This is a genomic window from Alteromonas sp. AWM4_230, assembly GCF_056158305.1.
The window spans coordinates 661,897-777,239 of the sequence record NZ_JBSWTB010000001.1; the positions used below are offsets into that span (position 1 = coordinate 661,897).

The window sequence follows — 115,343 nt, forward strand, 5'->3', positions numbered from 1 at the left end:
GTATTTCGGTTAAAAAGGCTAAGCCCAATATCATGTTCAAGTTTTCGTAACTGTTGGCTAATTGCAGAAACAGTCATGTGTAGCTCGCGGGCTGCAACACTCATGCTACCGCTATCTGTCACCGCAATAAAAACCTGAAGAGAGCGAAGTAATTTAGTATTCATGGCGCAGTTAAATCCTTCTATTGGCCGAAAACTTGTAGGCCTATATTTGTAGCAAATTTAAGACGTTAACGGGCGAATTTTACCTCAGTTAGACGTTAATGAGCGTTTTTAGCTGCGCTCTTTACTCAATACTTACATAAACAGTGCTTTTAAAATGAATTAAAGCCTTACGTTGGAATGAATCAAGGCGACTAGAGAAATTAAAAGCTCTCTAATCGCCGATTTGGTGGGTACCAGTTAAAGTCAACTCTTCGCTAACTAGTTTAGGGGTTAGATAATGGGGCTACCGGATAGTTCTGACTAAGTTTATAGTGTTAGTTGCAAGTTTGACTTCAACCAGAAACACAATAAGCGCACTGATTAGAAACATCATTGCCAATATGAATAGCACTATAATCGGCGTTTTCAAATCGACCACCCAGAGTGACCCGGAAAACAGCGCCATAATTACCGTACAAACCATTAGCCCCGAAGCGACACAAAGTCCAATCGCCCAGTTAATGACTTTCACCCTGCGCCACAGTACTTTTATTTCTTTTTTAGAGCGGTCGACAATATGTGGGTCTGACAAGGTATGAATTTGTCTTTCTGCAACTCTAACCCTATCTGATATTCGCCCCAACCGAGATGACATAACGTTTAGGAACCCCGCAATACCGGTAAGTAAAAATACAGGGGCTACAGCAAATTCGATAAGCTGTGAAAGACTCGGAATAAGTGTGTCCAATGATTCCTCCAGCGAACATGGTTTTGTTTTAGTGCAACGGTGTTTAACTAATTGCTTAACTTTTTTGATAACGCACTGCCTATTTACTGTGCAGTATTTATGGCCGAGTGTAGTCAGTGAGTAAGGTAGCTACTCATGGCTTTTACACGGCTTTTAGCCAAGCTCACAGCAAAAATTACAGCAAAGATTACGCCAAGGGCTTAATCACATAATTGGCTTAGTTATCTGAACATTGCAATAGTTTATCGGTTTTTAACCCATTCATTCACTAATTAACGATACACTAGCGCTAATTGCTAAAAAAACATTTGTCATCATAAGGATAGATAATGCGCTTTGCCCCAAGCTTTCCACTTTCACTGCTAACTACGGCACTGTTATCGTCTGCCGCGCTCGCCCAAGAAACCAATGAGATAGAAAGAATAGAAACTACGTCTTCTCGTATACAGGGCAGTGTGAACGCTTCTGGCTACGCGGTATCGTCCATCTCAGAAGAAACACTTTCACTGCTTTCATTTCAGCATATTCAAGAGTCGCTTAACTATATAGCGGGGGCAGGCGTGCAGCGTGGTAACGGGCAAGAATATCTACCAGCCCTTCGTTCACCCGTGTTAACCGGTGCAGGAGCATGCGGAGGCATATTAGCAGCAGAAGACGGTATTCCGCTTCGAGCAGCAGGCTTTTGCAATATTAATGAATTGTTTGAGGCCCATGGCGAGCTTGCTGAGCGTATTGACGTAATAAAAGGCCCTGCATCAGCGCTTTACGGGTCTAATGCCATTCACGGTGTTATTAACGTAATCACGCCAGATACCACACAAGGCGAAGGTTTACTAAGCGCTGATTATGGCTCCTATGGCTTTCATCGCATTAAGCTTAAAGAAGGGAAAGACTTCGGTAGTAGCGGTGTAGGTATTGCAGCTAGCGTAACTCGTGACACCGGGTACAGAGATGAAGAAGGCGTGGACCAAGAGAAAGTCTCGCTTCGCCACCGGATTGAGTGGGATAACACGGTTATCACAAGTGGACTTACCTACACCCATTTAGATCAGGAAACGGCTGGATACATAGTAGGGTTTGAAAGTTACAAAGACACGCAATTAGCGAAAAGCAATCCTAATCCCGAGGCGTTTCGAAAGGCAGAAAGTTTCAGGTTGTGGAGTAAACTAAATACCACGTTTAATGGCGGTCACGCCCTTTCAATTAAACCTTATGTACGTAACCAAGATATGCGTTTTCGCATGCATTTTCTACCTGGAAAGCCTCTTGAAACAAATGCGCAACAAGGGTTTGGTGTACTGTCCCAATTCAACTACGTTATCAATGACAGCCTAAGTGCAGATATGGGGTTAGACCTTGAGTATACAGAAGGTGAGCTCACCCAATCTCAAGACAGCATTACCGAAGGCTCTGCGTTCTTGGTGGAAACCATACCCGTAGGTAAGCACTACGATTATGATGTAGACGCTACCTTGCTCGCACCGTTCTTTACTTTTAACTGGGAAACTGAGCGTTGGGCTATTTCTGCTGGCGGGCGTTTTGAGTCCATGAAATACGACTACACCAACAATATGAACGTAGGTCGTGTACGTGAAGATGGCACAGAGTGTGGGTTTGGCGGCTGTAGATATTCCAGGCCTGAAGACAGTGAAAATAATTTTGATAACTTCAGCCCCAAACTCTCAATTCGCTATCAATTAAATGAGCAAACTCAGTTGTTTGGAGGTGTTGCAAGAGGGTATCGCGCCCCTCAGACTACCGAGCTGTATCGTTTACAGCGTGCGCAGACTGTTACTGATCTCGACTCGGTAACGGCTGATAATATCGAAGTGGGCGTTACAGGTACGCTATTTGACGGCAGCTATACGCTAAGTCTTTACAGCCTGCAAAAAGATAACGTTATCTACCGCGACAGCGACTTTTTCAATGTGAGTAACGGCGAAACCTGGCATAGAGGCGTAGAGCTAGCTTTTGAACAGAAACTTAGCGAGGCGCTGCGCTTAGACTTTGCTGGTACGTATGCCAGGCACACTTATGAACACAGTCAACTTTCAGGTGAGCAAGATATCAAAGGTAATGATATCGACACAGCGCCCAAGCTTCAGTTTAACACTCGCTTAAGCTTTGATGTGTCGAAATCGCTACAAACTCAATTAGAGTGGCAGCATGTTGGACGCTATTTTACCGACGCTGAAAACCTAAACGAGTACGAAGGGCATGATTTAGTGCATGCTCGCCTAAGTTACAGTGTGAGTGACGATATTACGCTGTATGCGCGAGTGAATAACCTATTTGATACGGACTACGCTGAGCGCGCTGATTTTACTAGTTTTACTGGGCCGCGTTATTTTCCTGGACGCCCTAGGAACTACATGATTACGGCGTCGTTTGCCTTATAAGTTTAAATAGATATATGTAATAGATAACTATTAGCCCCAAAAATACAGACTATTGCCGTGATCCGCTTGTACCCCGCAAGCTTCAGGCGTAGTCTGTAGCCATCAGCATGGGTTTCAGTCATGCCATGTATAGCGCTTTTAACGGTAAGGCGGTATAGGTGGAATGATTGTTAATAGGTATACCCATGCAAAAAATAGTAATTGTTGGTGGCGGTGCTGGTGGTCTTGAATTAGCCAGTCGCTTAAGCCGCACCCTCGGGAGAAAGAAACAAGCCGAAATTACCCTTGTCGACCGCAGTCGAACCCATATCTGGAAGCCGCTCTTACATGAAGTGGCAGCTGGTGTAATTGATAAACATTCAGACGGTGTGGACTACGCCATTCACGCTGCGGCTCATCACTATCGCTTCCAACTAGGTGAAATGTGCTCGCTTAACGCGCAAGCGCAATCCATAACCTTGTCGCCTTTAATCGACGAAGAAGGGACGCAGGTTTTGCCCGAACGCGAGATTCAATATGACCAGTTAGTGCTGGCTGTTGGCAGCGTGAGCAATGATTTCGGGACACCTGGTGTTGCTGAGCACTGCTACTTTCTCGACTCGTTAAAGCAAGCTGAACGCTTTCACAGAGCGCTACTTAACCAGCTTATCCGAATCAATCAGCAAGAAGATAAAGACGCCAAAATTGATGTCGCCATAGTAGGGGCGGGGGCAACGGGCACTGAGCTAGCAGCTCAGCTTCACCACGTAGCGAATTTGTCGAAGGCTTATGGCATGCCAGAGATGTCTGCTTCTCGCCTAAAAATTTCTATAGTAGAGGCGGGCGATCGAATTTTACCGGCACTGCCTGAGCGTATAGCGAACTCTGCAAGAAAAGCGCTGCATAAGCTGGGTGTAGATATTAAAGAGCAGACCATGGTGGCTGAAGCCGATGCTAGAGGGTTGATCACCAAAGACGGTGGGCGCATTGATGCTGATTTAATGGTGTGGGCTGCAGGCGTTAAAGCGCCAGATTTCATAACAAAGCTTGAGCTTTTTGAAACAAATAGAGCGAACCAGATCCTTGTTGATAAGCAGCTTCGCAGTTCATCTCATAAGAATATTTGGGTGTTAGGCGATTGCTGTGGTTTCCAGCAGGAAGATGGGAAGTGGGTGCCACCTCGAGCGCAGTCTGCTCACCAAATGGCGGATATTGTTGCACATAATATAACGTCGCTATTTACCCAAAAAGATACGAAAGACTTTACCTATAAAGATTATGGGTCGCTGGTTCATTTGAGTAAGTACAGCACGGTGGGAAGCTTGATGGGCTCGTTATCTAACAGCAGTATGTTTATCGAAGGGCGCTTAGCTAAGCTGGTTTACGTTTCTTTGTATAATATGCACCAGTTTGCAGTACACGGAAAAATTAAAGGTGCTCTAAAGCTCCTTGTGAAGAAGTTAAGTCAGGCCATCAGCCCTAAGCTGAAGCTTCACTAACCACATATAAAAAAAAGCCCCATGTTTGGGGCTTTCTCAAATCATAAATTTAGTTCGCTAGGACTAAATGTAGATAGCTATTGTTTCACGCCTTCAACGTGAAGCTCTAATTCTACCGTTTGCGACGCTGGGCCTAAATCATAGTCGATGCCATAATCTTTAAGTGCAATCGTCGTTGTGCCCATAAAGCCTGCACGATAGCCGCCCCATGGGTCTTTACCTTCACCAATCTTTTTGGCTTCGATTGTAATAGGCTTTGTTACACCATGAAGCGTGAAGTCACCCATTACATCCATCATGCCATTGCCTTTATCGACAATTTTTGTGCTGACAAACTTCGCCTCTGGAAAGTCGTCAACGTTTAAGAAATCGTCGCTCTTAAGGTGCTTGTCACGCTCTGCGTGGTTTGAGTCGATACTGTCGGTATCGATAGTCACCATAATTTTTGCTGTACTAGGTGCTGCGTCGTCGTAACTAAAAGTACCTTTAAAATCGTTGAAGCGACCAGTAAGCCACGAGTAGCCCAAGTGTTGAATTTTAAAGTTGATAGACGCGTGGGCGCCTTTGCTATCAATCACATAATCTGCGGCGTTAGCGGTGCTTAAAGACAGCGCAGCGGCCAAGGCAAGTGTTAACTTCTTCATCATTTCTCCTTTTTCCTCAATATCATCGAAGCCGTAACATCTGCTTCAGTGTGTCATCGTTACTAATAAAGTGGTGTTTCAGCGCAGCCAGCGCGTGAATGATCGACAATAAAATCACTGACCACGCAATATAAAAATGGGCCTCTCCTGCAATGTCTTCTTGATTTTCAAAGAACTCGCCCATTGCAGGTACAGAAAACCAATTAAATACGTCGATGCTTCTTCCATCGGCCGTTGAAATTAAATAGCCGCTCGCGAATAGCATGATAATCAAGGTGTACAGAAGCCCATGACCTATGCGACTTAACCTTTTTTCTAACGGGGTGCCATGTGACGGCGGCCGTGAAGTAACAACGCGCGTGACTAAGCGAATAACAGTGATGGCAAGCAAAATTAATCCAACACTTTTGTGCCAATGCGGTGCCGTCTTATACCAGTCGCTGTAATATGTGAGGTCGACCATCCACAGCCCTGAAGCAAACATGCTGACAATGGCAATGGCAGATATCCAATGCAAAATAACTATAGGTCTGGACCATCTTGGTTTCATATCACTTCCGTTATTACTTACTTGCAATCAGGTTGTTTAGACCTTCAGTTAATGCGGTATCTCAAACGCTAAATGACCGCTGAAAAAACACCTTATGGATCAGTTGAATGTAGTGTATTTCTAATTACGTTGGCTAAACATCACATTTAATGGGAGTGTTCGTTCTTGTTTTTAGAACGAATGTACAGCAAACAACCCACCAAACCTGAGTCGCGTCACGGTTAGTTTTCGAAGACGCGTCGTTTAATGGTCGATATAATGCGCTAAACACCTCTATTAAACGCGCTAAATACTCTTATAGTTTAAATAGGCAGTAACAAAAGTGGCTGCTTTGCTTCAATGTTGTTTAGTTCATTAGAGGTTGTACGCTTTGCGCGTTTCGTACGTTTTGTTGGCCGTTATTCTGCCAGCGTTATTTTCATCACTAGTATCCGTCTCCGTATTGGGAGAGGGAAGAAGTGTGCAAAATATTGCGGGGCAGTCGAACAGTGCAAATACGCTCTCAACCCTCATTAGCGAATGGGAAAGCTCCGCTTTTGAAGTATCTGACGACGACATTGATGATGGCATTTCGTTTGTCGACATCACCAGCGGCTTGGAAAAATACCGGTTTTCGGCTGGTAAAACGATTGATGCAAAAGCCTTTACTAGGCAGCGCGCCAACATCATTCGAGGACCACCTTCTTTCACTTAATCACTCAAAAAACTTATTTTTTTACTTTTGATTAGGAGAAAGGTATGCACGCCTTAAATCTATATAAAACCGAAGCTATCGATACATTGGCATGGCCGGTTATTGAAAACACCATTACTGTAAATTCATCTGCCATGGCGGTCTTCACTGACTTTAAGCAGCATCTACCACATGTGCTTGATGCTCGAACACCCGCGACAAAAGTAGAGTCGATTATGCGTCAATCTCACGTTCGTATGATGCTGGTGGTGAACAGTGAAAATCGTTTCATTGGAATTATCACCAGTCATGATGTAGGTGAACAGCAAATCATTCAGCGTATAAGCGAGCTTAAAGTCAAACGCGAAGAATTAACGGTTCACGATTTTATGCGCCCTAAAACGTCGCTTATGTCTTTTGACTATACTGAGCTAACGCATTCATCTGTGGGTGATGTGATAGAGACGCTTAAAGATTATGGGCAACATCACTGTTTGGTGATGGACAGAGACAGTCACGAAGTTCGGGGTGTTATCAGCGTGAGCGATATTGCTAGAGAGCTGCAGTTGCCGCTGGATATTCAAGGTCGCCCTACATTTGCGGAGTTGATCACAATTCTTGCGGCATAAACTTCACATTTATAGCATCTATAATATTTTTCGCATTCAATAAATTTTGGACCATACTTTTACTACGCGTTGTACATAACACCGCGTAGTAAAAGGTACTCATCTCATACAGTATCTGAATATGTGCTATTCAATAATTTGCTGGAATAATTAGGTGGTTTAAATGCGGTACGCTCATGGTGAATTTATTGTAACTCGGTGTGGTGACGCCGTCGTAACACAAGCCTACGGACCTTGGAATCAGGAGTGTGTAAAAAGCTTTGGTAAGGAATATCGCACCAGCGCGGAAGGGTTATTTGGAAAGGTGTGGTGTAACATTGTTTGCGTTACTGGAGAGTCACTATTAATACCGGATGCAGAAGCGCTGCTGCGCGAGCGTACGGCGGCAATGCAACCTTTGGGGTTAACCCACATAGCGGTTGTATTAGGTGACTCGACGGCAAAGGCAACGACCAAAGGTCAACTCAAACGTGTGTACAACGGGCTCAATGTCGAATTTACGTTTGTTGAATTTATTGAAAATGCAGTTGAGTGGATGCAGGACAACGGTTTTAACATAGATTCAGAAGGCATTTCATCGCATCTAGCAAAAGTAGCATCGAAGTAACTCTCTCAATTTCATAAGCACTACTAACTTGGTATGTATTTCGCAAAGTAGCTTGCAAAGAGTTAAAAATATCTCATCAAAATTGTTCGATGAAAGAGGCGAAATTATGAATAGATCACCGTTTCCTACCAGTGTTGTTACAAAAGCATTTACTTGGGCTTATCAAGAACTTGGGTTAAATGTAAAGCAAGCTTCTGAAATATTAGGTATTTCTCCTTCATCTCTTGCGCAAACTACCTTGCTTGGTTTTGAAAGCGGCACAGCGGAGTACCGAAAGCAGCTTGCATTTATTCGTATGTATCATTTACTCATCTCATTGTCAGAAGGGGACAGTGAACAAATGAAAACTTGGTTTAGTAGCTACAATATTACGCTTGAATCGACCCCTTTTGAGATGTGTAAGGAATACGATGGTATTGAGCGTGTGGCTGACCAGCTGCGTAAATTAAAACAGACTGAATCTGGCAGACAAAACGCGCTGGCTATTGTTGAGTTCTCTCACAATGCTCACACTTCAAAAATGGGCGCTGTGTTTCATTAGTCGGCTTGTCGCGCTTTACTGTCAATCTCGACAATAAAGTCTGCACAGGTTTGCGCCTGAGTAATGGGTATCATGTGACCAGCGTCAGGAATTACTTTATGTTCAGCCGAGTCTATTGCCGAAGTGACAGCTTCGATATGCTCACTTGGCTTTAAAATAGTGTCCTTTTCACCATATAAGACGCCTACAGGACATTGGATTTCACCATAAGATGACTGTTGTCTATGCAAACTGCCTTGTGCAGAGACAGTGTCTCGGCTTCCTTCATAAAAACTGCGAGAGTGAAGCGCAAGCAAACCACCTCCTTCAACAGAGAATGAAGCAGGCACAGGTTCTGGGTGAAAAATTTGCGCTACTTGCTTTCTACCCAACTTTGCTCTTAACGGGCTGGCGATGGTTTTCGCTATACTATTGCGCACGAATTCATTAGGTATATACACTACGGAAAGTGGGCCTGCACCACCTTTAAGTGGCGTAGTTAACGGGCATAGCAATGACACAGAAGTGATTTTTTCAGGCGCGTCTATAGCCATTCTTAATGCAATACCCCCGCCCATCGAGTGACCCGCAATACTCGCTTTTTCAATGCCCTCTTTTTCCATCCATTCTAATAACATTTTGCTTTGCTGCTCAAAGCTGGCTGATGTGGTTTTGAATCGACTAGAAAATCCGCTTCCAGGGCGGTCTACGGAATAAACCGTGTAATGCTGCGCGAGGGTTTTGGCTAATTCATTAAAGTTGTTACTATTGCCCAGTAAGCCGTGGATTAGTAAGAGTGATGGCCCATTTCCTTGTTTTTGCCAGTGAATAATTCCTCCCTCGACAGGAGTAAGCTTTCCCGAAGGCCTAAACGATGACTCTATGCTGCTATCCATTTTTGCAGTAAACCAAATAAGACCTACAAAGATACAAATAACGATAAGTAAAATAGTCAGCATGCTGTGTTTCCAAGATAGGGGATAAATTAACCTATCGGGTTACCTTTTAACGGTCAAGTAAGCGATGAGTTATAGTCGCAAGTCATTAGCGTGATAAAGACGCAGTAAAAATAATACGCCATGCCACTAAGAGTATAGGAACTGATATGGAATTAACGATAACTAGCTCTATCTCGATAGATGAGGACGAAGCCGAACTTCAGGCTATTCGCGCTCAAGGTAGCGGGGGGCAAAACGTCAATAAGGTAAGTAGCGCAATACATCTGCGATTTGATATCAATAAGTCGACGTTACCCGACCAGCTTAAAGCCAAATTACTGAATGCGAAAGATAGTCGCGTTACTAACGAAGGCGTTTTTGTACTTAAAGCACAAAATTTTCGCACTCAAGAACAAAATAGAGAAGATGCATTAGCGCGCCTTGTCGCGTGGATAAAGGCGGCAACCGTAGAACAAAAGCCGCGTATAAAAACTAAGGTAAGCCGAGCAGCTAAAGCCCGTCGTTTAGATGTAAAAAAACAACAGGGCGCGAAAAAATCTATGCGTAAGAAAGTGGAATTTTAAACAAAACTATTCTAAAGTATTAGGCCTGTTAGATGTCATTTCGCAAGACAACGGAAAATTCTTACAATAACAAATGAATGTGTCTTGTGCTTGTGCTAATTATTGGAACTTAGGGAAGCATACAAAGTGACGCGTTCGAACGTAATTCCTATGGTGCTATTTGCAGCCATAGTAGTTTCGCTTGGGATTAATACACCGCAAGCCGCAAACGAGATTATTGCTCGTTTGTTCAACAAATCTATATCTAATACCGAGCTTCAGCCTTCTCAGGAGGATGTTGATCGTTTTCAGTCAATTCTCACTGACAAATCAGAAAAAGAAGTTCGCGATATTTTAGTCCAACGTGCGCTTGGTAATAAAATTACTGAATCTGTACTTTCGGATTTCGCAGATAAAAACGCTATAGAGCCCAACGACAGCGAAATTCAGTCTGCTTATTCCGTTATTAAGCTATGGACCGTTGACTTAGATAGTGATGGCACTTATCAAGATAAAGAACTAGAGCGTTACCGTCTTGCAATGGCTGAAGGTATGGCAAAAAGCTGGAAAGTATCTAAAGCGCTGTATGAAGCCTATGGCGGTGATGTGGTTTTTCAACAAGACAACCCTTTAACACCTGTAGGTGCTTACCAAAAACTGTTTGAGCAGTATCGAGAACAAGGTGAGTTTGTCATTTACGACCCTGTCTTCAAAGCCGCGTTTTGGAGTTCGGTAAAAATGAAATATGCTAAAACCTACGACCCGGAAAATATAGACTATTCTCTTCCCTGGTGGGAAAAGAGCATGACTGCTTCAGAAAAATAGTTTAAATAAAGCTCTGTTTTTACAGGGCTTTTTTATTCTCTGCGAAAAAATAACTCCTCAGCGGAATAAAACCTTTCATCTAATCGTTATCTCAGTGTCCTTTATGAACAACGGAGATAATCGGATGAAAAAGTTAAATACTGCAATTGCATTGGCTTTAGGTATGGCGTCAACGTCGGTGTTGGCTCAAGAAGCAACCTTTTCGGCAAACACTTCAGCTATTGCTTCAACGTCTACATCAGTTTCTCTAACAAATGGTGCAAACGCCCAAGCTGCAGCTCAATCAAGTATGCAGACATCGGCACAAGGTGAAACAGTTACCCAAAGCCAAATGTCTACCGAAAGTTCTGCTAACGCTAGTGGGCAGCTATCGATAAGCCAAACAGGTAATGGCTTATTAAGCGGGCAAGAATTGAATCAAGCTCCTGAAGAAAGCACTGAAGGCAGCTCAGATCAAGCAGAGGCAAATGAAGTAGCACAAACGACTACTTCAAACACTAACCTCTTGGCAAATAGCGCTCAACAGCTTTCTACAAACGCAACATCTTCACTGGTTTCTAATTCGCAGGCTTCTCTTGAAGGCGTTGTTTCAGCGACATCAGATACGGCGAATTTAATGACAGCATCGGTGACAGGAACGCTTACGGGTAACGTGTCTGATTCAACATCATTTTTGTCGTCAGCATTAGGATCTGTTGAACCGAATGCACAGCCAGAAGGTGAAGTGGAAAATGCTGCAGCAAGCACGGCTTCGGGAGCCGCTCAAAGTGCAGTAGAGGGAACCGTGACCAACACAGTAACGGGTACAGTGACCAATACTGTAACTGGCACTGTCGCTACCGCCGTCGAAGGGGTGATTGCTGCAACGGTAGCAAGCAATGTAGGAAATACGGTAGAGAGTACAGTCGAAAGCACTGTAGCGAACACTGTAGAAAGCACGGTAGAGGCATCGGTTGCAAACACTGTGGAAAGCACAGTAAACGATAACGTTGCTTCAAATATCTCGGGTGCATTAGGTCTTTAACGTATGGGCCTCAACGGTTAGGAGGAGGGAGAGCTCCCCTCCTAACTTCCTCGCACAACCCATTCATAGTTGAAAACACCGAGTTTCACTTTCTCTGTAGTAGGTAGTAATAATGAAAACCCCACCACTTCAACGTTCACTCAAGAAAATTTTATTTACCCTGGATAGTCGCAAATACATCGGTCTTGCTACGGTTACCGCATTAATAGCCAGCAGTGCAGCCTATGCAAGCAACGACAGTCAGTCAAAAGTAACTAATGATGCAAGAAGTACGGATGAAGAGAAGCAAGCGATCTCGTTTTCAGGCTCTGGTTATGTAGGCTATCGCCACGATAGTAACGTAAGTGTCAGTGAGCTGGACACAAATTCTAATGTGGACGACAGCGCTGTACAGTCAAAAGCACTGTTAAAAGTTTCAGTGAAGCCAACGGATAAGTGGGAAAATGAGCTCTCGATAAGTCAGGCAAATACCAAATACCAAACCCTCAGCGAATTTAATCTCGGGCTTACCACCTTATCTGCAAGCACTAAGTATACGTTAGACTTTGCAAAACTAGGTGCGCATTACTATCACGCCAGCGCTACGCTTGATGGGCGTGATTTCCTTACCTATCAACAATATGGTTTGTCTGCGGGGAAACTTTTAGGACAGAGAACTTATTTACGTATTAGTAGCGACCTTATCGACAAGAAGTTTGAGAACACGCCAGAGGACACACCAATTCGTGATAGTGAAGCTGTTGCCGTACGCAGTGACCTGTTTTACTTTTTTGAAGGGGAAGATTTTTTTCAAATTGCCCTTAAATACCAAAATGAAGATGCGCAGGACAATGCGTTTGATTATACAGGGAAGGGCATTGACCTTGCCTACACTTATCCATTTACGGTGTTTAGTAAGCCGCTTGAGTTCAAGGTTGCTTACCAGCTAGACGTGCGCGATTACGCTTCAGAACAAGATGGAGGTATAGGCAGGGAAGACGACAGGCACCTTGTTGAAATGAGTGCAGACTACGCCGTTTATGATCATGTGGATATCAAATTGTCTACCCAATACGGAGACTTTGCTTCTACAGTCGATGGAGCAAATTACCAAGAAACTATTGCCGAGTTAGGCATTAACGTTCATTTCTAGTGAACGTTAATGCCAATATGAATAGGGCTGTATTTTAAGGCAGTACGCCGAAGCCGAATACCTTGTCCCGTCCGGGGCTACCAGCATCTAAAGCTATTTTCTGCATTTTTAATAAGGCGGCGTGTCTTTGCTGCTCTGTGCGGAAAAAGCAGGCGTACAGCGCAGTGGCACGAGGGGAAGCCATTGAGGTTCCTGTTTGCCTAACCTTTTTTCCATTAGGGTGTGCGGCATCAACCGATACGCCAAATGCAGCGAAATCTACATAGTCACCTTGGTTGGCCCATCTGTATATTGCATGTGATTTATCCACTGCGGTTATGCCAAGTGTCTCTGGGTAGGCTGCAGGATATAAGGGTAAAGAGGCTGGCCCTTCGTTACCTACAGCTGCAATAACTTGTATGCCGTTTGTATCTAACTGTTGTATAACACGCGCTAAAATAGGATTGTCGGGCCCTGCAAGGCTCATGTTTACGGCATCAACCTGCTGTGATGCTAAATAGTTAAGGCCTTCAATTAACGACATAAGCGTTGCACCTTGGCTAACACTATTGCGCGAGTAAAATACACTAGCGTTAAATACTTGGCTTGACTCAGGTAGCGACGCCGCTATTAAGCTTGCTACTGCTGTACCGTGATCTGAGGAAAAGGCTATGGTATTTTCTTGGGAAGATGGCTGCCCTATAATTTTTCCATCACCTTCACTGCTCATATTGCTATCTTGATCATGCTCATTCTTCTGGCTTTGACCAACAATAAAAGAGGCTTGTTTTAGGCTAATGTGCGACAGCATTGGGTGGGTAGACACAACATGGGTATCAACCATCCCGATGCGCAAGGGTGTCGAACAAGATTCAAATTTTTGCGGTGATGCTTTTGACTCATGTTTAAGCTCTGGTTCGCTTTTGTTCGTAGCCACTTCGTTTTGGGATAAGTAAATATGATTACGTCCTATTTGAGACTGCAGGTTTTTAGGTAAGCTGTTGCGAATATACGACACTTCATCTTCATCCCCTGTTACCTTTACTTTATAAAGCCACTGAGAGAGTGCAGGTAAAAACTGTGCCTCTAGTATTTCTATATTCGTGCCATTGAAATATGCTTTATCGGCTTCCTCACCTATAAAAAGCCACTCCTTTTCAACGGCAAGAAAACCATTTTCTAACCTAACTTCTTTGATAATTTTCTGACCCGACGCAGATAATATAGTCGTGGCCGTAGGAGCAACAAATTGGGGGGCGGGGACCTTGCCAACAACGCCTGAAGCCAATGAAGATAGGCCTCTGGCGCCATCGATAGACGTTTGCACCTTTCGTCTTGCTTCCTCTCTAATGCTCTTCAATTCCGAGGGCGCTCTATCAATTATTGGGCGCACCGGTGGAACCACTTGATTCAATGTTCCTGTAAGTTGCGCTTGGGAGATAGATGCTGCCAACAAGCCTACTATCCCGACAAAGAGTGTGTACTTCATTTTGCTACCTTACTGAATACATGGGAGCAGTTCAGTGCCTTGAGAAGGAATGGCATAAATTGTGCCATGGTCATAAATAGAGTCTAAGTCACTGCTGCCATTTTATGTAGTGACGAATAGAAAGAAGAAAAATTCCGCTGAGTGTCGAAGAAGGGCTGATAACCTAAATTCACAAAAGCTTGAAATAAATTGTTATTCAACGGAATAAAAATACTCGTGGCTCGTTAATAGAGTATTGATAACGGAAATCTTCACGAAGGTACATGAAAATGAAAGATGAGTTGACCGAACTCGTCCCGTCATTACGAAAGTTTGCATACTCATTGACGGGTAACATACATGATGCTGATGATTTGCTTCAGAACACGCTAGAACGATTATTGAGTAAACCCATCCCTGAGCAAGTTACACTAATGGCATGGGCATTTAGAGTGTGCCGAAATTGCTGGATAGACGAATACAGGGCGAAGAAAGTGAGAACTAACGCTAGCGATACCCTTTCATATGAAGCGCAATCAGCAAATGATCATGTAGATATGGATGAAACGGTAACCCACTCTATGACATTGAAGCAGGTTTCAAGCGCCATGGATGAACTGCCTTGTGAGCAAAGAGAAACCCTCTCTTTGGTGGCAGTACAGGGAATGAGTTATGCCGACGCATCTGAAGTTTTACAGGTGCCAGCAGGGACTATAATGAGCCGTCTTGCCAGAGCCAGAACAAAAATATCAAAATTACTAAACGGGCAAAATGAGGTGCTATCGTGATCTTATCTGACGAAAAACTCTCTGCTTTCTTAGATGGAGAGCTTGATGCTGGAGAAATGGATACGGTTCGCGAGGCGATAGCACATGACGTAACGGTTTCTGACCGTCTTGCCGCACTTGCAGAAGTAGACAGAGTAGTAAAAGTGGCTGCAGAAAAGGCGACTGCAGTTGCGCTCCCTAAAGAAATCGTCGCGCTTTTGAGTGATGAAAGTCGCTTAAGTGAGAAAAGCGCAATACAGGGGCGTAGTGAACGTTTAAATGGAGAGGGCTCAGCAAACCAAAGCACAGCGGAAAATGTGAGGCCGTTTCCTCAAAAAATGAATACAGCTGATGGCGCAAGCGGTGGACAAGCAAAGTGGAAAGGAGTTTCTTCAATTGCTGCCATAGCTGCAAGCGTGGCGGTTTTAGCTGGTTTGGTATTCTTTAATCAACGAGGTGCTGATACTTCACAACCTTCACACTGGGCTAATGTGTCGTCTGTGCTCGACAGTAATTTGAGTGGAGAGACTACCTCGTTTGAATCTGGCATAACCGTAACGCCTAAACTGTCTTTTTTAAACACTGACTTCAACTTTTGCCGACAGGCTGAAGTGACGTCTCAAGATGAACTAAATGTAATGATAGCTTGTAAAGACAAGCAAGGCGGCTGGCAACTTGCGGCCAGTAAGTTGGATGAGTTAGGCGCAAATACGGGGCAATATCAGACGGCTACTAGCGCCAAACTGTTAGAAGATAAGTTAGATATGATGATGGCGTCCGCGCCATTAAACCGAGAGCAAGAAAAAAACGCAATTGAAGCAACTTGGCTAGCTGAGAAAGCCGAAGGAGTAGATGATGAAAACTAAAATTATGTTAGTACTTGCGGTATTGATTATGGCGGGCTGTGCAAGTCAACCTGATTATAGACAAGCAGGTAAAGGCGGTTTTGGTTACAACGAAAGTAAGTTAAGTGATACCCAATACCGCGTACATTTTAAGGCAAAAGGAACAGATAAAGGGAAAGCCATGGACTATGCGATGTTGCGCGCTGCTGAGCTAACCCTACTGGAAGGTTATGACTGGTTTGTCGTTACCGACCGCGAAACCTTAGTAGACAAAGAAACGGTGCAGACCACGCCAACTGCCGGCTTTAGCCAACGTTACGCACGCGTCACTGACTGCGGTGTACTTACTTGCCGTACGTCTTATCACCCCACTAGCCAATTTGAAACCGGAGTGTTTGTCGGGGGCTCTCAAAAAAGTGAAATCGAGAGTATTCTAAGCATAGAGCTGGGTAAAGGCACTCGGCCTACTTCGGCAACCAGTTTTGATGCTAGAGAAGTACGTGAAAATCTACAGCCGAAGGTAGATGAGTAAAATATTTTTATTACTTGGAGCCGATAAGAAACGGCTAATAGATGGGCAAGCTTATCTTATTAGCCCGCCACAGCATTAGTCTTGAATACTGCATTAAAAACAAACAAAAAAGGCCACAACATTATGTTGTGGCCCTTCAGAATTTGCGGTAACAAAAGCTAATATCTGTTAAAAACATTGCCTTTGTTTAATTACCTTGGGGTAAATATAAATTATTAATTGAAGTAAGCGTCTACTTCTTTTTCAGCCTCGTCGCGGCTTTTGCCGTATTCCTGCTGAATCTTACCTACTAATTCTTCACGGCGACCGTCAATTACGTCTAGGTCATCATCAGTAAGCTTACCCCATTTCTGTTGTACCTTACCCTTCATTTCTTTCCAATTACCTTCAATACGATCATTGTTCATAACGTGCTCTCCTTATCCAAACAATTGGTTGAGAAAACTGACGAAAAAACTTGCCAGTTATACAAATAGCAGCAAATGGCATTCCATGTCATAGGTCTTTGATTATCATGAATATTATCTTGGTGCGTAATCAATGAAACGGAATTTTTAATGCAGAATTTACAAACAGTTGCAAACACTACAGAACAACAGGTAAGGGATTAGGCTAAGTTTTTGGCAAAGGCTTCACTATCCTGTCTCTTTTCTATTTTATGCTGGTCTTCACTTCGACCTTTCTTCCAATAGCTACTGATATACAAACTGTCGTGAGCCAACGCTTTTTCATCCCTAAGCCATGTGCGGATAGCTCGCATATCTGAAAATTCACACGCAACCCAAACTGAAGGATTGCCTCCCAGCCAATCTAGCTGTGTAAGACTATGGGGCAGAGACTGTTCATAAACCCATTCCACCTTAACCCCTTCAGGCTTTTCAAGCTCAACTGCATCTTGTTCCTCTTGAATTTTAATTACTGCATAACCTTTAGCATGAGAGGGAAGAGCCGCAAGATGATTTCTTATACTGGGAAGAGCGGTCATATCGCCTGCTAGCAATACCCAGTCATAATCTTCGTTTAAGCCTTTGCTAGAGCCTGGACCTGCTATTGTAATTACGTCACCAGGTCTAGTACTTGTAGCCCATGCTGAAGCTGGTCCTGTTTTTCCGTTATCTGCGTGAATAACCATATCCAAAATCATTTCAGGCTTATCCGCATCAAAGTGAGCAACCGTATAAGTGCGCATTGCTACTTGGTCCATATCTGTAGGTTTGTTGAGCGGATTTCCGTTTTTATCGAACATAAGCTTTACATAAGCACCCGCCCCTACGGCAGGGAAAGTGCGGAGATCTTCACCACCTAAAAAGACGCGCTGCATAGTAGGGGTTATACGAACAGATTGTGTCACAACAGCTTGGCGGGGTTGGGGTTTAGCCATTAGTTTCTCCTTAAAAATTTAAGGTGATTTTATTTGATAATAGTTCTCATTACCATTTCTTTAGAAGGAATGATAACGTTTGTTAAATTCTATTTTTTAGATTAAAGGCAAGATGTTTAGAACACTGACTATCAGTTGATAGATAAGCGCAGCGATATGCGATTTTTGAAAGGTGCTAATTAGGAAAACAGGAGGCAAAAGAAAAGGGGCTAAAAAGCCCCTTAAAAAACCACAACATAACTTGGAAAACACATTTACACACCACAAAGACGCACACTCAACGACTTCATGTATTAAGTAAGATAGCCCAATCCTGAAAAGGTTCCGCATTTTTAAAAATAATTGGTAAAAAAATAAATACCTTTGAAAAACAATTATGAAACTACAGGTGCGCGCCTGTGATGCTAGTCTTTAAATCTTATCTGTGGCGGCTAGTTCTTTGCAGCGCTACATAGACTACACAAGAGGTGACGGCAATTAGCACTGACGCTACAGCGAAAGGTAAGGCAATATTAACTTGATATACAACTGCTGCGAGTGGTGGCCCTATAACATAGCCCATGGCGGTAGTGGCTGTAATTAACCCGGTAATGGTCGCTTGTTGAGAAGGCGCGCAATAGGTTGTTGCCGCTGCTGCTAATGATGGGTAGGCCATACCCATACCTAGCCCCATCAAAGCCATGGCAATATAAAGCACAAACAATGAATGTTGAAGGAACAGTAACAAGTACGCCAACCCCAATAGAGGAAGTGCGAGCGTGATCATTGTTTCTTTACTTATACGCCCTTTCTGTACCCAACCAAACTGTGCGGTGAGAGAGGCTGCGGCGCTGACCATCATTGCAAAACCCACCTGTCGAGCAGCTTCAACGGGCGTGTAATGATAAAAATCGATAAAAAAGAAGCCTAACGACTGCTGCATCATTGCCATAGCGCAAAACACGCAAATACATGCAGCAACAAACACATACGGCACTTTGGTGGGTGCTTGATTGTCTTTGCTAGCATGCACAGCTGCCTGTTGCTTAGATAAAGGGGGTAAAACTGGCAGCTTAAAATACACTAGTGCCATTGCTAACAAGGTTAATAGAACAATACTGTACAGCGGAGCTAATAAGCCGAAACCCACCAATAACCCAGCGTAAGCTGGACCGACAATTTGCCCGACATTGCTTGCAGAGGTCACTTTACTAATAGCACTTACCCGAGCCTTCGGCGAACTTATAGCGACAGCGTAACCTACAGCAGAGGGGGGCGTTGCCGACATAATGGTAGATTGCAAACTGCGACTTATCAGTAGCGCTAGGAATAAGTTTGTACCACTGATAATGCCAGAAAACCCTGCCATCCACGCGCTAGCAAAGGCAAAGGTACCTAAGCTATAGCCAGTAAGGCCCACCATTAGTATTCGTTTGAACCCTGCACGCTTTGCTACTTTGCTCCATACATTAGTGCCAAAGGCGAAAATAAGGGCGGAGCTCGACATGATTGTTGCTATATGAAACTCTGAAAGGTTGGCTTGTCGCCCCATCGAGGGAAGCGTGGTTAGCATGACGCTTTGACCGACAGATGTAGCTAGCAATGCACAGAACAGAACTTTAAAAACAACAGTAGATGCGGATGGCGATAACACGCAGGTAGCTCTTTATCTATGCGAACTGGTATTGTTTATATTATCACAGTTGAGGATAAAAAAATGCCCGCCAAAGGCGGGCCAAAATCAGAGGTATGTAAAGGCCGGGATGGGCCTTTGAGGGGAGAGGAATGTCGTCGGGTGACAACTCACTAATAATATCGACGACATTACCAGTGTCCTCACTATGGTTTCGCTGAAGCAACACACACGTACTTCAACGAATCCAAATAGGGTCAACAATCCCTTGCTGCACGAGACATCACTGTCAGTGCTTGCGATGTAGGCACTCAGAGCTTGTTTGCAATCCTTATGAAACAAGAGCCATGCGTCCTGCGAGTTTATCTAGGTTATCTTTTACCTAACCTCATCATCGACCAGCAATTTAACGAATGCTCTACAGGTATCCTTCAATTTCAAACACTGACTCATCCATTCATCCTTGGTAACCATTCCATATGCTTCCTATGTCGTCACCTTCAGTCTTTGATATTTACGTAATCTGGCCTCTCCGTCGCTAAAGCCGTCCTGGCTACAAATTACGTTCTGCGTTTATTCGTTAGTCTAATGTATGCGTGATCTGTGCCAATCTTTTGTTATGGAGTTAAGGGTATTTTAAGCTGTTGATATTGAAAGGTTATTGTCGTTATCTCTGACGCTTTTATAAAAAACGTATTTTGCATGTGAGATACGGCTATGTAGTTTTTTCCCATTAATGTGTATCAAATTACAAACATTTAATTACAGCGGTTTTATCTCTGCCAGTTTCTTTGGCTTCATAAAGGGCTCTGTCTGTATCTTCTAAAATGGCAGTAGCGCTTTGCGCGGACTCAATTACTTTTAATCCTGCTGAGAATGTTAATTTAATGTCTGCACAGAGTTGACTTGCAGAGGCTATTTTTAGCGACTGACGGAAGCTATCAAGCTGTTTGTAAATTTGGTCTTCTTTAGCGCAATGGAATATAAACAGAAACTCTTCACCTCCTAACCTGCCCATATCGACGTGTTTAGTAAAAAGCTGTCGCGCAGTGCGAGCGAATAGGCGCAATGCATCATCGCCCATTTTGTGACCATAGTTATCATTGATAGATTTGAAGAAATCGATGTCTAACATTGCTACGTAAAATTTTTCGTTAGACGCTTCAAAGGTGGCGAGCGATCCTTCCAGTAACTCTAGAATTTTGACCCGGTTATAAAAGCGGGTTAATGCATCGGTAGTAGCAAGCCGCTCTAACCTTTTTTGGTAACGCGCACGCTTAATGTAGAGTAAAAACAGTAGTAAGCTAAGTATTAGACATAACCCAGTGATTACAGCCAGTAAAAAGTTTCGTTGCTGGTTAAGCGCAAGCTTTTCTTCTTGTAATTGAGTGATAGCTTTTAAGTCGCTATTTTCTGCCTGAATTTCGTCTAGTTCGTAAAGCGTTCGTATTATTTGCTCACGCGACTTATCTAGTGATTCGGTTATTTTCTTATTTAATTCAATGTAGTGCTTGAGTGCGTCTATCGTATCTTGCTCGTTGCCAAACCTCTCAAGAATAGACAGTTTAAGATAAGCGGCTTCCAAATGGGCAACGCCTGCTTCTGCGCTCGCTATTACCTCTTCTGCAAGCCTAACCATCTCTAATGCCTCTGTTTTGTCTCCGCTGGACAGCGCCAGACGAGAAAGCGCTATAAGCGAGTTAAAGTAAATAGTAGTAGAGTCTAAATCACGGGCTAGGTCGCTTGCTTCTTCAAATAAAAGGCGAGCGGCGCTGGCTGCCTCAGAGGTATTCCCTAGCACTAACAACATTTCCCCTTTGCCGAGTAGGGCTTTGGCTAGTAGGAGGGAGTTATTGTTTTTTCTTGCAATCTCTATGGCTAATTCAAAAAAGCGCGCGGAGTCTTTAAAGTTTGAAAGCCCTAGCTCTGTTCGAGCAAGCTTTTCTGCTACCCGACTTTGATTAACAGTGTTTTTCTTTTTAACCGCAAATTCATAAGCTTCGTTTAAATATGCTTTTGCTTCTTCGAATTTAGACTGCTGCAAATAAATAGTGCCTATCAGACCAGCAATATGAGAGGGGGGGACTTGTGTCTTGAACTGTGTAGCTAATTCATAAGCGGAGAGATAGTTATCAAGAGCAAGCTTAGGTTCTTCAATATTTTCAAAAGTAGTACCTAGTGTCATTAATACGCCAATATTCAATTGTATTACGCCGTGGTTCATAGACCACTGCTTAACGGCGTTGAGCAAGCTAATCGATTCTTGTATTTCGCCTTTGCGTGAAAGTATTTTGGCTTTGAGCAATTTTGCGCGTTGCTGCATTAGCCTACTAGCGTAAACATCGCTTATGCATTTCTCTGCGAGTGCTAAAGCTTCATCATATTCGCCCTGTTTTTCTTTACCTAAGGCATAAAGGTATACCCATTCATGACGTTTTGGAGAGAACTGATTTGAATCGAGCAGCGAATTTAATCTAGCCATTTCTTTTTCGGGTGCTCGATGTAGCGCTTTGATACTGGCTATAACTTCATCGTTTGGTGCAGGGTTGATTTGGTTTGTAGCAGCGTAGGCGGGCTTTAACGCGAGAAGGGTGAGCAATACACTTGTGACAAAAAGTCCAGTTCTAGTCATTCAACTATGCGCCTATTTATAAAAACTCCATTCACTAAAATATAGTCATTCGTTTCGAGCTTCGACAATATTGAGCTAAGTTTCTTGTTATGAAGGTCTCAATCAACAATGTGGGTAGATAAACGTAAAACTTACTTTATTGAAATATATTATGTTATAACGTATTTTTGTTTCTTTGATGTCGCATCTTTGTGAAATTTTTTGTCACGCTTCCTAGCGTTAAACTTGGTTTAATTGCGACACTACTAATGTTAGTTAGCGCGTTAAACTTAACCCAAGCCGCCGATTACGAAGAAATTGACTGGGTAGCCCTTATGCCCGAGGACGATTTGAGCGCGCTTTTAAACAGACCTGAGTTTTTAAACGATATTGCCGATGGATTTGCCGCCGACTCAATTGATGATTTTGCTTCAAAGCAGCTAGAAGATGAACAAGCACAACGATATCAGCAAGCTTTAGTGTCAACCCGGGTAATAGATGAATTTGATGGTAAAGCCATTCGCATCCCCGGATTTATTGTACCTTTAGAGCAAAATGAAGAACAAAAGGCCACTGCCTTTTTCGTCGTACCGTATTTTGGTGCTTGCTTACATATGCCGCCACCACCGCCTAATCAAATTCTGTATGTTGAGTACAAAGAAGGTATCGCAGTAGAAAACTTGTACGACCCTTATTGGTTCGAAGGTACGGTAAAAATCGACAACCACGAAAGTGCACTGGGTACATCAGCGTATTCATTAGTGCTAGACAGCTTTACGCTGTACGAGGAGTAACTAACATGAAAAAGACGGTCGTTGCAGCCACTCTTTTATCAAGCTCAATAGTATTTCATAGCAGTGCATGCGAACTGCACGCGGGAATGGGTAATATGCAGTTTGGTTTTCAGCATCCTATGATGCAGCAGCACCTAGCGGCAGCGAAAGAGCCACTTATCTCCCTTAATATCGATAGGAAGCATGAAGTGGCAAAGCTCGAAGCGTCTGCTGTACCTCTGCGATTTACCATTCCTTCGAACTATAAAGAAGTGAGTGTAGATGTAATGGCAAGCGACGGCGTAACGCTACTTTCGCCACAGCGATTCGCCCTGGTCTCGGCTAAAGGTGAACAAGCTATCAGTTTTCAGGCAAAAGAAGAAGGTACCCACGAACTCGTACTAAAAGTGTATGCGCTTAAAAAGAATGTGCCAGTCACTTACACGCGCAAAGTAAAAATTTTAGCGAGTTAGGCGCTGAATGCACAAATGAAGCGCCCCTCTTTTGCTTTACTGGCTTTCTTTATTGCATTCGCCGCATTAGGTGCATTAGTTGGTTTAGGGCTTAATGGCAAACTTAACGGCCTTATCGGATTTTTCAGCAGTGACGTTGTTATTTATCAAGACGGCACGCGACTGCAGGAAACCCAACAGTATCAAGTTTTAACTTGGGATGCCTTGTTACCTGAAGCTGAAAAAGCGTTACTGGGTAAAGCTCAGTCTAATCAGAATTCTCAACAAAATTTACCTCTTCATGAACAAGTATTTCAGTCTATTCAACGCACGTTCGACGATGAGTATCAACAAGCACTGATCTCAGTGAATACGGTTGATACATTTAACGGTAACTACGTCGAACTCAGCGGGTTTATTGTGCCTGTTGAAGCTAATGCACAGCGTGAAATAACTTCCTTCTTCATCGTGCCTTATTTCGGCGCGTGTATTCACTATCCGCCGCCTCCGCCCAATCAAATTGTATTTGTTTCGCTAAATAATACCCACGAACAAGGCGGTATTAGCGGAATAAACATTCAGCAGGCTTACACCTTCTCGGGTAAGTTTTCTACAGGGCTCTATGAAGACCCTCAAGGAACATCGGCTTACCTATTAGACGTAATAGAAATAAAGCCCTATTCAGGATTGGGAAATGGCATTAACGATGGAAAAGCGGAATCTAAGAATGGCGCTTTCCATATAGAAAGCGACATTCGTTAATTTTATTTTTTCAATGTATTACCAAGAACCGTACATTGGGTTTGGCAGAATGAAAATCTCTGTACCAACTCGAGGCATTAGCGACTCAACATTGGCAGATTCTTGGGTTACGCCGCCTACATCTTCAATATTGTCGCCAATTTGCATGACAATAGTGTGAGGCGCCGCCCACGTAGATGTGGCGTCTTTAGACGCATTTGAACATGCGATTTTACCTTGGGTAAGCTGCATTCTTCGCAAGTCTTTGTCATTAACCATACCTTCTTGTCCGACTGCTTTTTTATCTTCAGCAGTACGGCCAACTACGCAGGTATTGCTGGTGGTCAGCGGTAAACCTTGTGCTAAAAGATTATTCCACGTGTGCTTATCAAGCGTTTTATCGCGATTCGTAATAAGCGCCACTTTTCCATTTCGCTTAATAACCTCGTCGATAAAATCAGCGACGCCGGGAACCAGTGTGGCTTCTTCACGCTTTACCCAGTCAGCCCAGCTTTTTGATGAATAACCTAAGCCGACACTCTCGCGCTCTTTTTGGTAGGTACTATTATCTAGCACGGTTTCATCAACATCCATGACTACAACGTCGCCTTCAGCAAAGCGCGTTGGCAGTGCGGCAATAGCCTGGTTGTAAACAAAGTTTGAGAGGACAGGGTACTCTTTGCTACTGGTTTGATATATCACGGCGTTAGACAGCGTATGCGCTTTTTCACCGGCCAGCGTGGTAGATGGTGTTGACGAGCATGCCGCGATAACTGATACCGCAGCGCTAATACACGCTAGTTTGCTGATATCAGCGAATTTGTTAACAGATAACAATGTTATTTTCCTTTTATCGTTTTTTCTGCTTGCGAATTTCAACGTACACAACCATGTATGATTTTATCGGTGAATTGGGCCTGATATTTCAGCAATGGCGTCGTGTGCATGCAGACTTTCTTGATGTTCTACTTTTACACGAAAATAGGTTGCTTGGTAATACGTACTGAACGCGGCATGTAGACGCCTTACCGAATCTTCAACGAACATTAGGTTTTCGGCATTGCGTTTTGCAAACGCCTGCTCATCTTCTCGCTTAACCGCGGTTTGAAGCGGCGTGCCCAGCGCGTTCTCTACTAAATCAATAATACCAATAAAATCAGGAATATCTTTGTTAGCTAAGTCCAAAGTTATGTCGGCAAACGAGCGCTGTGCATGAGCCGTGGCGATGCTGGCTTCTTTAGAAGCAAGCCAAGCGCCCATTTCTTCTACAGTTAGCTGCTGCCCTTCAAACTGTTTGCTCTCAAATTGTTTGCTCTCAAATTGTTCCACAAAGGCCTCTGCCAATGCCTTGCGTGAAAGTGATGCAGAGCACGGGCACGTACTGGAATAAGGCACTCTTAGCTTGAACTGCGCTTTGTAATGCTCTGATGTACGCATTACACACAGTGAAGCAGGGTAGGATTGATACCCTGACGTTTTACTAATAAGCGCCGGACGCGATACGGCTAGATCAAAATGCAAATTCAATTTTGCGCTTTTACTGAGCCCATCTTGCGAATCGATAAGCGCGTTCATTAAGCTTGTTAGTGCTGACTTGTGAAGATCCTTATTGCTCAAGTACTGCTGTAGCAGGTTGTACAAACGCGACATGTGAATGCCTTTGGCGCTGGGATGATCTAAACTTACTGTCACGTCTACCTTTGCTTGACTACTTAAGCGTTCACCGCGCTTACCTAAAACATGCAGGGGTATTGCAATGCCCTGCATCCCAACACTATCAATAGCAGGAACTTGAGCTGTAGATTGCTCATTAGTGACATCGGGTAGTACCGTGTCGCGATGATTGAAACTAGACAAAATTACCTCTGAATAAAACCTTAAAAACTGTTACATCGCTATACTTGTAGCTGTCGCTAAAAAGAACACGCGTATATGAGGAAGTGATGAAACTAATAGGTGTGTGATTGTGCTCTCTCGCGCTCTTCGCAGGTCGAGCCCTGAGTAGTTTCTCTGAGTCGGTAATTTGCAATATGAGCACTGACAATAATAAATGAAGCGATTACAGTAATAATAACTTCACCATATTCGCCAAGCACTTCGTGCCCTAAACCTACCCATTCGACCAGCAGTGGGCTGCTTAGCAATGTAAGACCAGTAGCGCCAGCTAATACCACCCATTTATTTTTGTGATGTAAATAGCCTACGGAAAGCGCAAAGGCGCCAATAGGCAGTACAAAAAACAGTAGTATTTGATGGAAGGTTTCATCATGGAGAATAGACACGCTTGCCAATGCCGGTATGGAAATCAATAAAATAGGCGTTAATAAACAATGGATGACGCAAAGCGATGAAAGGGTCATAGCGATTTTGTCTGAAATGAGCTGCACTTTTGGCATTGCGCTGCTTCCTTGAGTTATTGAATTCATAGTATTTCCGAATATTGCTATGGCGCATGCTTCATTAATGAAACTAGCGCCTTAGAGTATAAAAATAATTAGTTGTTAATGGATAACATTGGCCGATTTGGGGTTATTTCCATCGCACCTTGTCCTTTGTTGGTTACCCAAATAGTGTTGACATGCTGCAAGCTTGGCCAATGGGAAAACCCTGTCATTTCAATACGCTTAAGAGGTTCTTGGCAGCTAAGCAGGTACGCTACGCGAAAATCAGAATGGGTGTTGTGATGGGCGTCGCTTTCGTGTTCACTGTCATGCTCATCATGCTCATCATGCTCATCATGCTCATCATGCTCATCATGCTCATCATGCTCATCATGCTCATCATGCTCATCATGCTCATCATGCTCATCATGCTCATCATGCTCATCATGCTCATCATGCTCATCATGCTCATCATGTCCCTCGGCTATCTCCCAAGGGCTCTCGAGGGTGGTATCGAGCAATTCACATGTGTTGCTTAAGGAAAAAATGTCGTCGAAGCGCAGAAACAATTCCTGCATGTTCTGATAGCGTTTCTTTTCGTCAGCTGTGGTCGGTGTGTACTCAAACCCCAATACATCGGCAACAGGTAACTGAAGCACAAACTGCCATTCACTTCCCGCTTGTAGGATTTGTAGCTTTCCTTCGCCGTGAGTATGCGGCGCAGCATGAACAGCGCTGATAACCATTCCAGCCAAGTTCAATCCGGCAAAAGCACCCACTTTAAGAAAAGCTGAAGAGGCGCGTAGCGCTTTTTTTGATTTTTTCCACGTAATAGAAATGGTTTTCATTTTTACCTCTTGCGCAAACGTTACAATATAACATACCATAAAAATAAAGTTGATACATTATCACATTACACAAATCAGAGGTTAGAATAATGAAACTGTCTCGATTGGCGCTAGGCTTATCGCTTTTAGCGCCTGCGTCACTTTTTGCGTCTCCGTTAGTGCTGGCACAAACGCTTTCTGGCACGGTAACCAATGCAGCAGGAAAGCCTCTCGCCAATGCCACTGTTGAAATTGAGGCGCTAAAGCGGGTTACCAGCACTAACGAGCAGGGTGAGTTCATTTTCTCTGACGTAAAGGACGGAGAGTATACACTGCATATTTTTGCATCTGGCTTTGCTCATTTACATAAAGAGGCAACAGTGCAATCGAACTCTACAGGTGGCACTAACTTTGTCCTAGCGCGAAGTGCTATTGAAGTGATTGATGTGCATGCCACCCCTATGCACTTATCTGTCATGGAATCGGCCACTCCAGTGAGCGTGTTATCTGGCGAAACCTTACGTCGGCAACAAGCGGCCACGCTGGGCGATACGCTAGAAAAATTACCCGGCGTACAGTCTAACTTCCATGGCAATGTTGCGAGCACGCCAATTATTCGTGGCCTTAGCGGACCACGGGTACTGATTACTCAAAATGGCTTGGATGTGAGCGACGTTTCCCGTGTTGGCCCCGACCACGCAGTAGCAAGTGAAGCATCAACCGCTAAACAAATTGAAGTGCTGCGTGGGCCAGCAACCCTGTTCTTCGGAAGCGGTGCGATAGGCGGTGTTGTGAACGTAGTGGACCAACGTGTGCCCACGTCCACTGAAACGCGCGGTGAATTTTTACTAGAAACCCAAACCGTTAACGACCAGAAGCTAGGAACGTTTAACGTGACCACTGGCGTTGACAACATAGCCTTCTATGCTGACGGTTTTTATCGCGACTCAAATGACTATGAAACCCCAATGGCGCCTGATATCGACGACCCGGATGGCGAGCATGTAGTTGAGAACAGCAACGAAGAATCCCACGGGTTTACGTTAGGTACCAGCTACTTATTTGACCAAGGTTATGTTGGTGTAGCGGTAGAAAGGTTCGAGCGAGAGTACGGCGTGCCTGGTCATAGCCATGGTGATGACTCATCAGTGTTCGCTGATCTTGAGCAGACTAAGTATCAACTTTTAGGTGAGTACAACTTTACTCATGACTTTTTGCAAAGTGTCCACTTTAGAGCGGGCTATACCGATTACGAACACGCTGAAGTAGAAAGTGGTTTTGTCGGTACTACGTTCAGCAATGAAACCGAAGAACTTCGCGTAGAGCTATTGCATAAACCCATGGCCGGCTGGCGTGGCGGTGTGAGTCTTCACTACAAAGGCGCGGACGTTTCGGCGCAAGGTGAAGAGGCCTTTACACCTCCTTCAGAAATGGAGATGTTCGCTATAGCGTTGATGGAAGAACGTCATTTTGGTGACTTCTTGGTTCAATTAGGAGCCCGAGCAGAAAGAATAACGCTGGACGCTTCGAGTGTGTTGCTGCCCGAGTTAGATGCTCACGACCATGATGAAGAGCACGAAGAAGACGAGCATGATCACGACCATGATGAACACGAACATGAAGGCAGTGAGTTTGTTCGCCAGTTCGCGGTAGACCAAGAGTTTACCCCTATATCTCTGTCGGCAGGAGTGGTCTACACCATTAATGAAAGCTATAACGTAGGCGTTTCACTTTCTCGTTCAGAGCGGGCGCCTTCAGCGTCTGAGCTCCTTTCTTTTGGCCCGCATATTGGCACCCGTACCTATGAAATAGGCGCCTTGTTTGATTTGTCAGAGGAAGGGGAGTTTGTGCTTTCTCAGACGCCTATCGATCTTGAGACGGCCAACAATATCGACCTAACGTTTAGAAAAACACAGGGCGATGTTGGTTTTGTATTTAATGCTTTTTATAACCAAGTAGATAACTATTATTTCCAGGAAGAAACTGGCTTATTCGCTGAAAGTGGTCATGACCACGATCATGGAGAAGAAGAGCACAGTGATGAAGAGCACAGCGAAGACGAACACAGCGATGAATTACCTGTCTACCTATTTGGTTCAGCTGACGCCATTCTGCATGGTTTTGAATTACAGGTTGCTTGGCAAACCACTGATAACCTAAAGCTTGATTTCTTCGCCGATTACGTTAAAGCCCGACTTAAAAACGGTGGCGCACTGCCGCGTACCTCGCCTATGCGCGTGGGGACACATGTTGCCTACACACTCGACAACATTCGAGCCGACTTAGACATTACGCATTTTGCCAAACAAGACGACATCTCAAACTTCGAGACTGAAACTGACGGTTACACCCTTGTTGATGCATCAATCACCTATGACATTCCATTGGGTGACGTCGACTTATCTGTTTACCTGAGCGGTGAAAACCTCACAGACGAAGAAGCGCGCGTTCACACCTCATTTTTGAAAGATATTGCACCGCGTCCAGGCAGAAATTTTGCCTTCGGTGTACGTGGTTATTTTTAAAATCAGCTTAGAAAAAGAATTATTGATAGGGATACACACATGAAAACTAGACTTACGCTAAGCGCTATAGCCAGTGCGCTTTTGCTTGCAGGCTGTGGTGATGCAGAAACAAACATTGTAGAGCTGGATCCTATTGAGGTGCCAGAAGATGATCACGACCACGACTCAGACTATGAAATAGAAAGTGAAGGCAGATTAGTAGTCGCCGATGCTGCTTCAAATACGCTCACTGTATTTGATTTAGATGATGATTCAGTACTCGATACCTTCTCTACCACCCATGATGGTAGTAGTGTAAGCGCCTCAGCAGACTACCGCTTTGCAGTAATTAACAGCCGAGCAAACGGATTAACTGAGTTTCTCGATGGTGGATTATGGCGTGAAGACCACGTAGAACACCTTCATGACTATGAAGAAGCCCCAAGCCTGTCTGGTTTCACACTTGAAGGGAGTCAACCGACTCACGTAGTAACACACGACGGTCAGCTTGCTGTGTTTTACGACGGAAATGCCGATACCAGCATGCCGGCAGCGGTAAAAGTGGTAACCGATACCCAAATTGCCAGTGAAATTACAGAAGTTCCTACTTTGGAATTTACTGTAAATATGCACGGTGTCGCGGAACCGCGTGGAGACATGCTAATTAGTACTGTACGTCGTGATGATGCAGAGTCTCGTTCTGCTAATCCAATCTTGCCAGACAGTGTTGCGGTATATCACTGGCATGATGGCGAGTACGAAGAAGAGCAACGCTTTGATGGCGAGTGTGCTGATTTACATGGCGCCGCTCAAAACGAAATCGCTGTGGCATTTGGCTGTAGCGACGGCGTATTAATTCTCAACGAAGATGATGAGGTATTTACCAGCGCGTTTATTGACAACATTGATGGGCTTGGCGATCTGCGCATTGGCACAATGTATGGACATGAACACGCTGAAGCGTTTATTGGTATTGCTTCACAGCACGGCGGTGGCAGCGCCATCTTGGCCAATGTGTCGCCTGTAACTAGCACAATGAGCGTGATTGATTGGCAGCCAGAGACTGATGCTCGTGCTGTGTCATACGGTTTCTCAATGGGCGGAGAATTCTTTGCTATTTTAGATGACAAAGGTCTTGTAACACTACTAGAAGCGCATGAAGAAGATGGTGACACTCACTGGGAATTCGCGCACAAAATTGATGTGGCCAGTGCCAGCGCGGCAAACCTAACGGATGACCAGTCATTTAGCATGGCAGCATCACAACATGAAGAAGCCTTGTTTGTTGTTGACCCTGTTGCGCAAGCTATCCTTGCTGTTGATTTGGAAAGTGAGACCACGGAAACCTTGCTTGAACTGGATTTTGAGCCTGCAGGTGCAGTTTGGCTAGGTATTGCTGAAGAACACGAACACGATGATCACGATCACTAATACGCAGTAGTGATTAAGTAAACGAAAGAGCAGGCTATAAGCCTGCTCTTTTTGGTCATAATGTACCTTGTGCTTAAAGCCATTAGTTTGTTGCTAGACCTGCTTACAACAACAGCTTTATTTAGGCAGTGGAATAAACTCTTGGTCGTCACCCGGAATAGTTGGGAATAACCCGTTTGCCCAACGAGCCTCAGCGTCTTCTATTTTCTCTTGAGAGTACGCCAAAAAGTTCCAACGTAAAATGGGCTGCTTGTCCATTTTCTTGCCACCTAAAAGAAAGTAGCGACTGTTCTCCATGGTTTCAATTTCACTTTCATCGTCCAAAAGGACAAACTCGCCAGCGCTGAAAACTTCATCGCCTAGTTTTACTTTACCGGAAATAACGTAACAGGCCGTTTGAGATTTGCCACACGGACGCTCAATAACCGCTCCTGCTTCTGTTATCACATCTAAATAAAACATGGGTGAGTACGTCTTAACCGGTGACGTATAGCCGTACGCTTCCCCTGCAATTAGTCGCATCAGTACTTTTTCACGATGTATATACGGCAGTTTAGCTTTGTTAACGTGTATAAAGCTGGGCTCCATATCTGCCTTTTCTTCAGGTAATGCAACCCAGCACTGTAGACCGTTTAGCACATGGTCACTGCCTCGGGTTTCAATGGTCTCTCGCTCAGAGTGAACAATGCCTTTACCCGCTGTCATCCAGTTTACGTCGCCAGGCTGTATTTCCTGAATAGTGCCTAAGCTATCCCTATGCAGCATACTACCTTCCATTAAATAACTAATGGTGGCCAGTCCTATATGCGGGTGGGGCCTAACGTTAATGCCGCTGCCTGCTGGGAAATGTGCAGGTCCCATATGGTCAACAAAAACAAATGGGCCAATGCTCCTTGCGTCAACGTGGGGAATAATGCGACTTACTGAGAAGCCACCTAAATCTTTTTTGTGAGATGAAATTCGTTTTGCCATGATCTTTCTCAATTAACGTTGTTGGGAGAAGTTAACCGGTGACCACGCGGGCTCGGCTGTTTCTATTGGTGTTGCGAGTTCTGGGTACTGCTGTCTATCGGCAAAAACGACGTTGCCGTCTACGACAGTTAACTGTGCTTGTGTGTTTAGCAATGCCTTTTCACTTACTGTTAAGATATCGTGGTTAAGAATAGCAAAGTCAGCGTAAAAGCCAGGTCGTAATCTACCCTTAACGTTTTCTTCTCCAGATAGTGCAGCGCTTCCTTGCGTAAATAGCTTAAGGGCTGTCAGTCTGTCTACATGCTTTGTACCTAAATCAAAACCACCCACGGTTTTTCCGCTCACTGCCCAGTAATAGGTTGCCCATGGATTAAAACTTGAAACGCGGGTACCGTCTGTGCCTAAGCCCACTGTGATGCCAGCACTAAGCATTTGCTTTATAGGGGGCGTGCGCTTGGCTTGCTCGGCGCCATATCGCTCAACGAAATCCTCACCAGCAAAGGCCATACGGCCTTGTACCGCAATCGAGCCACCTAACGCTTTAATGCGCGAGAGATTTTCATCAGACACCGTCTCGGCGTGGTCGATAATCCAGCGCACGCTATCAACGGGCTGTGTTGAGTGAATATGTTCAAGTACGTTTAAAATACGTGTTATAGATTGGTCATAAGTGGCATGGAGCCTAAACGGCCACTGCTGCAATAGATGAAGCCTAATCACTTCTTCCAGCGCATCTTCGGCTTCGCCTGGAAGTTCAGGGCGTGGCGCACGAAAGTTTTCATAGTCTGACGCTTTATAAGTGAGTAGCTCGCCACCGCCTTCAATTACATAGCCATTGTCTAAATGAATATGCTGGTTTTGATTTGCTTCATACTTACTCATCCATGTAGCAAAACTCACCATTTCTTTAGTGGGAACTTGCGGGAACAAGTAATTAGAAACCCGTATCGGTAACTCACCGAGCTTGGCAAGGGTTTCACTGGCTGTATAGTCTTCAGGGAAGGTATGGCCACCGCCGCCTGCGTCTACTACACTGGTTACGCCTAAGCTAAGTAGCTTGCGATAAAACTGTCGACTGGAATTTAACTGTTCATTTGCGCTTAGTTGAGGCAGCGCGGCAATGGTCTTATATAAAATCATTGGGTTGGGTTGAGCAAGCAAAACACCTGTGGGGTTGCCGTTAGCATCTCGCTCTATCACGCTTCCCTTTGGTGCTTGGGTGTCTTTGTCTATTCCCAGTGCTTCAAGGCCTTTTTTATTGAGCACACCACCTGAGTAAAGGTGAAGCACAAATACCGGTGTGTTTGGCGCTATGTCGGTAAGCTCTTGTGGTGTAGGTAAGCGCTTCTCTTCAAATTGATAAGGGCTGAAACCTCCAATGACCCTTACCCATTGACCCTTGGGCGTGCGTTTGGCTTGTGCTTCTAGCATGGCTAAGCCTTCTTTCAAGCTTGTAATACCTTCCCAGCGAGTTTCTAAATTATAAAAACGTCCTCCACGCGTTACGTGCATATGCGAGTCATTAATACCTGGAATGAGCCGCTGTCCTTTTGCATCGATTACTCGAGTGGCACTATCTGCGTCTGCTAGCAGCTGTTGGGCATCTTGCGAAAAGGCGCTAAATTTACCGTTTTCTACGCTAAGAGCCGTATAGGTTTGGCCGCTCGCATTTGTGATTTTTGCATTTACAACGACCAGATCTGGGGCAGCCATTGCCTGGCTAGCGCCAAACAATAGAGCTACAATCGAAAAACGTGACAATAATAAATTCATGGGATAGCTCCTAGTTATTGCTGCTTTGGCTAGTGGTTTGTTTACCTGACTGGGCTGCAAAATAAGTGGCTAGGGCGTCAATATCGTCATCGCTAAGCCCTGATGCATTGGGGCGCATGATGCTGGCCATACCGCCTTTCCTGATGCCGTCGCGATAAGCTTTAAGTGCATAAACTAGGTACGGTTTGTTCTGACCTGCCAAATTAGGGTTACTTTCAATGTTGGCAATGCCTGTTTCACCGTGACACCCCATACAGTATTGTGAAAGTGTTTGGCCTTTTTCGTATTGCGCGCTATCGGTATTAGCGCTAACGCTGAAAGAAAGTGTTGCGATATAAAGCGCAGTCAATAGTGCTACAAGTGGGTGCAAAGCTCTCATGTTAAACTCCTCGTGCAGTAACGATACAAGTGCGACAGGTCACGGTGACCTGTCGCATTGAAGGCTACTGGCCTTCTTTGGCGTTAAACATTTCGGTTGCGTAAATAAGGCCTAAACCGTATCCCCCAGCATGTTCTTTTGCGATGTTTGTCACGTCCACATAGCTTTCAGTGCGCGCCCAATCACGTTGAAGTTCTAGAAGGTACTGCAACCAAGTAATGGGTTGAGCACCTGCCTGAATCATACGCTGAACCGCCATGTCGTGAGCTTCTTTAGATACACCGCCAGACGCATCGGTTACAAAATACACGTCATAGCCTTCTTCAATGGCAGACAGCACTGGCCCCACACCGCAAACTTCTGTCCAAAGCGCTGCAATAACAATTTTGTTCTTTTTAAATTTCTTAACCTTGTCGGTAACTCGCTTATCTTCCCAAGTGTTCATCGTTGTGCGGTCAATAGGTGTTTGGTCGGGGAATACTGCTTTTAATTCCGGGAAAAGCGGGCCGCTGAATGACTTTTCAGCTACGGTTGTAAGAATGGTGGGTACATTAAATGCCTTTGCAGATTTTGCTAGACCTGTAACGTTGTTGCGCACATCTTCGATTGAATGTGAGCGTGTTGCAAACGCCATTTGAGGCTGGTGGTCGATAAGAATGACCGTGTGGTTGTCGGGGGTCAGAAGGCTCTTGGCTGGCTCTCCCGCTTGCACAGAAGGAACAAGAAAGGTTAAGCCAGTAACAAGTGCTGCCATTGATTTTTTAATATTGAACATTGCGATTTCCTCTTGGATTAAGTTTGTTGTGAGTACTTCGTAAACCTCGAGATAAATCTTATGTTCGTTTTACTTGGTTTTAAATGCGTAATATTTCGACAATATATTCTAATTTTTAGAATATAAAATTTGAATTTGAGAGGATCACGCAAAATCTAACAAGTCAGTACCGAAGAAGTTGTCGATGACACAGCGCCATTCACCGCTCGCATCCCTTTGCAGAACGTAAAGGGCGCGCTTACCCTCGCAGGGTAGGGCGTTGGGTGTTGCTTTGGGAACAAGATAAAGCTTAGCGACGACTAGCGCTACGTCACCGGCTTGTATAACCCGTTCATCTCCGGTTGTAACAAAATGTTCGGGCATGAATTTCTTTTGAAATTTAAGCAGTGCGTCAACGCAGTCGCGCTGCGTGGCATGTTCTTCAGCGGCTTGGTTTTGCGTTGAACTGGACATGGGGGTCGCGACCACTGTTGCATCGCTCGCATAACATTGGAATAAGGCGTCTTGATCGCCGCGGTTTACTGCGTCATGCAACTGTTGTAACACGTGAGATATTGGATTGTTCATGGCTGTCGTTCCGTTCTTTTTACCGCAAGACGAGCCAATAAAAAACCCGCCTTTGCGGCGGGTTTAGTGAATTTTATTTACGCACTAGCTAACCCGCCCATTCCTTAGAATAGCGAGAATAATAATCAGCGCAGATGCTGAGTAAGCAGTATGTGTATTCGTGTTTTTAGGCATAGTGTTTAAAAACAGTGTGCTGCTAGTGAGTATTTAATGATCTGAGTATCCTGTGCGCCAAACAGAAAGTCAACGGTTTTTTATGTGAACAAATTAGACTCATGCGGGTGGGTGAGCAAGCGGTTAGAATTGGGTTCGATGCTAGTTCAGGCTTCAAATATGGTTATGCGAATAGTCGATCCCTGCTTCAAACATTCATAGATGTCTTCATCAGTAAAGCCACTGTTATGGAGAATTTGTCTAGCAACAAGCTTGGCATCTTTTGTACTGTGCTTGTCGCATATTATTTGCAGTGCTTTGTTTAAATAACTAATAGAAGGCATGATAAATAACCTAACGCGACACGAGTAACTTTGTATGATATTTAAACGGTGTTGTATGGTGTTGTGATCACTAACGCCACGCAAACAGTGTCATAAATTAAGGTGGAGTTTGACTCTTGGATTTACTTTTAAGCTGGTTGACGGCCAACGATACATTGTCGATGTCAACGTCAGTAATACTTGTTGTTACCTCGTTTTTTACGTCTATGATGACAGCAACGCTGGGTATAGGTGGCGGGGTGTTATTACTAGCGGTAATGGCCGGTACTATGCCGGTTAGTGCGCTGATCCCAGTTCACGGGTTAGTGCAGCTTGGTTCCAACGGAAATCGTGCACTGATGACGGCAAAGCATATCGACTGGAATATGCTGAAATATTTTTCTTTAGGTGCAATTGTTGGCGCTTTCTTAGCGTCGTTTATTGTGGTTCAGCTGCCGCTCGTTATCATTCAGTTTGCAGTTGCCGCATTCATTTTATTTTTAGTGTGGGGGAGTAAACCCAAAGCACAAGAAATGAGGCCCGCGGGTAGAACGTTGGCGGGGTTGGTGACCACCTTGGTTTCAATGTTTGTAGGTGCCACAGGGCCTTTGGTGGCTGCATTCGTACACCGAAATAAATATAGCAAAATGCAGATAACCGGCACATTTGCCAGCTGCATGACACTCCAGCACGGCCTTAAAGCGTTTGTTTTTACCTTTGTAGGGTTTTCTTTTGCGCAGTGGGCAGGGCTTATCATCATTATGATTGCCAGTGGTGCGCTCGGTACATTTTTCGGGCTCAAAGTATTAAAGCGTGTGCCGGCCGATAAGTTTATGCTGGCGTTCAAAATTGTAGTGACCTTGTTGGCCCTGCGCTTGCTATGGCAGGCTGTAGCTAGCTTGTTATAGAAAAAAGAGCTTAAGAAGTTAGCTTCTTAAGCTCAGCATGTTTTTTGCCTTTTCCGTTATTTTTTGGCTGCTTAAAAGCGATAGTTCAACGACAGATGCCACTCCCTTCCAGCACTAAGCACGCGCTCTCCTACTTCAACATCGGCATTCATTACTCGATTGATGCCGGCTGTGTGCGGGGCATATTGTTTGTCGAACAGGTTATGAATAGTTGCCGTAACCTGAAGATTCGACTGCGCATTATCAAAAAGCGTTAAAAGCCCTGAGATATGAAACAAACCATAGCCTGCTGTGGGTGCTTCACTTTGCAGTGCCGAGATATGGTTTTGTGCACCTGCTAATTCAGATGTAAGCTGCATCTGAAGCGGCGCGTCAAATACCTGAGTATTCCATTGAACTGTTGTTGTTAACTGCTCTGGCGCAATGCGGAACAAAGCATCATCAATGTCATCACGGTTACCATGCTGAATGGTTGCTACTGCTCGCAAGCTTAGGTTTTCACTAAGCTCGCCTTGCACCGTCATATCCACACCTTTGATAACAGCGTCGGTATTCGTCCACTGAAATGGCTCTGTACCAGCCATCATGGTAGATACCATGTTCGCCGCCATATTCGTACTAGGTGAGCCGGTAATGTAGTCTTCTATGTCTTGATAGAAAAGGCGTGGAGAGATAGTCCAATTTTTATAGGTGTAATCAACACCCACATCTAATTTACGCGCAGTTTCATTGTCTAACTCGAGGTTGCCTATGTAGTTAAAGCCGTCAGCCATGCCGCCCGAGATGCCAAGTGGCAGCCAGGTGTAGCGCTCGAAATAGGTAGGGGCACGATTTTTCTGAGAAATGCCAAGTACGATATCAAGCGAGTCGCTCGCATGGTATCGGGTGGTAGCGGCTATGTCTAACATGTTGTAGTTTTCGTCACGCTCCGCGGCGTTAAAATTACTGACTAACGTAGCTACTGCGGGGTTCATCATCACCATGTTAGAACCCGCTTCTCCGGCATTCATATTAACCCGGGTGTATCGCGCACCATAAGTAGACGAATAGGCTTCTTTGTTTACTGTCCATTGGGCATAAATACTCGCGGTATCTCTTTGTACATTAGTAAAGTTATCTACAAAAAACATACCGTTATTAGGGTTAGTAATAACAGAGTTATTTCGGGTGTGGTGCAGGTAAGCGCCCAATTCAAGCTCGCCGTTATCCAACGGCATAACATACTTGGCATCCAAACCCTGAGCGATAGCGTCTGCATTATTCTCTCTAGCCATATCAGCTGACATTACCATGCGCTGGGAAAAGTTATCCATGGCATGTTGGTTACTGTTGCCAAACCAATTTATAGCCAAGTACTCTGCTTCGCCGGCGTTGTAGCGATAACCTAGTCGGTACCATGCTGCATCAATAAAGCCTATATCCATGGCGAGCGCTGGTGTGCCGCTCTCATTGGTATTTAGCTGTTGATAGCTAGCATCAAATTGGTGTTTTCCCCATTCATAGCCAAGTCTAAATTTGCCGCCATTTCTTTGGTAGTGGCTATTAGGTATAACAGCGTTATCGCCCGATTCTCGCTCGTCACGCTGCTGATGCATGAAGGCGCCGCTAATGAAAGCTTGGTCCGTTTTGTAAAGCACATTGCCCTGGTATTGTTGACCGCTACCCGGGCCTATTAAACTTGCACTTACACTGCCAGTAATACCGCTTCCTAAAGCAAAAAGAGATGCCGCATCGGCGTTAATTCGCAGCTTACCGCCTAGCGTTTGTACTCCAGCATTAACTGGTACAATACCGCGATACAAAGTAGCAGTAAGCCCTGGCTCTGGCAGTACGTGGGATAATGGCGAGTCCATGGAGTTAGGCCCCGCACCCGCTATATCGACACCGTCAATGGATACGCCAACCCTATCGCCAAACAAACCTCGATATTGAATAAGACCTGTTACCGGGCCGTTTCTAGACACGGATACGCCAGGTAATTGCGCTAACTGATCGCCAAAATCAGCGTCTATATTAGTTGCGGCGGTCACCGTTTCTCGCTCAATTTCTACTGTATTATCCTTAAGCGAAGAGCCAATAACTGTAATCACTTCTGTTGAAGCGCTGTCAACGAACGCCGATGTGTTTGCATAAACGTGTGCAGATGTGCAGGCAGCTGAAATAGCGAATGCCAGTAAAGAATACTTCATAACAATTCCATTAAATAAACGAACTATATGCACGGTTAAACCATGCGCGTTAAGTGTGTTTTAAGGTTTTGTTATGCAATTGGTGGAGCGCGGCCAAGCGGGGCGGCAAAGGCAAATGATGTGTAGGGCGCTGCTGCAAGGCGAGATACTAAGGCGCGATAGCGCACAAGGGATAGCACCGGCATTGAATCTACCGGTACATTATCAACATGAGGAAGGTCTGCGAGTGTGCTATTGGTACAATCTACATGCTCGACAGGCGCTTTTAGCAGCTCGGGGCTTATAAATACAAATTCACCTTCAAGCTCTGTGGCACTAAGCGATATGTATCGCATGGTTTTGCCAGTACAGATAAGCTCGATGTCGTCGCCCACCAATCCACGCGCATGCTGCATAGTATGCGAAGCAAGGCCGAGTGCTAATGCATTTTGCAAAAGCATACAAAGGCAAAGTGTTAAGGCTATCAGGCGTTTAATCGACATTTTTTATCTTTTTAAATTGCGCACTTTTATCATAGCCTGTGACGACAGTTTATTTCCACTGATTAATTGTGTTCGTTAATACCAGCTTTGATACCGGCTTTATTTAATTTTCGATAAAGGGTACGTGTACTCACGCCCAACTGGTCCGCAAGCTGGTTTATATCGCCTTTGAAAGTATCATAAACCTCAGCAAGATAAGCGTGCTCGGCTTCTTCTAGGGTCATAATTTCATTCGCAGGCTTTGCCAGCCCCTTAACATCCACTTTTCGAACGTATTTACCATTACTATTTGCCACTGGGCTTAGGTCTTCGCCTGTAAAGTCATCGTCAAGGTCAGGTAAGTCTGACTCGTATATTACGGTCTCATCGGCAAGTAATATGGCTTGCTCCACGATGTTACGTAACTCGCGAATATTGCCCGGAAAAGTATAGCTACTCAATTTCTCTAGTGTTTTTTTGCTGAAACGCTTTTTCTCTTGCGACTGCGCTAAAAAGTGCGTTGCGATAAGCGCAATATCTGACGGTCTTTCTCGCAAAGACGGAAGGCTAATAGGAAAGCCCGCAATTCGGTAATAAAGATCGCGTCGAAACTCGCCTCTTTCTACCATTTGTTTCAAATTCTTATGTGATGCGCAAACCAAACGGAAGTTAGCTTTCTTAGAGACTACGCTACCCACAGGGCGATAGGTTTGGGTTTCAAACAATCTTAGTAGTTTAACCTGCATGGCAAGCGGTATATCACCTACTTCATCAAAAAATAGGGTGCCACCCTCAGCCGCCTCTACTAGCCCTTTTTTATTGGTGGTCGCGCCGGTGAACGCGCCTTTTTCATAGCCGAATAACTCGCTTTCAAGCAAAGCATCAGACAACCCAGTACATTCAATTACAACAAAAGGTTTTTCAGCGCGATGACTACTTGAGTGTAGAGCCTGAGACACCAGTTCTTTCCCGGTTCCGGTTTCACCAAACAGTAAAACGGATATATCTGAATTTGCAGCGCGATTTATTTTATTAAGCATAGTTTTAAATGCTTCAGACTCGCCAATCATTTTTCCAGCAGAGGGGCGGTTAGACGCAAAGGCAAGCTTATCTAGAATTTCCAGATAACCTATTAAATCCCCGTGACCGTCGAAGATAGGTCGCATCAGAATGTCACAGTAGCTTTGGCCCTCGCTGGTGGTATGGATATGCACCACACTAGCTGCTCGGCCCGACTTTTTACTTTCCTGCATAGGACACTGCTCGCCGCATTGGTCACAGGGCTTATTGTTTCGATGAGATACCTGATAACAGGTGCTATAACCGAGCTTGATATCGACAGGGTAAGTATCTCTGTAAGGCGCATTGACCGCCTCAATAATGTAATTTTGATTGATGAAAATAGCGGGTTTGTCTATTGCATCTATCATTGCTTGTACAATTGATATGTTCATTGTCAGCGTATTAGTTAATGCTACTTTTATCTTGCCAACTTAACATATTGGCATAGAGCTTGTTGATTGTTTTAGTTGAATCACAATGCCTGAGTGCAAATACGTCCGTCAATAGGAGAGTTACACAATGAAAAAACGCACCTTTTTAATTGCGTTGGGGGTGGCCGTAAGCGCCGGTTGCCCTTTCGCTAATGCACAAACCAACGAGCTAGCTGAAAGCGAAGTACAAACAAAAGTGAAGCAGGCAAGAGTTCACGCTAAAGCACTTGGTGGAGCGCTTAAATCTAGGCTAAAACAGGCAATTCAGTCTGGTGGTTTAGAAGCGGGTGTAGAAGAGTGTCAGTTGGCCGCCGAGCCTATCGCCGAGGGGCTTAGCCAAAATGGGTGGGAAGTAGGGCGTACTGCGCTAAAAGTGAGAAACCCGAATAACGCGCCAGACGAGTGGGAGCGCGAGCAGCTAGCCCTTTTCACCTCTCTATTGGAAAAGGCTAAGCTAGAGGGTAAACAGCCGCCTATGCCTATGGATACCTCTAAGTATGACAGCGACAGTGGCGAATTCCGGTACATGATGGCTATTCAACAAGGTCAAGTTTGCATGGCGTGCCACGGTGGCCAAGTTGCACCTTCAGTAAAGGACACCATTTTAAAACATTACCCTAAGGATGAGGCCACTGGGTTTGAACTTGGTGAATTGCGCGGCGCGTTCACACTGACCTATTCGCCACAGTAACAACTTCAGTTAATTTTGTATTAGCTGAAGCAAAAGCTCTCTTCTCAACCATTTTGAATAAGGCTACGACATCCCTGTCTTCTTTTTATCTGCGCCAATTTTGTCATTAAAAATGACAAAATTGGCGCAAAGTTCATATTAGATCCTTGCGATGGATCAAAGTGCGCAACTTTTCGCCATGGAATAATTGTCCTGCACAGTACGAATAGACTGTCATTCATCAGTTGTTAGTTCAGATTAACGAGAAAAGTGATGTATGGCACAAACCATGCTCTAGCTGTGATGAATGTTCACGTGATAACCACTGAATAACCAATAAATTTATTTAAGGTCAAGCGCTTATCGCGCAAAAGAGACAAGGGAGATAACCCATGAGCGATACGTTAATAGAACTATCGCGGTGGCAATTTGCATTAACTGCGATGTTCCACTTTATTTTTGTACCCTTAACACTAGGGCTAAGCTTTTTACTTGCCATCATGGAGTCGGTCTATGTGATGACAGGTAAAGAGATATACAAGCAAATGACCCAGTTTTGGGGAAAGCTGTTTGGTATTAACTTTGCCATTGGGGTAGCCACAGGCTTAACCATGGAATTCCAGTTCGGCATGAACTGGTCATACTATTCCCACTATGTTGGCGATATCTTTGGCGCGCCTCTGGCTATTGAAGGGCTTATGGCTTTCTTCTTGGAGTCTACCTTCGTGGGCCTGTTCTTTTTTGGCTGGGACAAAATGTCTAAGGTGAAGCACCTTATGACTACTTGGTTAGTTGCTATTGGTTCTAACTTCTCGGCGCTTTGGATCCTAATCGCTAATGGCTGGATGCAGTATCCAGTAGGTGCTGAATTTAACTTTGAAGCAATGCGTATGGAAATGACCAGCTTCGCTGACGTTATTTTTAACCCTGTAGCTCAGGTTAAGTTCGTTCATACAGTTTCAGCAGGCTACGTGACCGGCGCCATGTTTGTGTTGGCAATCTCTAGCTACTATCTACTAAACCATAAGCATATAGCGTTTGCCCGTCGCTCGTTTGCGATTGCAGCTAGCTTTGGCTTAGCTTCAACTTTGTCAGTTATTGTTTTAGGTGACGAAAGTGGCTATGAACTGGGTGACGTGCAAAAAGTGAAATTAGCTGCTGTAGAAGCAGAGTACGAAACCCACCCTGCGCCAGCACCGTTCACTGTTTTTGGTATACCTAACGATGAGAAAGAGGAAACCGAATACGCCCTTCAGATTCCGTGGGCAATGGGCATCATTGCAACCCGTTCGTTAACCGAAGAAGTGAAAGGTATTAAGGATCTTAAAGAAGAGAATCGCGAGCGTATTTTAAGCGGCATTAAAGCGTACGAAGTGCTTGGTGATGTAAGAAACGGCACAGCGACCGCTGAGCAGCGTGCAGCCTTTGAAGCCAACAAAGACAGTCTTGGCTACGCCATGCTGCTTGAGCCCTACGCAGACGATGTATCAAACCCATCAGAAACGGCCATTCAACAAGCCGTTGACTACAGCATTCCTCCGGTGGCCCCGCTATTTTGGAGTTTCCGAATCATGGTTGCTGCAGGTTTCATTATGCTTGCTCTGTTCTTGTGCGCATTTTATTACAGTACAAAACATAAAATCACCAAGCCTCGCTGGCTACTAAGAGGCGCTCTTTATGGTTTACCACTTCCTTGGGTGGCGTGTGAAGCAGGCTGGTTCGTTGCTGAATATGGTCGTCAGCCATGGTCTATTGCAGAAGTATTGCCGGTGCATACCTCAGTGTCTAACTTGGCGATTAGCGATGTGGTAATCACTATTGTTGCCTATACCGTCTTCTACACAGCAATGTTCATCATTGGCTTTTACCTAATGAAAAAATTCGCGAAGAAAGGTCCTGTGCCTCCGGAAGATACAAAGACTGAAACTGAGCTTGATCTTATTGACCTTGATGAGCAAGGAGCAAAAGCATGATTGATTATGAACTGTTACGCGTCATTTGGTGGTGCTTAGTTGGCGTGCTGCTAATTGGGTTCGCCGTCACTGACGGCTTCGATTTAGGAGTGGGCGCTTTGCTTACCCTTATCGGGAAAAATGACAAAGAACGTCGTGTGATGATTAACACTGTTGGACCTCACTGGGACGGAAATCAGGTGTGGTTTATTACGGCTGGTGGTGCAATCTTTGCGGCGTGGCCAATGATTTATGCTACGGCATTTTCAGGTTTCTACCTTGCTTTAGCGCTAACGTTAATTGCCCTATGGATGCGTCCTATTGGTTTTGACTACCGCAGTAAACTACCAAACCCTCAGTGGCGCAAAGCCTGGGACTGGGCGCTTTTTGCTGGTGGCATTATTCCGTCGCTCATTTTTGGCGTGGCGTTTGGTAACCTGCTATTAGGTGTGCCTTTCGAGCTAGATAGCACCCTTAAATCAACCTATACAGGTTCGTTCTTTGGTTTGCTGACGCCTTTTGCCTTAGTGAGCGGATTACTGTCAGTAGCTATTTTACTTAACCACGGTGCAACCTGGTTACAAATGAAAACCGATGGTTTTATTGAAGTTAGAGCCCGCGCCGTGTCAGTAGTATTGAGCCTTGTAGGCGTAGCCTTGTTTGTTATTGCAGGTTTTTGGGTAGCATTTGGCTTAGATGGCTTTGTGATTACCTCTGCGGTAGACACTATTGCCACATCGAACCCGCTTAAGAAAGAGGTAGCTATTGAAGCGGGCGCTTGGATGAGCAATTACAGCAAATATCCTTTCATGGTGGTAGCCCCTGTATTAGGTGTAGTAGCTGGTCTTGCCTGCGCGTTCTTCTCTAAGAAAGGCAATCCGGGTATGGCGTTCGTATCAAGTGCACTGTTTATCACGGGTGTAATTTTAACTGCGGGCTTTTCAATGTTCCCGTTCCTAATGCCTAGCATCACAATGCCAGAAGCTAGCCTTACCGTATGGGATGCAACGTCTAGTCACATGACGCTGAACGTTATGTTCATTGTTGCCTGTATCTTTGTACCTATTGTACTTAGCTACACCGCTTATAGCTTTTACGTGATGCGTGGTCGCATCAAAAATGATGACCTCGACCAATCGCACACTATTTATTAAGGAGATATTTATGTGGTATTTCGCTTGGATATTAGGTGTTTTACTGGCGTGCTCTTTCGGCATTATCAACGCCATGTGGTTAGAAGCTACAGAAAATATGGATAGACCGGAAGATCAAGAGTAGAAATGGAAGTAGGCTGGCCGCAAGAACACGCCGTGAACCCGTCAAAGGGGGCTTTGCGGCCAGCCCATCACCCCTTCGAAGAGGGTGAAAAAGAAATCAAATAACGAGAAAGATAGATACGAACAGTGATTAAAGAAAAGGTTCCCAACAGGCAAACACTTACTCAGTGGTGTAAGGAAATGGATAGCGCGCACACGCTTGGCTTGCGCCGTTCTCTTATGTCACAGGTAGCGGTTAAGTGTTTGTCGCTTTTTTCTTTAATTATTGGTTTTTATTACTTTTCTAATATTGCCCAAGACTGGGTGGTGAATAAAACGCCCGCCTTACAAAGTGATCTAGCGGGCTTATCTGTTTGCTTGGGAATAACCTGGGTGCTTCAAGGCGTAGCGAATCGCTTGTCGTGCCAAGCGAAAGACTCGGTGCTCAACAAGCTGGAGCAGAAGTTAAGTAAGGTGTTTGTTTCTCGCCAACATGCCTTGGTTCGACAGCACTCAGTTTATTACTGGCAAACGCTATGGTTACAAAATCTACAAGCTTTTACAGATTGGGCATTGGAATATCGTGTTCAGCAAACAATAGCCGTTGTAGTGCCTTTATTAGCATTAACAGTAATTTTTTATGTCAATCCGGTTATTGGTCTTGGGTTACTAATCACACTCCCTGTTGTGCCGCTTTTCATGATTATTGTTGGTAAGGGCGCAGCTGCACTGCATCGTAAACACTTTGTCGCTCTTGAAAGGTTGGGAAGCTTATTTACAGACCGTTTAGCGGCATTGCCGATGCTATCAAATTTTCAAGCGCATCAAAGACAAACCGGCCTGCTAAAAGAAGCAAGCGAACAGTTAAATACACGCACAATGAAAGTCGTCAGTGTCGCATTTTTATCTAATAGTGTGCTCGATTTTTTTGCCACGCTTGCTGTGGCGTTAGTGGCGGTGTTTATTGGGTTTTCGCTATTAGGTGAGCTTGAAATTGGCCCGGCTATAACCTTGCAGCAAGGCTTATGGGTTTTACTTACCGTACCCTTGTTACTAAGTGAAATGAAAAAACTGGGGCAGGTGTATCATCAAAAAGCTCAGGCTGAAGCAGCGCAAGAAGAACTGGCTCCATTGTACTCACACGTGCCTGATACGATTTCACTACAATCTTATGCTCAAAGCGTTGATAGTCCTGAGGAAATGTCACGGTTACTAGATGCTTCTAACTTCAACGTGTTCGACTTGCGCGAGCCTGCTTCACTTAATGGAGGGCACGTACAACCTGCCTTACTAAAAGCTAACTCCTTGATAATCTCAAAAGGCGATAAGGTGCTCCTTAATGGGAAATCTGGAGCGGGCAAAACCTTATTGTTAGAGGCGCTTAGTGGCCAAAGGCCAGCGACCCATAAATTCGAACAGCCAGTAGTGTGGATCACTCAGCACCCAGTCATCACGCCAGGTTCAGTGCGGGAGAACCTATGTCTTAACGATACTTACTCCGATGACATCTTAATGACCGCATTGCAAGACGTTGAACTTGAAGCTTGGCTAACACTGTTGCCCTATGGGCTTGATACTGTGATGACAGACTACCCTCAACTTTCAGGCGGTGAAGCACAGCGTTTGTCACTGGCAAGAGCGTTATTACGTGATGAAAGTATCTGGCTTCTCGATGAACCAACCGCACATTTACCCGATGAGCAACACCATAGGCTAGCTCAGTTGATTAAGCGTTTGGGCGAGAGCAAAACCTTGATATGGGCCTCTCACAAAGCATTGCCAAGTAATTGGTTTAATCAGTTTTGGTCGGTTGAGAAAAAAACGTCACTCAACCAAGCAAATACTGAAGCGAATAATGATCACAGCGACACTGGTATAGAACACGGCAACCACGATTGTGATGTAACAAGTGTAGTGAAAGTAGTAACCAGTGCTGTGAATAAAAATTCAAATGATCAGAAAAGGAGTTTTGGTTTTGAATAATGGAAAACCCGCTTATCTGACGTTACTACTGGCTCTTTTGCACGGCATAGCGGGGATTAGTATTCTTGTTATTTCTGCTTGGTTTATTGCGATTAGTGCAATAGCGCCAGTGGGGTTTAACTATGTAATACCTGCTGTGGTCATTCGCGCTTTGGCGCTTCTTCGTATTGCGTCAGGTTATGCCAGTATGTGGTTTGGACACAATGACCTCCTAGCTCGCATTGCAAAAGCACGGCTGCGCGTTTTTTGTCAGCTAGAAAACAGTCAGATTACTGATAAGGCCTATACCACAGAAGCACTAGCACAACATACTGAAGAGCTTGCGAGCAAATGGATTGCATGGGTTGCCCCTCTATCAAGCGTTGTATTCATCTTCTCAGGTTTGTGCGTTGCTGCGGTGTACCTCGACCTCCCCGGCGCTTTTTATATTCTGTCGCTATTTGTTGCTTGGCTAGTTTTTGTGGCCGTGCAAGGCGTAAACGCACTAACGCTTGCGAAAGAGGCCAATAAAGCAAACAAACTATTTCGTCAGCAATCTTCAGATTTTTTCAACTGCAGTGCCATTTGGCATCTGGACAAATCGATGATTGAAAGTGATTCTGCCTCATCTAACCCTGACAGCACTAAAATACCGAGTGCTAGTCAGGTATGGCGCTATCAGCTGGCGCAAAAAGCTAAGGCACAACGAACAGCATGGTGGTTTCAGGGATTAGCGTTTTTATTTGTTGTTTTAGTCATGTCGGGTGTTTCACCCGTGGCGTCGGCCCTTGTGTTCGCGCCTATCGCTATAGTCATACCTATGGTTCTATTGGCAGCGCCTGACTGGGCAAGCACAGGCTTTTTAAGTGTAAGTAAATTTGCGCAGTACAAACAAAGCGTCAATGCTCTTAAGCAACTTAAAGCCACGCCAATTAGGCAGTATCGTGATAGAGAAATAAAACACTCACTTAATTTAATTCAGTTTTCTGCTAAAGGTCGACATGCAAGTTTGGTTAATACTTCACTACCTGCGAATGGTGTTGTTTGTATTTCTGGGCCGTCGGGATGCGGTAAGTCTTCATTGTTGCAGTCAATTATTGGTTTGCTGCCAGCTACGGGGCAGCGTGAAATTGACGGCATAGGTATGCCTGAGGGCATGGTAACAAACTGGCGTTATGTAGAGCAGGAACCTATTGTGTTATCAGGCAGTATATCCTTAAACCTAGACCCTGCGGGCAACGATATTTCTCAAAATGAAATGAGTGAATTGTTGTCTGCGCTTGGCTTGGAAGAGATTCTTCCTTTAAAGAACTGGGTAGGAAAAGCTGGAAGGCCTTTATCTGGTGGTGAGCGAAAGCGTTTGGCATTAGCTCGCGCAATACTAGCGAAGCCACCTGTTCTTGCTGTAGATGAGCCTTTTGAGGGGTTAGATTCTTACACACAACAAAAGGTGAGTGAGGTACTAAATAGTCTTTCTGCTACTACATTGATTTTAGTTGCATCCCACACAACACCAGACGCGCTAAACGTAAAAACGCACCTTCAACTAGGCGAAGCCGACATTAAAACTTCACTGCAAACACAGTGCGCTATTTCATAGCCTTGTGTTCAAAGTTTCTTGTAATCTCTTCTAAGCTTCTACCCTTAGTTTCCGGAAAGAGCTTAGCAACTAAAATGAGGCTGATTAATGCAAAACAGCCATAAATAGCAAATGTGGTGGCCGCGCCTAGGTTAGCTAGCTCCCACGGAAAGATAATTTGAACTAGAAAGCTGGTTAAGGAGTTAATCACGCCCACCAAAGAGATAGCCAAACCACGCGTTTGATTAGGAAAAATTTCGGCTAACATCGCCCACATTACAGGGCCCAAAGACATAGCGAAAGAGGCTACAAACGCGATAATGCCAAATAGCACTAAGGGCGCGTTCATTGTGATACTGCTGGTAAGCAATGGCTTTTGGTAAGTATCAAACTCTTCACTTGATAAAACAGTTTTAAGCGCCCGTTTAAACTCCACGTCCGAATAATAGACTTGGTTGGTTAGAGGTTCTAATTTGCTTGCTGCGATGGGGGCGTCTTGTTGAATAGTGCTAACGGCAGTTTGTTGAACTTGGTAAGTGGCTTGTTTGAAGCCATAGGTGCAGATAGCCATGCTGATTACAACACCGGTCAAACCCACAATGAGTAGTGGCTTTCTACCCCACTTATCAATAGTCATCATTGCCACAACAGTAAAGGCGACATTCACTACACCAATCCATACTGCCTGCATAAAGGCGGCGTTGGTACCCACGCCGCTTTGTTCAAAAATAGTAGGTGCATAGAAAAAGATAACGTTGATGCCGGTAATTTGCTGCGCAATGGCAATAATGATTCCTACCATCAAAGGAAAGCGCATGGCTTTTGCTTTTAAAAAACCAAGGCGCTCGCGTAGTGTCCAAGTCTTCTCATTAAGCGAAGACGCAATATCCTTAACAAGTGCATGGGCTTGTGCCTTATCGAAAAGGCGGTTTATCACCTGCTCTGCTTCTTCTTGCCTTCCTTTTAGTACTAACCATCGAGGGCTACGTGGAATAGTAAATAGTAGGCCAAACCACAATGCGGCTGGAATGACTTCAAGCCCTAGCATGTAGCGCCACAAATGCGTATCTATACCCCATTCAGTAACCCAACCTGCACCGCTGTTACTCAGCTGTAACAGGTAATAATTAGTGAAATAGGATAGAGCGAAACCAAACACAATGTTGAGTTGATTCACCGATACCATTCTACCTCGGTTTTCTGGGGCGCTTATTTCCGAGATATACAGTGGGGCAATGATGAGTGAACAGAAGGCAATGCCGCCAATAAACCGAGCAAGCACTAACAATTCGAAATTAGGGGCGAGGGCCGAGCCTATGGATGAAATTAGATACAAGAAAGCCACAAGGATCAGGGCTTTTCGTCTTCCGATAGCATCGCTTATGCCGCCTGCAAAGAGCATGGCAATAAGTGCGCCCAACGTGGGTGAGCTAACTACAAAACCTTGCTGCCAATCACTTAGGTTGAACTCGGCGTCAATAAAGCCATTGGCTCCGGCTATCACGCTGGCATCAAAACCAAATATGAACCCACCAAGGGAAACAATGAGCGTGTAGTATAGCGAGGGAGTCAGGGCTTTATGCATTTTATAATTTGCCTACTGTGTCCCTATCGACGACTTCAGGAACAAATAAGTGCTCAATTGGGATAGGACTTTTAATGTTATAAACATGTTCAAGCACCCAATAAGCGGCCATTTCTCCCATAGCGTGAATAGGGTTATTAATAGTTGTTAGCTTAGGATAGAGATAGCGCGAAAATAGCACGTTATCGAAACCCACAATGGAAAGCTGAGTTGGGATATCAAATCCAGCTTCTCGTGCCGCCGTCATTGCGCCAGAGGCCATTTCATCGTTTGCGCACACAAGGGCGGTGAAGTCTGGAAAGGTCGCTTGAAGATGCTGCATCCCTTCCTGTCCTGTAGACTCATGGAAGTCGCCTTCGAACAAACTGTTGCTGTCAAATGTAAGTCCTGCTTCTTCAAGAGCTTTTTTGTGACCAGTAAGACGATCGCTCGCATCTTTTTTAAATAGCGGTCCGCTAATGTAAGCTATCTTCGTATGACCTGCGTCAATGGCCGCTTTCGTAGCCAAGTAGCCACCTTTTACGTTGTCTACAACAAAGCAGTTTTGCTCAAGTTCGTCTACTTTTCGGTTAATCACTACAACCGGGACTTTGCTGTCGACCAGCTTTTTCAAGTATTCGTCAGAGACTGCCTCAGCGTGCAAGATAAGCGCGTCACAACGGCGGCTTTTCAAAAACTCTATAGCTTCGTGTTCACGCTCTTCATCGACGTGTCCCGCGGTTATGATTACATGCTTACCACTTTTCTTTAGCACGTGTTCAACCGTGCTCATCAAGTCACCAAAGTATGAGCCATGCAGTTCGGAAACAAGTAAACCTACACTATTGGTACGGTTTGATGCCAGAGATTGCGCAATAGCGTTGGGCTGATAGCCCAGCGATGCCATAGCGTCTTCCACTTTTTTACGCGTGCGTTCGCTTACTTTCGCGTTTCCATTCATAACGCGAGAGACGGTAGCCAGCGATACCCCAGCTGCTTCTGATACTTGGTAAATTGTTGCCATACGGTTTCTAGTAATTGTCCTTATTTAATACCGCTAATGTACCCATTTATGCGACTCTTCACCAGTTTTGAATAGGCTAAAGCGCTTTGTTTTAAGGTGCGTTTTTGGGTTTCGTAGTCAACATATACAATGCCAAAACGCTTGGAATAACCCAGCGCCCATTCAAAGTTGTCCATCAGGCTCCATGCAAAATACCCGCGAATGTCCACACCCTTTTCCATTGCTTGATTTACGGCATTTAAGTGAGTGTGAAAATAAGCGGTACGCGTATCATCTATAACTTCACCGTCATTAAGGACATCATCCATGGCCGCACCGTTTTCTGTAATGTAAATGGGCGGTAAGTTGTAGCGCTCATTAAGATCAACGAGCAGTTCGGTAAACGCGTCAGGGGTAATTTCCCAGCCCATTGCGGTTAGCTCATTTGTTGCTGGTGGAACAATTTTAAACCAATTATTTCCATCACTTTGATACAGAGTGCGTGTGTAGAAATTGATACCCAAATAATCGATAGGTTGAGAAATGATATCCATATCACCTTCAAGTATTTCTGGTTTGCTATCAGTATCGAGCATGTCGATAATATCGGGGTATCTACCTTCTATTATCGGCTTTAAATACCACTGGTTATGGTAGTCGTCGGCCAGTTTAGCTGCGTGCTTATCTTCGTTAGAATTCGTCGTGGTATGGCTGTTACTAAAGTTAAGCACAATACCGTTTTGACTGTTCGGGCAATGGCTATTAAGTACTTTCAAAGCTAACCCATGTGCAAGCAACAGGTGGTGCGCTGCTTTACGCCCGTTGCCCATCCCTGTTTTACCAGGCGCATGAATACCGGCTTCATAGCCTAAATAAGCAGAGCAAAATGGCTCGTTTAAGGTGGCGTAAGAATAGACTTTCTCGCCCAATGCCTTTGCAACGGCCTCTGCGTATTTTTCAAATGCGTAGGCGGTGTCGCGGTTTAGCCAGCCGCCATTGTCTTCAAGGTGCTGCGGTAAATCCCAGTGATAAAGCGTAACGAACACTTTCATACCGCGTTTTACGACCTCGTTAACTAGGTTGACGTAAAATTGCATACCTACTTCATTAACGGTGCCGTCTTGCATCATAACGCGGGGCCAAGAAATAGATAATCGATAGGCATCGACACCTAAGGCATCGATAAGCGCTACATCTTCCTTCCAAAGCGCAACGTGATCGCAAGCTACATCACCGTTAGTTGCATCTGAAATTGTCCCGCTCTTTTCACAGAAGGTGTCCCAAATGCAGTCCAACCTTCCTTTTCTGTCGCCTTCTATTTGAAAGCTTGATGTAGCTACACCAAACAGGAAGTCTTTAGAAAGCATCATAGAATTGGATGGAAGGTTAATGTCTTTCATCGTAGAAATGTCCTAGCAATAACAATTTCGTCATATTTGCTTTGCGAATTGCTAAGCAAATAACATCATATTTACATTGAATTCGATAACGCTTCATGTAATTATCTACTCAATGTAAGCGCTTACAAAATAATTTGGATAAGCATGTAAGCGCTTTCAAATGTAAATTTATCATTAATCAGAAAAATAGCAACAGAGGTTACTTGTGGACACACCAGTTCAGCCGAATATTTCATCCGCCCAAGAGCAAGGGGCAAACGGTGGCTGCCGTTTTGCGCTAATCTCACTTACCACGTTGTTTTTCATGTGGGGATTTATTACATGTTTGAACGACATTCTTATTCCCTATCTAAAAGGAGCTTTTAACCTTAGCTTTACGCAAGCAATGTTAATTCAATTTTGTTTCTTTAGCGCTTATTTCATCGTATCGCTCCCCGCGGGAATGGTTGTGTCGCGCATTGGTTACCAAAAAGGCATTGTGCTTGGCTTAGGTATAGCATGTGTAGGCTGCTTGCTGTTTTTCCCTGCTGCGTCTAGTCAAATTTATGGTGTTTTCTTGTTGGCGCTCTTTGTGTTGGCGTCAGGTATAACCATACTTCAAGTGTCTGCCAACCCTTTCGTGACAGCACTAGGAGACCCTAAAACGGCCTCGTCACGACTTACCATGACTCAGGCATTCAACGCGTTTGGTACCACAGTGGCGCCATTCTTCGGCTCTTATCTTATTTACGGTGCTACGGGCGAGCACGGTGGCGGCACGCCAAGCGCTTCAGATGTGCAGGTTCCTTATTTAATTCTAGCGGCGTCGTTACTGCTTCTAGCGCTTATTTTCATGTACTTGAAGTTACCTAAGCTTAACCACACAGGCGCAAATGCAGGTGTATTTAAAGGCGGCGCATGGCATCACAAACACCTTGTTTTAGGTGCGGTGGGTATCTTTATGTATGTTGGTGCAGAAGTGGCTATAGGTAGTATGCTAGTTAACTACTTAGCTAGCCCTGCGGTGGGCGGCCTAACTGAAGCTGGCGCGGCAAAACTGCTGGCGTATTACTGGGGCGGAGCTATGGTAGGGCGCTTTATCGGCGCTGTCGTTATGCAAAAAATCTCAGGTGGTTATGTATTGGCCTTTAATGCTTGTGTAGCAATTGGCCTTATTTTGCTATCGCTTTCAAGTACGGGTGACCTTGCGCTGTGGAGTATATTAGGCGTAGGTTTATTTAACTCAATTATGTTCCCTACCATTTTCAGTCTTGCACTACAGCAACTAGGTAAGGACACACCGCAAGGTTCAGGCATTTTATGTCTAGCTATTGTGGGGGGAGCTATCGTTCCACTCTTTCAAGGTATGCTGGCCGACTCAATTGGGGTTACGCTTTCATTCCTATTACCCGCTTCGTGCTATCTTTACATCGCTTATTATGGCCTTGTGGGAAGTCGCGTATCTAAATTTCAAACCACTGAAAAGTAACGAGGATTAATAATGCGAAAAAGTCTAATCGCGAAGGTTGTTGCAGGTGCATTGGTCAGTGTCTTAGTTAGCGCTTGTGCATCCGATGAAGACGCTTCTTCAGTTAACAGTGCCGCAGAAAAAACGAATAAAGCCAGTGAGATATGGCCTAAACTAGATATCGAAGTAAAGTCAGACCCTGCTGTAGAGAAAAAGGTAGATGATATTTTATCTACCATGACGCTTGAACAGAAAATTGCGCAGATGATACAGCCAGAAATTCGCAATATCACTGTTGAAGACATGCGTAAGTATGGGTTTGGCTCTTACCTCAATGGTGGTGGCGCATTTCCGAATAACGACAAGCATGCAACACCTGAAGATTGGGTGGAACTTGCCGAAAAGCTATATCAAGCTTCCATTGACGACAGCATAGATGGTTCGACAATCCCAACGATGTGGGGTACCGATGCTGTTCACGGTCATAACAATGTTATTGGCGCCACTTTATTTCCCCATAACATAGGTTTAGGTGCGGCAAATAACCCTGATTTAGTAGAGAAAATTGCTCATATCACAGCGAAAGAAGTGATGGCGACGGGCATTGATTGGGTATTTGCGCCAACAGTTGCTGTTGTACGTGACGACCGTTGGGGTAGAACCTATGAAAGCTACTCTGAAGATCCGGCGATTGTAAGAGAATATGCCGCATCTGTGGTTAAAGGTCTACAAGGTGCTGCTGACAAAGACTTTTTAAGCGACCAGCGTGTAATCAGCACGGTAAAACACTTTGTCGGTGATGGTGGTACCGTAGGCGGAGACGACCAAGGTGATAACGTAGCTAGCGAACAAGAGCTATTCGACATACATGCCCAAGGTTATGTTGGCGGGTTGACCGCTGGGGCGCAGTCTGTCATGGCATCGTTCAACAGTTGGAACGGCGACAAACTTCACGGTCATAAGTATCTATTAAATGATGTACTTAAAGACCAAATGGGTTTTGACGGCTTCGTAGTGGGCGATTGGAACGGCCATGGCCAGGTAAAAGGTTGTAATAACGAAGACTGCGCGCAAGCTATCAACGCGGGTCTGGATATTTTCATGGTACCTAACGATTGGAAGGTACTGTACGACAACACCCTCGCTCAAGTAAAAGATGGCACTATATCTATGACCCGCATCGATGATGCAGTGCGCCGCATTCTTCGCGTGAAAGTACGTGCGGGTCTTTTCGATAAGCCTAGCCCAGCAAATCGACCACTTTCAGGTAACCGTTCATTAATTGGCAAAGCAGAGCATCGCGAAGTAGCAGCACAAGCGGTACGTGAGTCACTAGTACTGCTGAAAAACAAAGATAAAACTCTGCCTCTTTCTGCAACTAAAAACATATTAGTGGCCGGTGATGGCGCCGACAACATTGGTAAGCAGTCTGGTGGCTGGAGTATTACGTGGCAAGGCACCAACAATACTAATGCGGACTTCCCAGGCGGTAGTTCTATTTACGACGGCATCAAAGAGCATGTCGAAAGTGCTGGTGGTAAGGTCGAACTTTCCGTTGAGGGCGATTTTGAAACTAAGCCAGATGTCGCCATTGTGGTATTCGGGGAAGAGCCTTACGCAGAAGGCCACGGCGATAGAGAAACGCTAATCTATCAGTACGGCAATAAGAAAGACTTAGCGCTACTTGAAAAGCTGAAGTCTCAAGGTATTCCTGTTGTATCTGTGTTTATTAGCGGCCGCCCAATGTGGGTAAATGCCGAGCTTAATGCATCTGACGCTTTTGTTGCTGCATGGCTACCGGGTTCTGAAGGTGATGCGGTAGCTGATGTGCTGTTTGGCGAACAAGACTTTAAAGGAAAGCTATCTTTCTCTTGGCCGTCACAGCCTCAGCAGATAGTGAATAAAGGCGATGAGGCTTACGAGCCGCTCTTACCTTATGGTTTTGGTCTTACTTTCAGCGATGACAATGTATTAAGCGATGCGTTGAATACTGAAATAAAAGTTAGCACTGACAGCAACAAGCCGATGGAAATCCTTAATGGTGCCGTGCAGTCACCGTGGGTACTATGGCTTTATTCAGGTGATGAAACGCTACCTGTGAACGCAAGTACTCACACCCTTGGTGCGCTGACCTACCGCACTGTGGACAAGGTAGTGCAAGAAGATGCACGAAAAGTTACCTTTGATGGCTCTGAATTTGCGGCTATGCGCTTTGCTAGCAAGAGCTTTTTCCGCGAAGATTTAAGCGCACAGCTACTTACAGAAGGAGCGTTAAGCTTTAACGTTAGCCGTCACTCAGATATTAATGCGCCTGTTACCGTAGGCATGAACTGTGAGGGCGAAGGGGACGCTGCGGGCAGCTGTTCAACGCAGATTGATATTAGCGAGCAGCTAAAAACAATGCCTGCTGACACCTGGACAAACGTAAGCATTGATCTGCAGTGCTTTGTTGACGAAGGCATAGACTTCACCGGTCTTGTCGTACCGTTTGAGCTAGGCAGCTCAGGTAAGGCAAGTTTGAGCGTAGCAGATATTCAGTTTACGCCAAGTGCAGCAGAATCAGCGAGTATAAGCTGCCAAGAGTAGGTAAAAGCTCTATCGCTAGACCTTAAAAAGCGTCGCCGGGGCAAAGTCTTGGCGACGTTTTTGTTTGTAAACAGCTCAACCTCCACTCATTTGCGTCACCGATCTTTTCCCCACGTTACCCCGTAGCTATGTTTATTAAATCTGCAAATCAGTGGCTGGATGATAACTGATTCAAGCAGGGTATTTTGCTAAGTCGTCGTTCACTTCACATGTTTATTTACAGGGTAGTAATATGACAAACGATAAAACGCCTACACCCCATCTTTATCTTGCTTTGACGCCAGTTGTTTTAACCCTTTTGATATTGGGTATGCAGATCTTCTACTTCGGCGTATTTGAGCCTCACATACCGCTTGCTATTGGCATAGCATTGACCAGTTTTGTTGGGACTTATCTTGGTCTTACATGGGAAGAAGTACGGGCAGGTATTTTTAAAGTCATCCACGTAGCCTTGCCGTCGGTAAGTGTTCTTATTGTTGTAGGAATGATCATAGGTATTTGGATAGCCAGCGGTACTGTACCTACCATTATTTACTATGGACTAAAGACCCTTTCTCCCCAAATCTTTCTGGCTGCCGGTATGGTTATCTGCGCAGTCGTTTCCGTTTCTTTAGGTACAAGTTGGGGCAGCGTAGGCACCGTTGGGTTAGCATTAATGGGCATAGGCGAGGGCTTCGATATACCCATGTACTGGACCGCGGGGGCCGTAGTTTCTGGGGCCTTCTTTGGGGACAAAGTATCGCCGCTGTCTGACACCACAAATCTTGCTCCGGCAGTAACCGGTACAGATGTGTTTTCACATATAAAAAATATGATGGCAACAACCATTCCTGCCATGCTAATCGCGTTTTTAATTTACCTTGGCGTCGGCCTCTTCGTTATAGATGCCCAAAGCGTTTCGTTTGCTAAAATTGCGGGTATTACCACGGCACTAGAAGATAATTTCACCATTTCTGGCTGGGCACTTTTGCCAGCACTGATTGTTATGGGGTTAGCACTTAAGAAGATTCCGCCACTTCCTGCATTATTTGCTGGTGCCGTGGTGGGAGGTGTATTTGCCATGTTCATGCAGGGGCAAAGCCTGCAGGCCGTATTCGATTATGCAAATAACGGCTACTCCATTAATACCAATATCGTTGAAATAGATAGCTTGCTTAATCGCGGTGGTGTTCAGTCTATGATGTGGACCATCTCCTTGGTGCTTATTGCCCTTGGTTTCGGCGGAGCGTTAGAAACAACGGGCTGCTTACGAAGCATCATTAACGCAATCAAAAGCAAAGCAAAAACCTTTGCCGGTACACAAGTTGCGGCAGTTGGCACCGCCTTTTCTACTAACTTAGTGGCAGGCGACCCATATCTATCGGTTGCTTTACCTGGAAGGATGTATTCTCCTGTTTATCGGGGCATGGGCTACTCCACCCTTAACTTGTCGCGGGGAATTGAAGAGGGAGGAACGCTAATGTCTCCGCTTATTCCTTGGAATGCCGGAGGTGCGTTTGTGATATCGGCGCTAGGCCTTGGTATTTCAGGCGCTAGCTTAGAAAACTTGCTCTATATCCCTCTTGCTTTTGCCTGTTGGACGGCGCCCTTGATAGGGATATTCTACGCCTATGTTGGCTGGTTCTCGCCAAAAGCTACAGACGCCGAACGTGAGCAATGGAAGGCGTCCGGCGCTGCAATTGCGAAGTTTAACAAAGACGGCACACCCGTTACCGAGTAACGATGGCCTAGAGAAAACAGTAGCGTGGAAAGCACCAGTAGTCATAGTTAAAGCGAGACGCTTACGAAAGTGTTAGGGTTAATTAACCCTGGCACTGAGGTTTGTTCGTCTTGTTTAGCTTTCAATTCTTAGGCTTTTGTCAGTCATCATGACTAAAAATACAAACTCTATTTCTACCGAATCTTTTAGCTACGTATAGTGCATCGTCACATTGATTTATTAGTGTCGACGTTTCAATACCTTTTTGATATTCAGCGATGCCAGCGGAAAAGGTTTGTTCACTGATCTCACTAGAAATACGCAATTGTCGATAGCTATCAAGGATTGAATCTACAACTTTTTTAGCTTCGGAAGCGGAGGTTTTTGGAAGGCATAAAATGAATTCTTCTCCGCCATAGCGTCCAAAAGTATCTGTTTTTCTAATGGAGTTAGATACATGCTCGCAAAACGCTTTAAGTAAATCGTCTCCGCATTCATGGCCGTAGTTGTCGTTGATGGCTTTAAAGTTATCCAAGTCAATCAACGCTAGAGATAAATTATTTTGATAGGCTTTTGCTTGGCTAATCTCTAACTGTACAGCGCCGAGTAAACTTCTTCTGTTGCGAACGCCTGTCAGTGTATCTACGGTTGCAAGTGTTTCTTGTTCTCTTTTCAGCCTTCTTTGAACAATGTATAGATAAGTTATAAGGGCTAAAAGTACTACTAAGGTCAGCACCCCAACACTCAGAATTAAATTTGTTCTGTTGCTGTTTGCGAGTTCCACGCCTGCTAATTCATGCTGTTTCTCTAAAAGTTGCAGTTTTCGCTCAGCAAGTGCGCTTTCATAGTAGTCGCTAAACACTTCCTCTCGATCGTCCGTCTGGTAATAAAGAGACTGATAAAAGTCTTTGCTGTCGCGCAATGCTGATATTGCCGCTTCTCTGTTTCCTGACTGCTCAAAGAAAGAAGACTGAATAGATTTAAACTGCGCCCAGTGCAAATCTGATGAGCTGTAATCGGCGCTTAGGCTGTCGATAATATTATCCATCAGTGCTTTAGCTGTTTCTAATTCGCGTTGTTCTACTAGCGCTTTAAATCGAAAGATTTGATAGGTATTAATATCGTACGATTCAGGTAGTGTGGATATAAAGTCCTCTGTTTTGTTAATTAATGCATGCGCCGCGTTAACTTTTTCTAAGGTATAAAAATACTCAATTTTTGTAACAAGACCATAGGCATAAGTATCCCAATCTTCAATAGAGGTTGCGTAATCGATGTACCGTTCAAGCGTATTCAATGCTTCGTCTATGCGACCTGAATTTTCAAAACTTCTTCGTTGGCAATCAAGTGCAATTTGGTAATACCTGTGGGGACTTGCCTTGGGTCTATTACGAAAGAATGCTTCTGCTCGTGAACATAGTTTTAGCGCGTGTTTATCTTCGCCTAGGTAAGACATGCTCAGCCCTATCTGAAGCTCCATGGTTTCGATTGCACCATCTCCAAAAAATTGTTTCTCAGATAGTGAGGGGAGTTCTTCTATAATTTTCGCGCTGTCATTTAGCGATGCTCTTATTAAGCCCATACGAGCAAGGAAGATGGATTTTGTGGCAAGGGCATCAAAATAAAGTTCTTTGTCTTTGTTGCGAGCAAACGCGATGATTTTATCAATTTCGCTGTGAGCTAAACGCCACTTTTCTTGTATAGCCAAGTTATAGGCTGACAGAATTTTATGCCGGTAGTACAAAGAGGGCTGGGTATTTTTTACTTCTTTAAGGTGATGTGACGGAGCAAGGTGGTATTTTTCAAATCCAGTTGGATGGTCAATAGTTGAGTGCAGCAAAGCGATATAAACGGATGCAGCAGGTGACGGTGTAGATAAGCTTTCAGAGTCAGAGACTAATGCCATTAACTCTTTTTCACCGTCGGGTTTGCTGCTTATAATTTGGGAATATGCTTGGAAATATTTATCACCCCTAATCGCAAAAGTAGAATTAATTCCCATCAAAAATAGCACTAGCGCGCTAATACACTTCTTATACTTCACTTGCTTTCTTCTTCTACTACTCATCCTGAGCTTATGAAGTGAGGTTACCAAAAAATGGCAGAAATGTTTGATGATTTTAGCGGGTTGGAATTAAAAAAGGGCCTTGAAAAGGCCCTTATCGTAAGTGCTGACTAAACTTAGAAGCTGTATCTAGCGCCTAGCGTGTAGCGAGGGCCATACTGACGGGCAAATAAGAATTGCTCTTCAAAGCGGCCATAACCTCGCTCGGTTTCGTCGTTTATGTTCACACCTTCTAGGAACACTGTTAAGTGCTCATTTACATCGTAGTTGATGCTGGCATCAACCTGACCAAAGGTGTCGAACTGGGTGGCTGGGTTATCAGATGAACCTTGCGCTTGACCAATACCAACAACATAGTCTGAACGCCATGCATAAGTGACTTTTACAGACAGACCTTCCTTCTCGTAAAACACTTGGAAGTTAGCTGAATCACTGATACCTACTAGCGGATTTTGCTGTTCTAGGTTGTATGGGTCGTACTCTACGTCACCGTCAACTAGTGTTGCGTTAGCGCCAAAACCAAAACCCGTTTCACCAAATGTGTGTTGAACAGCAAGTTCGATACCTTCAACGGTTTTTGATTCGTTAAGGTTACGAGGCTTCACTACGTTCCATTCAATAAGCGGGTCGTCTGAGTTAGGCTCTACTACGCCTTCAGCGTTGGCGTAACCCGCCGACAAGAAGTAATCGTAAATATTGCTGTCAGTAGCTTGGATTCCGTCTGCTTCAAGTGCTGATACCGCTTCTTGCCATCTTGGTCCTTGATAGATGTCGTTCAGTCCATCAAAAGTTTCAAGTGCACCTTGCGTATCGATGTAGTTTTTAACCGACTTTCTAAATAGTCCGACTGAGGCATAGCTCGCTTCGTCGTAGTACCACTCGAAAGATAAGTCTAAGTTAGTTGACTCATAAGGTTTAAGGTCGGTACTACCTTCAGACACGGTTCTTGAACCAATTTTAGGGCTGCCGCTAAACGAACGTCCGCCTTGTAAGAAGCCGATAGGCGCACGAGTAATCGATTTACCCCAAGAAAAACGGGCAACAATGTCGTCAGTTACATCAACTTTCACGTCGAACATAGGAAGCAATACATCGTACTTACCGGTAAAGTCCTGCTCTTCAACACCATCTTGGAAAACAGTGATCCACTCACCAGCCGCAACCCAGTTTACTTGAATAGGTACGCGAACTTCAGCAGTGCTAGGTACTTCTGTTTCTTCGTAGCGAAGGCCGGCGTTAATTTGAACGTAGTAATCGCTAACGTCAAAGTCCCACTCGGTCTGTACGTAAATTGAGTCCGTTGTCTCTTCTACATTGCTTACCGAAGGATCTCCGCTGAAATATGGGTCAATAGAATACGCATTACTTTCACCCACAACGTCTGCAGTGATGAATTGAAGCTGACGCGCAATGGCTTCATCAAAGTCAAAAGTGTAGTAGTAGCCTGGGTTCATACTTGCGCCGCCGCCATCAAAGGCGTCTAAGAAGCCTGAGGTGTCGTTGCGAACGAACATACTGTCTGGGAAGATTTCCGTAAACGACGGGCTAAAGCCTGGTCCGCCACGGAGTCCGCTCCATGCGGTAAAGCCAGATAGAGACTGTTCTGTGCGAGCTACACCAAAGTCAATTTTAACTAGCGGGATGTCCCACGCCGAGTTATACCAAGTACCGTCTAACTGCAATTGTTCAATGTCAGAACGTCCTGGTGAATAGATGAACTGACTGAAGTTAGAGTCAATTTCACCCGGCAGAATCTCATTCGTGCCGTTATTCCAGTTTACATAGACCTGAGGGATTTCACCTTCACGGTAATCATAAACTTTAGACTCTAACTGGTTTGAACCAAGAATGATTTGCCCAGCGCTACCCAATCCTTCGTCATAACCATTGTCGGTTTTGTTGTAAGAGTCATGGTAATCCAAACGGAAATGCCAATCGTCATTCACCATCCAGTCTAAGTTTACACCCAGTGAGCGAGCATCGACGCGGGTAGTGTTGCGGCTTGCAGTAAACGAGCCGTCATCGCCGCTGATATCTGCATAAACAGCCGTACCATTTTCATCAAGCTCGTAAGCATTGATGTTAGCACCAAAGTTGTTCCATATACCCCAACCCACAGTGTTAGTGCCTGTTGTTGCACGAGACGCGGTGTAGTCTATGGTCGCGGTAAACTCATCTACAGGGCGGAACTGGAGGGTAACTTGTCCATTTGAACGTTCACGCTGTACATCATTAATGCTGTAGTTCATGTCTTTTGGGAAGAACGCGGCATCAGTAATATTAGTACGGTTGTCAACAACGTTGCTTGGATCTAGCTCAGGCAGTGCATCGTTCTCTTGTAGTACCCAACCTTGAATAGCAGCCGACTGCTGCTGGAAGTCACGCTCTTGGTGTGAAAAAGATACTCCGAATCCGAACATGTCGTCTGCGAAAGTATTGGTGTAAACACCTGCGATCTCAGGGGTTACATCGTCACCAGCTTCATTAGACGTATCGTAAATACCTTTTACTGAAATAGTCGCGTTTTGTCCTGACTGGGAAAGCGGCTTCATAGTGATGATATTTACCGTAGCACCTAAGCCCCCGCTCGGGTTTTCTGCTCGGGCAGTTTTTTGAAGCTCTAGCGTGCTTACGCCTTCAGATGAAAGGTTGGCAAGGTCGAAAGAGCGGGTAAAACCGGTACCCGGCATTTGGCGGCCGTTTAGGGTTACCAGGTTGAACTCTGGACCGAAACCACGAACAGTAATTTGGCTACCTTCACCGTTATTTCGGCTAATGGTTACACCGGTAATGCGTTGCAGTGCTTCGGCTAGGTTTGTATCAGGAAATTTACCTAGCTCTTCAGCTGATATGGCGTCTACTACACCACTTGAGCTGCGCTTTAAATCCATTGAACGGATCATGCTGCCGCGTATACCGCTAACTTGAATAACTTCTACTTCACCTTCTGCTGGCGTTGCTGTTTCTGCTTCTTGAGCGTGTGTGGGTAGCACAAGAGAAGAGCCCATCAACAAAGCCATTGATGTGGCAAGCTGGGTCTTTTTAAAAGATGTGTTTTTCATAATTGCCCTACTAATTCTTATCAATTTCTTGTGTTGCCTAAGCTCTGCTTAGGCAACACATGCTTTGCTATTGCGCTGCAATTTCAGCATTATCAACGCGGTACACTGCGCCTTCACCAGAGCCCCATGCTGGGAACATCATGATGACGTTGATTGCACTGATATCCAGACCTAAGTCGTACAACGTTTGAAGAGGGAAAGTGTAGGTCTGCCATTCGCCTTCAACGGGGTCTACACCCTCAAGGCTAGCTGAAATAGGGAGCTCTACTGCTGATGACACGTTGATAGATTCAATTTTGAATAACCAAGGCGCAGAGGCATCGTTAGGCATAGCGCTTACTTTCATTTCGAAGCGCACTGCACCATCAGTTAGTAGTGCTGATGCATCGTAAGAATGACCATCATCAGCAATGATGCCCATCACTGTTGGCGTTGCGCCAATTCGAAACTCAGCAACTGTTCCGTGGTCTGCATCATCAACTTCCTCGGTAGGCGTTGAGCCACCGCAGCAATCCCAAATACGCCACTGATCTGCCGCAGTGTCTGCAAACAGGGTAATGCCAGATGCTGATGGGGCATCTTGTCCACTGTCAGGGTGGTATATTTTCACGTTGTCTAAGCGATATACTGCACCTTCGCCAGAACCCCAAGCTGGGAACACCATGATTACGTCAATGGCGCTAACGTCTAAGCCGCGAGCCTGAAGGTCAGAAACAGAGAAAGTATATGTCTGCCATTCACCTTCAACAGGCTCTTGCCCCTCAACACTGTCTGAAAGAGGTAGCTCTACAGCAGTTGAGCCATCGCTTGATTCTATTTTGAATAGCCATTGTGCTTCGGCATTGTTAGGTGCACTTACAACACGCATGTCGAATTGCAGTAGTCCACCGTCCGTTAATGCTGTTGCATCAAACGGCGTATCACCACCACCAGCGGCAGAGCGAGTTATAAAGCCCATTACGGTAGGTTCAGCGCCAATGCGGAATTCCGCAGTTAAACCATGCTCTTCATTATCCATTTCTTCAGTTGGAGTCGAGCCACCACAGCAGTCCCACATGGACCAATCAGGGTTTTGGCCATCTTCGAAGATGGTAAGTTCAGGGTATGCAACCGCACCGTCCTGTGAAATTTCTACATTAGTAATTTGATAAACGGCACCTTCACCTGCACCCCAGTCAGGGAAAATCATGATGGTATCAATGGCGCTGGTATCTAACTCTGCTTCGGCAAACATACTGATAGGAAATTGGTAGCTTTCCCAAACGCCCACTTGCGGTGTAGCAGGTGCAGTATCTGAAGGTCCAACGTAGCCGCTCATCAGTGAAAAAGAGGCGTCTGTCGTTGCTTCAGTACTTTCAACTTTCAGGTTCCAGTTTGCTTCAGCGTTATTAGGTGCAGAAACAAGTTTTAAATCAAATTTTAAGCTACCAATGCCTTCAAGGGGAGATGCATCAAATGGAGAGGCTTCACCTTCTGGGTCAGTAAGAAACGCATCTCGACTGATAAAACCGACTACCGTAGGTTCTGCGCCAAAGGTAAATTCATAAACTTGACCTAGCTCAGTATCTTCAACAAGTTGAGGGGTAGAGCCACCACAGCAATCCCAAGCTGCCCAGTTAGGGTTAGGTGTGCCACCAAAAATTGTTAAGTCTTGTGGAATGCCGGTAGAAGGCGGTGACGGGATGGGAGCTGCGCCTTCAACCAATGCATCATCTACACTGTCGTAACCAGGGCGCACAGTCTCACAACCTTTACCAGTTTCAGGGTCTGAGGCACACTCATAAACGCGCACGTAGTCAATTTCGAACGTTTGACCGTCTACGAATGCATCTGCATCTATGCCCGTTTCGTTAACTGCTTCAGGCCAGCTTCCGCCCACAGCGAAGTTAAGGATCATGAAAAACTCTTGATCGTAAGGGGCGTTATTCCATTGGGTTTCAAGTTCACCGGTAATTTGGTCAAAGTACTCGGTGTACCAACCGCGGTGGGAAAGACCTGTTGCATCACCATTTGCGTTATAGCGCACCTCAGAGCGACGCTGGGTGGCATATAAATAGCCGTCCATGTACCAGCGAATTTCACCTTCCTGCCACTCTATAGCGTAGGTATGGAAGTCATCAGCTGGGTTCGCGCCATCAGGAAGAGAATACGCTTGACCAGAGCTATCATTGTTCGGCCATTCTTGACCATAGTGAAGGGTGCCGTAAATATGGTTTTCAGGGTTACCGTCTGCGTCTGCTGCTTTCAGGTTTACCGCTTCCATAATGTCGATTTCACCAGAGCGCGGCCAGCCGCCATATACTGAATCAGTAGGCATCATCCAGAATGCAGGCCAGCTACCTTGACCTTCTGGTAGCTTAGCGCGCATTTCAAAACGGCCGTATTTGAAATCGGCTTTATACTGAGTAATTAATCGGGCTGACGTATACGGTTTTGGGGCACCTTCTTCGGCAGGAAGCGCGACAATTTTCAGGCTACCGTCAGACACAAATGAATTGTCTTCGCTGTCTGTGTAACACTGGGCTTCATTGTTACCGCCACCGTCACAGTTTACTTCATGGGTCCAGTTATCATCGTTAATACTGGTTCCATCGAACTCGTCGCTCCAAACAAGCTCCCAGTCGGTAACGGGAACCGTTGCGTCAACAACGTCGATATCTGTAGAGGTTGTTGCTCCACCTCCACAGCCAAATAGGGTTGTGACTGAGATCGCGGCTGCTATCCGCGAGAGTTGAGATGCTTTTTTCGTCATTGTTTTCAGCCCTGATCAAAAGAAATTGGGTTTTTATGTTGTGGCAAATGCCACGTAAAAAGCTTGTGTAAGCGCTTACAAAATGGGTCAAATAAAAATGGCTGTTTGAAAGCGCTTACATTACATTAAGCCACTGACACGTAAAGATCAATACTGTTCTCAAAAAATTAACATTTAGTAGAATGAGTATATATCGTCAAAAATATAAAAATAATAATATTATCAGCGGCTTGGTTGGTATTGGTCGTTTTATTTAAAAAGATTACTTTAACGATTCACTCTGCATTTACAAATGAAAAGGCGCGGTTGTTAATAAGGTGTTTGGAGTATTTCACTCGCAACAAATAGTGCTTCACGATAAGCTTTCTCTATAGCTCAAAAAGAGTATAGCCCATGCATAATCATCATCATGTCGACACTACTTCCTCTAAGGAAGACTCCACTCGTATCGGATGGGCATTTTGGCTGAACTTTACCTTTACTATTATTGAGTTTATCGGCGGTTGGCTCACTAACAGTGTGGCTATAATGGCAGACGCTGTTCATGACCTAGGCGATTCCCTCTCAATTGGATTAGCCTGGTACTTGAGTAAACTAGGTCACAAAGCCTCCACCGAAAAGTATACCTATGGCTTTAAAAGGCTAAGTTTAATGGGAGCCATGATTAACGGTCTCATTTTAGTACTTGGTTCAATTTGGGTAATGTCCGAGGCAATTCCTCGTCTATACAGCCCAGAGATGCCTGTAACGGAAGGCATGATAGGGCTCGCGATATTGGGTATTCTGGTAAATGGTTTCGCGGCCTATAAGCTTCATGGTGGCCATTCAATGAATGAGAAAGTGCTTAACTGGCATTTAATTGAAGATGCGCTGGGTTGGGTGGCAGTGTTAGTCGTTGCCATTGTTCTTCATTTTGTAGATTGGCCAATTCTCGACCCAATATTATCGATTGGTTTTACCCTCTTTATTTTAATAAACGTAGTGAGATACCTTGTGCAGACTATGTCTTTATTCTTACAAGGTGTGCCTGATGAATCTACGCGAAAGGCTATTAGCCAAGCGTTGCTGTCTATGGAGCATGTTGAAGAAGTTCACCATTTGCACTTTTGGTCTTTAGATGGTGAACAACATGTACTCACCGCTCATGTCGTCATTAATTGTGCTATCGACAATGATAAATTGCGCCAATTAAAAACACTGGTGCGTGAACGTCTTGCGCCATTTGCACTTGCACATACAACCGTAGAGTTTGAACTACCGGGGGAGCCATGCCGTGATGAGAATGATCATTTGCATGCCCATTCTCATCATCATGAACACGACGAGATAAATTAAGACGCAATAGAGGCAGGGACAGGAAGCCGTTAGTTAATCGTATTTCTAATTGCCTAAGCGCTTGAGTTATTGCTCTCAAAAAAAGAGGGGCGTATACACGCCCCTTTAAACACACACGCTTTGAAGGTTTAGAATTGTGCCTTGAAGGCTACGCCATAGTAACGGTCTGCGTCGCGAGGGATTTGATAACGGAAGTTATCGCCGCTATACGTTGTTGCATAGCTTTCATCGAGTAAGTTTTTAGCAATCAAAGATACGCGGAATGCATCGTCTTTGAATGAGAAACTTACGCTTGCGTTAAGCATGCTGTAGTCAGGTAATAATGAGTGAGAATTGAATACACCATTGTTGTCTGGCAAGTCAGAGTACTGCTCGTCGGTGTGGATATACGATGCGTTATAGTAAACATCGAATCCGTGCTCTGTTTCCATAAAGTATTCAGCGGTTAGCGAGTATTTCATGTCAGGTGAGAAAGGAACATCAAGCCCTGAACGGTCGGTACATGTCGCTTCTTCAGGACAGTTAAACTCATCGATTTCTGCTTTCGTGTATGCAGCACCACCGATTAACGTAAGGTTGTCGGTTGCGTTCCACATCATATCAAGCTCGATACCTTGCGTGGTAACATCCCCGGCATTGGTCAGACGGGTAATACACGCACCGTCCGAACAATCGAAGTTATTCGCTTGGAAACCTTCAATGTCGGTGCTAAACAAAGCAACGTTTAACAAAAGGTCGCGGCTTGCGTACTTATAGCCTATCTCGAAAGCGTCAGATTCTTCAGCGCCGATAGGACGACCGTCGTTGTCTGGATTAAAGTTATAGTAAACATTAAAACCCGGGCCTTTGTAGCCTTGAGAGTAGGTGGCATATACCATCTGATTTTTGTCAAGATCGTACTGTAGGCCTACACGACCAGACAGATTGGTTTCATCTACCACCCCTTCAGCATCCGTGTTTTCGGTAGCAGGGCGTACACCAACACCACGACGTCCATATTCATCGTTGCTAATGCGACGATGCTTATACGACACTTCATCGTCGGTATAGCGAAGGCCGAAGATAAGGCGCATATCATCGCTTAAATCGTAAGTACCATCGCCATATACCGCCCAGTTATTAAACTCGGTGCTCATAAATGCAGTGGCGGAGACGATATCGTTTGCATTACACGACACCCCCAGTGAGTCTGCATAGGCGTCTAGGTCTGATAGTGCGCTAGTCAAATCGTCACCTGACAAATTATTTTGCGCGTAAAAAGTCAGCGCGTCATCAAGTTGCTCTGCATTGTTCTGGCAGCTAGCATCACGTGTAAAGTTACGTTCAGAATCCATGTTCCAGTAGAACATACCCGCAAGGAAGTTAAATGGGCCTGCTAGGTTAGAAGCAACACGGAACTCTTGAGAAAACTGACTCCACTCCTGATCACCCACATCGTGTAGTTGGAAAGGTACGCCGAAAACTGGCTGGTCGCTGTCGCCAGCAATTGAGGTAAAGTCACCTTCGCGGAATTCAGTGTTTTCCCATGAGCGCTGGGCTGTGATTGAAGTGAAAGTATAGTCGCCAACAGTTTTATCAACTTGCACAGAGAAAGCTGAGTGGTCGTCGATGGTGCGAGACTCAAAATCGTGGTCGATTTGACGCTGTTCTAAATCAATGCCGTCAGCAATAGTTGCACTGCTAGGTGCTGCTTCTGAGTCTGGATTACGACCGCTTGATACGCCTTCTAAATCGGCACAACAGTCGTCATCAGCACTGTAAAACTCGCTAATAAATTTAACTTTTAAATCGTTAGTTGGCTCGTAAAGCACAACGGCGCGCGCACCTTCACGGTCATAGCCATTTACCGTTTCGTTGTTGTAAACGTTGTCTATATAACCGTCGAATTTACCTTGAAACACGGTCAAACTAGCTGAAAGGTCGTCTGTTATACCACCGCTCACCGTGCCTTTTAAACGATATTCATTGTCTTGATAAAATTCAGTAGAAAGGCTCCCGGTTAAGTCCTGTGACGGATCTTTTGTGGTGATGTTTACCACACCGGCTGATGCATTTTTACCAAAAAGTGTACCTTGTGGGCCGCGCAGAACTTCTATACGGTCAACGTCATATAGATCGGCAAAAGCCTGTCCGGAGCGGCCTAATACAACGCCATCTACCACAGTCGCCACACTTGGCTCGGCAGCGATACTAAATGAAATTGTGCCAATACCTCGAACCGTTAATGCAGAGTTACGGGTTGTGGTACCTTTACGAAAACTTACCGATGGGACGAGAGCTTGAAGATTCTCAACATTATTTGCGAAAGCCGACTCTATCTGGTCACCGCGTAATACTGATACTGCTACAGGAACATCGCTAATACTTTGTACACGTTTCTGTGAGGTTACGACAATCTGCTCGAATGACTTATCGTCTTTTGCAGCTTCGGTTTGTTCAGTCTCTGCATCTTGCGCGTAGGCATTTGCGTTAAGCAGCAATCCAGATGTCATAGCAAGGGTTACCGCCTTACTAATGATCGATCTTTTTGTATTCATGTTGTTCTCCAGGGTATTTCGCTTATCTCGCTCTAACTAACAATGGCCAACATTTTTCGTATATATCAACCGTTGTACGTAGACGGTGTTTGGTTTTTTTATTTTTTTAGCTACGCAAGGTGCATCATTTAAAATGCCGCACTATGCGATTTATCATTACCGGTCTTTATAAAAGATATCTTTCGTCTGATGTCTTATATAAGAGTGATTAAGTTAAACAATTGTTAAGTCGTTTGCAAACGTTATGTTAATTTTTTTGGTTTTTTTCTATACAGAAGCGAAGCGTTTAGTTTAAGCCGGCTGGGAAGCAAGGCGCTTTAGGCCTTGCTCGTATTTTACTCGCCACCATTTAAGGCTTATGCCAATGGCAGCGAAACAGGTTACCCACAAGCCAACTAGAGCCGGTATAAAGATGTTACTGATCCCGCCTACAAAGCCCACTGGGGAGAACATCAAATACAAGGTAGCAATAAGACCAACCAGCACAATGGCGCAGGGGATAGCGTAGCGCCATGGGGTCATATTAACTTCGGCCTTCGGTTTAAAGTGCCATGGTGTAGCCATTGGATATAGCTTACCTATGGTTAACATAATGGTCAGTTCTATAGCGAATAGAATGGCATAAATATGAATGAAATTGATATCCACTTCCCATACGAACTTTAGCAGCCCGTAAGCGATCACGTGGAAAATAATAGCTACTTTAGCGGCTAAGGCTGGCACTCTCTTAGTAAACAAGCCCACAAGCACAATGGTGATGACAGGGATGTTGTAGAACCCAGTGAATATGCGAATAATTTGCCATAAGCCTTCAGGTGCAAACATAAGCAGTGGCGCAGTGATAAAAGACAAAACAGCGATAACAATACTGGTGATCTTCGCAACGCGGATTAGCTTTTCGTCACTCACTTTATCTTTTTTGAAGGGCTTATAAACGTCTAAGCAAAATAGTGTGGCAGCACTGTTAAGCAGTGAATTGAAAGAGCTAAACACCGCACCAAGTAATACAGCTAAGAAAAAACCTGATAAATACTGTGGCAGTACGTCTTTAACCAAATGAGGGTAGGCGAGGTCGATAGTTTGAAGGTTTTCATCTTGGTATAAATGATAAGCAATAACGCCAGGTAGCATCATCATAAAGGGCACAAGCACTTTAAAGTAGCCTGAGAACAGCACGCCTTTTTGACCTTCAACCAGGTTTTTGGCCCCAAGGGTTCTTTGAATAACGTATTGGTTTGTACCCCAATAAAACAGGTTAGCTAATATCATACCTGTAAAAATAGTACCGAAGGGGACAGGATCGTTAGCGCCGCCTATGGCATTGAGCTTTTCTGTTTCCGTTGTCGCAATAGTCGAAAGTCCGTCGCTAAAGCTTCCGTCGCCTAAAGCAATTAAACCAAGTATAGGGACTAGCAAACCCACAATTAATAGGCCTACACCGTTAATAGTATCTGATACCGCTACTGCCTTTAAGCCACCAAAAATGGCATAGAGAGCGCCAATCGTACCGACTATGACGATGGTAAGTACCAGACCCACCTCATAGCTTACGTTAAAAAGACCCGGTACATCGAACAGTCGCAAAACTGCAATGGAGCCTGAATAAAGTACCGATGGAATAGTTACTAACGAGTAACCCACCATAAACAGTACTACCGTCATTCTACGCACGCTGTCGTCGAAGCGGTCTCGCAAAAACTCAGGTAGGGTTGAGAACGCACCCGCTAAATAACGTGGCAAGAAAATAAGCGCCATAATTATGGTAGAGATACCTGCGGTTACTTCCCACGCCATCGCGCTAAGGTTATAGCCGAAGGCAGAGCCGTTTAAGCCAATAAGCTGCTCAGCGGAGAGGTTGGTAAGGATCATGGACCCGGCTATAAAGGTGCCGGTCAGCCCTCTTCCTGCGAGGAAGTAACCATCTTGTGTGTTAACTTCCCCTTTGGTTTTCATGTAAGAGATAGCGGCAACGATCGCCATAAATGCCATACATGACAGTAGAGTAAGGGTAATATCCATGAACAACTCCTAAGCGCTATGCTGGCCAGTGCGAGATATTCGACATATCCATATCGGTATGCTGAACGTCTGGTCCCATTACTATGCGACTGCCTTTTTGGATGAACACCGTCACTTCATTTAGCGCAAGTATTTCTTCCCTGTATTGCTCACCCTGCACGACTTCATCGGTACCAAAGCGCACCCACTCGCCCTTAGGTAAGTAGTATTTAATTTTGCCGCCAGGCACGACACAAGGCACAACCAGCAATTCATCACCACACATAAACTGTTGCTCAAAAGCGTGAGAAAGCGGCTGGTCAGGAAAGGCTAACGCCATAGCTCGCTGAACCGGCAGGCCTGTAAGAGATGCTTTTTCTGCGGTTTCTTTTAGATAAGGTATAAGCTTGTAGCGCAGCTTTAATGCGTCAAACACGGCATCTGATGCTTCATCACCATATGACCAGGGTTCACGAGGGCCAATACCATGCAATCGCATGTGGGCGCTAAATACTGATGCTTGCGCCCATCGTACATAGAGCTCTGCATCTCGGGTATCTTTGTAAAAACCACCGATATCTGTGGCGAAAAAAGGTCCGCCTGACATACCCCAAGACAAACTGCCACGAATACTTGCCGCTAGGCCGTGCCAATCGGCTTGCGGGTCGCCGCCCCACTGTGATGGATAGCGCTGGCTTCCCGTCCAAGCAGAACGGCTAAATAAGAATGGGCCAGTTTTGCAGTAAGCCGCAGCTGCCTCATAAACACAGCGGTTATAAAGCATACTGTAAACATTGTGCAGGCGGTTGCCTGAATCACCACTGTAAGACAGCATATTGTCGTCTTCTAGCTGTTCACCAAAGTCGGCCTTGATCATGTCTACACCAAGGTCAAATAAAGGTTTGTGCGAGGTTTTCCAAAACTCATAAGCGTCTGGATTGGTAAAGTCTAAGATACCTGAGTCTGGCAGTGGCGTAAGCACTTCCCCAAATGGGCTCAAATCCCATTCATAGCGGTACGCTTCGCCAGTGCGCTTATCCTTTATCAGCCAACCTTTTTCTGCAGCTTTTTTATAAAGAGGGTTTTTCACTGAGATCATGGGGTATTCCCATACACAGATCTTAAAACCTAACGCTTTGAGCTCATCAATAACCGGCTGTGGATCTTCGTAGCGCTTCGGGTCCCACTCAAAAGCAAAGCGAGTATCCGTGTCTTGCCATGCACGACCGTCAAGGGTAATTACATCACAGGGCATATTCTTTTCGCGTACTTCACGGGCAACCGCGAGCAGCTCATCCGCATCTTTGTAATACGCTTTAGAAAGAATCACGCCTAAACTCCAGGTCGGAGGCGTAGGGGCAAAACCGGTTAATTCACTGTAGGTTTTAATGCTTTGGGCCGGTGAGTCTTGGTGGAACAAAAACAGGTCGAGTAGACTATCTTCTACTAAACATACATACGCTCGCTGTGACCAAAGTGCATATCCTACGCCATGGGTGACAGGTGCAGGTGTATGTACAAAAAGGTTCCAGCCTTCAGGGCTCCAGGCGTACGGGGTATTCTTGTACGACTTCTCCGCGTTTACGCCAAGGGCGTCGTGATTGTATGAACGAATTAGTTGACCGCGCTTATCAAGCTTGCCCCATTTCTCGCCAAGACCGTAAACCGCCTCATCATAACCAAGCTCTAGGCTCACTAACCATCCGCTGTCTGTTTTAGCAAAGGGCGGTAAACGATGCTGGCGCACGAAGTGGCCGTCGGTCGCGCTTTGTTGAACCAACACATCATCTTTATACAGCTTAAAATGTAGAGGAGAAGCAAAAATTTCTAAACGATAATTGCCAGCGACAAGTGTACTGTGCGACTTGTCACCTGAATACACTAACGTTTGCTTATCGGGCGACTGTCTAAGCATAGCAAAGTCGTCAGTGGCGTTAACGTCACTTTGAATGCGTAAGCCAAACTGGCTGATACTTAAGCTCAACTCACCGTATTGCGTAGGGACGATAAGTGTTTTATCGTCAGACAAAAAGGGCTGCTCAGTGATGTCGGCAGCTTCAATATCGTTCCAATCTGGTTCAGTTACACAAAAAGCGTTACTCATTTCTACATTACCCTTGATGTCTTATATAAGACATAAGTTAATGAAATGTAACTTGGGTGTCAATCTGCAATTAGCAAATTATAAAGATTTAGATCGGGATGTGGTCATCTCTGATTTGCTATTGTAGTGATACAAGCTTTTTCTCCGTTATCGAAATACGAGCGAAGAAGGCTTAAAAACTTATGCTTTTCACAATTAGGGTAACGCCACTTAACGCAAGCATAGTTAACGCTAATAACCTCACTGAAGATGCTGAAACTCGTGCTGCCAGTACGCGGCCGATTTTTGTAAATATAAGAATTACTGGTACTGCGAGTAGTGCAGAAATCATAACGTCTATTGAAGGGAGTGTACCAAAAGGTACTATAGCAAGACGTATTAATGCGGTTACGCTAAATACGGCCAACAAAGTAAAGCGTATTTCATTGATTGGCCAGGCTTGTCTGTAACACTGAAATACCACAGGCGGACCGAACGTAGAGAAAAGCCCGCCTAACATTCCGCCAAGACCGCCCGCAACAGTAAAACCAAAGGCACTACCAGACGGCTGCCCACGTTTTCTTTTAACCAGTAAAAGCCCGCAGCAGCTTAAAATAGCGAAGCCCAGCAATAGGTTTAACCATGTTGCCATGCCTATTGATAAGTATTCTAGCAGCGCGTAGCCAACTGCCATAAAAGGGATTCCGCTAATAAGTAAGATTTTAAATGCACGCGTGTTAATTTGATCACGATTTCTGGCAACCAGGCTTACCGAGTTAAAAAGGCTCAAAAAACTCACCATAAATGTGGTCGCCGTGAGGGGTAAAATACCAAACAAGGTGAAGCTAGACACCACCATTAACCCAAAGCCAAACCCGCTTAATGTTTGCAGGAGCGTCGCAAGACCTAAAAGGGCGAACATGGGGAGCAGTGTTTCCAAGAGCATGTATGTTATTCCTACGATGTATGTGATTTAAGTCAAAAATGCGCTATAACTCTTGTGTATGATATAAAAACAATAATTAAGCGTTTAGGTTAGGGTTCATGTCTTCATCTCAATTCGATCACAAACTCAGCGGTCCAAGTCTCGCTTTTCAGCCTCTGTATCAACAGGTAGCTGAATACATTAAGCAACTTATTGTGGAGCGTCGATGGCAACCCGGTGAGATGCTGCCTAGTGAGTTTAAACTTGCAGACGAGTTCAAAGTGAGTCAGGGAACCGTTCGCAAAGCTTTAACACTGCTTACCGACACTAAAATAGTAACCCGTAGGCAAGGGGTTGGCACATTCGTTTCTGAACATACCGCTCAAGATGCATTATTTCGCTTTTTCCCGTTACAAGCTGACGGAAAAGGCGCCGATTTACCTAAAGCAGAACTCATCAGTAAAGAACTGGTTGAGCCGAATGAAACGGTCCAATCAGCCCTTGCTTTAACGGCAAAAGACAAAACGATAAAGCTTAAACGCAGACGCATACTCGAAAACGAATTTTGTATGCTAGAAACGATATTTTTGCCCTTCAAAATGTTTCCCGACATTCACCAACGCGAAGATATTCCACATACTTTGTATCACTTTTATCAAACGGATTATAACCAAACCGTGTTTAAAACCCGTGACAGCATTAAAGCCGTTCTAGCGTCAAAAAGTGATGCGAAAAGCTTAGGTATTGAAAAGGGAGCGCCCTTACTTTTGGTCACTCGTGTCACAGAATCTATTGATGGCAAATTAATAGAGTATCGCGAGAGTAAATGCAGAACCGACCACTATCATTATCAAGTTGAACTTGACTAACTTGCTTCATTTCTAGTCGGCTCTAGGCCATTTCTATCGTCCACACTGCTGACCGCTTCCTAAAAAGCGGACATAGATAAACGTCCGCTCAACATACCCGCCCTCCGAAACCGGGGTACAAGCGTTATCCAATCCCAACATTAAAAGCAAAACTCGATCTTTTAATTTAGTTTGTTAACACTTTGTTGACATAAGAGTGCCTGTGTAATAACTTATGTCTTATACAAGACTAAAGTTTGAAGCTGAAGTTATACAAGAGCATACTGTTAAAGTAAAACTAATTAGCTTAATGCAACAAATTCTAAGGTGAATGAAGCAATGAATAAGATACCTGAGGTAGGTTTTGGCTTTTGGAAAGTAGATACTGCCATTTGTGCTGAAACAACATACCAAGCAATCAAAGCTGGCTATCGCCATTTAGACTGCGCAGCTGACTATGGCAACGAGAAAGAAGTGGGCGAAGGTATAAAGCGCGCTATTGATGAAGGTCTGTGTACCAGAGAAGAGTTGTGGGTAACCTCGAAACTTTGGAATACGTTTCACGCCCCAGAACACGTAGAGCTAGCGCTTGAAAAAACGCTATCTGATTTACAGCTAGACTACCTAGACTTGTATCTTATCCACTTCCCTATCGCGCAAAAGTTCGTGCCAATTGAAACACGGTATCCGCCAGAGTGGTTTTACGACCCTGATGCAGCTGAACCAAAGATGGAGCTTGCTCCTGTGCCGCTTCACAAAACATGGGAAGCCATGGAAGCGCTAGCAGATAGTGGTAGAGCAAAACAAATTGGTGTGTGTAACTACAACACGGGCCTGCTTAACGACCTAATGAGCTATGCGCGCATTAAGCCAGCTATGCTACAGATTGAATCTCATCCGTACCTTACCCAAGAACGTTTAATTCGTTTAGCAAAAGACTATGGCTTAAATGTTACCGCGTTCTCGCCTTTAGGTGCGCTTTCTTACCTAGAGCTTGAAATGGCTGACCAGACTGAATCAGTACTTCAGCAGGACGTAGTGAAAGCTGCTGCAAAAGCCCACGGTAAAACGCCAGCGCAAATTGTATTGCGTTGGGGCATTCAGCGCGGCAACGCGATTATTCCGAAAACGTCAAAAGTAGAACGTATGAAAGAGAACTTGGCGCTTTTCAATTTCTCACTAAGTGAAAGTGAAATGCAGGCTATTTCAGCATTAAACATGAATCGTCGATTTAACGATCCGGGTCACTTCTGCGAAGCTGCCTTCAATCGTTTCCATCCCATTTACGACTAGGAGTAAACTATGAAAAACGTCAATGACAGCTCTGCGGTAGCTTATGCAAGCGTACCTACTCAGCACAACTACAACGGCGGCGTGTTCCCTGAAATAGTCGTGAACAATGAAAGCTGTTCCACTGTAGAGGAAACGGTTGCTTTTGTTAAAGCGAATCAGTCAGAACTTGAAGCAAAACTTGCTAAATCTGGTGCGCTGCTGTTTAGAGGGTTTCCTCTAGATTCAGCAGAGACTTTTGACGTTTTTTCAGCAGGCTTCGGCTATCCTAACTTTACTTATCAAGAGTCGCTGTCTAACGCGGTGCGTATTAACTATACCGAGCGTGTATTTACCGCTAACGAAGCGCCTAAAGATGTAGAGATTTTTCTTCATCACGAAATGGCTCAAACACCTATTTCTCCAAGTAAACTTTTCTTCTTTTGTAAAACTGCAGCAGATGAGGGCGGTGCTACGCCGTTGTGTCGTTCAGACAAACTGTTTGAAGCATTGAAAGCGGAAAGCCCCGAACTGGCAAGGGACTTTAAAGAAAAAGGTCTGAAGTACACCACTACCATGCCTGCAGCAAATGATATCAATTCAGGTCAAGGGCGTAGCTGGAAAAGTACATTGAGTGTTGAAACCGTAGAAGAGGGTGAAGCTAAGCTTAAAGAACTAGGTTACAGCTGGGAGTGGATGAAAGACGGTAGCTTAAAAGCTATTACGCCTGTACTTCCAGCAGTCATTGAGTTAGCTGACGGTTCTGAAGTGTTCTACAACCAGCTTATTGCAGCTTACATGGGCTGGAAAGGCGTTCGCGAGAACCCATCTTCAGCAATTACGTTTGGTGACGGCAGCGCTATCCCGAAAGAAGGGCTAGAGCGTATTGCTGAGCTTTCTGAAGACTTCACGTTTGATTTAGAGTGGCAAGACGGGGACGTGGCAATTGTCGATAACTATCGTGCGATGCACGGCCGTCGTCCCTACTCTGGTGACCGCAAGCGTGTAGTGCTTGTGGCATTGGTTGCTTCAGAGCGTTAATACAATGAATGACATAGCAGTAAAATGTAAAAACATTTGGCCTGGACTGGGTATTGCCACCATCACGGGCATGGCGGCCTTGTTTTTAAGTGAGCACTACAATGCCCCTGCTATGTTATTCGCATTATTGTTAGGCATGGCGGTTTCGTTTTTATACCAAAACGATACGCCATGCGCTTGCGGTATCGATTTTACCGCAAGTACCTTGCTTCGCGCGGGTGTGGTTTTACTGGGCTTAAGAATAGCCCTAGGTGACCTGGCAGTGCTAGGTTGGCAAACAGCGCTCATGCTCGCTGGCGCCATTTTTACTACCATTGTTTTGGGCGTAGTCTTGGCAAAAGCGCTAGGACTTCAAAAACGCTTTGGTGCACTAACCGGCGGCTCCGTCGCTATTTGCGGTGCGTCTGCTGCGCTAGCCATCTCTACAATACTGCCAAAGGGCGAGAACCACGAGCGAGATACATTACTTACCGTTATTGGTGTAACGGCTATGTCTACTATCGCCATGGTGCTTTATCCCATAATCGCGGGGCAGTTAGGTATGTCAGATACCGAAGCTGGTATCTTTCTAGGCGGTACAATTCACGATGTAGCGCAGGTAGTAGGGGCTGGTTACTCGGTGTCAGAAAGCGCGGGTGATATGGCGACCCTTACCAAGTTGGTTCGCGTTGCCATGCTCATGCCCGTGGTACTGATTATGATGCTTGTGATAAAAAGATTCTATAAAGCCAGTACTCAAGCAGAGGGCGGTGAAGTACCTAAAATGCCGCTTTTCCTCATCGGTTTTATTGCACTAATGCTGCTCAATAGTTTTGTAACGTTACCTGAATTTTTGATTGAAGCAGGTACGCAGGTTTCTCGTTTCTTTTTAGTTGTTTCCATTACTGCAATCGGTATGAAATCAAACTTAGGCAAGCTTGCCGAAGTCGGCATGCTTCCCATAGTCATGGTAGTGGTTGAAACCCTGTGGATTGCACTGCTCATTCTTGGTTTTCTATACACCATGTAAAGGCATTTCATCATTTTACGGCAGCACGTTTTAAACATAAGTCGATTGTACTATTAAGGTGGTCTCAGTGAAAAAACACGGTCTTCACGAACTTTATGCCAAAGACCCTGTAAAAGCCGATGAGCAGGTCTTTCAAAGAACCAGTGATAAGCTAACCCGCCGAGGCTTTATCAAAGGTTTGAAATCACTGTCTTTGTTACTCGGTGCCGAAGTGGTGTACGGGCAATTTATGCCAGCGGGGCTCATTCCTGCAGCATTTGCGCAGGCCGACACGCCTTTTTCTATTAAAGGTAAAGACGGTTTAACCATACTCAATGACAGGCCATTAAACGCAGAAACGCCAGCACACCTATTGGATGACGCAGCCACACCTGCTTCGCGTTTTTTCGTGAGAAATAACGGTATTCCCCCGCAAGCACCAGATGCAAACAGCTGGACGCTTACTATTGAAGGGGAGTCTGCAGCACAGTCAAAAACCTTTACCCTTGAAGAACTAAAAGCTCAATTTAAGCATTACACCTATCAGCTAACGCTTGAGTGTGGCGGAAATGGGCGTGCCGAGTTCTCACCGGCCGCTACCGGTAACCAGTGGACAACGGGAGCGGTAGGCTGCCCACGCTGGACGGGTGTAAGGCTAAAAGATGTTTTAAAGGCCGTGGGTGTTAAAGATGATGCGGTTTACATTGGTTATTACGGTGTCGATCAGCACTTAAGCCGAACACCGGGCAAGGCGGCGATTTCGCGAGGCGTGCCCATCGAAAAAGCGATGGAAGATGAATCTTTAATCGCTTGGGCAATGAATGATGAGCCGCTTCCTTTGATGAATGGCTACCCACTGCGACTGGTATTTGGTGGCTGGCCTGCATCAACGTCAGGTAAGTGGCTTAAGAAAATTGTAATTCGAGACCGCGTACACGACGGTGCAAAAATGCTGGGTAAAGCCTATAGGATGCCGTGTAAACCTGTAGCGCCTGGCGCGAAAGTTGCCGACGAAGACATGTGTATTATTGAAGCTATGCCAGTTAAGTCGCTTATTACCTTTCCAAAGTCTGGCAGCGACCACTCTCTTAAAGAAAAGCTAACCGTTCGGGGACATGCATGGAGTGGTGAAGGCAAAATTGCCAAGGTGTTTACCTCTATTGATTTTGGCCAAACTTGGCAGCTTGCTCAGCTGAACGCACCGGCAAACAGACACGCATGGCAGCAGTTCAGCACGCAGATAAACTTCCCCCAGCAGGGCTATTACGAAGTATGGGCTAAAGCACAAGATGAGCATGGAAAATCACAGCCTATGGTGTTACCTGGATGGAATCCAAAAGGGTATTTAAACAATGCCTGTCATCGTATCGCTGTGCGTGTGGTGTAGGTATATGAGTACGAGATTTTATGTATGTTAAGCGGGGCAATTGATATGGCTAGCATAATGGTTCGATTTATTGCCCTAGTAGGAGTCCTTCATCTACCCGTTGCAGAGGCCGATATTGAGACGAATAATACGAAAAGCATGACAAATTCATCAAAAGAGCACGTGCAGCCTGCTGTGGATCCCCAGTCAGGCCTCGTAAAAGCAGAAGGATTTAACTTAGTGTTAGCCCATTGCAGTGCCTGTCACTCGACTTCTCTTATTACTCAGAATGCCATGAGCCGTGAAAGGTGGCTTGAGACTATCCGCTGGATGCAAAACACACAGAAGCTGTGGTCACTGGGTGAGGCAGAACCAACGATATTAGATTATCTATCAACCTGGTATGGCCCTAAAAAAAGCGCTCGTCGTGCGCCTCTACCACCTCATTTACTGCCTGCAAACTAAAAGCAGAGATAATAGTTTAATTTATCCCCTCAGTTTTATAATTTTCTGCCGATAATCAAACAATAACGCTACTTCAGACTAATGGCTAAGACGATATAACCTCTGTTAGTCTGAACAAAATAACTCTATAAAAATTATTGGTAACTAAACATGTTTGTATCACGCAGCAAATTCGAAGAAAAAGAAGCGCAAGTTCAACTATTAGAAAAACGACTTCAAGAAACGTTAGACAGGGTGTCTTTGCTTGAAGCCGAAAATGCAGAGCTGACTACCGCTTTAGAGATTGCCAAGCACGAAGATGTTTCATCTGCCAATGCCACAGTGGTTAAATGTTTAGTAGATTCACTGTCACAGGTTGAGGGCGTTCGCGAAACGGTTTTACATTCTTACGAACGCATTAATGCCGAGAGTCAGTCTATTGTTGATATAAATGATTTATTTAGTGAATCGGCCTCTACATTGAGCAAGATTGTATCTGACATGAGCGGCCTGAATGTTCAGATGGGAAGTATGAGCGAGCGTATTTCTGGTCTGTCTACTACAGCTGACAATATCAATAAGTTTGTAACCACTATCACCAGCATTTCTGATCAGACTAATTTACTTGCCTTAAATGCAGCGATTGAAGCGGCCCGTGCAGGTGATGCTGGACGAGGCTTTAGTGTTGTAGCTGACGAGGTAAGAGCACTGGCAACTGAGACAAATAAGTCTGCTACAGAAGTATCAGAGCTTGTAAACGGTATTATCCAATCAACATCGAAAGCGGTGTCAGGTGTTAATGAACTGCGTGGTAACAATGAAGAGTTAGAAACAGGCATTAACCAGCTTAATAGCAGTTACGAGACTATGGTTCAACATTGCGACAGCATGAAGACCACCATTAGCGAAGGCGCAATGGCTACATTCATTCAAACTGTAAAATTAGATCACGTGGTGTGGAAAGCAGGGGTTTATGAGGTGCTCTGTGGCTTCAGTAACAAATCAGCAGCTGACTTTAGCGATCACGTTAGTTGTCGTTTAGGACAATGGTATAATGAAAATTCAACTAATCCTATAGGTCAGACGACAGCCTTTAGAGAGATTGAAGCGCCGCATGCAAAAGTGCATAGTAGTGGTGTTGCAGCAATAAAAGCTAAACAAGCGGGTAATATTGCAGAAGCAGATGCGAAACTGATAGATATGGAACAGGCGAGCGAGCGTGTAATGATGCTTCTTGATCGCTTGGCCGGTTAAAACTATCAAGCGCTGAAGCACACAGAATAAAGCGTGCTCTTATAATTGACGGGCACGCACAATGGAGGGCTTTAAGGTGAGTGAAACATCGTATTCCACCGAAAACGAACGTATTCGTGCGCTTGAGGCCCGTGTTAATTCGCTAGAGCGACAGCTTAAACGCCAAAAAGTTGCACGCAAAAACGCTGAATCTTTCCTAGAAACCTACTCCCAAGACGCCTATCTTGCCAATCAAGCATTACGCAAAGCACTCAAAGACTCTAAACAAAGAGAGCGCGAGCTTCTTTACCTTAATCGAACAGCATCCCAACTTACACAAGCGACATCCGGGGAAAGTTACATATTTTCGGCCCTTGAATCTGCCGTAGAATTTAGCGGTGCGTTTTGCGGCAAAGCTTTTACCGTAAAAGATGGTGAACTCATCATTGGTAACGATGACAGCGTGCTGGTTCAGGGGCAGGGCTGGATTACGTCCCCCGCGTTAGCGCAATTTATCAAGCAGGAAACGCCACTAGATTTACGAGAAAGCTATTCCCATTGGTGTGTTAGTGCAGTAATACAGCCGGAAAAAGATACAGAGTCTCGCTTACTTCACTTTATGCATGAAATGTCGCGGGGGGAATATACGTGGCTAGTATTATTGACCAAAGACGATAATTTGGAAGAAGAAACTCTTTACGTATTAGATACCACGAAGCATTACCTCAATATCACGTCTCGATACCAAAATAAGAAAAGTGAACTAAATACTAGGCAACGAGAACTGAGTAACGTGAAAAAGGACCGGGATTTCCTTGAAGAAAGATTAGTCAGTGCTGATAAAATGGCTATGCTAGGTCAGCTAGCCGCAGGTATCGCTCATGAAATTAATAACCCTATTGGTTATGTGCGAAGTAATACTGTCGTTGCAAAAGATATTTTTAACGACTATCAGCGTGCGCTTGAGGAAATAGGTAGTCTTTGTAAAAAAGCAGGTGGTGAAGTTGCCGCGCATTTTATGGCGCTTGAAAAGCGTTTTTCCCTTAAAGACAGTGCGACCGAAATTGCGGAAATGTTTGATGAGTCTCATGAAGGTATTGAGCGTATAATCGAAATTGTGAAAGCGTTAAGAAGCTTTTCTTATCCAGGCTCGGGCAAGCACTCTGAAATTAGCGCTATCGAAGCCATGAATACAGCGATTAAGCTCACCAATAATTTGCATCGTTATCGCAATACGGTGCGCTTTGAAGTACCAGAGGAAGATGCCTTCTTTAACGGTAACTCAGGGCAAATTCAGCAGGTGCTTGTAAACTTCTTAACCAATGCGATATATGCCACGCCGGTAGGGAAAGGCATAACACTAAAAATACAGAAGGAGGCTGGCAGTGTCTGTCTTATCGTTGAAGATGAAGGTATGGGCATGTCAAAAGAAACGCTTAGTAAAGTGTTCACTCCGTTTTTTACTACCAAACCGCCAGGTGAGGGCACAGGGCTGGGTATGTCAATTTCCATGACCATTGTCGAGGAGCATAATGGCAGGATAGATATTGTCAGTGTTGAAGGCAGAGGCACAAAAGTGTCAGTCGTACTGCCATTGGTCTAAAGTATAGAGTGCTTTCCTAGCTATCTGATAAAACATAAAATTTCTCTAATTTTTTGCTTAAGCTAGACAGCGGCTGTTTATGTTCTAGTCTTATGAGAAAGCAAAGATTCTCTGCTTTAAGGACGAACGCTTTGCAAAATGGAGAAAGTATTCAATGAGAAATAACCAGCCTGTTACCCAAAAAGAGTATAAATTTCCCCCTCACCACCGCCTTATTTCGTCAACCGACAAACGTGGTGTTATTCAGCATTGTAACAATGAGTTTGTGGAAGCGAGTGGTTTTACCCGCGAAGAGTTAATAGGCAAAAACCATAATTTAATTCGTCACCCCGATATGCCAGCCCCCGTGTTTAAGGAAATGTGGCGTACTTTAGAGTCTGGACAAAGCTGGCTGGGATTAGTAAAAAACAGAAGGAAGAATGGCGATCACTACTGGGTTTCGGCATTCGTGACGCCCGTTTATGAAGGTAAAACAATTGTGGGGTACGAATCTGTTCGAGTTCCTGCGTTAAATGATGAAATTGCCAGAGCTACAAAGGTTTATGAAAGAATAAGAGCAGGTAAATCGCCGGTATCGCCAGCGGTTCGTATTATACAAATGCTTTCGCATTTAGCACCATCATTAATATTCAGTGCGCTAATGGTTTTGATCTTGGCGTTTACACACGGCGCTGTTGCTGCTGGCATAGCGCTACTTGGCGCTATTATTTTGATGTTGGCTCAACAAACTAACGCCAAAAAAGATTGGCACGGATTACTTGCGCTTAGCCCTGAAAGCTACGCAAATGAAACGGTGTCACAAACCTACTTTTCTGATCCGCCTCATATAAGCCAAGCTAAACTCGCGCTAGGCTGTGAACTTGCAAGAAATCGCACAGCGTTGACTCGAATACAAGATGCGTCAGCGGGTCTTGATAATATAGCTAATGCAACCCATCACCAGGCTGAAAGTACTAGTGCTGCGGTCGTGCAGCAAAACCAAGCTACTCAGCAAATAGCGTCTGCCGTGACGCAAATGAGTCAGGCTATACAAGAAGTGGCTGAGCGGGTTGAAGGAAATGCGAAAAGCGCAAAAACAGCCGCAGCTAATGTAGAAACAGGTAACCAAAAAGCTGAACAAGCCATGCAGGCAATTGTTGCGTTGCGCGAGGCGGTTGAATCAATTTCAACAACAGTAACCGAGTTAGCTCAGTCAACCAGCGATATAGGTGAAGCGGCCAATATTATATCCACCATTGCCGAGCAAACTAACCTGCTAGCGCTTAACGCTGCCATTGAGGCGGCAAGAGCCGGTGAACAGGGAAGGGGTTTTGCGGTTGTTGCCGATGAAGTACGTACATTGGCTTCAAAAACGCGCGAATCAACCGACAAAATCCACAATATCATTAGTGAATTGGCTGAGCGTTCTGATCGCGCCGTGCGGGTATCTACAGAAGGGCTAGCTTCAGCAGAGCACGGCAGCATAATCGTGGAAGAAACGCGGGGGGCATTATTTGAAATAAATAACGCGGTGAAAGGCATTGCTGATGCTACCGTAGAGATGTCTTCTGCTGTAGAAGAGCAAAGCACAGTAGCGGAACATATTAACCAACAGTTAGTAGAAGTGGCTGATGGCGCGTCTGAAACTCAGCGTTCCTCAGAGGCATCGCTAGCAGCGAGCCAAGATTTGCGCGCTACGGTAAATCAAGTTCACGAGCTTATTTTGCGCTTTAGTACAGACAAGGGGTAGGAGAGTAGCCCTCTCCCCCCGTGTGGGTTGCGCCTAGTTCGTATTGAGGCCAGCATGTAAGCCGCGTTTATAGGCAGCAACGGCTGGGAACAGAGAAACTAAGTAGGTGCACCCTAATATAAGCAAAATGATAATAACGCTGCTTTGCCCAAACAGTGGACTACTCAAAAACAATCCATAGGTACTGCTTAACCAGGGTTTTAGTACGCTCATAAGCCCAGCCACCAAGCCTAAGCTTAGTACGGCACTCAACATAGTAAGCAGCATAGCTTCAATTTGAATAAGTAGCAGTAGGGTGAAAGGCCCTGCTCCTATGGTACGTAAAACAGCGATTTCTTGATAACGCTCACGCATAGTTGCAAGTAGCATAGTCGCTAACCCAATTAGCGCGCAAATGACGATAAGACCGGAAAGACCAAGCAATAGCGACTCTACATTTCCCATAATTTGCCAAAGCTCAGCGAGCGCCATACCCGGTAGTATCGCCATAAGCGGCTCTTTTTTACTTTGGTTGATTTGATACTGCAGCTGTAGCGCTGTAACACGATGTTTTAGCCCAAGCATCACAACTGATACCGACTCTGGAGCAAAGGCTTCGCTGTTGTAAGTCTCATGCACACCGGTATGCTCGCCGTGCTCGTGCTCGTGCTCGTGCTCGTGCTCGTGCTCGTGCTCGTGCTCATGCTCGCTCACCTTGTCAGCAGATTTACGGCCTAACATTGAGGTGGGCGAATGCTTAGGTCCTGTGTGGGCCTCTTCAAGTCCCTGCAAGGTGACATACACAGCCTTATCCACCGGGGTGCCCGTTTTATCTAAAATGCCGGAAATAGTAAAAGGGTGATCGTCGTGATTATTGAATGAGACACTGCCTAAGCCGTGAGAAATAATAATCTCATCACCCACTTCATATCCCAATGATTCCGCTATATCAGCACCAACTACCGTAGATAGCGGTTGTGTAAATGTCGCTCCATCAGATAGCTTTAGTGACTGCATGTCACCGTATTTAAAGTGTTCAAAAAAGCTGTTGGTCGTACCTACCACTCTAAAGCCTCGGTGAGTATCACCTAAAGAAAGTGGAATGAGCCACGACACCTGTTTGTTAGATTTAAGTGATGCAACACTCTTATATTCAATGCCCTTGGTGGGTGTTCCTATATTAAACACCGACGACAATAGCAGGTTAAGCTGGCCGCTCGGTGCGCCGACAATAAGGTCAACACCTGACACGGTACGCGTAAAGCTGGTCTTCACTTGGCTGCGAATTATATCAACGCATAAAAGCAAACTAATGCTGATGGTAATGCTTAACAGCGTAAGTATTGCCGTTGTTTTCCTGCGCTTTAGACTTTCAATAGCAATAGTACTTAGCATTACACACGCTCCTGTGCTTGCTTAATGCCACCGAGTGAGGATATTGCGTGGTTTGAGCTTGGGCTCAATTCACTGATACTGCAATGACGGTCAAAATAGCTTTCCATTGCTTTATCATGGCTAACGAAAATCATTGTGCTCTTACCTGCAACCTCTTTTAACAGCGACATAAAGCTATCTCGCGCATCGCTATCTAACGCCGAAGTAGGTTCATCGACAATTAATAATTGTGGGTCATTGATAAGCGCTCGGGCTATAGCTACCCGCTGCTGCTGGCCAATACTCAAAGCATCTGCCTTCGCATGTAATACCTGTGAAGGTAGCTGTAGCTTGTCGAGTAAATGGAGAAGTTTATCTTCTCCCGCCGTTTTAGTTGTTTTACTACTTGCGAAGTACACCGCAGCGTTAATATTTTGCGCCACAGAAAGATACGGAATAAGGTTGAACTGCTGAAAGACAACGCCAATATTGCGTGCTCTAAACTTGTCTCGCTGACGGTTTGATAAAGAAGAGAAAGGCTGCGACAACAAAGTTATGTTGCCTTGGGTGGGTGTCAAAGTACCGCATAACAAATTAAGCAAAGTACTCTTTCCGCTACCCGAAGGGCCTGATAGAAAAACATGTTCACCTTGTGGCACCTGCCATGCTTTTACATCAATGATGGGCGGGCTTTCTTTACTGTACGAAAACTGTAAATTGTTTACTTCAATTGCTGGGTTGCACTCTTCTATTGATGCGTTGTGCTTTTCAGACACTGCGTTGCGCTGGGAATGAGTGCTATTGTTTTTATTGATGGTATTCACGCTAAGCCCGACCTGTATTTACGTCTTATATTCACATTAGCAAAGGCGGTACCTTGTTTCTTATTTGTTTTCCTACTTACTTTAGGTACCCAAAGCAAGTAAAGAACATAGCACCGCTTAAAAGTGATGTTATCAAATAACATCACTTTGCAAAGACATGTTATCAGAACTTACGCATTTAAAGCGGCAGTTGCTCTCACTTATTGTTCATCATAACGACATAGAGGGCGAGTTGAGCTACATTATCAGCCGTTGGCCTGCAGCTTTACTACTTCTGCGCTTTCATCTTCTAATACGCTTTCTGCTGTAGCGCCTTTAAATATTTTGCCGACTTTATCTTTGTTTTTCGCCAGCATGATTGTGAGTTCTTCAATCACGCTATCGTCTAGCTTAATGCCCTTCGCATGAATATAGTCGGCGAGGTTATCTGCTGCATCAAGCATCTTATCGTACTGATCCGCTTCTTTTTTGTCGGTAGTTACCAATTTTTCTACCCCTTTGTGCGTAACAACATACTGTGTGGTAATGGCCATGGTAGGTCCCCTATTTATTAAAGACACAAAAACTGTACAGTAAAGCACTGTATAAATAAACAGTTTATCGAAAATATTCTTGTCATTATCGGTAATATTGCCGCTGATTATACTTTAGTGTAGTTTGGCAGCTTCATGTACGCTTAGATTCAAAGTCCTCGAAAACCGTAAATTAGTAATTTATTTCGGCGTCCGAAACACCTGGAACAGTAGAAATGTAGCGTTCGTAAGCACGCGCTCGAAAAAAGGAACTCTAAAGTTATGGTAGTGAGAGAAGCTGTTCAACAAGATATTCAGGCTATCGACGCAATCGAAGCAGTCCCTCATATAATGCAAATATTGGCCAGTAGTTTAGATTTGCGTTTTATCTGTGTAGCGAGAGTCACCGAAGAAGCATGGACAATGTGTGCCGTGTTAGATAATGCAGAATTTGGTCTAACGCCTGGCGATCATTTAGAAATTGAAACCACTTTTTGTAGAACCGTAAGGGCGAGCAAACAACAGATAGTCATTAATCACGCCTCTGCTGATAGTAAATATTGTGATAATCCCATTCCTATTATGTATGGCTTTGAGAGTTATTTTTCTTACCCTATCTATGATGCAAACGGTGAGTTTTTTGGAACGCTTTGCGGTCTAGACCCAGAACCTAGGGAGTTACGTAGCGAGCTTGTTCACGGGCAAATTAGTGCATTTGCTAAGCTTATATCTAGTCAAATTTTATTAAAAGACCAAATGGAGCGTTCACAGGCTCAGCTAACCGATGCAAGAAATATTGCCCGCCTTCAAGAGCAGTATATTGCTATTTTAGGCCACGATATTCGAACTCCTTTATCGTCCATTCAAATTGGTATCAGCTTTCTTGACGACATAATAAAAGACAGTCAAATAGCCAGTACGGTTCAAGTACCTGTATTCAAAGCTGTATCGAGAATGAAGAATAGTGTGCAGAGGATGACGCGTTTAATTGAAGATGCTATGGACTTTACTCATAGCCGTATGGGCGAAGGGCTACCTGTGAAAATGGCCGAAGCAGCTAGTTTAGCGCAACAGTTGAATTATACGGCTGAAGAGCTAGCTACTGCTTATCCTAATTGCACTATCAGAACACATATCGATATTACCGAGCAGTTGGTCTGTGACGAAAAACGGGTGTGTCAGCTTTTATCTAATTTATTGAAAAACGCTCTGGTTCACGGCGACCAAGCGCATCCGGTATATGTGAAAGTCATCACCAACCGAAACGATTTCATTCTCAGCGTGCAAAATAGCGGCACACCAATACCTGATGAGTCTAAGGCGCGTCTTTTTCAGCCTTTCTGGCGTAAAGAAAGCAGTGCAAAAAACGACGGGCTAGGGTTGGGGTTATTTATCGCATCAGAAATTGCAAGGGCGCACCAAGGTTCGCTGAGCGTGACTTCTGATTTTAACGGCACAGAATTTACCCTTTGCTTTCCTTTAACCCGTGTTTCTTCTATTCCATTTGAAAGCGTTTCGCAATAACCGCGAAGCGCTATTGATACAAGCGCTGTCAATACGAGCTCTGTCAATAATAGTAAGCGCAAAAATAATTGCCAAAGTTGATTAATGCTTGTGCAACGATGTTTGTGTGCGTATAATGCGCGCCCTTACAGCCATCCCAATTCGTTCCTTGTCTCCATACAGTCGGCTGTACTGTCGAGGCTACAACCGTAAGGAGCTATAATGCGTCATTACGAAATCGTATTTATGGTTCACCCTGATCAGAGTGAACAAGTACCTGGTATGATCGAGCGTTATACCACAATCCTAAAGCAAGACGGTGGTCAGATTCATCGTTTAGAAGATTGGGGCCGTCGTCAACTGGCTTACCCAATTGAAAAGCTGCACAAAGCCCACTACGTACTAATCAATGCTGAAGCGTCTGCAGAAGCTGTTGATGAATTGGAAAATGCTTTCCGTTTCAACGACGTGATCCTACGTAACATGGTTATGCGCACTAAGACTGCTGTGACTGAGCCTTCTCCAATGATGAAAGAAGAGCCTCGTCGTGAGCGTCGTGACGATTCTGCTCCTCGCCAAGATCGCGCGGAAAAGAAAACTGAAACCACTGAAGACAACGCTTAAGGAGATCACCCATGGCTCGTTTTTTCAGACGTCGTAAGTTCTGCCGTTTCACTGCAGAAGGTGTGACTGAGATTGATTACAAAGATATCGCTACTCTTAAGAACTACATCACTGAGAGCGGTAAAATTGTCCCTAGCCGTATTACTGGTACAAGCGCAAAATATCAGCGTCAGCTGTCTTCTGCGATCAAGCGCGCACGTTTCCTTGCGTTGCTTCCGTACACTGATTCACATAAGTAATTTGGCGAATATAAGGGTTAGCTAAGATGAATATCATCCTACTAGATAAAATCGCCAACCTTGGCGGCCTGGGCGACCAAGTGACTGTTAAGTCTGGTTACGCTCGTAACTTCCTTTTCCCACAGGGTAAAGCGGTTCCTGCAACTAAAGACAACGTTGAAAAGTTCGAAGCACGTCGTGCTGAGCTTGAAGCGAAAATTGCTGAGCAACTAGCTGCTGCTAACGCACGCGCTGAAAAAGTTGCTGAGCTTGCTGAAGTTACAATCGCAGCTCCTGCTGGTGACGAAGGTAAACTATTTGGCTCTGTTGGTACTCGTGACATCGCTGATGCAATCACTGCAGCTGGCGTTGAAGTACAAAAAGCAGAAGTTAAACTACCTACTGGTACTCTTCGTGAGACTGGTGAGTATGACATCGACTTACAACTTCACTCTGACGTTATCACTTCAATCAAAGTGATCATCATTGCTGAAGCGTAATCGCTGACGTATTTGAAAAAGCCGCTCCTAGAGCGGCTTTTTTTTTGCTCTAAATTTTTGTCCGATACTTAAGAGCAATACCAATCCGCATAGATGATTGCCCACCCAGAGCGCTGGCAAGTTTCCTAGCAAAGCGTGGGAATGCAGGAATGGCCGTTGCTTTTTAAATTCCCAGAGTGAAGCTTGCCAGACCTTCCCGAAGGGCGAGTTTAAAATATCCCTACCCTCACTCCACGTTGCGACGCCTAATTAACGATGGGTGTAAGCAAATATGTCCAGCGCCGACAAATTGCGTATTTTTGAGGTCCACTCATCTGCGACAAATAACGGTTTTTAAACGGTGTTTAAACAAAATGTTAATAGTCGCTGAAATTCTTAACGTCATAGCTTTAAACTTTTTCTGTCATTACTGCGACCTATAGTAAATCAGACAATAAAAAGCATAAGTGCCATCTTATGGACATCACTAAGCAAGCAATACAAAACGCGACTGGGGTAGGTATCGGAATAACGCTACTGGTATTTTTAGGTCTATATAGCCTGTTTAATTTACCGGTACAGCTATTTCCTGACATCGAACGACCCAATATTAATATCCAGACCTCTTGGCGCGCTGCGTCGCCCCAAGAGATCGAGTCGGAAATTATTGAGCCTCAAGAGGAAGTGCTGCAGGGAATTCCAGGCCTTGAGTCGATGAATGCATGGGCAAACCAAGGCAACGCGTGGATAAACCTAGAGTTTGGTTTAGATACGGACATGCAGAAAACGCTCATTGAAGTGATTAGCCGCATGAACCGTGTGCCGCCACTCCCTCGCGATGCACTATCGCCGAATATTATGCTTGCTGGAAGTGGGGGAGATGCGCCCGCTTTGACCTACTTTTTTCTTCAGCGCCTACCGGGCAATCCAAACGAAATTAATACCTATGTCGCCTTTTTTACTGATGTCATTAAACCTCAGCTTGAATCTATCCCAGGTGTTGCAAGAGCGCGTATGGAAAGCGGGGTTGGCGGCGTCGAGGAGTTTCAAATTGTTTTCGACCCGTTTAAAGCGGCGCAGTTAGGCATTGACCTAACGGCAGTCGCTAACGAGTTGGGTCGTGCGAATGATATTTCAGGCGGCTTTGTCGATGTGGGTAGAAGACGCTATACCCTGCGTTTTGAAGGTCGTTACGAGCCTAAGCAAATGGGTGAAATGATCCTTGAATGGCGAGATGGTAGCCCAATTACTCTAAATGACATCGCCGAAATTAAAATCACCCGCGCTGACGGTGCAAACTACAGTGTGCAAAACGGCAATCCGGCTATCTCTATTCGCGTAGACAGACAAAACAACGCCAATGTTCTTGCTACCTTAGAAGCCGTAAAAGCAAAAGTAGCGCAAATAAACGAACAGGACTTGGCCCCTGAACAGTTAGTGATGGCGCAAAGCTTCGATGCCTCAGTATTTATCTATAGAGCGGTGCAGCTAGTTACCAGCAATTTGTTTATAGGCGTGCTGCTTGCTATTGCCGTACTTTGGCTCTTTATGCGCCAGCTGCGGGCAACGCTCATTGTGGCATTGGCCATTCCTATCTCACTACTTAGCACTTTTGTGGTGCTTCAGATTACTGGTCGCTCGCTCAATATCATTTCGTTAGCAGGACTCGCCTTTGCGGTAGGTATGGTGCTAGATGCCGCGATTGTCGTGCTGGAAAACATTGTAAGAACGCGCAAGAACACCGAAACCGTAGTCGACAATAACAACCCAAATTCACAAACGCACATGGAGGATTGTGCCCATCGGGGAACGAGGGAAGTTTTTGGTGCCCTCATGGCGTCAACAGCCACCACCGTTGCCATTTTTATTCCCGTCATGTTTTTGGAAGATGTTGAAGGGCAATTGTTTGCTGACCTCGCTCTTACCATTGCCATTGCAGTGTGTATGTCGTTAGTGGTTGCGGTAACGGTATTGCCTGTCGTTGCCGCTAGATACCTTAATGGCAACATGCCAGCTGATAGCTTACAGCGGGTATGGGCTAAGATAACCCGCGCTATTATGTCGCTATCAAGCACGCCGCTTCGCCGCCTTGTATTAGTCATAACGCTCATGGGCGTGCCTATTACAGGTAGTGTTTTGCTTATGCCTTCCATGGATTATTTGCCGCCCGTAAAACGCGATGCCGTTGACGCCTTCTTAAGTTTGCCTGCAGGTGCCAGTGAAAACTTTATTAGTGAAGAAGTGATGCCAATTATCGTTGAGCGACTGCAGCCCTATATGGACGGAGAAAAGCAGCCAGCGCTTAAGAACTACTACATTATTACGTGGCCAAATGGCGGAAATTTAGGCGTGCGCGCTAAAGATCAGTCTAAGGTCAAAGAGTTAGAAGCTATTGTTCGCGATGAAATTTTAAAGGATTTGCCGGATACACAAACCTTTTCGCAGCAAGGTAATTTGTTTGGTGGCTTTGGAAACGGTAGGTCAATCGACATTCATCTACAAGGCACCGATCAGGCCATGCTCGGCATCGCTGCGCAAGCAGGTTTAGACAAATTGAGAGAAGTTTTCCCCAACGCCAATGCGCGTTCGAACCCTCCATTAGAGCAAGCTGAACCAGAGCTACGCTTTTACCCGAATGACAGCCGAATGATGGAAGTCGGGTTAAATCGCGGCAATATGGGCAACTTGGTACGCGCCATGGGTGATGGGATGTATGTGGGGGAATACTTCGATGGTACTAAACGCATGAATATTATCTTCCGCTCAGCACCTTGGTATACACCAGAAGACTTGAACAGCACGCCGGTTATGACGCCATCAGGCGAGGTGGTGCAATTAGGTGACCTTGTAGGTATTGAAAGAGCGGTAGGACCAAGCCGTATTCAGCGTATAGATGGCCGCAGAACCCTTACGCTAAACGTTAATCCGCCAGAGGGCATGAGTTTAGAAGAAGCCATGAAAGTGATTACCTCTGAAGTTGAGCCTGCGATTATGGCTATGATGCCAACCGATGGCGCTATCAATTACGGCGGCAGCGCAGATAGCTTAAAAGGCGCTATTGCCTCTATGGCAGACAACTTTCTTTTTGCCATGGTGCTACTGCTACTTTTGATGGCGGGTTTGTTTAAGTCGCTAAAAGACAGCGTGCTGGTAGTCCTTTCAATTCCGCTTGCTACGGTAGGTGGCGTCATGGCTATTCGTATTATGAATATATTTACCTTCCAGCCCATGGACCTGTTAACCATGATTGGCTTCATAATTTTGCTAGGGCTCGTGGTGAACAATGCCATTTTACTTGTGCATCAGACTCGCCTAGGAGAGCAAGAAGGGCTGACCCGTGATGATGCGGTAGAGCAAGCCATCAAACTTCGTTTACGGCCTATCTTTATGAGCACGCTGACCTCAATCTTTGGCATGCTGCCGCTGCTGTTACTACCTGGAGCAGGCAGCGTTATTTACCGAGGTCTTGCGGCTGTTATTGTGGGAGGAATGACGGTGAGTACCCTATTTACCTTGCTATTACTGCCCACCTTACTGCGTATGACGGCTTCAAAGTCATCTGTAAATATACTCAGACCCCTGGCCGAGCGCATAGAGAGATCTGGCGCTTCGCCGACTACCTCATCCACCGTAAAACAAAACAAATACAACGACCATGTGTAAGGAAAAGACAACCATGAAAGCAATGACTTCTACTCTCGCCCTTAGTTTGTTTGCCTTGCTTACAGGCAGTGTGTCGTTGAGCGTAAAAGCACAGGATAGCAATCAACCACCGCCGGTGCTGGTTCAAATAGATGAAGCAAGAGAGCAAGCGATTTCACAACTAACCTGGGTTCCTGGAACGGTACTAAGTGTTATCGATGCAAACCTCGCTTCTGAGATAGACGGTCGCATTACTTGGATGGCAGAGGTAGGTGACGTGGTTAAAGCCGGGGAGCCTTTAGTTAAAGTCGACGATACTCGCTTAAGCATTACCCGCAATCAAAATGCCTCGAATATTGCCAGATGGCAGTCGCAGGTTGAACTGTTTACCAAACGTCTTACAAGGTACAAAAATCTTCAGGCCAGTCAAAACACGTCCAGAGGTGAGTTAGAGGAAGTGGAAGCTGACTTAGAGAATGCTAAACAAGAATTAGCGCAAGCCAAATTGGACTTAGAATTTACCGAATATCAGATTGCACAAAGCAGTATTCGTGCTCCCTTTACAGCCTTAGTGGTTGAAAGGTTGCAGTCGCCTGGCGAATATACTGGGGTAGGGCAAACCCTGCTTCGCGTGGTAAACCCTGATAGCGTTGAAGTTCAGGTGCGCGCCCCCCTTAACGTATTACCCTATATTGCTAACGGCATGAGCGTAACCGTTCACAATAACGTGAACCAAGTACAAGAATCTATTCGTGCCATTGTACCGGTAGGCAACAGTGCATCGCGTATGATGGAGCTACGAATTGCTATCAACCCAGGCGATTTTCCAATAGGCAGTGCAGTGCGCGTGGCGTTGCCTAGCAGCGATACTCATGATGGTGTCACCATACCCCGCGATGCACTGGTACTAAGAAAGTCGGGCACCTTTATCTATCAGCTCAATGAAAATAACGAAGCTGAGCAAGTGAAGGTGACAACCGGGGTGGGCATGGGCGATAGAATTGAAGTGTTTGGTGATGTGAACCCGAAGCGTTCTGTTGTTGTGAGGGGGGCAGAGCGTTTACGTGCGGGCCAGAAAGTGCGCTACAGCGATGAGCGGAAGTCTTTGACGGCGAAAAATTGAGGAAGTGTAACAATTGTAAAAGTGCTATCCATTTAGGTAAAACTTAATGAGAATGTTTCTTATTTGTAATTGTTGATTGTCAAATGGAGTTACCCTTGAAAAAGTTAGTCTTAGCTGGTGCAGTGTGCACACTATCCAGCCCAGTAGTATTCGCGCAATCCTTAGAAAACCAAAACGAAGAAGCCAAATCTATAGAGCGAGTTGCTGTGGTAGGCGCAGCAACTAACTTGAGCATTACTGCGGAAGATATTGACCAGTTTCAGGCAAATGACTTAGCGGATATTTTTAGAGAGTCGCCGTCGGTCAGCGTTGGCGGTTCAGTGGGTGTAGCACAAAAAATCTTTATTCGCGGGCTAGAAGACGCGTACTTGAATGTAACCGTAGATGGCGCGCAGCAAACCTCAACGCTGTTTCACCACATTGGTCGCGTTACTTTAGACCCTGATCTTTTAAAGCAAATTGATGTGCAGGCTGGTGCCGGTGAAGCAACCAGCGGCCCAGGTGCTATAGGCGGTTCAATTCGCTTCAAGACCAAAGATGCACAGGATTTATTAAAAGAAGACGAACAATTTGGTGGTCGAGTAAAAGCGAGTTATTTCTCAAACGATGGTACCCGATATAGTGGTAGCCTTTATGGAAAGCTAAGCGACACTTGGGGCTTACTAGGTTATTACAGCACGGTTGACAGAGATAACTTTGAAGACGGTGACGGCAATGAAGTACTAGGCACTGCCGCAGATCAAGATCTCATGTTCCTTAAAGCCAGTGGCTACATTGCGGATAATCAATACCTTTCGATAAGCGCAGAGCAGCGCGATGAAGAAGGTGAGTTTTCGGCAAGACCTAACTGGGTAGTACTAGAAGGTGCCCCGCTTTATCCTAGTGAAGCACAGCGTGACACCTATGTTGCGAACTATCGTTTTGACCACAGTGCGATGGTGTTTTTAGAGGCTACGGCATATCAAACTTCATCGTCATTCCGTGGCGGTCGCTTTGACTTCTTATCTGATATCGATACCTATGGGTTTGATATTAGAAATACGAGCGACGTTACCAATCATGTATTTACCTATGGTATCGATTATCGCAAAGACGAAGTTGAGAGCGGCCCAGGAACAGGCCCTGTTCAAAATGCAGAAGAAGGCAGCGTATTAGGTATCTATGCTCAGGCTCATAGCAACATTACGCCAGAGTTGTTGTTAAGTTATGGCGTTCGTTATGACGATTTTGACTTCCAGCAAGAAATTCTTATTGATGACTATTACGGCACACCCGTTACCGATGAGCCATCTGGGCTAGACGATGATGAGCTCAGCTTTAACGTAGGTCTTGAGTATCAGCTTACCGAAGCTTGGACCCTTGGTCTTGGCTACGCAGAAGCGGCGCGCGGCAAGCAAATTGGTGATGGCTTCACCCTAGATGAGTACTTATACGATGGCGAAGACGTTCCTGTTGTTGCTAGCGACGTGGTGCCTGAAACTGTTACCAATATCGAAGCGTCAATTGAATACAGTGCCAATAATCTAAACGCGCGTCTTAGCGCTTATGAATCTACCATTGATGATGTGCTATTTAGCGGTTATCAAGGTAACTCGGTATTTAATAATATCGGCGACCTAGAATCATCTGGCGTAGAGTTTAACCTTGCGTACCGTTGGGATTCTGTTGACCTGTACTTTGGGTTTTCAAGCGTAGACGTTGAGTTGATGCCTCGTGAAGATCTGTACAGCGTACCGTATAACAGCATCGATATTAACGGGTACGAGTTTGTTGGCTTAGGTAATAGCCGCGGCGATACCTGGGTGCTTGGTGCAGATTATACCGTAACGGCTGACATCAGCATTGGCTTCAACATTACTATGGTTGACGACATCAACATAGATACCCTTCATCAGGCCTTAGAAAATGGCTGGACTGATTCGCTGTATTCACTAAACAAAGCAGACTATACCCTAGTGGATATTTATGGCGAATGGGAAGTAACGAATGATCTTAGCGTCAACCTTGCTGTTACTAACCTGTTTGATGAAGCCTATATCGACCATTCAAGTGTGGGTGATTACAGCGAAGTATTCCCAAGCGTTGTTGGTCCGCAAGAAGCTGGGCGAGATATCCGTTTATCAGTGACTTACGATTTCTAAGTAACGCTATTAAATGAACTTTTCCACTTTTAAAAGGTGGGTCTTTTGGGCCCACCTATTTGCTGGCTTATTGGCCAGCATTGTCGTTTTTATCATGGCTTTTACTGGGGTATTGCTAACTTACGAGCGCCAGTTTAAAGAGCTAAGTGAAATGGCTTATGCGCAAACCATTGATATTGAAAAGCCGGTGATCTCGACTGACCAAGTTGTATCAATACTTCGCGAAAAGCACCCTGACGAAGCGCATATCTTCGTTCGATGGGTAAATAGCGAAGGAGCGGCCATTCCGGCGTGGGCGGGCGAGCATAGTTATCTTATTCACCCCTATACCGGAGACATATTAAGAGAGGGAGAAGGGGTTGTTGAAGAAGTATTTCATTTCATCACTGACCTCCATCGATACCTCTTAATGGAAGGCGATTACAAATTAATTGGCAAAACCATAACGGCTTATAGCAATCTTATTTTTATTTTTTTGCTGTTATCGGGTGTCATCATTTGGTTGCCAAAACACATATCGAAAAAGTCCTTAAAGCAGCAAATGTGGTTGCGGCAAAAATACACAAACAAACAACATCGACGCCGACATTGGCATTTTGTTTTTGGTATGTGGTCACTGCCTTTTTTACTTGTGATTGGAACGACGGCTACGCTGTTTTATTTTGAATGGGCTAACAAGGCACTGTATGGCATGTATGGTGAACAAGTACCTGCTCGTGAAAAGAAGGCAATGCCCGAAACGCTAGACGCCGACGTTGTGAGTTACCACACGTTATTTAATAAAGCGCGGCAACATGCCAATGAGCATGGCTATCAGGATTGGTACTCCATGTGGATGGAAATTGGTAAAAGTGAGGGCGTTGCCCGATTTTATATTGATAAGAGTATCGGGCACCGTCAAGAGCTAGCATATTCTCTGTATTTCGACACAGGTACTGGTGAAATCGCTAAAGTTCTACACAAAACAGATTGGCCAAAAGGAAGTCAGGCTTGGGGCACTTCTCGGTTTCTACATACCGGAGAATACTTTGGCTTTGTAGGCCAGACTATAGCAGGATTGGTTAGCTTGCTTTGCTGTATCTTAGTTTATACCGGCACACTACTTGGTGTGAAAAGGCTTCTCAATTTGCGAAAGCCGCATCAGAAAATTTAGGCAGGGTGATGGTGACCATCAGTCCTGTCTGCTTGGTTGCGCTTGCATCTTTATTTAGATAAGCGTTATTGATCTGCTCATCGCCTTTACTTGCGCGATTGCACGCAGATATGTCACCGCCTACAGCGGCAATTTGGCGTTTCGCCAACGCAAGCCCAAGGCCAAACCCAGAGCGCTTTGCAGCATGAACATAGTTTTTCGTTGCACGCGCCTTGTCTACCCTGAAAAAAGGTTCAAATATGGCGTCAAGCATTGATTCAGGGACACCAGTGCCTTCGTCTGTAACAGTGATAACGTAGTTATTGTTATCGCTGACCAAGGTCACGCTTACTTTGCTTTGTTGCGGAGTATGGCGCAAAGCATTGCGGACAATATTCTCTAATGCCTGCCCCAAAGCAAGCTGACTGCTTTTTTCTATACTCGCACATTCCGGCGTGCTTACGCATAAGGTTCTATCAGGGTATTCAAAGCGGGCATCTTCACAAATAACATTAATGAGCTCTACCAAGTCAAAGTCATCGCTATTTAATTGTGGAGATTCTGTATTTAGCCATGCAAAAGTTAGGGTATCTTCAACAAGCTCTCTCATCGTACTTGCTTCATAGCGCAGGCGTGAAAGGGCTTGTTCACGATTAATGTCTTGCTCTACAAAGTCTATTGCCATATCAATGCGGGCAAGAGGCGTGCGAAGCTCGTGAGAAAGGTCTGCAAGCAAACTTCTTTGGTTATAAATGAGACTGCTCGTTCTTTGCGCCATTTTATCGAAGGTTTGAGCTAGTGTAGTCAGTTCATCATTTCGCTCGGGCATCGTAGCCATTGCCCGAGCTTCTAAGTTACCGTTAGCAAAGTCTTTTGTTGCCTTTTCTAGCTGCTTAAGTGGTGTCATAACATGCCGATAGAGCATAAAACTCAATAGACTTAGTATGACTAGGGGTAGTGCAATTTGTAATGATAGACGGGTGGCGAGTAATAACGAGCCTGGGCGCATCCGCTGTGGAAGCTGAATCAAAAAGTGCGTGTTGTTGTCTACAAAAGGCACTTCCATTACAGGGTTTTCAGAGAAATACAAATGTATTTTCCATTCAGGGCTGCGCCCAATTTGAAACCTATCTGCAAATTCATCTAACATCTTGGTATCAGCGAATGTTGTCATTTCAGAGTTAAGCACAGCAAGCCAGGTGTTCTCTTTCGCTCTTATCTCTTTTAAGAAAACGGCTAACCCTTCTTCTCCCTTTTCCAGATAGATTTTTTCGGCATTCTTTCCATAGGTATAAAGAGTTTCTTGATGAGCCTTATCTAAAAAGCTCATGCTAGTTTCGGTGTGATTAGTAAGCCAAGCAATGGCCCAAAATAGCAAAACAGTGCCAACAGCGATGAATGCACATAGCCGCCAAAGCAATTTATTTTTCACGAAAAGCGGTATCCTTGTCCATGAACCGTGGCAAGGCGCTCAGGGGGCATACCCGTTTCAACTAACTTTTTGCGTACTCTAGAAAGGTGCATATCTAGGCTTCGGTCATATCGAGAAAAGGGTTTATTGAGCACACTGTGGTAAAGAAATGCTTTGCTCAAGGTTTCGCCCTTGTTTTCTACAAGCATCCACAGAAGCTTAAATTGTATGGGGGTGAATTCGAGCAATTTAGCGTGATACTTAGTTACTTGTTGAATGCGATTTAGGTAAAGCACATCAACTAATATTTCTGACTTTTGCGTACCCGAACTATTCATCGCTTTGCTACGCCTTAGTATTGCGTCGATGCGAAGCATCATTTCTGTATAATTGAAGGGCTTAGGTAAGTAGTCATCTGCGCCTTTGCGGTAGCCTTCAATTCGCTCTTGCTCGGCACCAGATGCCGTAATCATCATTACGGGTGTTTGTTTAATTTGCCTGAGTTGATGCAGTAATGAGAGACCATTTAACGATGGAAGGCGTATGTCGAGTAACACAAGATCAAAGTTTTCCTCGAGCGCAGCGTGCAATCCGGCATGACCATCGTTTTCATGGCGAGTGTCAAATCCTCGAGCCTGCAGTAGCTGAGTAATTTGTTCACTTAACGTGGCGTCATCTTCAATAATGAGTATTCGGGTTTTACACATAACGGCTTAAGAAATAAATTTTAGTTTATATTATTAATAATAATTATCATTTGCAACTTCTCGGTTTTGCTCTATTCGACTTTTTATCTTGTTACAAATTTACTGTTAAGCGATTGTTTTCTTGTCTTACAATGGTGGCTATCGTGATGCTGTGTTCTAGCGCAAGCTTTTCAAAAGCGGCTTTCTTATAAGGGAGTTAATGGAATATAGATATAGCGACAGATTTAAGCCTTTATCTGCAAGAGTTGAATTACAAGGACGGAATACTAAAAATGATGAGCTGTTTAGATAAGCTAACAAAGCAGAGGACGTTTTTAGCGACTGTTGCAGCCACTGTTTTAATTTCAATTATTGTGACAGGGTGCGCAATGCCGAATAAGGTTACTCAGGTTGATAGTGACGAAGCGGTAATTAAGTACTCTGATACACCGGGCTTCGAGGATAGATTTAGCAATATTTACGGCCGTTTTAAGACTTACCCCGTCACCTGTACTGATGATTGCTACCCAGCGTCTGCAGATATCGAATGTGAAAGTGACATGCAAAATTGTCAGTTTGTTGGCAACAACCCGCCAGTGAACTTACACACCGGCTTTAATGTCACATGGTTAGGGCACGCAAGTTTTTTACTAAACACCGCAAGTGGTGAGCAAATACTTATTGACCCTGTGTTTGGGCAGTTTGATTGGCCCGTTAATTGGGCTTTTCGACTGGCAGAAGGGTTCAGCCGCAACGAACCCGCTAAGGTAGATGAAGACAAACTCGCTCAAACCGGTGCAGTGGTCTATTCCCATATTCATTACGATCATTTTAATAAAGCCGATATTGCCAATTTAGGCACAAATCCCGAATATCTTGTTCCGTTAGGTTTCGCAGAGCACTTCCCTAACAGAGGCTATAGCATTAGCGAGATGGCGTGGTATACCAGCAAAAACGTAGGCAACACCGCTATTCACTTCGTGCCTGCCCATCATTTCAGTAACCGAATTTGGGTGCCGTATCTATACGAGGACGACAATGCAACATTATGGGGCGGCTGGGTCTTTGAACATGAAGGTAACACCTTATTTTTTGCGGGGGATACAGGGTACTCACCTCACTTCAAAGATATTAAAGCTCGCTTTGGTGATATTGATGTTTGCCTGTTACCCATAGCGTCTTATTTCAGCGAAACCTCACCTAAATGGTATCGCAAGGTACATACTACGCCAGAAGATGCCATTATTGCGGCCCAAGACCTAGGCTGTAGAGTCGTAGTGCCTTGGGGCTTTGGAAACGCCACATGGATGATGGGCGACAAAACCTCACATTCTGCGCTGTTTCGACTGATGAAAATGAAAAAGCAGCTCAATCCTTCAATGCCATGGATTATTTTGAATGAAGGTGAGAAAGTGTCTTTTTAATAGCTATCTGTTATACAGGTATTATTACTAATAGACTTGCCCAAGTTTACTATTGTGGTTATTCTTTAATCAAATAAGAACTGGTTTTATTTTCAAGGATTGAAAGTGTCTGAACTAAGAAGTAGTGCTTTTATTACTTTATCTATTGTACTTTGCAGTTATCTCGGAATTTGGATATATCTGATAAACGAGCGGCCTGGTCAACTCTCAGCGCCTTATAAAAGCTGCATAGACAACTGCAGGGTTAATATGGAGTACCTGCTTTCTAATTCCGAGAATTACCAGTACGCTTCAATGCATAACGCACTCAATCAAATTTTCGAGCCGTACGCTAAAGAAGAGGTGGGCTATTACATTTCCTGTAACTCAAAACGCTGTGCACTTTGGGTTTATGTAAATACGCCATCAAAATTGCCTCCCATACTTCGCCGCCTAGAAAATGAAGTTTCTCCGTTTTTTTACAATGAATTACCTCTTTTTCAAGACGGAGATGGCAAGGCTATCTACTCAAACTATTCTATTTATCCGCAACTCTATCCGCAATCTTTTGGCATTTTCCGCGCCACTCATCATCAAGCGGTTTTAGCTTAGCTAGCTTTTGAGCCAATGCTTTGTCGGCTTTCGTATGGGCACACTGCATTAAAGTGTGGACATTAACGGTATCGTCCTCACGGTGCAGTAGTGTTACTTCGTCGCCAACGTTTATGGTACCGGTTTTAATCACCCGGTAATACCAGCCAGTAATGCCTCGCTCTCCAACAAATCTATCTAAGTTGGGAATGCCAAAGCGTTGAGATATTTTATTGCAAGGAGCACGCGGTGCGCTTACTTGCAGCTCTACATCGCCGAACTTCCAGGTATCTCCGATATAAACGGTGGCATCGTCCATGCCCTCTACACTGATGTTTTCGCCAATACTGCCCAGCGAAAATTCGCCTTCAGGAAAGTGCTTTCTTAACGTCAGGTAGTTGGTCGGATTGAACTGATGTAGCACTTTTTCCGGTCCACCGTGAAGGCGTTTGTTGGCCTGTTCGTCTTCATCGGTTCTGTCCATATGCACCGTTAACTTTTCGGCGGAGGTTTTAACAATGCTACTTGGTGCCCCACGAGGCCCAAGTGGCTGAGGTTTTCCAGCAAACAAAGCGTTAACAGTAAAGGTGGCAGACATGGCAACTCCAAAAAATATTTTTGTGTATTTAAACCTTTCTACTATAGGGTACGACTAACCTTATAACACTAACAAGTGCTAATGCTAATCAGCATCACAAATAACAAAGAGAAAAAAATGGAACACACACAACAACGTGTTGTACACGCCAATGTGGTGTTTGGTAACAAAGGCGAACACGAGCTTATATGTAAGGCGAAAGAGGGCGATAAACAAGCGTTTAGAGCTCTTTACGACGAATATGTTGGCCGAGTCTACGCACTGTGTTATCGGCTTACTGGTGAAAAAGGAATGGCAGAAGATGCGTCTCAGGAAGTCTTTATTCAGCTGTGGAAAAAGCTCGATAATTTCGACGGGCAAAGCCAGTTTTCTACGTGGCTACATAGCGTAACGGCAAACATTACCATCTCTTACATGCGCAAACAGAAAGGCTGGGTGCAGCGCATGTTTAACTTGGAAAATAGCGGCATTAGTGAAATGCCGGCTCAAGAGAATAGTACCGATGTGGATTTAGAAGCATTGATTATTCGCCTACCAGAGCGCGCCAGAATGGTTTTTGTACTTCACGCACTTGAAGGATACCGACACGAAGACATTGCCAACATGTTGAATATGGCAGTGGGCTCAAGCAAAGCGCAATTTTTCCGTGCTAAGCAATTATTGAAAGATTTTATGGGAGTCGATGATGAGTGATTTTGATGACAAGCTTGCTCAGCATGTGTCTGGGTTATCGAAAGAGAAGCAGCCAGAAAGGGACCTATGGCGTGGAATTGAGCTAGGCATAGCGTCTCAACAGAGCGATGCTTCAAATGAAGAGAGCTCACGTTCTACGGTAACTTCAAGACAATGGATGGCTATAGCTGCCAGTGTTTGTTTGGTCACTGTCTTGTGGTTTGCTGCTCCCTTTGCGTTCAAAAGCGATGAAAGTCGAAGCAGTGGATACGCGTTAATTGACGCAATGAGCAGCCAACAGCAGCAGCAAGTTAACAGCCTGCTAGCAAGTTATGAAAGTACACCTGCGCTAACCCAAGACTGGCAGGAGCAGCTGAAAGAATTAGATGATGCCGCGGATGTTATTAAAGCGGCGTTAAAAGACGATCCAGACAACTCAGCATTAATAAAGATGCTGCATCATGTATATCAACAGCAAATTGCCTTAATTGAGCGAGTGCACGCGCCCAAGTGGCAGCAAATTTAATAAGGGCTTTAAAATGACTAAAAATATGAAAAACACAATATCGGATAAGTTAACGCACACGTTCAGCACATCGAACAGGGTTAAAGCTGTGCTAACTACGGCATTATTAAGCATCGCGACTGCCGCCTTTGCGGGTGAAAAAGTTGATAAAACCATTGATACCTCATCCTCTCCTAAAGTTGATATTGAACATATCGATGGAAAGGCTGACATCCGAGTATGGGATAAAGCTCAGGTACGGGTAACAGGGGAGCTTGGTGATCAAACCGAAGAATTTATTTTTGAAAAGCGCGGAGATGTTGTTGTTATTCACGTAGAGGTGGAGCACCGCTCAAAGAGCTGGTATCAGAAGAGTCTAGATGGTGATGACCTGATAATTTACGTGCCATCGGCAAGCGATCTTCATTACACTGCAGTCAACGCAGATGTGAAAGCTGAAGGAATAACAAAAGCGGTAGATGTAGAAGTCGTCAACGGCAATGTGACACTGGAAAACATTGGCGAGCGCGTTGAGGTTGAATCTGTAAATGGCGATATTTTATTAAAGAACGTCAGAGGCCGGTTAGAAGCAGGCACGGTTAACGGTGATATAGAAGCTACTCACGAAGGCAGCACGCCTGTAAGTTTTACGGCGGTAAATGGAAAGCTCGATATAGCATCAAGCAGCCCTGACTTGTCAATTGAGACAGTGAATGGACGTATTGATCTATCGTTGCAAAATATTGATAGCTTGCAGATAAATACAGTTAACGGTCGTACTTTTGCTAAGTTGGGGCTGAATGCGAATGGCAGTATTAAAGCTAATTCGGTTGGTGGTGCGATGGAATTTATTTTTCAAGATGATGTATCAGCCCAGTTTGATATAGAGACACATGCAGGTGGAAATATTGTGAATAATATTAGCGGCGAAAAAGCACAAAAGCCCAAGTATGGGCCTGGAAGCTGGTTGCGCTTTATACACAATGGCGGTGCTGCGAGCGTCGATATTTCAACGGTACACGGGCGTATAGAAATAGATCGAAAATGAATAAGCTATAGTAAGCTTGATAGGGACTTTAGCTTGAAAAAAGTAATTTAGACCACATTTATTAATCAGAGTATGTGGTAGTGATAAAAAAGCTGCGTATAAACGCAGCTTTTTTTGTTTAGTCGCTAAATGTTGATATTTGGACGCTTAGTTAGAACTATAGGGAAAGTTTAAAGCTCTATACTCAACTGGCTTCAAGTGAACTTTTCATATGGCTTTTACGTTAAACTACCTGATTTTAATAAATTTTATGTGCGGAGAGTAAATTGAGTATTATTGGACACGTCAAAAGGTTTTGGCGATTTCATAGCCTAATTATCGGTGCGTTTGGGATATGTGCGCTAACCTTAGGTTGTGCTGTTCAAGAGCCCGCTTATTACGAAGGAACCTGGGTTGTTACTAAAGCTTACAACGTAGGCATTACCGCTCACTCAACAGCTGAATCAGAGCAGTTTCTTGGGCGCTCTGTAACCTACGAGAAAGATACGGCGAAACTTGATCAAACCTTTTGCGAGTCGCCTGTGTATACATCCGAAGAGATGAGTGGTAGTGACTTTTACGCTATTTTTGGCACGTCTCCGTCTTCACTAGACTTCAGTGATGACACAATCACCCAAGTGAGTTTGGCTTGTTCAGATAACGGCGCCACTATAGGGTCGACACTAATTTTTCAAGAAAATATCAACACTTATACCTTGGTAGATGGCACTTTTTTGAAGCTAGAAAAAACGCTTTAGCCTAAGCTGCCTTTTTAGGCTATCGTGATAAAAGACCTGCTTCCTTTGTTGAGAGATGTGCGTTAAAAGCGCATAATATCCAACTGACTTTTGTGCATTGGAATAGGCTTTACTTGTGGCGTCTGCGTCTAACAACGATAAAAATGTTGATAAATTGAAGGTTCCCCCTCATAGCATTGAGGCCGAGCAGTCTGTTTTAGGCAGCATGCTTATCGACCCTGAAAGCTGGGATAAGGTCGCGGAACTCGTTACCGATAACGACTTTTACAATCGTTCACATCAAATAATCTTCCGTGCTATCACGCGATTGCTCAACAGCAGTCAGCCGATAGATCTTATTACTGTATCAGAAGAGCTTGAAAAGCACGATGAACTGGAAGATGCGGGTGGTTTTGCTTATCTCGGTGAGTTGGCAAAAAATACCCCAAGTTCTGCAAACGTTGTCTCTTATGCGCAAATTATTAGCGAGCGTGCTATTACCCGTGAACTTATCGGTGTTGCGCATGAAATTGCTGAAGTAGGTTATAACCCTGAAGGCCGTGACAGTGCAGATATCCTCGACCTTGCTGAAAGTAAAGTTTTCGAAATAGCAGAGCGAAGAACCGGTGAAAACGAGGGGCCTCGTGATGTCGAATCTATTCTAGGCAAGACCATCGACCGTCTTGAAGAATTGGTAAAAACCAATAAAGAAGTGACGGGGGTCACAACCGGCTTTACCGATTTAGACAAAATGACCAGTGGTATGCAGCCGTCGGACCTTATCATTGTGGCGGCGCGTCCATCGATGGGTAAAACAACCTTTGCCATGAACTTGATTGAAAACGCCATGATGGCAGAAGAAAAGCCAGTACTGGTTTTCAGTCTTGAGATGCCGTCTGAACAAATCATGATGCGTATGTTGGCGTCATTAAGCCGAGTAGATCAAACGAAGATTCGTACCGCTCAGCTAGACGATGAGGACTGGGCGCGTATATCTAACACTATGGCTATGCTTAAAGATAAAGATAGCCTGTTTGTTGATGACTCTTCCGGTCTAACCCCTATGGATGTGCGAAGTCGAGCCCGTAAACTCGCGCGGGAGCGCGGCGGGATTAGCCTTATCATGGTGGATTACCTTCAGCTAATGCGTGTACCTTCGCTAAGCGATAACCGTACATTAGAAATTGCCGAAATATCACGGTCATTGAAAGCGCTGGCTAAAGAACTGGAAGTGCCCGTAGTCGCACTATCGCAGCTTAACCGTACGCTAGAACAACGTGCCGATAAACGCCCAGTTAACTCTGACCTTCGTGAATCTGGTTCAATCGAGCAGGATGCCGACCTTATCATGTTTATCTATCGTGATGAGGTTTATCACGAAAACAGTGAATATAAAGGCATTGCTGAGATCATTATTGGTAAACAACGTAACGGTCCGATCGGTACCTGTCGACTTACCTTCCAAGGCCAGTTTTCTCGTTTTGATAACTACGCAGGCCCTGCCATCGCAGATGAGTATTAACGCCCTATCTTTGGTCGAGTTAATTGTCTAACTAATTTCCAAGCTGTGGTTGAATAGCGTGCTGCATTCGTTTCTGCAAAACGCTATTTAGGACGGGTCGATAGATACAAAAAAGGCGCCTTTCGGCGCCTTCTTCAATTCATATAGTATGAATTACTTTTCTTCAGCTACTTTCACTGTGTCTTTAACTGTCACTGAAATGCGACGGTTAACACGGTGTGCTTCAGCATTCTTACCATTGTCTAGAAGCTGAGTTTCGCCGTAACCGATAGTCTCTAGGCGAGAGCTGTCGATACCGTACATGTCTACCATTACTTCTTTGAAGTTAGCAGCACGACGCTTAGAAAGGTCCATGTTGTACGCTTCAGAACCTGGTGCAGAAGTGTGACCTTCTACTACTGCAGTTGTTGAAGGATACTGCTTCATGAACTCAGCAAATTCAGAGATTTCTGGATCTTTAGGCATTTTAACAACAGCGCTTTCGTTGTCGAATAGAACGCGTAGTGTGATTTCTACTGTCTCTTCGTCAAATACTGTACAACCTTTAGCGTCTACTTTTACGCCAGCTGGTGTATCAGGGCACATGTCTTTGCTGTCTACAACGCCATCGTTGTCAGAATCTTTAAGTGCACAACCTTTAGCATCTACTTTAGTGCCAGCTGGAGTGTTAGGACACTGGTCAACACTGTTTAGAACGCCGTCGTTGTCGTTATCAACGCTACAGCCAGTCGCATCAACGCGAACGCCAGCTGGAGTCATTGGACACTGATCTTTGCCATCTACAACGCCATCGTTATCGCTGTCTTTAGGAGCAGAAGGTGTCGCTTTACCAAATGGAATCGCAAGACCAACTTTTACACTGAAGTCGTTATAGCTTTCACCAAAGTCATGATATGTAGCAATTTCTGTAATTAAGCGAGCTGTTTCACCCACTTTCCAGTGTTTACCGATACCAATGTTACCAAGTGTTGTAGAGTCACCAACTGATTGGCGCTTAACACCACCAAAAACAAACCATGCGTCATCCGGCATGAAGTATAGCGCGTCAACACCAGTCATTTCGCCACTGTCGTCGCCGCCATCACGGAAATCTACAGACAATTTCGTGAATTCTACACGAGCAGCCCAGCTTTGGGTGAAACGGAAACCGTATTCGAACGTTGCACCTAAACCGTCGTCGTATACTTCACCTTCGGTAAGAGAAAGAGGGCGCGACTCGTCAGTATTGTAGTGCATGCCCGAGATACCGAACCAGCTTTTGTACTCTGGCTCAGAAGAGTCTTGAGCAAATGCACTGGTAGATGAAAGTACAGCTAGAGATAGCGCTGCCATTTTAAAGTGTTGTTTCATAGTCACATCCTGTTTAACGTTGAGTGATTATCGATTTTAGATAATTTTGTGTTGTGCTTAGCGATATTTGCTAGCACAAATTGTGCCATTTATAATATGGGTTAGGCTGCGATCCCTTGTAATGTGGCAATAATTGTTCGTCTTCCACCATGATCTCGGTGTTCACCGAGCATGATACCCTGCCACGTGCCAAGTGCAAGTTTGCCTTGTTGGACAGGAATGGTAAGTTGACAGCCTAGTATACTCGATTTTAAGTGAGCAGGCATATCATCTTTACCTTCATAAGTATGCCTGAAAAAAGAAAGTTCTTCTTTTACACTATGGTTGAAGAAAGCTTCCATATCATGCCTTACTGTAGGGTCGGCATTTTCGTTTATCGTTAAGCTTGCGCTGGTATGCTGAAGCCATAGGTGTAGCAGCCCAACTTCAATATGGCGAATATTCGGTAGCGCAGATTCCACCTGGTCGGTTATTAGGTGAAATCCTCTGGGGTAACTGTCGAGTGTAATTTTTTCAGAGTGCCAGAAATTATTTGTCAAAACAGATTTCCAAATGCGCTAATCCCTCATCACACATAAAGGGGAGAATAATTTTAGCGCCATCAACCTGATGGCTGATAGTGTGTTGCTTTCCCGATACAACGATAGGTGTCGCCATTCCAAACTCGAACCCGCGTTCTGCAAGATCTCGTTTTGCGTTTCCGCAAATCATATTGGTAACTTCACCAACCATATCACCCACTTCAGCATCGAGTTTTTCAGGGCGCTCTCCAACCATTCGCTCCATAATTGTAAGGGCAAGTGATTCATCAAACGTGATAGACATAGAACCGCGAACGTCTGGACCTACCATGCCTATCAAACCAGAAACGTCACCTTTCGCGATATCACTCTGTTTGCGTTTGGGCTTGCCCGGTGTCAACTTTGTTTGTGCCATCGTTTCTAGCACGTTTAGCAGGCCGGCAATAAAAGGGTTCACAAAATCAGCATTCATGTACACTCTCCTGGTCAGTGTGCTCTTCGGTTTGTTGGCAGTCGGCACATAATCCATGGGCCTCGATCGTTTGTTTTGAGACTTTAAAGCCGTGCTGTTTGGCCTGATTATCGAGGGTATCTTGAAGACCTTCAGATTGTATCTCAGCAACATCACCACAGCTGTCACAAATTAAGAACTGAACGGGGTGGTTACATCCGAAATGGTAACAGGCTACGAACGCATTGGTAGACTCCAAGCGATGAATGAAACCAAAATCGAGAAGAAAATCTAAAGCGCGATACACGGTGGCAGGTTTTGCACTGGATTCCGTTTCTTTTAATGAGTCGAGTAGTTCATAAGCACCCATGGGGCCGTGCTTTGATACAAGAATCTCGTACACCTTTTCTCTAAGCGGTGTAAATCTAGCGCCGCGCTGTTCACAATACGCGCGTGCCTTATGGATAAGTGTGGTTTTGTTCATTGATGATAACCGTAAACTCGACTTTCATTGTTATATTAAAGCGTCACTTCTGGATCACGTTTGTTTGTGTGAACGTGAGCAATTAACTCATCTTCCAAGGCAAAACGCTCTTCTAATGTTTCTCCAAGCTTGGCTATGGCAGAATCGAAGCCTGCAGCCTGCTCGGGCGTCACTGCTTGCGCAAACGTATCATTGAATTCCAGTGCAGCGTCAGTGGTTTTTGTCAATCTGGGGTAAAGTTTATCACGCAGTTTTATACCTTCGATGTCGCTTTCAACTAAAATATCAAAAACTTCGAAATGGCCTGCAGAAAGGTAATCAAGTAAAGCACTACAAAAGCTCGCTATATCATCGGCATCGGGCAAGCATTCGCTATGGTTGTTAATGCCAGCAAGTTCACAGTACGAGACTAATAGGGCTTGCCTGTCTAACAGCCAACGGTCTACGACTTGGCTTTTGCCACCCCATTTAGATTTTACGCTTTCCAACTGTTGCAACATTGTATGTGCTACCCGTTTAGCGACAATAAGTTTCAGTATAACACCGTGCACTAGCGACACAAATTTTGCACGAAAAAGTTTGCAGTAAAAACATGGTGCTAAGGCAGACTAACACGCAGTGGACGGGTTATTTGTCCTGAATTTACAAATTTTGGTCAGAATGTACAGTAACCTTTATCAGCCCTAGTGTATTATGAAGTACAGAAGCGTAGGAGTAACACAAGATGATGATAAAGTTAGATGAAGGAAAGTTGTCCTCCCAGCAGGCGATGTGGGTGGTTTTTAGTCGTGGAAAAGTGCTAGTACAAGAATCATCAGAGTCTATTCCCGTTGCTTATCTGAGTGAAATTCCTTTCCTAGCGTCATATGTTAACGAAATACATCAACTCCCGCCGCTAAACGAAACAGCACACAGAGAATTACCTGTCTTTGTTGTAGATTTCGGCGCTGAACACATAGATGAACCCGGTTGGGAAAAAGTATCGCTTAGACAACTTTTGTTTGCAGAATACGACATTGCTTTTTCTGTTATTGGTAGAGCTTGGCAATACATTCACTTTTTGCGGACACACCAGTTTTGTGGCCAGTGCGGTGCGAAAACCGAGCGTGTAGATTGGGAGATGGCTATGCAGTGTTACCGCTGTCAGCATCGCACCTATCCAAGGGTGTCCCCATGTATTATCGTTTCTATTCACAACAATGAAAAAATACTATTAGCAAAAGGGGTTCGCCACAAGGAGTCTAATATGTATTCGACCCTTGCCGGCTTTGTTGAAAGCGGGGAGAGTTTAGAGCAAGCCGTCCATCGAGAAGTATTTGAAGAGGTTGGTGTAAAAGTTAAAAACTTGCGTTACTACAACAGCCAGCCTTGGCCGTTTCCTCACTCTCTTATGGTAGGTTTTATTGCTGAGTATGATGGCGGAGAAATTCGTTGCCAAGAAAACGAGATAGATGACGCACAGTGGTTCGAAGTGGATGCACTGCCGACTATTCCGCCTAAAGTGTCTATCGCTGGGCAGCTAATCGAGAAAACAGTGTCTCTCATCGGAGACAAATAAAAAACCCTGCCGAAGCAGGGTTTCAATACGTTTAGCACGGTCCCATAAAGGGCTTCTTTTGTTTAACGGTTATAGTAATAGCAAACACTCACTTTAAGTGCAAGTTACTTTTTAAACAATGTACAAGGAATGTTCGTCTTTAATTATCGACACTACGTCGATTTGTCATTAAAACATCGACTTTTTAATTCAGGTTTTAGCACACCTTGTTCAGAATGCTGGTATACTCCGCGGTTCAAATATATACAGTTATTTAGGTGAGTTATATGTCGCAAAATTTCCCCAGTGTTGATAAGCCCGCGTTGAAGAATGATCGTTACTTACGTGCATTACTTAAGCAGCCGGTTGATATGACACCTGTATGGATGATGCGACAAGCAGGACGTTACCTTCCTGAGTATAAAGCGACCCGTGCAGTAGCGGGCGACTTTATGTCGTTGTGCAAAAATGCAGAGCTTGCCTGTGAAGTAACGCTGCAGCCTTTACGCCGCTTTCCACTTGATGCCGCTATTCTTTTCTCTGATATTTTGACTATCCCAGATGCAATGGGGCTTGGTCTTTACTTCGAGACCGGTGAAGGCCCACGTTTTAAAAATCCAATCACATGCAAAGCGGACGTAGATAAAATTGGTCTGCCGGATCCAGAAGGTGAGCTTCAGTATGTAATGAATGCCGTTCGTACTATTCGCCGTGAGCTTAAAGGTGAAGTGCCATTAATTGGTTTTTCTGGAAGCCCTTGGACACTAGCCACCTATATGATCGAAGGTGGTTCAAGTAAAGCCTTTACCAAAATCAAGAAAATGGCATTTGCTGAGCCAGCAACGCTGCACGCATTGTTAGCCAAACTAGCCGACTCTGTAACGGAGTACCTCAATGCTCAAATCGCAGCGGGCGCGCAGTCAGTCATGGTATTTGATACCTGGGGCGGCGTATTGTCTCCTCGTGACTATAAAGAGTTCTCGCTTCAATACATGGAGCGCATTGTAAGTGGGCTGACCCGTGAAAATGAAGGCCGTAAAGTACCTGTTACCTTGTTCACCAAAAACGGTGGCATGTGGCTAGAATCGATTGCGGCGACAGGCTGTGACGCAGTAGGTTTAGACTGGACTATCGACATTAAAGAAGCGCGTGCGCGCATTGGCGATAAAGTCGCGCTTCAAGGTAATATGGATCCATCAATGCTGTATGCTCAACCGCAAAGAATTGAGCAAGAAGTGGCGTCCATTCTAGAAGGTTACGGTGAAGGTAGCGGTCACGTATTTAATTTAGGTCACGGTATCCATCTAGACGTACCACCTGAAAATGCAGGTGTGTTTGTTAACGCGGTGCACGACCTTAGTAAGCAATATCACAAGTAAGCGACTTCAATAAAGGAAGTGGAATGAAAGCGTGGCTTGTGTTGTTGCTGATAGCGTTTGCATTGGTAGCGGGGTATAAATTCTCTGGCTATCAACACCAACTCAGTGAATCCAATGCAGAGAAAGAGCGACTAACCAGTGTGTTAGCGCGCTCTCGCGCCACGGAAACCAGTGAACTCAAAGTCATTAAGCCTGCCGCTAAGTTAGTAAAGAACGAAGTCGCAACAACTAACTCTGGAATAATTGTTGTTGATGAAGAGCAAGCTAGCGTACAGGCAGCTGATAGTGTTCAACCTGGGACTCTTGACCCGTTTTATATGAAAACAGAGGGGTCACTCAATACCTTTTTTGCTTTACCTCCTAACAAAGAACGCTTTGTGTTGGAAACGGTAAAATGTGGAAATGGGCTTTGCGAAATAACCGGAGAGTACGATGGCTCTGAAACCGAATTATCTTTGGTTATAGAAGCGTTAGAGAGAGAACCATGGTGGCAATTTGGCTCACCGACTATTACCACTGAGGTTGCACAGCGCGGCCTAAGACTCAATGTTTCTTTTGTTGCTTCACAGTTGCCAAGCGCTCGCGTGCAAAATCGAAGCCGTGCCCAAGAGCAAAATCAAAATAGTGTTCAGTCTGACTCGGACAACCAAATTGCATTAGCCCAAATAGCATCTGCGGGATAGCCTTTAACCTTAGGTTTATTGCTTGAATTTACATTCAAATCCTATGCGTCTCTGGGTAAGCCTTTTTCAACAACGCGAATAAGTCGAGCTTGCTGTCTACTGTCGGCGCTAGAGCCCTGTTGTTTGCTTTGCTGTTGCGCAATAGCCCAATCAATGTGCCTATCTACTAAGTCGCTTACACAGCCCCGTCTTTCTTCTAAAAGTTGAATGCTATCTTCATTATAGGGGGCATTGCCTAACGCCACGGCGATATTTCTCTGCCATTTCTCAAAGCCGATACGCCTGATAGGCGAGCCTTCGGTATTGCGTAAAAAGGTTTCTTCAGACCAACTAAACAAATCGTTAAGACTTTGACCATGCAATACCTGCCTAGGATGAAAGTCTTCTTCACTAGTGATATCGGCGAAACGATTCCAAGGACAGACAAGCTGACAATCATCACAGCCGTAAATACGATTGCCCATTTTGGGTCGTAAGTCTTCGGGTATGTCCTTATCCGACTCAATGGTGAGGTATGATATACAGCGTCGACCGTCCACTTTATAGGGGGCTACAATCGCGTTCGTCGGGCATATAGTCAAACACGCGGTGCAGCTTCCACAGCCTTCTTCGATAGGGGAATCCACTGGCAGCGGTAAATTAATAAAAAGCTCACCTAGGAAGAACCAA

The 115,343-nt window shown here is 44.8% G+C and carries 100 protein-coding genes (2 of these 100 only partly in view); 55 read left to right on the forward strand and 45 right to left on the reverse strand.

The window, feature by feature from the left end:
* Nucleotides 1–164: the beginning of a LysR family transcriptional regulator gene (locus tag ACXACS_RS02850; protein ID WP_474803843.1), read on the reverse strand. 721 nt of this gene lie to the left of the window's left edge; only the first 164 of its 885 coding nucleotides appear in the window; the start codon lies at nt 162–164; its stop codon lies off the left edge, out of view.
* Between the two features lie 283 nt (nt 165–447).
* Nucleotides 448–891 carry a DUF2721 domain-containing protein gene (locus ACXACS_RS02855; RefSeq protein WP_118491429.1) on the reverse strand — a complete coding sequence of 148 codons (444 nt, stop codon included), beginning with the start codon at nt 889–891 and terminating at the stop codon, nt 448–450.
* Nucleotides 892–1,220: 329 nt separating this feature from the next.
* Between ACXACS_RS02855 and ACXACS_RS02860 the strand changes: the two genes are divergently transcribed.
* Complete coding sequence (locus tag ACXACS_RS02860) at nt 1,221–3,290, forward strand: TonB-dependent receptor (protein ID WP_474803846.1); 2,070 nt, start codon at nt 1,221–1,223, stop codon at nt 3,288–3,290.
* A 185-nt stretch (nt 3,291–3,475) separates the two neighbouring features.
* The gene (locus tag ACXACS_RS02865; RefSeq protein ID WP_474803849.1) at nt 3,476–4,768 is read left to right on the forward strand and encodes an NAD(P)/FAD-dependent oxidoreductase; all 1,293 of its coding nucleotides are present in this window, start codon (nt 3,476–3,478) and stop codon (nt 4,766–4,768) included.
* A 77-nt stretch (nt 4,769–4,845) separates the two neighbouring features.
* Here the strand turns inward: ACXACS_RS02865 and ACXACS_RS02870 are convergent, their stop codons facing one another.
* Together ACXACS_RS02870 and ACXACS_RS02875 are read right to left on the reverse strand one after the other, a co-directional pair.
* Entirely contained in the window at nt 4,846–5,412 is a 567-nt protein-coding gene (locus tag ACXACS_RS02870) for a YceI family protein (RefSeq protein ID WP_474803851.1), read from the reverse strand.
* A 22-nt stretch (nt 5,413–5,434) separates the two neighbouring features.
* Nucleotides 5,435–5,962: a cytochrome b gene (locus ACXACS_RS02875; RefSeq protein WP_474803853.1), complete on the reverse strand. Its 528-nt coding sequence runs from the start codon at nt 5,960–5,962 to the stop codon at nt 5,435–5,437.
* Between the two features lie 460 nt (nt 5,963–6,422).
* On the opposite strand from ACXACS_RS02875, the gene ACXACS_RS02880 reads away from it, so the two are divergent.
* The 4 genes from ACXACS_RS02880 (at nt 6,423) to ACXACS_RS02895 (ending at nt 8,412) form a co-directional block, all read left to right on the forward strand.
* Nucleotides 6,423–6,656, forward strand: a complete 234-nt coding sequence (locus tag ACXACS_RS02880; RefSeq protein WP_474803855.1) for a hypothetical protein — start codon at nt 6,423–6,425, stop codon at nt 6,654–6,656.
* A gap of 44 nt (nt 6,657–6,700) precedes the next feature.
* A complete protein-coding gene (locus tag ACXACS_RS02885; protein WP_474803857.1) occupies nt 6,701–7,264 on the forward strand; it encodes a CBS domain-containing protein in 564 nt (187 codons plus the stop codon).
* A 163-nt stretch (nt 7,265–7,427) separates the two neighbouring features.
* On the forward strand, nt 7,428–7,871 hold the full coding sequence (locus tag ACXACS_RS02890; protein ID WP_474803859.1) for a hypothetical protein: 444 nt from the start codon (nt 7,428–7,430) through the stop codon (nt 7,869–7,871).
* A 106-nt stretch (nt 7,872–7,977) separates the two neighbouring features.
* Entirely contained in the window at nt 7,978–8,412 is a 435-nt protein-coding gene (locus ACXACS_RS02895) for a hypothetical protein (protein WP_474803861.1), read from the forward strand.
* Here the strand turns inward: ACXACS_RS02895 and ACXACS_RS02900 are convergent.
* Complete coding sequence (locus ACXACS_RS02900) at nt 8,409–9,350, reverse strand: alpha/beta fold hydrolase (protein WP_474803863.1); 942 nt, start codon at nt 9,348–9,350, stop codon at nt 8,409–8,411. The two genes, ACXACS_RS02895 and ACXACS_RS02900, sit on opposite strands and share 4 nt — an antisense overlap.
* A 146-nt stretch (nt 9,351–9,496) precedes the next feature.
* On the opposite strand from ACXACS_RS02900, the gene arfB reads away from it, so the two are divergent.
* The 4 genes from arfB (at nt 9,497) to ACXACS_RS02920 (ending at nt 12,873) form a co-directional block, all read left to right on the forward strand.
* The gene (gene arfB, locus ACXACS_RS02905; protein ID WP_474803866.1) at nt 9,497–9,913 is read left to right on the forward strand and encodes an alternative ribosome rescue aminoacyl-tRNA hydrolase ArfB; all 417 of its coding nucleotides are present in this window, start codon (nt 9,497–9,499) and stop codon (nt 9,911–9,913) included.
* Nucleotides 9,914–10,039: 126 nt separating this feature from the next.
* Nucleotides 10,040–10,717 carry a SurA N-terminal domain-containing protein gene (locus ACXACS_RS02910; protein ID WP_474803869.1) on the forward strand — a complete coding sequence of 226 codons (678 nt, stop codon included), beginning with the start codon at nt 10,040–10,042 and terminating at the stop codon, nt 10,715–10,717.
* Nucleotides 10,718–10,841: 124 nt separating this feature from the next.
* The gene (locus tag ACXACS_RS02915; RefSeq protein ID WP_474803872.1) at nt 10,842–11,741 is read left to right on the forward strand and encodes a hypothetical protein; all 900 of its coding nucleotides are present in this window, start codon (nt 10,842–10,844) and stop codon (nt 11,739–11,741) included.
* A 112-nt stretch (nt 11,742–11,853) separates the two neighbouring features.
* Complete coding sequence (locus ACXACS_RS02920) at nt 11,854–12,873, forward strand: outer membrane beta-barrel protein (protein ID WP_474803874.1); 1,020 nt, start codon at nt 11,854–11,856, stop codon at nt 12,871–12,873.
* A 34-nt stretch (nt 12,874–12,907) separates the two neighbouring features.
* Here ACXACS_RS02920 and ACXACS_RS02925 read toward each other — a convergent pair whose 3' ends face one another.
* Entirely contained in the window at nt 12,908–14,341 is a 1,434-nt protein-coding gene (locus ACXACS_RS02925) for a S8 family serine peptidase (protein WP_474803876.1), read from the reverse strand.
* Between the two features lie 269 nt (nt 14,342–14,610).
* On the opposite strand from ACXACS_RS02925, the gene ACXACS_RS02930 reads away from it, so the two are divergent.
* Genes ACXACS_RS02930 through ACXACS_RS02940 form a run of 3 tightly spaced genes read left to right on the forward strand, consistent with a single transcriptional unit; the run spans nt 14,611 to nt 16,464 of the window.
* The gene (locus ACXACS_RS02930) at nt 14,611–15,108 is read left to right on the forward strand and encodes an RNA polymerase sigma factor (protein WP_474803878.1); all 498 of its coding nucleotides are present in this window, start codon (nt 14,611–14,613) and stop codon (nt 15,106–15,108) included.
* Nucleotides 15,105–15,953 carry an anti-sigma factor gene (locus ACXACS_RS02935; RefSeq protein WP_474803880.1) on the forward strand — a complete coding sequence of 283 codons (849 nt, stop codon included), beginning with the start codon at nt 15,105–15,107 and terminating at the stop codon, nt 15,951–15,953. The genes ACXACS_RS02930 and ACXACS_RS02935 overlap by 4 nt, the downstream gene beginning before the upstream one ends.
* Nucleotides 15,943–16,464, forward strand: coding sequence for a CC0125/CC1285 family lipoprotein (locus ACXACS_RS02940; RefSeq protein ID WP_474803883.1), 522 nt, complete (start codon nt 15,943–15,945; stop codon nt 16,462–16,464). The genes ACXACS_RS02935 and ACXACS_RS02940 overlap by 11 nt, the downstream gene beginning before the upstream one ends.
* A 215-nt stretch (nt 16,465–16,679) precedes the next feature.
* Here the strand turns inward: ACXACS_RS02940 and ACXACS_RS02945 are convergent, their stop codons facing one another.
* From ACXACS_RS02945 to ACXACS_RS02960, 4 genes are all read right to left on the reverse strand, one after another.
* A complete protein-coding gene (locus ACXACS_RS02945) occupies nt 16,680–16,871 on the reverse strand; it encodes a CsbD family protein (protein ID WP_012519989.1) in 192 nt (63 codons plus the stop codon).
* A 200-nt stretch (nt 16,872–17,071) separates the two neighbouring features.
* On the reverse strand, nt 17,072–17,845 hold the full coding sequence (locus ACXACS_RS02950) for a siderophore-interacting protein (RefSeq protein WP_474803885.1): 774 nt from the start codon (nt 17,843–17,845) through the stop codon (nt 17,072–17,074).
* A 418-nt stretch (nt 17,846–18,263) separates the two neighbouring features.
* Complete coding sequence (locus ACXACS_RS02955) at nt 18,264–19,427, reverse strand: MFS transporter (RefSeq protein WP_474809195.1); 1,164 nt, start codon at nt 19,425–19,427, stop codon at nt 18,264–18,266.
* Nucleotides 19,428–20,205: 778 nt separating this feature from the next.
* On the reverse strand, nt 20,206–22,089 hold the full coding sequence (locus ACXACS_RS02960) for a tetratricopeptide repeat-containing diguanylate cyclase (protein ID WP_474803888.1): 1,884 nt from the start codon (nt 22,087–22,089) through the stop codon (nt 20,206–20,208).
* Nucleotides 22,090–22,280: 191 nt separating this feature from the next.
* Here ACXACS_RS02960 and ACXACS_RS02965 point away from each other — a divergent pair, with 191 nt between their 5' ends.
* From ACXACS_RS02965 to ACXACS_RS02975, 3 genes are read left to right on the forward strand one after another with little or no spacing between them, the layout of a single operon-like run.
* Nucleotides 22,281–22,862, forward strand: a complete 582-nt coding sequence (locus ACXACS_RS02965) for a DUF3299 domain-containing protein (protein WP_474803891.1) — start codon at nt 22,281–22,283, stop codon at nt 22,860–22,862.
* A gap of 5 nt (nt 22,863–22,867) precedes the next feature.
* Nucleotides 22,868–23,314, forward strand: a complete 447-nt coding sequence (locus tag ACXACS_RS02970; protein WP_179984904.1) for a hypothetical protein — start codon at nt 22,868–22,870, stop codon at nt 23,312–23,314.
* Between the two features lie 15 nt (nt 23,315–23,329).
* Nucleotides 23,330–24,055, forward strand: a complete 726-nt coding sequence (locus ACXACS_RS02975; protein WP_474803894.1) for a DUF3299 domain-containing protein — start codon at nt 23,330–23,332, stop codon at nt 24,053–24,055.
* 18 nt (nt 24,056–24,073) lie between these two features.
* Here the strand turns inward: ACXACS_RS02975 and ACXACS_RS02980 are convergent, their stop codons facing one another.
* From ACXACS_RS02980 to ACXACS_RS02995, 4 genes are all read right to left on the reverse strand, one after another.
* Entirely contained in the window at nt 24,074–24,871 is a 798-nt protein-coding gene (locus ACXACS_RS02980; protein WP_474803897.1) for a 5'-nucleotidase, lipoprotein e(P4) family, read from the reverse strand.
* Nucleotides 24,872–24,934: 63 nt separating this feature from the next.
* The gene (gene folE2 / locus ACXACS_RS02985; protein WP_474803900.1) at nt 24,935–25,891 is read right to left on the reverse strand and encodes a GTP cyclohydrolase FolE2; all 957 of its coding nucleotides are present in this window, start codon (nt 25,889–25,891) and stop codon (nt 24,935–24,937) included.
* 92 nt (nt 25,892–25,983) lie between these two features.
* Nucleotides 25,984–26,460 (reverse strand): MerC domain-containing protein, encoded by a 477-nt coding sequence (locus ACXACS_RS02990; protein WP_474803903.1) that lies wholly within the window; start codon nt 26,458–26,460, stop codon nt 25,984–25,986.
* Between the two features lie 68 nt (nt 26,461–26,528).
* The gene (locus ACXACS_RS02995; RefSeq protein WP_474803906.1) at nt 26,529–27,263 is read right to left on the reverse strand and encodes a ZrgA family zinc uptake protein; all 735 of its coding nucleotides are present in this window, start codon (nt 27,261–27,263) and stop codon (nt 26,529–26,531) included.
* Nucleotides 27,264–27,349: 86 nt separating this feature from the next.
* On the opposite strand from ACXACS_RS02995, the gene ACXACS_RS03000 reads away from it, so the two are divergent.
* Both ACXACS_RS03000 and ACXACS_RS03005 read left to right on the forward strand, forming a co-directional pair.
* On the forward strand, nt 27,350–29,767 hold the full coding sequence (locus ACXACS_RS03000) for a TonB-dependent receptor (RefSeq protein WP_474809196.1): 2,418 nt from the start codon (nt 27,350–27,352) through the stop codon (nt 29,765–29,767).
* A 39-nt stretch (nt 29,768–29,806) separates the two neighbouring features.
* Nucleotides 29,807–31,177, forward strand: a complete 1,371-nt coding sequence (locus tag ACXACS_RS03005; protein WP_474803908.1) for a 5-methyltetrahydrofolate--homocysteine methyltransferase — start codon at nt 29,807–29,809, stop codon at nt 31,175–31,177.
* Nucleotides 31,178–31,294: 117 nt separating this feature from the next.
* Here ACXACS_RS03005 and ACXACS_RS03010 read toward each other — a convergent pair whose 3' ends face one another.
* The 6 genes from ACXACS_RS03010 to ACXACS_RS03035 form a co-directional block, all read right to left on the reverse strand.
* Nucleotides 31,295–32,149: a pirin family protein gene (locus tag ACXACS_RS03010; RefSeq protein WP_474803911.1), complete on the reverse strand. Its 855-nt coding sequence runs from the start codon at nt 32,147–32,149 to the stop codon at nt 31,295–31,297.
* Nucleotides 32,150–32,161: 12 nt separating this feature from the next.
* The gene (locus tag ACXACS_RS03015) at nt 32,162–33,922 is read right to left on the reverse strand and encodes an amidohydrolase (RefSeq protein WP_474803914.1); all 1,761 of its coding nucleotides are present in this window, start codon (nt 33,920–33,922) and stop codon (nt 32,162–32,164) included.
* A gap of 10 nt (nt 33,923–33,932) precedes the next feature.
* Complete coding sequence (locus ACXACS_RS03020) at nt 33,933–34,301, reverse strand: c-type cytochrome (protein WP_039233686.1); 369 nt, start codon at nt 34,299–34,301, stop codon at nt 33,933–33,935.
* Between the two features lie 64 nt (nt 34,302–34,365).
* Nucleotides 34,366–35,076: a hydrolase gene (locus ACXACS_RS03025; RefSeq protein WP_014951159.1), complete on the reverse strand. Its 711-nt coding sequence runs from the start codon at nt 35,074–35,076 to the stop codon at nt 34,366–34,368.
* 144 nt (nt 35,077–35,220) lie between these two features.
* A complete protein-coding gene (locus ACXACS_RS03030; RefSeq protein ID WP_474803918.1) occupies nt 35,221–35,643 on the reverse strand; it encodes a YybH family protein in 423 nt (140 codons plus the stop codon).
* 320 nt (nt 35,644–35,963) lie between these two features.
* The gene (locus ACXACS_RS03035) at nt 35,964–36,140 is read right to left on the reverse strand and encodes a hypothetical protein (protein WP_474803921.1); all 177 of its coding nucleotides are present in this window, start codon (nt 36,138–36,140) and stop codon (nt 35,964–35,966) included.
* Nucleotides 36,141–36,256: 116 nt separating this feature from the next.
* Between ACXACS_RS03035 and ACXACS_RS03040 the strand changes: the two genes are divergently transcribed.
* Nucleotides 36,257–37,027, forward strand: a complete 771-nt coding sequence (locus ACXACS_RS03040; protein WP_474803924.1) for a sulfite exporter TauE/SafE family protein — start codon at nt 36,257–36,259, stop codon at nt 37,025–37,027.
* Nucleotides 37,028–37,098: 71 nt separating this feature from the next.
* On the opposite strand, the gene ACXACS_RS03045 is transcribed toward ACXACS_RS03040, so the two are convergent.
* The 3 genes from ACXACS_RS03045 to ACXACS_RS03055 form a co-directional block, all read right to left on the reverse strand.
* Nucleotides 37,099–39,216 carry a TonB-dependent receptor gene (locus ACXACS_RS03045; protein WP_474803927.1) on the reverse strand — a complete coding sequence of 706 codons (2,118 nt, stop codon included), beginning with the start codon at nt 39,214–39,216 and terminating at the stop codon, nt 37,099–37,101.
* Between the two features lie 71 nt (nt 39,217–39,287).
* The gene (locus ACXACS_RS03050) at nt 39,288–39,698 is read right to left on the reverse strand and encodes a hypothetical protein (RefSeq protein WP_474803930.1); all 411 of its coding nucleotides are present in this window, start codon (nt 39,696–39,698) and stop codon (nt 39,288–39,290) included.
* Nucleotides 39,699–39,760: 62 nt separating this feature from the next.
* Entirely contained in the window at nt 39,761–41,107 is a 1,347-nt protein-coding gene (locus tag ACXACS_RS03055; RefSeq protein WP_474809198.1) for a sigma-54 interaction domain-containing protein, read from the reverse strand.
* A 151-nt stretch (nt 41,108–41,258) separates the two neighbouring features.
* Between ACXACS_RS03055 and ACXACS_RS03060 the strand changes: the two genes are divergently transcribed.
* The 6 genes from ACXACS_RS03060 to ACXACS_RS03085 all read left to right on the forward strand — a co-directional run bounded on the left by ACXACS_RS03060 (nt 41,259) and on the right by ACXACS_RS03085 (nt 48,610).
* Entirely contained in the window at nt 41,259–41,861 is a 603-nt protein-coding gene (locus ACXACS_RS03060; RefSeq protein WP_474803933.1) for a Tll0287-like domain-containing protein, read from the forward strand.
* Nucleotides 41,862–42,232: 371 nt separating this feature from the next.
* On the forward strand, nt 42,233–43,813 hold the full coding sequence (locus ACXACS_RS03065) for a cytochrome ubiquinol oxidase subunit I (protein ID WP_474803936.1): 1,581 nt from the start codon (nt 42,233–42,235) through the stop codon (nt 43,811–43,813).
* Entirely contained in the window at nt 43,810–44,946 is a 1,137-nt protein-coding gene (gene cydB / locus ACXACS_RS03070; protein WP_474803939.1) for a cytochrome d ubiquinol oxidase subunit II, read from the forward strand. Before ACXACS_RS03065 ends, cydB begins: the two co-directional genes overlap by 4 nt.
* 10 nt (nt 44,947–44,956) lie before the next feature.
* Nucleotides 44,957–45,070 carry a cytochrome bd-I oxidase subunit CydX gene (cydX, locus tag ACXACS_RS03075; RefSeq protein ID WP_012519975.1) on the forward strand — a complete coding sequence of 38 codons (114 nt, stop codon included), beginning with the start codon at nt 44,957–44,959 and terminating at the stop codon, nt 45,068–45,070.
* A 179-nt stretch (nt 45,071–45,249) separates the two neighbouring features.
* Nucleotides 45,250–47,031 (forward strand): ABC transporter ATP-binding protein/permease, encoded by a 1,782-nt coding sequence (locus ACXACS_RS03080; RefSeq protein ID WP_474803943.1) that lies wholly within the window; start codon nt 45,250–45,252, stop codon nt 47,029–47,031.
* Nucleotides 47,024–48,610, forward strand: coding sequence for an ATP-binding cassette domain-containing protein (locus tag ACXACS_RS03085; RefSeq protein ID WP_474803946.1), 1,587 nt, complete (start codon nt 47,024–47,026; stop codon nt 48,608–48,610). Before ACXACS_RS03080 ends, ACXACS_RS03085 begins: the two co-directional genes overlap by 8 nt.
* Here ACXACS_RS03085 and ACXACS_RS03090 read toward each other — a convergent pair.
* From ACXACS_RS03090 to ACXACS_RS03100, 3 genes are read right to left on the reverse strand one after another with little or no spacing between them, the layout of a single operon-like run.
* On the reverse strand, nt 48,600–50,174 hold the full coding sequence (locus tag ACXACS_RS03090) for a sugar porter family MFS transporter (protein WP_474803948.1): 1,575 nt from the start codon (nt 50,172–50,174) through the stop codon (nt 48,600–48,602). The genes ACXACS_RS03085 and ACXACS_RS03090 overlap by 11 nt on opposite strands.
* 1 nt (nt 50,175) lies before the next feature.
* Nucleotides 50,176–51,177 carry a LacI family DNA-binding transcriptional regulator gene (locus tag ACXACS_RS03095; RefSeq protein ID WP_474803950.1) on the reverse strand — a complete coding sequence of 334 codons (1,002 nt, stop codon included), beginning with the start codon at nt 51,175–51,177 and terminating at the stop codon, nt 50,176–50,178.
* Nucleotides 51,178–51,197: 20 nt separating this feature from the next.
* Nucleotides 51,198–52,556, reverse strand: coding sequence for a GH1 family beta-glucosidase (locus ACXACS_RS03100; protein ID WP_474803953.1), 1,359 nt, complete (start codon nt 52,554–52,556; stop codon nt 51,198–51,200).
* A gap of 205 nt (nt 52,557–52,761) precedes the next feature.
* Between ACXACS_RS03100 and ACXACS_RS03105 the strand changes: the two genes are divergently transcribed.
* The 3 genes from ACXACS_RS03105 (at nt 52,762) to nhaC (ending at nt 58,309) form a co-directional block, all read left to right on the forward strand.
* On the forward strand, nt 52,762–54,024 hold the full coding sequence (locus tag ACXACS_RS03105; protein WP_474803956.1) for a sugar MFS transporter: 1,263 nt from the start codon (nt 52,762–52,764) through the stop codon (nt 54,022–54,024).
* 12 nt (nt 54,025–54,036) lie between these two features.
* A complete protein-coding gene (locus ACXACS_RS03110) occupies nt 54,037–56,589 on the forward strand; it encodes a glycoside hydrolase family 3 protein (protein WP_474803959.1) in 2,553 nt (850 codons plus the stop codon).
* 232 nt (nt 56,590–56,821) lie between these two features.
* Nucleotides 56,822–58,309, forward strand: a complete 1,488-nt coding sequence (nhaC, locus tag ACXACS_RS03115) for a Na+/H+ antiporter NhaC (protein ID WP_474803962.1) — start codon at nt 56,822–56,824, stop codon at nt 58,307–58,309.
* Between the two features lie 139 nt (nt 58,310–58,448).
* On the opposite strand, the gene ACXACS_RS03120 is transcribed toward nhaC, so the two are convergent.
* From ACXACS_RS03120 to ACXACS_RS03130, 3 genes are all read right to left on the reverse strand, one after another.
* Nucleotides 58,449–60,332 carry a GGDEF domain-containing protein gene (locus ACXACS_RS03120; RefSeq protein ID WP_474803965.1) on the reverse strand — a complete coding sequence of 628 codons (1,884 nt, stop codon included), beginning with the start codon at nt 60,330–60,332 and terminating at the stop codon, nt 58,449–58,451.
* A 137-nt stretch (nt 60,333–60,469) separates the two neighbouring features.
* Nucleotides 60,470–63,415 carry a TonB-dependent receptor gene (locus ACXACS_RS03125; protein WP_474803968.1) on the reverse strand — a complete coding sequence of 982 codons (2,946 nt, stop codon included), beginning with the start codon at nt 63,413–63,415 and terminating at the stop codon, nt 60,470–60,472.
* A gap of 67 nt (nt 63,416–63,482) precedes the next feature.
* Entirely contained in the window at nt 63,483–66,167 is a 2,685-nt protein-coding gene (locus tag ACXACS_RS03130) for a family 16 glycosylhydrolase (RefSeq protein WP_474803971.1), read from the reverse strand.
* A gap of 393 nt (nt 66,168–66,560) precedes the next feature.
* Between ACXACS_RS03130 and ACXACS_RS03135 the strand changes: the two genes are divergently transcribed.
* Nucleotides 66,561–67,502: a cation diffusion facilitator family transporter gene (locus ACXACS_RS03135; protein ID WP_474803974.1), complete on the forward strand. Its 942-nt coding sequence runs from the start codon at nt 66,561–66,563 to the stop codon at nt 67,500–67,502.
* 128 nt (nt 67,503–67,630) lie between these two features.
* Here the strand turns inward: ACXACS_RS03135 and ACXACS_RS03140 are convergent, their stop codons facing one another.
* From ACXACS_RS03140 to ACXACS_RS03155, 4 genes are all read right to left on the reverse strand, one after another.
* On the reverse strand, nt 67,631–70,039 hold the full coding sequence (locus ACXACS_RS03140) for a TonB-dependent receptor (protein ID WP_474803977.1): 2,409 nt from the start codon (nt 70,037–70,039) through the stop codon (nt 67,631–67,633).
* Nucleotides 70,040–70,330: 291 nt separating this feature from the next.
* Nucleotides 70,331–72,058, reverse strand: a complete 1,728-nt coding sequence (locus tag ACXACS_RS03145) for a solute:sodium symporter family transporter (protein WP_474803980.1) — start codon at nt 72,056–72,058, stop codon at nt 70,331–70,333.
* A gap of 16 nt (nt 72,059–72,074) precedes the next feature.
* Nucleotides 72,075–74,141, reverse strand: a complete 2,067-nt coding sequence (locus ACXACS_RS03150) for a glycoside hydrolase family 31 protein (RefSeq protein ID WP_474803983.1) — start codon at nt 74,139–74,141, stop codon at nt 72,075–72,077.
* A gap of 172 nt (nt 74,142–74,313) precedes the next feature.
* Nucleotides 74,314–75,066 carry a TSUP family transporter gene (locus tag ACXACS_RS03155; RefSeq protein WP_474803985.1) on the reverse strand — a complete coding sequence of 251 codons (753 nt, stop codon included), beginning with the start codon at nt 75,064–75,066 and terminating at the stop codon, nt 74,314–74,316.
* A 98-nt stretch (nt 75,067–75,164) separates the two neighbouring features.
* Between ACXACS_RS03155 and ACXACS_RS03160 the strand changes: the two genes are divergently transcribed.
* The 9 genes from ACXACS_RS03160 to ACXACS_RS03200 all read left to right on the forward strand — a co-directional run bounded on the left by ACXACS_RS03160 (nt 75,165) and on the right by ACXACS_RS03200 (nt 85,566).
* Complete coding sequence (locus ACXACS_RS03160) at nt 75,165–75,914, forward strand: GntR family transcriptional regulator (RefSeq protein ID WP_474803987.1); 750 nt, start codon at nt 75,165–75,167, stop codon at nt 75,912–75,914.
* Nucleotides 75,915–76,232: 318 nt separating this feature from the next.
* A complete protein-coding gene (locus ACXACS_RS03165; protein ID WP_474803989.1) occupies nt 76,233–77,186 on the forward strand; it encodes an aldo/keto reductase in 954 nt (317 codons plus the stop codon).
* A gap of 9 nt (nt 77,187–77,195) precedes the next feature.
* Nucleotides 77,196–78,203 carry a TauD/TfdA family dioxygenase gene (locus ACXACS_RS03170; protein WP_474803991.1) on the forward strand — a complete coding sequence of 336 codons (1,008 nt, stop codon included), beginning with the start codon at nt 77,196–77,198 and terminating at the stop codon, nt 78,201–78,203.
* 4 nt (nt 78,204–78,207) lie between these two features.
* Entirely contained in the window at nt 78,208–79,212 is a 1,005-nt protein-coding gene (locus tag ACXACS_RS03175) for a YeiH family protein (protein WP_474803993.1), read from the forward strand.
* A gap of 169 nt (nt 79,213–79,381) precedes the next feature.
* Nucleotides 79,382–80,578 (forward strand): sulfite oxidase, encoded by a 1,197-nt coding sequence (locus ACXACS_RS03180; RefSeq protein ID WP_474809199.1) that lies wholly within the window; start codon nt 79,382–79,384, stop codon nt 80,576–80,578.
* 138 nt (nt 80,579–80,716) lie between these two features.
* On the forward strand, nt 80,717–81,022 hold the full coding sequence (locus ACXACS_RS03185; protein WP_474809201.1) for a hypothetical protein: 306 nt from the start codon (nt 80,717–80,719) through the stop codon (nt 81,020–81,022).
* A gap of 150 nt (nt 81,023–81,172) precedes the next feature.
* Entirely contained in the window at nt 81,173–82,255 is a 1,083-nt protein-coding gene (locus tag ACXACS_RS03190) for a methyl-accepting chemotaxis protein (protein WP_474803995.1), read from the forward strand.
* Nucleotides 82,256–82,331: 76 nt separating this feature from the next.
* Nucleotides 82,332–83,837, forward strand: coding sequence for a sensor histidine kinase (locus tag ACXACS_RS03195; protein WP_474803997.1), 1,506 nt, complete (start codon nt 82,332–82,334; stop codon nt 83,835–83,837).
* A 154-nt stretch (nt 83,838–83,991) separates the two neighbouring features.
* Complete coding sequence (locus tag ACXACS_RS03200; RefSeq protein ID WP_474804000.1) at nt 83,992–85,566, forward strand: methyl-accepting chemotaxis protein; 1,575 nt, start codon at nt 83,992–83,994, stop codon at nt 85,564–85,566.
* A gap of 33 nt (nt 85,567–85,599) precedes the next feature.
* Here the strand turns inward: ACXACS_RS03200 and ACXACS_RS03205 are convergent, their stop codons facing one another.
* From ACXACS_RS03205 to ACXACS_RS03215, 3 genes are all read right to left on the reverse strand, one after another.
* On the reverse strand, nt 85,600–86,940 hold the full coding sequence (locus ACXACS_RS03205) for an ABC transporter permease (RefSeq protein WP_474804002.1): 1,341 nt from the start codon (nt 86,938–86,940) through the stop codon (nt 85,600–85,602).
* Nucleotides 86,940–87,743: an ABC transporter ATP-binding protein gene (locus ACXACS_RS03210; protein ID WP_474804004.1), complete on the reverse strand. Its 804-nt coding sequence runs from the start codon at nt 87,741–87,743 to the stop codon at nt 86,940–86,942. The genes ACXACS_RS03205 and ACXACS_RS03210 overlap by 1 nt, the downstream gene beginning before the upstream one ends.
* Nucleotides 87,744–87,988: 245 nt before the next feature.
* Nucleotides 87,989–88,276 carry a YebG family protein gene (locus ACXACS_RS03215; protein ID WP_474804007.1) on the reverse strand — a complete coding sequence of 96 codons (288 nt, stop codon included), beginning with the start codon at nt 88,274–88,276 and terminating at the stop codon, nt 87,989–87,991.
* Nucleotides 88,277–88,543: 267 nt separating this feature from the next.
* On the opposite strand from ACXACS_RS03215, the gene ACXACS_RS03220 reads away from it, so the two are divergent.
* From ACXACS_RS03220 to ACXACS_RS03255, 8 genes are all read left to right on the forward strand, one after another.
* Nucleotides 88,544–89,779 carry a GAF domain-containing sensor histidine kinase gene (locus ACXACS_RS03220; RefSeq protein ID WP_474809202.1) on the forward strand — a complete coding sequence of 412 codons (1,236 nt, stop codon included), beginning with the start codon at nt 88,544–88,546 and terminating at the stop codon, nt 89,777–89,779.
* A 201-nt stretch (nt 89,780–89,980) separates the two neighbouring features.
* Entirely contained in the window at nt 89,981–90,382 is a 402-nt protein-coding gene (gene rpsF / locus ACXACS_RS03225) for a 30S ribosomal protein S6 (RefSeq protein ID WP_014951120.1), read from the forward strand.
* A gap of 11 nt (nt 90,383–90,393) precedes the next feature.
* Complete coding sequence (rpsR, locus tag ACXACS_RS03230; RefSeq protein ID WP_012519954.1) at nt 90,394–90,621, forward strand: 30S ribosomal protein S18; 228 nt, start codon at nt 90,394–90,396, stop codon at nt 90,619–90,621.
* Nucleotides 90,622–90,647: 26 nt separating this feature from the next.
* On the forward strand, nt 90,648–91,100 hold the full coding sequence (rplI, locus tag ACXACS_RS03235) for a 50S ribosomal protein L9 (protein ID WP_012519953.1): 453 nt from the start codon (nt 90,648–90,650) through the stop codon (nt 91,098–91,100).
* Between the two features lie 456 nt (nt 91,101–91,556).
* Nucleotides 91,557–94,742 carry an efflux RND transporter permease subunit gene (locus ACXACS_RS03240; protein ID WP_474804012.1) on the forward strand — a complete coding sequence of 1,062 codons (3,186 nt, stop codon included), beginning with the start codon at nt 91,557–91,559 and terminating at the stop codon, nt 94,740–94,742.
* 13 nt (nt 94,743–94,755) lie between these two features.
* Nucleotides 94,756–95,844, forward strand: a complete 1,089-nt coding sequence (locus tag ACXACS_RS03245; protein ID WP_474804014.1) for an efflux RND transporter periplasmic adaptor subunit — start codon at nt 94,756–94,758, stop codon at nt 95,842–95,844.
* Between the two features lie 95 nt (nt 95,845–95,939).
* A complete protein-coding gene (locus tag ACXACS_RS03250) occupies nt 95,940–97,985 on the forward strand; it encodes a TonB-dependent receptor (protein WP_474804017.1) in 2,046 nt (681 codons plus the stop codon).
* Between the two features lie 13 nt (nt 97,986–97,998).
* A complete protein-coding gene (locus tag ACXACS_RS03255; RefSeq protein ID WP_474804020.1) occupies nt 97,999–99,138 on the forward strand; it encodes a PepSY-associated TM helix domain-containing protein in 1,140 nt (379 codons plus the stop codon).
* Here the strand turns inward: ACXACS_RS03255 and ACXACS_RS03260 are convergent.
* Together ACXACS_RS03260 and ACXACS_RS03265 are read right to left on the reverse strand one after the other, a co-directional pair.
* On the reverse strand, nt 99,107–100,549 hold the full coding sequence (locus tag ACXACS_RS03260) for a sensor histidine kinase (RefSeq protein WP_474804023.1): 1,443 nt from the start codon (nt 100,547–100,549) through the stop codon (nt 99,107–99,109). The two genes, ACXACS_RS03255 and ACXACS_RS03260, sit on opposite strands and share 32 nt — an antisense overlap.
* Nucleotides 100,546–101,235: a response regulator transcription factor gene (locus ACXACS_RS03265; RefSeq protein WP_474804027.1), complete on the reverse strand. Its 690-nt coding sequence runs from the start codon at nt 101,233–101,235 to the stop codon at nt 100,546–100,548. The genes ACXACS_RS03260 and ACXACS_RS03265 overlap by 4 nt, the downstream gene beginning before the upstream one ends.
* Nucleotides 101,236–101,507: 272 nt before the next feature.
* Between ACXACS_RS03265 and ACXACS_RS03270 the strand changes: the two genes are divergently transcribed.
* Nucleotides 101,508–102,638, forward strand: a complete 1,131-nt coding sequence (locus tag ACXACS_RS03270; RefSeq protein ID WP_474804030.1) for an MBL fold metallo-hydrolase — start codon at nt 101,508–101,510, stop codon at nt 102,636–102,638.
* 517 nt (nt 102,639–103,155) lie between these two features.
* On the opposite strand, the gene ACXACS_RS03275 is transcribed toward ACXACS_RS03270, so the two are convergent.
* Nucleotides 103,156–103,806 carry an MOSC domain-containing protein gene (locus ACXACS_RS03275; RefSeq protein ID WP_474804032.1) on the reverse strand — a complete coding sequence of 217 codons (651 nt, stop codon included), beginning with the start codon at nt 103,804–103,806 and terminating at the stop codon, nt 103,156–103,158.
* Nucleotides 103,807–103,923: 117 nt separating this feature from the next.
* On the opposite strand from ACXACS_RS03275, the gene ACXACS_RS03280 reads away from it, so the two are divergent.
* From ACXACS_RS03280 to dnaB, 5 genes are all read left to right on the forward strand, one after another.
* Complete coding sequence (locus ACXACS_RS03280; protein ID WP_179984859.1) at nt 103,924–104,499, forward strand: RNA polymerase sigma factor; 576 nt, start codon at nt 103,924–103,926, stop codon at nt 104,497–104,499.
* The gene (locus ACXACS_RS03285) at nt 104,492–105,004 is read left to right on the forward strand and encodes a hypothetical protein (protein ID WP_474804036.1); all 513 of its coding nucleotides are present in this window, start codon (nt 104,492–104,494) and stop codon (nt 105,002–105,004) included. Before ACXACS_RS03280 ends, ACXACS_RS03285 begins: the two co-directional genes overlap by 8 nt.
* A 13-nt stretch (nt 105,005–105,017) precedes the next feature.
* Complete coding sequence (locus ACXACS_RS03290) at nt 105,018–106,031, forward strand: DUF4097 family beta strand repeat-containing protein (RefSeq protein WP_474804039.1); 1,014 nt, start codon at nt 105,018–105,020, stop codon at nt 106,029–106,031.
* A gap of 266 nt (nt 106,032–106,297) precedes the next feature.
* A complete protein-coding gene (locus ACXACS_RS03295) occupies nt 106,298–106,768 on the forward strand; it encodes a hypothetical protein (protein ID WP_474804042.1) in 471 nt (156 codons plus the stop codon).
* A gap of 115 nt (nt 106,769–106,883) precedes the next feature.
* Nucleotides 106,884–108,269, forward strand: coding sequence for a replicative DNA helicase (dnaB, locus tag ACXACS_RS03300; RefSeq protein ID WP_179984856.1), 1,386 nt, complete (start codon nt 106,884–106,886; stop codon nt 108,267–108,269).
* Nucleotides 108,270–108,422: 153 nt separating this feature from the next.
* Here dnaB and ACXACS_RS03305 read toward each other — a convergent pair whose 3' ends face one another.
* The 5 genes from ACXACS_RS03305 to rsd form a co-directional block, all read right to left on the reverse strand.
* A complete protein-coding gene (locus tag ACXACS_RS03305; protein ID WP_474804046.1) occupies nt 108,423–109,619 on the reverse strand; it encodes an OmpA family protein in 1,197 nt (398 codons plus the stop codon).
* 101 nt (nt 109,620–109,720) lie between these two features.
* Nucleotides 109,721–110,158 (reverse strand): secondary thiamine-phosphate synthase enzyme YjbQ, encoded by a 438-nt coding sequence (locus ACXACS_RS03310; protein ID WP_474804049.1) that lies wholly within the window; start codon nt 110,156–110,158, stop codon nt 109,721–109,723.
* Nucleotides 110,148–110,612 carry a chemotaxis protein CheX gene (locus ACXACS_RS03315; protein WP_118491578.1) on the reverse strand — a complete coding sequence of 155 codons (465 nt, stop codon included), beginning with the start codon at nt 110,610–110,612 and terminating at the stop codon, nt 110,148–110,150. Before ACXACS_RS03315 ends, ACXACS_RS03310 begins: the two co-directional genes overlap by 11 nt.
* Nucleotides 110,602–111,075, reverse strand: coding sequence for a transcriptional repressor (locus ACXACS_RS03320; protein WP_474804052.1), 474 nt, complete (start codon nt 111,073–111,075; stop codon nt 110,602–110,604). Before ACXACS_RS03320 ends, ACXACS_RS03315 begins: the two co-directional genes overlap by 11 nt.
* Nucleotides 111,076–111,110: 35 nt before the next feature.
* On the reverse strand, nt 111,111–111,575 hold the full coding sequence (gene rsd / locus ACXACS_RS03325) for a sigma D regulator (RefSeq protein ID WP_474804055.1): 465 nt from the start codon (nt 111,573–111,575) through the stop codon (nt 111,111–111,113).
* Nucleotides 111,576–111,799: 224 nt separating this feature from the next.
* Between rsd and nudC the strand changes: the two genes are divergently transcribed.
* The 3 genes from nudC to ACXACS_RS03340 all read left to right on the forward strand — a co-directional run bounded on the left by nudC (nt 111,800) and on the right by ACXACS_RS03340 (nt 114,674).
* A complete protein-coding gene (gene nudC / locus ACXACS_RS03330) occupies nt 111,800–112,633 on the forward strand; it encodes an NAD(+) diphosphatase (protein ID WP_474804058.1) in 834 nt (277 codons plus the stop codon).
* Between the two features lie 266 nt (nt 112,634–112,899).
* Entirely contained in the window at nt 112,900–113,991 is a 1,092-nt protein-coding gene (hemE, locus tag ACXACS_RS03335; protein ID WP_179984851.1) for a uroporphyrinogen decarboxylase, read from the forward strand.
* A gap of 23 nt (nt 113,992–114,014) precedes the next feature.
* Complete coding sequence (locus ACXACS_RS03340) at nt 114,015–114,674, forward strand: hypothetical protein (protein WP_474804061.1); 660 nt, start codon at nt 114,015–114,017, stop codon at nt 114,672–114,674.
* 41 nt (nt 114,675–114,715) lie between these two features.
* Here the strand turns inward: ACXACS_RS03340 and queG are convergent, their stop codons facing one another.
* Nucleotides 114,716–115,343, reverse strand: the 3' portion of a protein-coding gene (gene queG / locus ACXACS_RS03345; RefSeq protein WP_474804064.1) for a tRNA epoxyqueuosine(34) reductase QueG. It continues 515 nt past the right edge of the window; the window shows 628 of its 1,143 coding nt (coding positions 516–1,143); its start codon lies off the right edge, out of view — the gene reads right to left on this strand; the stop codon is at nt 114,716–114,718.

Bases quoted from the DNA above. Each gene is read 5' to 3' on its own strand.
- ACXACS_RS03055 (WP_474809198.1), bottom strand. From the start codon at position 41,107: ATGATAGATGCAATAGACAAACCCGCTATTTTCATCAATCAAAATTAC.
- ACXACS_RS03130 (WP_474803971.1), bottom strand. From the start codon at position 66,167: ATGACGAAAAAAGCATCTCAACTCTCGCGGATAGCAGCCGCGATCTCA.
- ACXACS_RS02975 (WP_474803894.1), top strand. From the start codon at position 23,330: ATGAAGCGCCCCTCTTTTGCTTTACTGGCTTTCTTTATTGCATTCGCC.
- arfB (WP_474803866.1), top strand. From the start codon at position 9,497: ATGGAATTAACGATAACTAGCTCTATCTCGATAGATGAGGACGAAGCC.
- ACXACS_RS03035 (WP_474803921.1), bottom strand. From the start codon at position 36,140: ATGCCTTCTATTAGTTATTTAAACAAAGCACTGCAAATAATATGCGAC.
- ACXACS_RS03200 (WP_474804000.1), top strand. From the start codon at position 83,992: ATGAGAAATAACCAGCCTGTTACCCAAAAAGAGTATAAATTTCCCCCT.
- ACXACS_RS03065 (WP_474803936.1), top strand. From the start codon at position 42,233: ATGAGCGATACGTTAATAGAACTATCGCGGTGGCAATTTGCATTAACT.
- ACXACS_RS03240 (WP_474804012.1), top strand. From the start codon at position 91,557: ATGGACATCACTAAGCAAGCAATACAAAACGCGACTGGGGTAGGTATC.
- ACXACS_RS03190 (WP_474803995.1), top strand. From the start codon at position 81,173: ATGTTTGTATCACGCAGCAAATTCGAAGAAAAAGAAGCGCAAGTTCAA.
- ACXACS_RS03285 (WP_474804036.1), top strand. From the start codon at position 104,492: ATGAGTGATTTTGATGACAAGCTTGCTCAGCATGTGTCTGGGTTATCG.
- ACXACS_RS03315 (WP_118491578.1), bottom strand. From the start codon at position 110,612: ATGAATGCTGATTTTGTGAACCCTTTTATTGCCGGCCTGCTAAACGTG.
- ACXACS_RS03155 (WP_474803985.1), bottom strand. From the start codon at position 75,066: ATGCTCTTGGAAACACTGCTCCCCATGTTCGCCCTTTTAGGTCTTGCG.
- ACXACS_RS03045 (WP_474803927.1), bottom strand. From the start codon at position 39,216: ATGAAGTATTCTTTACTGGCATTCGCTATTTCAGCTGCCTGCACATCT.
- ACXACS_RS03245 (WP_474804014.1), top strand. From the start codon at position 94,756: ATGAAAGCAATGACTTCTACTCTCGCCCTTAGTTTGTTTGCCTTGCTT.
- ACXACS_RS02930 (WP_474803878.1), top strand. From the start codon at position 14,611: ATGAAAGATGAGTTGACCGAACTCGTCCCGTCATTACGAAAGTTTGCA.
- ACXACS_RS02950 (WP_474803885.1), bottom strand. From the start codon at position 17,845: ATGGCTAAACCCCAACCCCGCCAAGCTGTTGTGACACAATCTGTTCGT.
- ACXACS_RS03005 (WP_474803908.1), top strand. From the start codon at position 29,807: ATGAAAACTAGACTTACGCTAAGCGCTATAGCCAGTGCGCTTTTGCTT.
- ACXACS_RS03265 (WP_474804027.1), bottom strand. From the start codon at position 101,235: ATGTGTAAAACCCGAATACTCATTATTGAAGATGACGCCACGTTAAGT.
- ACXACS_RS03010 (WP_474803911.1), bottom strand. From the start codon at position 32,149: ATGGCAAAACGAATTTCATCTCACAAAAAAGATTTAGGTGGCTTCTCA.
- ACXACS_RS03170 (WP_474803991.1), top strand. From the start codon at position 77,196: ATGAAAAACGTCAATGACAGCTCTGCGGTAGCTTATGCAAGCGTACCT.
- ACXACS_RS03205 (WP_474804002.1), bottom strand. From the start codon at position 86,940: ATGCTAAGTACTATTGCTATTGAAAGTCTAAAGCGCAGGAAAACAACG.
- ACXACS_RS03145 (WP_474803980.1), bottom strand. From the start codon at position 72,058: ATGGATATTACCCTTACTCTACTGTCATGTATGGCATTTATGGCGATC.
- ACXACS_RS03290 (WP_474804039.1), top strand. From the start codon at position 105,018: ATGACTAAAAATATGAAAAACACAATATCGGATAAGTTAACGCACACG.
- ACXACS_RS03140 (WP_474803977.1), bottom strand. From the start codon at position 70,039: ATGAATACAAAAAGATCGATCATTAGTAAGGCGGTAACCCTTGCTATG.
- ACXACS_RS02895 (WP_474803861.1), top strand. From the start codon at position 7,978: ATGAATAGATCACCGTTTCCTACCAGTGTTGTTACAAAAGCATTTACT.
- ACXACS_RS03125 (WP_474803968.1), bottom strand. From the start codon at position 63,415: ATGAAAAACACATCTTTTAAAAAGACCCAGCTTGCCACATCAATGGCT.
- rplI (WP_012519953.1), top strand. From the start codon at position 90,648: ATGAATATCATCCTACTAGATAAAATCGCCAACCTTGGCGGCCTGGGC.
- rsd (WP_474804055.1), bottom strand. From the start codon at position 111,575: ATGTTGCAACAGTTGGAAAGCGTAAAATCTAAATGGGGTGGCAAAAGC.
- ACXACS_RS03095 (WP_474803950.1), bottom strand. From the start codon at position 51,177: ATGGCAACAATTTACCAAGTATCAGAAGCAGCTGGGGTATCGCTGGCT.
- ACXACS_RS03160 (WP_474803987.1), top strand. From the start codon at position 75,165: ATGTCTTCATCTCAATTCGATCACAAACTCAGCGGTCCAAGTCTCGCT.
- ACXACS_RS03185 (WP_474809201.1), top strand. From the start codon at position 80,717: ATGACAAATTCATCAAAAGAGCACGTGCAGCCTGCTGTGGATCCCCAG.
- hemE (WP_179984851.1), top strand. From the start codon at position 112,900: ATGTCGCAAAATTTCCCCAGTGTTGATAAGCCCGCGTTGAAGAATGAT.
- ACXACS_RS02970 (WP_179984904.1), top strand. From the start codon at position 22,868: ATGAAAAAGACGGTCGTTGCAGCCACTCTTTTATCAAGCTCAATAGTA.
- ACXACS_RS03275 (WP_474804032.1), bottom strand. From the start codon at position 103,806: ATGTCTGCCACCTTTACTGTTAACGCTTTGTTTGCTGGAAAACCTCAG.
- ACXACS_RS03025 (WP_014951159.1), bottom strand. From the start codon at position 35,076: ATGTTCAATATTAAAAAATCAATGGCAGCACTTGTTACTGGCTTAACC.
- ACXACS_RS03340 (WP_474804061.1), top strand. From the start codon at position 114,015: ATGAAAGCGTGGCTTGTGTTGTTGCTGATAGCGTTTGCATTGGTAGCG.
- ACXACS_RS03165 (WP_474803989.1), top strand. From the start codon at position 76,233: ATGAATAAGATACCTGAGGTAGGTTTTGGCTTTTGGAAAGTAGATACT.
- ACXACS_RS03270 (WP_474804030.1), top strand. From the start codon at position 101,508: ATGATGAGCTGTTTAGATAAGCTAACAAAGCAGAGGACGTTTTTAGCG.
- ACXACS_RS02960 (WP_474803888.1), bottom strand. From the start codon at position 22,089: ATGACTAGAACTGGACTTTTTGTCACAAGTGTATTGCTCACCCTTCTC.
- ACXACS_RS03215 (WP_474804007.1), bottom strand. From the start codon at position 88,276: ATGGCCATTACCACACAGTATGTTGTTACGCACAAAGGGGTAGAAAAA.
- nhaC (WP_474803962.1), top strand. From the start codon at position 56,822: ATGACAAACGATAAAACGCCTACACCCCATCTTTATCTTGCTTTGACG.
- rpsF (WP_014951120.1), top strand. From the start codon at position 89,981: ATGCGTCATTACGAAATCGTATTTATGGTTCACCCTGATCAGAGTGAA.
- ACXACS_RS02890 (WP_474803859.1), top strand. From the start codon at position 7,428: ATGCGGTACGCTCATGGTGAATTTATTGTAACTCGGTGTGGTGACGCC.
- ACXACS_RS03110 (WP_474803959.1), top strand. From the start codon at position 54,037: ATGCGAAAAAGTCTAATCGCGAAGGTTGTTGCAGGTGCATTGGTCAGT.
- ACXACS_RS03100 (WP_474803953.1), bottom strand. From the start codon at position 52,556: ATGAAAGACATTAACCTTCCATCCAATTCTATGATGCTTTCTAAAGAC.
- ACXACS_RS02990 (WP_474803903.1), bottom strand. From the start codon at position 26,460: ATGAATTCAATAACTCAAGGAAGCAGCGCAATGCCAAAAGTGCAGCTC.
- ACXACS_RS03060 (WP_474803933.1), top strand. From the start codon at position 41,259: ATGAAAAAACGCACCTTTTTAATTGCGTTGGGGGTGGCCGTAAGCGCC.
- ACXACS_RS03030 (WP_474803918.1), bottom strand. From the start codon at position 35,643: ATGAACAATCCAATATCTCACGTGTTACAACAGTTGCATGACGCAGTA.
- ACXACS_RS03080 (WP_474803943.1), top strand. From the start codon at position 45,250: ATGGATAGCGCGCACACGCTTGGCTTGCGCCGTTCTCTTATGTCACAG.
- ACXACS_RS02925 (WP_474803876.1), bottom strand. From the start codon at position 14,341: ATGAAGTACACACTCTTTGTCGGGATAGTAGGCTTGTTGGCAGCATCT.
- cydX (WP_012519975.1), top strand. From the start codon at position 44,957: ATGTGGTATTTCGCTTGGATATTAGGTGTTTTACTGGCGTGCTCTTTC.
- ACXACS_RS02875 (WP_474803853.1), bottom strand. From the start codon at position 5,962: ATGAAACCAAGATGGTCCAGACCTATAGTTATTTTGCATTGGATATCT.
- nudC (WP_474804058.1), top strand. From the start codon at position 111,800: ATGATGATAAAGTTAGATGAAGGAAAGTTGTCCTCCCAGCAGGCGATG.
- ACXACS_RS02920 (WP_474803874.1), top strand. From the start codon at position 11,854: ATGAAAACCCCACCACTTCAACGTTCACTCAAGAAAATTTTATTTACC.
- ACXACS_RS02915 (WP_474803872.1), top strand. From the start codon at position 10,842: ATGAAAAAGTTAAATACTGCAATTGCATTGGCTTTAGGTATGGCGTCA.
- ACXACS_RS03280 (WP_179984859.1), top strand. From the start codon at position 103,924: ATGGAACACACACAACAACGTGTTGTACACGCCAATGTGGTGTTTGGT.
- ACXACS_RS03175 (WP_474803993.1), top strand. From the start codon at position 78,208: ATGAATGACATAGCAGTAAAATGTAAAAACATTTGGCCTGGACTGGGT.
- cydB (WP_474803939.1), top strand. From the start codon at position 43,810: ATGATTGATTATGAACTGTTACGCGTCATTTGGTGGTGCTTAGTTGGC.
- ACXACS_RS03305 (WP_474804046.1), bottom strand. From the start codon at position 109,619: ATGAAACAACACTTTAAAATGGCAGCGCTATCTCTAGCTGTACTTTCA.
- ACXACS_RS02870 (WP_474803851.1), bottom strand. From the start codon at position 5,412: ATGAAGAAGTTAACACTTGCCTTGGCCGCTGCGCTGTCTTTAAGCACC.
- ACXACS_RS03050 (WP_474803930.1), bottom strand. From the start codon at position 39,698: ATGTCGATTAAACGCCTGATAGCCTTAACACTTTGCCTTTGTATGCTT.
- ACXACS_RS03320 (WP_474804052.1), bottom strand. From the start codon at position 111,075: ATGAACAAAACCACACTTATCCATAAGGCACGCGCGTATTGTGAACAG.
- ACXACS_RS02860 (WP_474803846.1), top strand. From the start codon at position 1,221: ATGCGCTTTGCCCCAAGCTTTCCACTTTCACTGCTAACTACGGCACTG.
- ACXACS_RS03020 (WP_039233686.1), bottom strand. From the start codon at position 34,301: ATGAGAGCTTTGCACCCACTTGTAGCACTATTGACTGCGCTTTATATC.
- ACXACS_RS02885 (WP_474803857.1), top strand. From the start codon at position 6,701: ATGCACGCCTTAAATCTATATAAAACCGAAGCTATCGATACATTGGCA.
- ACXACS_RS02900 (WP_474803863.1), bottom strand. From the start codon at position 9,350: ATGCTGACTATTTTACTTATCGTTATTTGTATCTTTGTAGGTCTTATT.
- ACXACS_RS02865 (WP_474803849.1), top strand. From the start codon at position 3,476: ATGCAAAAAATAGTAATTGTTGGTGGCGGTGCTGGTGGTCTTGAATTA.
- ACXACS_RS03135 (WP_474803974.1), top strand. From the start codon at position 66,561: ATGCATAATCATCATCATGTCGACACTACTTCCTCTAAGGAAGACTCC.
- ACXACS_RS02945 (WP_012519989.1), bottom strand. From the start codon at position 16,871: ATGAACAATGATCGTATTGAAGGTAATTGGAAAGAAATGAAGGGTAAG.
- ACXACS_RS02995 (WP_474803906.1), bottom strand. From the start codon at position 27,263: ATGAAAACCATTTCTATTACGTGGAAAAAATCAAAAAAAGCGCTACGC.
- ACXACS_RS02940 (WP_474803883.1), top strand. From the start codon at position 15,943: ATGAAAACTAAAATTATGTTAGTACTTGCGGTATTGATTATGGCGGGC.
- ACXACS_RS03255 (WP_474804020.1), top strand. From the start codon at position 97,999: ATGAACTTTTCCACTTTTAAAAGGTGGGTCTTTTGGGCCCACCTATTT.
- ACXACS_RS03150 (WP_474803983.1), bottom strand. From the start codon at position 74,141: ATGAGTAACGCTTTTTGTGTAACTGAACCAGATTGGAACGATATTGAA.
- ACXACS_RS03015 (WP_474803914.1), bottom strand. From the start codon at position 33,922: ATGAATTTATTATTGTCACGTTTTTCGATTGTAGCTCTATTGTTTGGC.
- rpsR (WP_012519954.1), top strand. From the start codon at position 90,394: ATGGCTCGTTTTTTCAGACGTCGTAAGTTCTGCCGTTTCACTGCAGAA.
- ACXACS_RS03090 (WP_474803948.1), bottom strand. From the start codon at position 50,174: ATGCATAAAGCCCTGACTCCCTCGCTATACTACACGCTCATTGTTTCC.